This is a genomic window from Marinobacter halophilus (assembly GCF_003007685.1).
Taxonomy (GTDB): Bacteria; Pseudomonadota; Gammaproteobacteria; order Pseudomonadales; family Oleiphilaceae; genus Marinobacter; species Marinobacter halophilus.
This window is the reverse complement of record NZ_PXNN01000011.1, coordinates 455,546-569,284: the sequence shown is the minus strand read 5'-3', so window position 1 is coordinate 569,284 and position 113,739 is coordinate 455,546. Positions and strand designations below refer to the sequence as shown.

Below are 113,739 nucleotides of genomic sequence, written 5' to 3'. Positions count from 1 at the left end.
CGATTGCATGTGCGGTAGCTGGCCCAGGTTGTTAGCCTGTTCCTTGCCATGGCCGGGCACGACGCCAGCGGCCATGGCGGGGTGTAGGGGTGGCACTTCCAGCTTGTAGCCGGCCGGGCCGTCGACGCCGTGTTTGAAGTTGAATTCATCTGAGTAGATCGATTGCGGCGCGCCATGGAACGGATCGACCTTGGCGGACATCCTTGCGACGGTGGCGTTGACTGGGTGGATAAAGGAGCGTTTACCAACCCGTTGGTGCGGATCTGGCAGTTCCGACCGCAACAACAGGCCAGGGGAGCCGATGGCGCTGGCGGCGACCACGAAGTGCCGGGCCTTCAGGGTGACGGTCACGCCTGAAGGATGCACACCGTCTGGCCCCATGGCACTGGCCTGCAGGTGGTCGATACGGTCCTGGTTCATCACCAGGCGCTCGGCGCGCAGGCCGTGGAACAGCTGGGCGCTGTTATCCAGAGCGCCCGGGATGGTGGTCATCAGCGCGCCCTGTTTGGCGTTGGTGGGACAGCCCACACCGCAGTAACCCAGGTTCCAGCAGCCTTTGACGTTTCTCGGAATGACCTGCCAGGAGTAGCCGAGTTTTTCGCAGCCCTGGCGCAGGATGTCGTTGTTCAGGTTGGGCGGCGTCTGCCATGGCGCCATGGTATGACGCTCTTCACGACCGCCAAACCAGGGTGCCATCGCCTCGGGCGTGAGGTCATCAAGGCCGAAAGACTGGCTCCAGTAATTCAGGGTCTCGTCCGGTGTCCGGAAGCTGCTGGTCCAGTTCACCGTGGTGGATCCGCCCACACATCGCCCCTGCAGAATGGCAATCGCGCCATCCGCGGTGACCCGGCTCATGCCTTCCTGGTAAAGGCTGGCGTAAGCCGTCAGCTCGTCCATTTTAAAATCTTTCTGATAATACAGCCGGCCTTCTTCCACCAGAATCACCGACAAACCCTGCCGGGCAAGAATCTCCGCCGTGGTGCCGCCACCGGCACCGGTGCCGATGACCACCACGTCGGCTTCCACCGTCTGGTCTGCGGTCAGTTTGCTGGCATCGGTCACATTCCAGCCGGAAGCCAGGCCCCGGGCGATAGGATCATTCATGGACATACTGCTCTCCGTTATCCGGCAGGTAATCAGGCGTTGTGGAATTGCGGCAAGGCATCGACGGCCCAGGCCGGCGGCCCGGCGTAGCCGGACACATGCCAGTGGGGCGCATGGCCATAGAAGGCCACGTTGCTGATCTTGGTTAGTGCGATGTAACCGTTATTCAGCAGCCCGATACGACTGTTGCGCCAGCGATTCAGGAAGGCGTCCGCATCCTCTGTGCTGACCGACGGCCAGTCCGACCAGACCCTCGCCAGTGCGATCCGGGTGGGGGCAAAATTCAGCAGATCAAACAGCTTGCGCAGCTCCTGCTGATTCGCCGGCCCGAACATCGCAATGCCCTGATCCACCCGCTCAATGGTCCCGGCAATGGCGAACCGGCGCTGATTGGCTTCCTCCGGCAGCGCCCCGGCAAACATCGCCGGCAGCAGCGCCTCGAACAGGGCAATATCGTCCCGGCTCAGGAACTGAAACTGATAGCGGGCATCGGTGCGGGTATCCACGGCACTGATCCGGCCGGCCGGCGTCGTTGCACAACCGGTGAGGCCGGCGGTCAGGCTGACGGTGCTGAGCAACAGTGCGCCGCCCAGGCCGGTTTTCAGAAAACCGCGGCGGCTCAGCTCGGGTTGATCATCAGAAGTGTTCTTCAAAGAATGGTCAGACATCGAGGATTCTTCTTTTGATGTTGTTGTTATTAAGGCGGCCTTGCACCCAGCCAACAGGCGAGAGTGCAGAAACTCAGCGAATAAACAGCTTATATACCATCCGATGGGCAGCCGTTCCGTGCGGCGCATACACAAACTTGCCGCTGTTGAACTTCTGCTTGGTAAAGATCGCCCGGTGATGAGAAAAGGTCAGGAAACCTTCGCGGCCATGATAATGGCCCATGCCCGAATCACCGATGCCCCCGAACGGCAGATCGTCCTGCGCCACATGCATCAGCGCATCGTTGATGCACATCCCGCCGGACAGCGTGTTGTCCACCACATGTTGCTGATGCGATTTGTCATAGCCGAAGAAATACAGCGCCAGCGGCCGCGGCCGATCATTAATGAAGTGAATGGCCTCATCCAGATTGCCGTAACTGACTACCGGAAGGATCGGTCCGAAAATCTCATCCTGCATCACCTTCATATCCGGCGTGGTCTTCAGCACCAGCGTCAGTGGAATCTTGCGGGTACCGTCCTTCATGTTCTCATTGGCCGGATTGATCTCCACCAGTTCCGCGCCTTTGGCCCGTGCATCGTCCAGATAGCCCTGCAGGCGCTGATACTGGCGGTCATTAATGATCGCCGTGAAATCGTCGTTGTCACGCAGGCTCGGATACATCTCCGCGAAGCGGGCGCGGAACTCATCGACGAATGCCTGAACCCGATCCGCCGGGCACAGCACGTAATCCGGGGCCACACAGGTCTGACCGGCATTAAACGCCTTACCGAACGCAATGCGCTGGGCGGCGTCTTCCATTGGCACATCCGGCGACACAATCGCCGGCGACTTGCCGCCCAGCTCCAGCGTTACCGGCGTCAGATTCTCCGCCGCTGCCCGCATGACCAGCCTGCCCACCGTGGTGGAGCCGGTGAACAGTAGATGATCGAAGGGGCGCTGGGAAAAGTCAGCGGCGACATCGGCCTCGCCGTTAATCACCGACACCAGGTCTTCCGGGAACATCGACTCGATGATCTCTTTGAACAGCGCCGACGTGTGCGGGGTGAACTCGGACATCTTGATCATAGTGCGGTTGCCCGCCGCCAGCGAGGCGACCAGCGGGCCAACGGCCAGGTACAGAGGGTAGTTCCAAGGCACGATCACACCCACCACACCCTTGGGCTGATAATGAACTTTATTGCTGGCAGGCTGGAATAGCATCGACACATGGCGTTTGGATGGCTTCATCCAGTCGCTAAGGTGCTTCAGGGTGTAGTTAATACCCTGAATAGAGGGCATGACTTCGGCAATCAGCGTCTCGTCTTTGGAGCGGCAACTGAAATCCCGGTCGATGGCGTCCAGCAGGCGATCCTGGCTGTCTAAAAGGGCACGTTTAAGCCGCTTCAGGTTTTCCTTGCGCTCGGTCAGAGACGGCGCCGGATTGTTCCGAAACGCTTCCTTCTGGTCATCGAACACACGGTGGGTGTGCTGAATCTGCTTTTTGCTCTCGGTGAGCTGGACGACGGTGGCACCCATGCTTCTCTCCCCATCGGTTGCGGGCAGGTTCCCGCAGCCTGTGTTATTGATTGACCAAAATCTGGTCGATTTGCGCTTGGGGGTATTATTAGAGTATATACTCTAGGCAGTCAAGAAATGCTGGATAGCTCATCGGGCCATCCGTGCTGCAGAGACCAACAATGACCGGCGAGACGATGAAAACCAGAGACAAAATTCTGCTAACCAGCCTGGAACTTTTTAACGAACGGGGTGAGCGAAACATCACCACCAATCATATCGCTGCCCACCTGGCGATTTCTCCGGGCAACCTGTATTACCACTTCCGCAACAAGTCCGACATCATCTATGAGATCTTCCAGGAGTACGAAAAACTGGTCGATTATTATCTGGATATTCCGGAGGACCGCGCAATCAATCTGGAAGACCTGACCTTTTATCTGGAGTCGGTGTTTGATGGTCTGTGGAGCTATCGGTTTTTTCACCGGGACCTGGAATACCTGCTGGACAGCGACCCCCGGCTGCGCCAGGACTACCGGGGGTTTACCAATCGCTGCCTGGCGGCCATTGACCGAATCTTTGGCAAACTGGCCGACGGCGGAATCATCGCGCCGCAGCTTGATGAGTTGCGTTCGGCCATGTCGCTCAATGTCTGGCTGGTGATCACCAACTGGATGGCGTTCCTGAAAACGGCCCACGCCGCTGACGAGTCAGCCAGCCTGACGCTGACCGAACTCAAGCAGGGTATCTATCAGGTACTGACGCTGGAGTTGCCTTATCTCACACCCGAATACCGGGAGCGCGTAATGGCATTGCGGGAGAAGTACCGGCCCAGTTTTCCGGATACTTCCGAGTCTTCGGGCTGTCGGGAAAGTGCCGCACGCGAGGTGGGTTAACTGAGTGGCGTAAGGGTTTGGTTAAAATTCACCCAAAAATTGAACTTTATGTAAGGGTGCCGCTCAAAAGGAGTGATGCGGGGAACCGGACATTCCCTGCGTCTCCTGAGTGAGTTCTCAGGTACGTCGCAAACCCTGACGTTTCTCCGGTCTACCTGATGGTAGACCGGTTTTTTATTGATGGGCGTCTTCTTCCTCGGCTTCCAGCCAGTCTGTCAGTGCCGTCCGGCACTCCTCTAACCCCGTTTTTGCGGTGGCCGAAAACATGATCAGGTGCTCCACGCACTGATACGCTTTCAGCTTTTGCGCAATCCCCAGCATGGCAGTTTTGGCCTGCCCATATTTGAATTTGTCGGCTTTGGTGGCAAGAATCATCAATGGCAGGTTGTTATGTTCGCACCATTCCACCATCATTTGATCGAAATCGGTCAGTGGGTGACGAATGTCCATCACCAGCACCAAGCCACGAAGGCACCGGCGATCGTTCAGATAATGGCCCAGATGCTTTTGCCAGTCGTCCTTCATATCGCGAGAAACTCTGGCGTAGCCATAGCCTGGCAGATCGACCAGGCGAACATTTTCTTTGTTCAGGGTAAAAAAGTTGATCAATCGGGTGCGGCCAGGTGTTTTACTGGTCCTGGCCAGCTTGCCGTTGACGGTGATGGCGTTCAGGGCGCTCGATTTGCCAGCATTGGAGCGCCCGGCAAAGGCAACCTCGGCGCCGATGTCGGGCGGGCACTCGTCCAACCGGGACGCGCTGATCAGAAATCGGGCGCTGTTGAAGGAGAGGCTTTTTTGAGTCAGGTCAGAGTCCACGACGGTTGGCGTTCCTTTGGATTTCAGTTATCGGCGATTAATGTATAATGCTACACCAATTTCCAGTGGGACGCTGCGCGTTGCCGCTGTAAGCCCCGGTTTTGTGCCTGATCGTTCAGCGCCTGCCGGCTGCACCACGAAGAATACTTTCAAGATGCAAAGATGAGAGAAGCGGAGCGAGCATGAAAAGACTGATCGCAGGAGTTGTTCTCGGAGTTGGCCTGACAGCAATGGCTCACGGGGCAGGAGATCCGGCAGCGGGTGAACAGAACGCAGCAGTATGTGCGGCGTGCCATGGCCAGGGCGGTGCCAAGCCGATCATGGCGGTGTATCCCAAACTGTCTGGTATCGGCGAAAAATATCTGTATCGGCAGTTGGTAGACATCAAAGCCGGGGATCGTCCGATCCCGGAGATGACTGGTCTGCTGGATAACATGTCCGATCAGGATCTCTGGGACCTGGCTGCCTATTACAACGAGCAAGAGATGGTGGTAGGTCAGGCTGATCCTGAGCTGATTGATCGCGGTCAGGCGCTGTACCGGGGTGGCAACATGGCCTCTGGTGTTGCGGCCTGTGCAGGCTGCCACAGTCCCAGTGGCGCTGGTAATGAACCCGCAGGCTATCCGGCCCTGGGTGGCCAGACCGCCGGCTACGTGGCGCAGCAGCTAAAAGCCTACCGCGACGGCGAACGCGCGGCCGGTGCTAACGCAGCGATCATGATGGATGTTGCGTCAAAATTGAGCGATTCCGAGATTGAGGCGCTGGCTAACTACGTTTCCGGTCTGAACTGAGCCCGGCCCGCAGTTGCTGATGACAAAAACCCCGCGTTCGCGGGGTTTTTGCTACTTACCTTTCCGTAATTATTCCCTTTGCCCAGCAGTGGAACTTTCCCGGTTTGCTGGGTCATAATCCGTCTGACATCAGAATACAGAACTCGGAGATTCCCGATGATAAGAACACTAGGCACAGTCGTTATATTGGCTTTTTCCATCGCTTTTGGTGCTGTGGCCCAGGCGCAGTCCTGGGAAGAAGGCCGGCACTACCGCACCCTGGACAATCCGGTCCGCACTGCCTCTGACGGCGGCGTCGAGGTTGCCGAGGTGTTCTGGTATGGCTGCCCTCATTGCTACACGTTCAAGCCGTTGGTTGAATCCTGGGCGGATAAGGCTCCGGACTACGTAAATTTTGTCAAATTGCCGGCTGCGCTTGGCCAGAGCTGGGAGCCTCATGCTTACGCTTTCTATGCGCTGGACGCCATGGGTGAGCTGGATAAGGTGCACGATGCCCTGTTCACCGCGCTGGCGGGCGAGCGTCGTCCGCTGAATACCCCGGAAGCGCTGGCGGATTTTGTCAGTGGTTACGATGTCGATGCTGAGGAGTTTCTGAGCAATTACCGGAGTTTTGGCGTTCGGGCCCGGGTGCAGCAGGCGCAGTCAAAGATTCGCGGCGCGCGCATCACCGGCACACCGACTATGCTGGTTAATGGCAAGTATGTGGTCAGTGCCTCAATGGCTGGCGGGCACGAAGATGTTCTGTCGGTGGTCGATCATCTGGTCGAGCAAGAGCGTGCGGCGTCTCAGTAATCAGCGATGATGCTTTGAGGGGCACGTTCAGGCTCAGCGTGGGAATGCCCGGTTATGTATAAGCGGATCCGAAATCAGCTCAATGGTATGCTTAGAGGGCCCGAAGGCCCTCGTGGATCCTGCTCGGGCAGCGAGCACGTGCCCGAGTTTGAGGCTCATCGTTACCTCCGGTTGCTCACTTTTAATATCCAGGTGGGCATCAATACCTCGTCCTACCATCACTACCTGACCCGAAGCTGGCAGCATTTTCTGCCTAATCGTCGGCGTATCGAGAACCTTGACCGCATTGCCACCCTGCTCCGGCAGTATGATGTAGTGGCCTTGCAGGAATGCGATGGCGGCAGTCTGCGCAGTGGCTATATCAATCAGGTGCAGTATCTGGCAGAAGCGGCAGGTATTCCTTACTGGTACCAGCAGCTGAACCGGAACATGGGTCATATCGCCCAGCACAGTAACGGCCTGTTAAGCCGTTACCGACCGCTGGATGTGACCGAGCACAAGTTGCCCGGCCTGATCCCCGGTCGTGGTGCCATCATTGCCCGTTATGGCGCGGCGGATGATCCGCTGATACTGGTGCAGATGCATTTGTCGCTCAACAAATCGGCACAGCAACGGCAGCTGGGCTATATTCGGGATCTGATTGCGGATTACCAGCACGTGGTGCTGATGGGCGATATGAATGCCCATGCCGAACAGCTGCTGACGCAAACGCCGCTAAAGGAGAGTGGGTTGATCGCGCTGCCTGATACTGCTCACAGCTTTCCCAGCTGGCGCCCGGAAAAGGCGCTGGATCATATCCTGGTAAGCCCATCCCTGGAGATTCGGCGGGCAGAGGTGATCAGTTACCCGGTGTCGGATCATTTGCCCATTGCGATGGATATCGCGTTGCCCAAGGGCTATCTGGAAACTTACTGAGTAATTCTCAGGCACAAAAAAACCCGGCTCGCTGGCCGGGTTTTTTTGTGGAGGCAGGATCAATTACTTGATCTTGGCTTCCTTGTACGCAACGTGCTTGCGGACAACCGGATCATACTTTTTGATCTCGATTTTTTCCGGAGTGTTACGCTTGTTCTTGTTGGTCGTGTAGAAGTGACCAGTGCCTGCTGAAGATACCAGCTTGATTTTCTCGCGCATGATGCGGTTCCTTATACTTTCTCGCCACGGGCACGAAGATCGGCCAGCACGATGTCGATGCCTTTTTTGTCGATGATGCGCATGCCCTTGGTGGATACGCGCAGCTTCACGAAACGCTTCTCGGTTTCAACCCAGAAACGATGGCTCTGCAGATTCGGCAGAAAGCGACGACGAGTGTGATTCATCGCGTGGGATACGTTGTTACCGGTAACCGGACGCTTACCGGTAACCTGACAAACTCTGGACATACTTGCCTCCGACCTGAGCAATGGTCTATTTATACAAATTCAATGTTTAATGCGTCTCTGGTTGCACAGGAACCATAACTGCTCCCGGTTAACGCCTCTAAACTGAGCGCTGCTCGCCAGACGCCGCCAGAAAGGGACGCTTTTATACCAGAACTGGTCAGCCAACGCAAAAAATTGTTGGGAATTTGTCCAGTTTACCGGAAGCATCTCCAAGGCAGCTACATCAATCCTCGTTCAGCGAGAGATATTACCTCACCGTGGCCGATAACCATATGGTCAAGAACCCTGATATCGACTAATCTAAGCGCTTCTTTTAAGCGCCGGGTCAGTGAAATGTCTGCCTGACTGGGTTCGGCGACGCCGGACGGGTGGTTGTGGGCGAAGATGACAGCTGCGGCGTTATCCTCCAGGGCCTGCCTGACCACCTCCCGGGGGTAGACAGCGGCACCGTCGATGGTGCCCCTGAACAGTTCGCGGTACTGGATGACCCGGTGCCGGTTATCCAGAAACAATCCGGCAAAGACCTCGTGCGGGTAGGTGCCCAGTCGGCTGGTAAGAAAGCGCCGGGTATCGGCCGGGGAGCGTAGCGGGTCACCCTGTCGCAATGGCTCGTCCATCACCCGGCGCGCCATCTCCATGGCGGCCTGGACCTGAGCGTATTTGGCGGTGCCCAATCCTTTGACGTCACAAAATTGCCGGCGGGAGGCTGTCATCAGGCCGCGCAGGCCGGAAAATTCGCTGACCAGGTGCCGGGCCAGGGCCATGACCGGCATGCCGGGGGTGCCGGTGCGCAGAAAAATCGCGAGCAGTTCGGCGTCAGAGAGTGCTTCGGGTCCGTGGGCAAGCAAGCGCTCGCGGGGCCGTTCATCGATGGGCCAGGCGGAATCGTTCATGGTTTGCGTCCTTGCATGTAACTAGGTTGATGGTGCGTCCTGCACCGGGGTCTCGGAGTTACAAAGGGTACTCTAAAAAGTAACATTTGGTAAACGAACTAGTGCTCGCGCAGGCTGCCTGTCGGCTACGGGCGTGCTATCTTATAACTCATTCATTTTACGGGATTACGGAGCCCTGATGGCCGCCAGAAAAATTCTGCTGGGAATCACCGGCGGCATTGCCGCCTACAAAAGTGCCGAGCTGGTTCGGTTGCTGAAAAAGTCCGGGCATGACGTGCGGGTTGTGATGACCCGGGGTGCCGAAGCCTTTGTCACGCAGCTGACCTTTCAGGCGCTCAGTGGCGAACCGGTGCGCACCTCGTTGCTGGATCCGGAAGCGGAAGCCGGAATGGGGCACATCGAGTTGGCCAAATGGGCTGATCAAGTGGTGGTTGCGCCGGCTTCTGCGGACTTTATCGCCCGTCTGGCTCAGGGTATGGCCGATGATCTGCTGACGACGGTGTGTTGTGCCACCGAAGCGCCCATCGCGGTGGTACCGGCGATGAATCAGGCTATGTGGAGCAATCATCGGACCCAGCGAAACATGACGTTGCTGGCGGAGGATCCGCAAATCTCGGTCTGGGGCCCCGATCAGGGTGAGCAGGCTTGCGGTGACACCGGGCCTGGCCGGATGCTGGAGCCGGAGGCGCTGGCCCATCTGATACGGCAAGGGTCGTCCGGGGCGGCCGAAGGGGTGCTGACCGGCCAGCGGCTGGTGATCACCGCTGGCCCGACCCGGGAGCCCATCGATCCGGTCCGGTACATTTCCAATCACAGCTCCGGAAAAATGGGTTATGCCATTGCTGGTGCGGCTGCCCGTGCCGGAGCGAGGGTAATCGTTATCAGTGGCCCCGTTAATCTTGATGCCCCCGACGGCGTGGAAGTGCGCCCGGTGGTCACCGCTGACGACATGCTGCGGGAGTCTGAGCGCGCCGTCAGCGAAGGCTGCGACGTTTTTATCGCGACCGCGGCGGTGGCCGATTACCGGCCCGAGTCCTGTGCCGGTGACAAGATCAAGAAAACCCGTGATGCCATGTCGCTGGCGCTGGTGCGCAACCCAGATACCCTGGCCACTATTGCGGCCAGGCCAGACGCGCCCTTTACTGTAGGCTTTGCCGCTGAGACCACGGAGGTGGCCCGTTATGCCACCGATAAAATGCAACGCAAAAAGCTCAACATGATCGTGGCCAACGATGTCTCCACCCCGGGGCTCGGTTTTAACAGTGACCACAATGCCGTGACGGTATTTTGGCCTGAAGGGCAGCAGGCCATTGGCCCGGACAGTAAGCACTCCATCGCGGCACAGTTGGTGGCGTTGATTGCCGAACACAGTAAGAAGGTCGGGAACTGATGAATCGAAAAAAACTGCAGGTAAGAATTCTGGATGAGCGCATCGGTGGGGTGATTCCGTTCCCGGAGTACGCGACCGAGGGCTCGGCAGGCCTGGATCTCCGGGCGGGGATTGAACAAGCCCTGACCGTTGCACCGGGTGAAACTCACCTGATTCCTACCGGGCTGTCCATCCACATTGCCGACCCTTCGTTGGCGGCGATGATACTTCCCCGCAGTGGTCTTGGTCACAAGCACGGCATTGTGCTGGGAAACCTGGTCGGGTTGATTGACTCGGACTACCAGGGTGAGTTGATGGTGTCCTGCTGGAATCGGGGCCAGACGCCGTTCACCATCGAGGTGGGTGAGCGCATTGCCCAGCTGGTGCTGGTGCCGGTGGTGCAGGCCGAGTTTGAGGTGGTTGCGGAATTCGATGCCAGTGCCCGGGGCGACGGCGGTTTTGGCTCGACCGGAAGCCGGTAGACCCGGTGCCGGCGGGCCGGCTGCGCATCAGCAGGCCGGCGTCTATACTTTGCGGATAACCGATTGTCCGGGACGTAATAATAACTGCGGGAAGCACTATGAAATTCGGTAAGAAGAAAGCTGAGGAACCGGCGGTAAACGAGCAGTCTGAAGTCAAACCTGACAAGAAGACTGAAAAAAAAACCGGTAAAAAAAATCAGCGGGCCGGAGAATCCTCGGGCTCTGGCCTGAAGCGTCTTAACTCGGTGGCTTTAAATCAGGCTCTGGTGGTCATCCTGGCGGGCGTGGCAGTAGCGTTGCTATTGCACTTTGCGGTTATTGAGCCGTCCGCCGAGCGCAGCTATCAGCAGGCGCGTTTGGTGGAGGCAGACAGTGCCCAGCAACGGCTGAATCACTATTTCAGCGCCCAACAGGAACAGGTGCGCGCGCTGGCCAACCAGCGTCACGTAGTCAGTCAGATATCCGAACAGGCCGACTTTGCCGCCCTGGCGAATCAGCTGCAGGCCGCTTTGCCAGGCGCCCAGGCGGTGTTTGTGTTCCGCTATCGGGATATTCCCCGCACCGGCAGCAACGACACCCTGTTGGGTTTTGCGGGGCTGGAGTTGGCGCGGCGGGCGGAGAATGGCCAGTCGTTGCTACCGGATGCCTTCCCCAGAAATAACCAGTGGTACCTCCAGCACGCCGCAGCGGTGCGGCACCCGGTCAGCAACGCTGTGGTAGGCAGTATTGTCGTGGTTTACGATGCTGCGCATCTGCAGCCTCAGCTGTCGGTTACCAACAGCCAGCTGGGTGGGCAATTGGCGTTGTTGCAGGCGGTGTCCGGCGGTTCCCGTACCGTGGTCAGTTCCGGTAACGGCTCTGGTCCGGCCGAGGTCAGAACGCTGCTGAATCCGGACTGGACGGTGGTTTACCAGCCGGCATCGGCTCCGGCAGCGCCGGTCAATACCGTAGTCATGGTCACATTGGTCGGGCTGCCGATACTGGTCGCTGCGATTGTAGTTTGGCTGCTGCTGAGTGGGGCTCAGCGCGCCATCCGCCAGGATGTTACCGCACTGATTCAGTGGTCTCACAAAGTGTTTGGCGGGGAGCGGGTCAAGCCGCCAGGCTTCCGGTGGGATATGGTGGCGTCTACTGGAGAGGTGTTGTACCGACTTTCCCAGATGGTTGAAAAGCGTCTCGCCAAAGCTTCTGAGAGTGCCCGGCCGAAGCCGCCCTCTGCTGGTGGCAAGAAAGCGGCGCCGGCAGAAGAACCGCTGTTTCAGGACAAGGACATGCCGGACATTGATATGCTGGACAGTGATGAGGACGTGCTGGGTTTTGGTGGTAGCGACGACTCATTGTTTGATGAAGACATTCCCGAAGTTGAAGAAACCCAGTTGCCCTCGGTTTCCGTTAATCCTGAAATTTTCCGTGCTTATGACATTCGCGGCATTGTCGACGATAGCCTCTCTGCCGAGGTGGTTGAGGTTATTGGCCGCGCTATCGGGTCGGAAGCGGCTGACCGTGGCGTAATCTCGCTCTGCATTGGCTACGATGGTCGCCATTCCAGCCCGGAGTTGGCCGATGCGTTAGCCAGAGGGATTATGGCAGCCGGCTGTAATATCATCCATTTGGGTGCGATACCCACCCCGGTGCTGTACTTTGCTACCCACCATCTGCAGACCGGTTCCGGCGTTATGGTCACGGGAAGCCATAACCCGGCCAACTACAATGGCCTGAAAATTATGCTGGGTGGCGAAACCCTGTCGGGGGAGGCAATCCAGAAGCTGTATCAGCGCATCCAGACCGGCGACTTCAGTTCAGGTCAGGGCGCCCAGTCCAGCGAAGATGTGCGCCGGGCCTACCTGGATCGCATTGTCGGTGATATTGCGGTGGCTGCCCCTCTGAAAGTGGTGGTTGATGCCGGCAACGGTATTGCCGGTGAACTGGGTCCCATGCTGATCGAGGAGCTGGGCTGCGAAGTGACGCCACTTTACTGTGAGGTCGACGGCGATTTCCCGAATCACCACCCGGACCCGGGCAAGCCGGCCAACCTGCAGGACCTCATTGCCAAGGTAAAGGAAACCGGATCCGACATCGGGCTGGCCTTTGACGGCGACGGCGATCGCCTGGGCGTGGTCACCAACACCGGCAAAATTATCTGGCCAGATCGGTTGCTGATGCTGTTTGCCCGCGACGTGGTATCCCGCAACCCGGGCGCGGACGTGCTGTACGACGTCAAGTGCAGCCGTCGTCTGGCCGGAGTGATTTCCGAGGCGGGCGGTCGCCCGATTATGTGGAAATCCGGGCATTCGCTGATGAAGGCAAAAATGAAGGAAACCGGAGCGCTGCTGGCGGGCGAGATGAGCGGTCATATCTTCTTCGGCGAGCGCTGGTACGGATTCGATGACGGCCTGTATTCGGCAGCCAGGCTGCTCGAGATCCTGGGTATTGAAGACCGTCACAGTGAGGACGTTTTCGAAGATTTCCCGGAGGATATCAGCACGCCTGAGCTGAACGTCGAGGTGACGGAGATCGAAAAGTTCGCGATCATGGAACGCTTGGGCCAGCTGGGCGAATTTGGCGATGGCAACATCAGCACCATTGATGGCATTCGCGTGGATTATGTCGATGGCTGGGGTCTGTGCCGGGCCTCCAACACCACCCCGGTTCTGGTACTTCGCTTTGAAGCCGAAACCGACGACGCTCTGGAACGAATCAAATCCGTGTTCCGGGAGCAATTGACCAAAGCCGCACCGGGTCTCGTGGCGGACTTCTGACAAGCCCCATTTACTGACAGCAAGGAATTACACATCATTATGGCGCTGGATCGTGAAACAGCAATGCAGGTGGCCTCGGTACTGAGCCGGGGCTTGCCCTATATCCAACGATTTACTGGCAAGACCGTCGTCATCAAGTACGGCGGCAATGCCATGGAAAACGAAGAACTGAAAAGCAGCTTCGCCCGCGATGTGGTGCTGATGAAGCTGGTGGGCATCAACCCGATCGTAGTTCATGGCGGCGGTCCCCAGATTGGGGAGCTTCTGGAGCGGCTCAACATCCAGTCCCGCTTCGTCAATGGCATGCGAGTGACGGACTCCGCGACCATGGACGTGGTGGAAATGGTGCTTGGTGGCCAGGTCAACAAACAGATCGTGTCTTTGATCAACGCCCAGGGCGGCACTGCGATCGGCCTGACCGGAAAAGATGCCAACTTGATTCGTGCCCGCAAACTGGAAGTGGTGAACCGCTCTCCGGAACTGGAGCGCCCGGAAATCATCGATATCGGCCACGTTGGTGAAGTGGCTAGCGTCAATGTTGATGTGATCGACATGCTCACCCGCAGCAATGTCATACCCGTGATCGCGCCGATTGGCGTCGGGCCAGACGGCACCTCCTACAACATTAACGCTGATCTGGTGGCTGGCAAGGTGGCAGAAGCCATGAAAGCCGAAAAGCTGATGTTGCTGACCAACGTGTCTGGCCTCAAGAGCAAAGACGACAAGGTTCTGACAGGACTCACTGCGCAGCAGGTTAACGACCTGATTGAAGACGGCACCATCCACGGTGGCATGTTGCCCAAGATCCGGTGTGCCCTGAGTGCGGTCGAGAACGGGGTGCGAACCTCGCACATCATTGATGGACGCGTTGCCCACGCCTGTTTGCTGGAAATCTTTACCGACGAGGGTGTCGGTACCCTGATTTCCCGCAACTGATTCACCTGAGCCGGAGCAACCGGATGAAGCGCCTGTTGTCATTTCTGATCATTGTGGGAATAGTGGCCTTCGCCGGCTTCAAGGCTGGCGTCTGGTGGTTGACGGATCAACGCATGGCAGAGGCGCGCACCGCACTCTCTGATTACGGCGTGCTGGAGCGCGGCAGCATTGGCTCGGCGCTGGATGGCCGGATCATTCTGAAGCAGTCCAGCTGGCAGAACTTTCGGCTGACCCAACCGCTGGAGCTGAGGCTGCTGGAGTTTGATGCCGGATCGCCACTGGCGTTGCTGACCACACTGGCCAACCCGACCTCGTTGCCTTCAACCTGGCAGCTGGTGGTCGAGCAGGCCAGCATGGCGCTGGAACCGACCATGTTCCGTAACTGGGTGACCGCCGGTGCCGAGACCGAGTCGCTGCCACCGCTGCTGGCCCTGGCCTGCGCCCCGGACCCACGCCAGCAAATTGGTAGCGGTGACCTCGTGCGTATGGGGATCCCGGCAATCCGGGGTGATCTGGTGCTGAATCAGCGCGCCAGCGGTGTGCGGGCGGAAATCAACACCGTCGCCACAGGAAGCCTGGAGCTTGACTGGCCAGGTGCCCGCGTCAATCTCTCTGGCCAGGAGGCTACGTTGTCGAGCAGTGCGGAGCCGATCGGTGTTACCTTCCGCGATGCCGGCCTGATGCGTCGCCTTTCTGCCTATTGTGCCAGGGAAGCCGGGCTGGACGTGGATGAGTGGGCCCGTCATGCCGTATCGGCGCTGGAAGCTGGCCTGCAAGCCCGCGGTTATCAAGGCAGCGACCAGTTGCTGGCGTTGTATCGGCAATGGCTGATGGAAGGCGGCGAGCTGATCATGGCCATTCAGCCTGGCTCTGACACCCTGGGCATCCCGGTACGCTCGGGATCGGAACCCGGCTCGGCCTGGGGAGTCTCCTACAACGGCGCCGGTGTGCCCGATATCTACCTGACCGAAATGGAAGCGCCCGCGTCACCGCTGCCGCTTGAAGCCATGGAGCCAGTGGTGCCCCGGGAAGAGCCGGGGGTTCTGCAGTGGTATGCTGATGAGCTGGACAATGCGCAAATCTGGATCGGGCGGCAGGTCCGGGTGACCTTGTCCAACGACAACCAGGTCGAAGGGCGCCTGGTCAGTGTCGGTGAGCGTGAACTGGAAGTATCGCGCACCGTGGCCGGCGGTGAAGTGGCCTACCCGATACTGATCCGGGCAATCAGGCAATTTGACGTCTGGCGGCGGGGCCGCCCGGACTGAGATTAACCGCCGGGAGGCTGACATGGTGCAAAGTACAGACAAGGCAAACGCGGTACCGGGCATCCGGGACATGCTGACCCGGCTGATTTCGCTGCCCTCTATCAGCAGTGCGTCGCCGGATTGGGACCACAGCAACGAAGCGGTGATCCGCACTCTGGCGGAGTGGCTGGAGCCACTGGGATTTGCCGTGGACATCCTGGAAGTCCCCGGCATGCCCGGCAAATACAACCTGATTGCCACCCTCGGCAGCGGCTCCGGCGGCCTGGTGCTGTCCGGCCATACCGACACCGTGCCGTTTGACGACAAACGCTGGCAAAGTGATCCTTTCACCCTGACCGAAAAAAACGATCGCTGGTACGGTCTGGGCACCTGCGACATGAAAGGCTTCTTCCCACTGGCCATCGAAGCCGCCAAAGCCTTCGTCGACCAGCCCCTGCAACAACCCCTGATCATCCTGGCGACGGCCGACGAAGAAAGCTCCATGAACGGCGCCCGCGCCCTGGCTGAGGCCGGCAAACCGAAAGCCCGTTACGCGGTCATCGGCGAGCCCACCAACCTCAGGCCGGTGCGTATGCACAAGGGCATCATGATGGAACGGCTGAGGTTTGATGGGCAGTCTGGCCACTCCTCCAACCCGGACCTCGGCCGCAACGCTCTCGAAGGCATGCACGAAGCCATGGGCGAATTGCTGGCCCTTCGCGCCGAGTGGCAGGATAAATATCGTAACCCCAATTTCGAGGTCCAGGTGCCCACCCTGAACCTGGGCTGCATCCATGGCGGCGACAACCCCAACCGCATCTGCGCCCAGTGCGAACTTCACTTCGATCTGCGCCCGTTGCCTGGTATGAACATGGAAACCCTGCGCCAGAGCATCCTAGGCCGGATGCAGCCCCTGGCCGAGCGCCACCAATTGAACCTGACCTTCGAGCCCCTGTTCGACGGCGTGCCCCCGTTCGAAACCCCGGCCGACGCCGCCCTGGTCAAGGCCTGTGAGAAACTCACCGGCCACACCGCCCACGCCGTCGCCTTCGCCACCGAAGCGCCCTGGTTACAAAAGCTGGGTCTGGAAACCCTGGTCATGGGCCCGGGCTCCATCGACCAGGCCCATCAGCCGGACGAATATCTGGAGCTGGCCCAGCTGCAGCCAACGGTGGATATCCTGAAAGGATTAATCAAAGAATTCTGTCTCTAACAGCGGACGACACACTCCAAAGTCGCCTGCCTGGTCATATCAGAAAAAAGGAACGAAGTTTTGAAATCAAACGACTGGCTGCACGGATTCCGCCATTCCTCTCCGTACATCAATGCCCACCGCGGCCGAACTGTCGTTCTGACCATGCCCGGCGATGCCATCGAGCACCGGAACTTCATCAACATCATCCACGACATTGCCCTGCTCAGCAGCCTGGGCGTGCGCCTGGTGGTGGCTTTTGGCGGTCGCCCGCAAATCCAGGCGCGCCTCGACGACGCCGGCCTCGAATCCGTTTTCTCGAGGGGTCTGCGCGTCACTCCGGACAACCACCTGCCCCTGGTTATGGAAGCCATTGGCGGATTAAGAGCCTACCTGGAAAGCCAACTTTCCATGGGCCTGGTCAACTCCCCCATGCACAATGCCAGGATCCGCGTCACCAGCGGCAATTACGTCACGGCCAAGCCGGTGGGCGTGCTTGATGGCGTTGATTTTGGCTACACCGGCAAAGTCCGCCGGGTCGATACCCGGGGTATCGAGCAGTTACTGGAGTTAGGTCACATCGTACTGCTGCCACCGCTGGGTTACTCGCCCACCGGGGACGCCTTCAATCTTTCCTACGAAGACGTTGGCAGCCAGGTCGCCGCCGCCCTGCAGGCTGAAAAACTCATCGTCTTCATCGACGACGAAGGCCTGCTGGAAGAAGACGGATCACTGATCCGCGAACTGTCAGCCCGGCAGGCTTCCGAGCGTCTGAACGACAATGCCGTTACCGGTCACGACGCCGCCCTGCTCAAGGCCGCCTGTGATGCCTGTGTGAAGGGTGTGCGCCGGGCCCACATCATCAGTTACGCCGAAGACGGCGCCTTGCTCGAAGAAATGTTCACCCGCGATGGTTCCGGCACCCTGGTCAGCGGCGACAATTATGAGCAGATTCGCCAGGCCAGAGTGGAAGACATCGGCGGCATTCTGGAACTGATCCAGCCTCTGGAAGAGCAGGGCGTGCTGGTGCGCCGTTCCCGGGAAATGCTGGAAACCGAGATTGACCGCTTTGTAGTGGCTGAACGCGACGGCACGATTGTGGGTTGTGCTGCGTTGTACCATTACCCGGATGAAGGCACCGGTGAATTGTCCTGCTTTGCCGTCGACCCGTCCTACCGGCGCGCGGGGCGGGGTGATGACATTCTGGCGATGGTTGAAAAACTGGCCCGGGGCCAGGGCATCCACAAACTGTTCGTGCTGACCACCCAGACCGAACACTGGTTCCGGGAGCGTGGCTTTCTGCCCACCGATGTACAGGACCTGCCAGGTCCCAAGCTGGCGTCTTACAATAGCCAGCGCAACTCAAAGGTGTTCTACAAACCTCTGTGACAGAGTGCTGAGCTGCTGCTCCCGCTCGGCCGGCGCCTGTCGGGACAGTGTTTCGACCGCCTGATAAAAACGCCCGAAGTCCTCGCCGTGGTCCCGCAGTAACTGCCGGAACGCCGGCACATGCTGATTGTACTGCTGAAACAGCGCGACATTGGCGTTGTTAAGTTGCACCGGGGGCGCACCGAACGGGCCCGGCTCCGGATAGTTCCGGGAAAGGGTTGCGTACTGCCGGGCCAGTTCGTGAAAGATCAGCGCCACCATGCGGTCCTCCGCGAGGTCGGTAAACCCGGTGTGCAGAGGATCGTCAAACCAGCCCAGAGTGGAATAAGCGGTGACAGCGCCGATGCAGGTATCTTAAGCCTGCCCGGCAAACCGGGCTTGCTCCTTGCGTGCCTGCTCAAGATTAAAGTAGCCTCGATAAGCTTGGCAGCCAACCACCGGGTAACACCACTGGTGCGGTTTTAGGGCGAATTCCTGAACAACAACCAGGTTAACGACAACCCAGGGGCGGTCCAGCGTCACATACTTGGTAAAGGTATTGCCGACTGGCAGTTCCAGAGTCACTCAGGCAAAGTTCCGGGCAGCCACGGCGACAGCCAGTTTCTGTTTCAGAGCCGGGGCCGTTTGCGGGTCGGCCACAACAGAGCGCACAGGTTGGCCGCGCATCATCAATGACATGTGACCGCCGACGGCCTGGCCATAGTAGCCGATAGTCGTACAGCCCTGGAGCCCTGTTAACAGTAGCAAAACAAGATATATCTGACTAAGCTGTTTCATGAATCAGAATGTTATGAGTGTGGGTGTTTTCGGCCTTCAGGCCGGATGTTGGTCAGGCAGCGCCAGCTCACCTGGAAATCGGGCATCACTCAGCTTTCATGGGTATCATAGCAGGTGGTCAGTACCACTGAGCCAGGGATGTTCGCCGATGTCTTCAGGATTGGCGGCCAAGACGGATTATTAATTGATCAGGTAGTTCATGGACCCGAGAGAACGCCGTAACAGTACCCGGCAGCCCATTAAACTTGCCGCGCAGATAGACGCCGGGCAAGGTAATGCCTGGCCCTGCCAGATCGCAGATTTTTGTGGGGAAGGCCTGTTTATTCGCTATTCCGGGGAAACCTCCCGAAAGCTCGATCGGGCGTTCGAGCAGAGTCCGCCGTCTGAGCTGGTAGTGCGTTTTCGCGGCGCGGACGGCCAACGCCGTTACGAGCTGCACGTCAGCCCCGTTCGCCGGATTGACGGTGCCATGGGCGTCAATTTTACTCGTTCCAATCCGGACGCCGTGAACGCCATGCTGCAATTGTGCGGGAGCTCTGGCGAGCTGTCCCGTTCTTCTTTGAGGGCACCCAGTGAACGGGTTCAGTTTGTTCTGCATCAGTGCGCCAAGACCGTAACCCGATTTATTGAGCCGCTGATGGATGCCTGTTTTGTGCAGACCGCCGATGCACTCCGTAAGGCTGCACAGAAAGCGCCTAATGATCAGTTGGCCAACGAATACATGGACGCTTCCGGGCAGCTACAGGCTCGCCAACGGGTGCTCTGGCACCACATGGCCAACAGTCTGGAATCCCCCCTGAAACCGTCCCGGAAAGGCGTTCCTGGCGGCGAGTTGTCGGTGGTCGACAAAAACGAATTCGAAGACTGGCTGACCATCCGGGTGATGGTTACCCGCGCCGATACCCAGTACCGGGGGGATCTGCTGCAGTTGAAACTGCGTCTGGACAAACTCAACATTGCCAACCGCACCGGCCACCAGAACCCGCTCGGGCCAGCGCTGGTGTGTGAGGCGTTCCACCTGGCGCTGCTGCAGTTCAAAACCACTCGAGACGTGGAAAAAGTCTGTCTGAAAACGTTTGAGCAGACCGTCCTCAAGGAACTGGCCCCATTGTACCGGGAGCTCAATAACATTCTCATCCGTCACGGTGTATTGCCGGACCTTGACCTGTCCAAGTACCTGAGCGAGCACTCGCCACCGAAAACCGATGCCCCGGCTCCGGAAGCAGTCCGGCCCGCGGGGCAGAGCGAACCTCGGCAAACCCCCGCTGAAAGTCCGGCGCCAGAGCCAGCCGGTACTGAAGCACCTGCACGCACCGTGAGAACCCGTTTGTCTGGCGAATTCCGGGGTTATGCCCGGGCTGCGCAGACCGCCTTTGCGACGGTGCGCAATCTGCTCAGCACGCTGCAGTCAAACCGGTTGCAGCAGGGTGGTAGTGTCGAGCAGAGCTTTGCACCCAATGCCCGCCCGCTGTCATCCGGAGAATTACACCGTGAGCTACAGGAACTGCAGCTGCGGGCAGCTGGGCCGGATGAGTCAGCCGCGCCCCTGAAAGAGCGGGTGGTTGAGAAGGTTAAGGAAATGGGTGAAACCCGCCTGGGTGATGAGCAGCAGCAAACGCTTGACGTCGTCGACCGATTTTTCAAGAGTGTGGTGGAAAATCCGAAGCTCAGTGACTACGCCCAGACCAGAATGCGCCAGCTGGAAGTGCCGGTGCTAAAAGTGGTGATGCGGGATCCGGCGTTTTTTGAAGATCAGGAAAGCCCGGTGCGCGGGGTGATGAATCGTCTCGCCCAGCTGGGCGTCAAGGGCGGCCGCTTGAACCCGGTGGTTCAGCGCCGGGTGGATGAGCTGATTCAGCGTATTGCCACCGATTTTGAGCAGGACACCGGGGTGTTCGAACAGACCCTGGGTGAGCTGGATACTCTGATAGACCGCCAGAACCTGGTCTATCGCCGCAACGTGGAGCGGGTAACCGCGGCGGCGGAAGGCGCCCAGAAAGTGGCCGAATCGAAAGCGGCGGTGGCCGAAGCCGTAAATCAAAAAATTGCCGGCCGCAAGGTTCCCAAGGCACTGGTGAGCTTGCTGGAGGGCGGCTGGCGGGATCTGCTGTCGCTGACCTGGATTCGCCAGGGGCCGGATAGCCAGTTGTGGCAGGATTATCTGACGGTGATCGACTCATTGTTGGCGTTCGCTGATGATCCGGACAGCAGTGCCAATTTGCCGGAATTGTTGAGGCTGATTCAGGATGGTCTGGCGTCGATCTCCAGCAACCACATGCCATCGTCCCAGATTCGGGATGAGCTGAAGCAATTTCTGGTTCGCCGGCCTGACAAGACCTCTGAGCTGGTTGAAATACCCCCAGCCAAACCAGTACCGGCTGACAAGCAAACTCTCAGCGAGCGGGAGCAGCGTAGCCTGCAGCGCTGGATGAATCGTGCCCAGCAACTACGCACCGGCGACTGGCTGCGTGACCAGACCCGCCCCGATGACCCCCAGTTCATCCGTCTGGTCTGGGTGGCCCGGGGCTTCAGCCGTTTTGTGTTTGTAAACCACCAGGGCATGCGGGTGGTGGAGCTTGATCTGGAGGCTCTGGCCCTGCAGATGCGCAAAGGCATCATCGTGCCTGACAGCCAGTATGAGCGACCGTTGGTGGACGAAAGCATCGACCGGATGGTGCGCAACGTTTACGACCAGTTGTCCTGGGCGTCCACCCATGATGAGCTGACTCGATTGCTTAATCGCCGGGAATTCGAACGGATGCTGGAGCAGCAACTGGCCCGTCGAGAGGACAGTCGGGCTCTGTTGCATCTGGACTTGCGAGGTTTCCGGCTACTTAACGATACCGCGGGTTCCCAGGCCGGTGACGAAGCCCTTAAGCAGGTGTCGGCGCTCCTGTGTGAACATGTCGGAGATGGCATGCCGGTGGCTCGCCTGGGTGGTAACGAGTTTGCCATGCTGGTGGCAGCAGAGCAGGCCGCCAGCGTTGCCGAGGCGGTGATTGGTGCCATTGAGGCGGCCGAGTTTGTGTTTGGCGGTCGCTCGCACCAGTTATCTGCCAACGTCGGGCTGGTGCCGGAGTTGCCTGCCCTGGTGAGCGCCGAGCGCTGGCTGAGAAGCTCGGAACAGGCGCTGTCAACGGCCCGCAAGAAAGGCCCGGGCAAACTCTCTGAGTTCACCTTGGGCGCGGATGACCAGGCTCGCCAGGAACAGATTGCAGCCCGGGTGGCCAGCCTGTCGGATCCGGATGAAGAGCGCATGCTGTTGCGCTGCCAGAAAATCATTCCGCTGCATGCAGAGGCCCGCATGGCCACTCAGTATGAGATTCTGATCAGTATGTACGATGACAGCGGTCAGCTGATTACCGGCCAGGATTTCGTGCGTATGGCCGAGCGTTACGACCGGATGCAGGCGGTTGACCGGTGGGTGGTCGGCCATATGCTGGACTGGCTTCGGGATCGGGGGCCGGACCCGCGCGATTTGGGGGGAGTGTGCATTAACTTGTCCGGACATTCGCTGAACGACCAGACCTTGCTGGAGTTCATTTATGAAAAACTCAGCGAAAAAGACGCCCCCATTGAACGTTTGTGGTTCGAACTGACCGAAGCATCGGCCATTCACGATGTGCAGGCTGTCGCCGACTTCATGCTGGAGATGAAGGAGCTGGGTTGCCGATTCTGCCTTGGCAATTTTGGCAGTGGTCCGAACTCGTTCCAGTTTATGCGCTCGTTGCCGGTAGACCTGATCAAGATCGACCGGGCCTTTACCGCGCAGCTGATCTCAAGCCAGGCCGATCAGGCCATGGTGAAGTCCATGGTGGATATGGCCCATTACATGAGCCGGGAAGTCATTGCCTCTCAGGTTGAATCCCGTGAGGTTCTGGATATGCTGAGACAGCTGGGTGTCGATTATGCTCAGGGCTTTGTGGTTGAAAAACCCCGACTACTGACCAGTCTCACCTGATCCGGGAATTGATCTGTTATGTCCAAACGCCATCCGATCATTGCGGTTACCGGCTCATCCGGCGCGGGCACCACTACTACTGGCCAGATTTTCAGGAAACTGTTTGCGGGTGAAGATATCCATGCCGCGATGGTCAGTGGCGACAGTTTTCATCGTTACACCCGTGAACAGATGGCGCGGCTGGCGGCCAAGGGCCAGTTCGGCGAACGCAACCACTTTGCTCTGGCGGCCAACCACATCGACCGCCTGGAGGCCTTGTTGTATGACTATTCCCATACCGGCAACGGACGCTATCGGGAGTACGTCCACGACGAAGACCGGGCGCTGGTCGGAGCCGGGCATAAACCGGGCACCTTCACGCCCTGGGGACCGTTGCCGTCGGATACCGATGTGCTGTTTTACGAAGGATTGCACGGGGGCGTGGTTAGTGAAAACGTCAACATCGCCCAGTATGTGGATCTATTGATCGGCGTGGTGCCGATCGTCAATCTGGAGTGGATTCAGAAAATTCACCGGGACACCAATCGGCGTGGCTACAGTCAGGAAGCGGTGGTGCAGACCATCATCAACCGCATGGATGACTATGTGCACGACATCGTGCCTCAGTTTGCCCATACCCACATCAACTTCCAGCGCATTCCTCTGGTAGATACCTCGAACCCCTTCATTGCCAGGGAGGTGCCCACGGAAGATGAAAGCATGGTCGTAATTCACTTCCGGGATTCCACCGATGTCGATTTTGCCTGGCTGCTGCAAGTGATTCCCCAGAGTACCCTTTCCCGCCACGACACCCTGGTGATTCCGGGCCCGAAAATGGCTCTGGCCATGGACCTGATCCTCCGGCCACTGGTGCAGAAGCTGATGGCGGGTAAAGCATTTGCCTGAGGCTCAGGCGGTCAGCCGGCCGTTCTGGTAATCGCGCAGGGCCTGTTCAATTTCTTCCCGGGTGTTCATCACGAACGGCCCGTATTGCACTACTGGCTCGCCAATGGCTCGCCCGGCAATCAGCAGCATCCTGGCGCCGGCGTCATCTGCCGCTACCAGCATCTCATCGCCATTGCCCAACACGTTGGCGGCGGACTTGGTCAGCGCTATGCGCTCATCGCCCGTCACCAGGCGGGCGCTGCCTTCGTACAGATATAACATGGCGTTGAGCTGTGCGGCGACCGGCAGCGACACCTGCGCATGGGGCTCCAGATGAATATCAGCGTAAATGGGCTGGGTGCTGCCACCGGTGACCGCGCCGGTAATCTCGACACCGCTGACGGTCAAGGCTCCGGCAATCAGCTTTACTGACGCCCCGGCCTGGTTGAACACCGGGATGTCTTCCGGCTGGATGTCCTGGTAGCCGGCCGGCTTCATTTTTTCGGCGGCGGGCAGGTTCAGCCAGAGCTGGAAACCGCGCATGACGCCAGATTCCTGTTGGGGCATCTCGGAATGGATAATGCCCCGGCCGGCGGTCATCCACTGCACGCCGCCGTTGCGCAGGTTGCCACGATTACCCAGATGATCCTCATGCAGCATGTGGCCTTCGATCATGTAGGTGACCGTCTCGAAACCCCGGTGCGGGTGGTCGGGGAAGCCGGCAATATAATCCTGTGGCTGGTCTGAGCCGAACTCGTCCAGCATCAGGAACGGGTCCATGCGGATGGTCTGGCGTTGGCCCAGCGAGCGTTTGATGCGCACACCGGCACCGTCTGAGGTGTCCAGTGCGGGAATGATCTGTTTCAGGGAGCGGAGCGCCATATCGTCCTCCTCAAGGTTGCAATAAGCTCTATTAAACCGGGCTCAGGCGGAGGATGAAAACGCAGAATTCTGGAGGGGCACATCAAAAAAACTGAAGGACCGGCGGCGGCCGGTTCTGGCCGCCGCTCGGGGCAGGTTATTCCACGTTGCGGGAATAGAAGATCTCCAGCATCTCCCGGCGTAACCGGTCTTCAATGGACTGGGCTTCGGCCGGGTCCAGATCGCTGGCATTTACGCCGAACACGTAGTTGTCCAGGTCGAAGTTCTTTAGCATCATCTTGGTATGGAACATATTTTCCTGATACACGTTAACGTCGATCATCTGATAGGCGTTCTGGGTGTCTTCAGTCAGGTAGTTCTGGATCGAGTTGATGTCGTGATCAATGTAGTGCTTGGTGCCGTCGACATCGCGGGTGAAACCGCGCACGCGGTAGTCAACCGTGACCACGTCTGAATCGAAGCTGTGGATCAGGTAGTTCAACACCTTCAGTGGTGAAATCAGGCCGCAGGTGGACACGTCGATATCGGCCCGGAAAGTGCTCACGCCGTCGTGCGGGTGGCTTTCCGGATAGGTGTGAACCGTCACATGGCTCTTGTCCAGATGCGCCACTATGGTGTCTGGCAGCGGGCCCGGGGATTCCTCGTTATCGGCTTCGCCGTCGGTGACATCATGCTCGGCAATCAGCATGGTCACAGAAGCGCCATGGGGCTCATAGTCCTGGCGGGCGATGTTGAGGATGTTGGCGCCGATGATCTTGACCACATCGGTCAGGATCTGGGTCAGGCGTTCGGCGTTGTACATCTCATCGATGTAATCAATATAGGCTTCGCGTTGCTCTTCGGTCTGCGCATAACAGATGTCGTAGATGTTGAAGCTCAGGGATTTGGTCAGGTTGTTGAAACCGTGCAGCTGGAGTTTGTTCTCCATGCTCAGCCCCTCCGGATAATGGAGATGAATGACAACAGGGTATATTTATCGTCACCCTGCCGAGGCCGCCACCGACTACTGACCAGGCAAACGGATTGTTCAGCTTTTGCGCAGGCCGGCGGAGAAAGTTGCGTATTATGCATACCGTGTGTGTCAATGAATAGTATCTGCAATGACATTTTTGCTAACGGGTGACTCCGTTCCAGGCCGGCAAGGCCCGTGACGGCAGAGCCGTTACCCGGCTGCCCGGATTTCATGGCTGTGAGTAATCTCGACGCCGGCCTTACCCAGCATGATAGAGGCGGAGCAGTATTTGTCCGCAGACAGGCTGACTGCGCGCTCCACCTGCTTGTCTTTGAGGTTGTGGCCGGTCACCACGAAATGCAGATGAATCTTTGTGAACACGGCCGGCACCGCGTCGGCCCGTTCGGCCTCCAGTTCGGTGTGGCAGGCGGTCACCTCCTGCCGGCTTTTCTTCAGAATACTCATGACGTCAAAGGCGGAGCAGCCACCCACCCCCATCAACAGCATTTCCATGGGACGTGGCCCCAGGTTTTCGCCACCGTGATCTGGCGGACCATCCAGTTGCACACTGTGGCCACTGCCACTGGTGGCTTTGAAGCTGGCGTTGCCGGTCCAGTCTACGGTTGCTTTCATCGGGTTCTCCCAGAGATGGTGGTGGGTTGGTAGGCGATTCAAGCTCGCCTTGTTGTCAACAGGGCGGATGCTAGCACAGTCTTCCGATGGCGGCAGCCGAGCCTTTGCGACCAAAGAGGTATTGTCATTGGATACAAGTTGTATCTGCTTTCGAGTTGCCCAATTGTGACCTTCTTGTTATAAGTTGTTGCCCATATATATAAAAAGCATGAAACCTGCAGGGAAATGCGGGGAAGAAAAAAATCAGGAATCGTCAGACTCTCAGGAGGCACATCTCGCATTATGGCTACCATCATCAAGCCGGTTGAGCAGAAGACCAAGCATTTGGATTACTTTCTCTCCCAGTGTCACCGTCGGCGCTATCCCGCCAAAAGCACAATTATTTACGCCGGTGACAAAAGTGACTCCCTGTTTTACATCGTCAAGGGTTCCGTCACCGTTATTATCGAAGACGATGATGGCCGCGAGATGATCATGGCGTATTTGAACGCCGGTGACTTTTTCGGTGAAATGGGCCTGTTCGACAACATGGATTCACGCAGTGCCTGGGTTAAAGCCAAAACCGAATGCGAAGTGGCGGAGATCAGTTACACCAAGTTCCGGGAAATTGCCCAGCAGGACCCCCGGGTTCTGTATTTTATCGGGGAGCAGATGGCCTCTCGCCTGCGCCAGACCACCCGTAAGGTCGGCGATCTGGCGTTTCTGGATGTCACCGGCCGGGTTGCCCGTACCCTGCTGGATCTGTGCAAAGAGCCGGACGCGATGACCCATCCGGACGGCATGCAGATCAAGATTACCCGCCAGGAAATCGGCCGTATTGTGGGCTGTTCCCGGGAGATGGTTGGTCGTGTGCTGAAAACCCTGGAGGATCAGGGCCTGGTGCGGGTCAAAGGGAAAACCATGGTGGTTTACGGTACCCGCTGACCGGAAACCTGTTTGAGTCTGTCTGAAAGGCCGCTGCATTCCAGCGGCCTTTTTGCGTTGCGGCAGCGCCGTTGCCATCAGTGGTGGGCGTTAACAAATTCCCGCACCGACCTGGAGATCGCCGCCGGCTCAGTCACCGGTGCCCAGTGTGTGGTATTGAGTTCCTGCAGGGTCAGTTTTCCGGTCCACCGCACCAGCTGTTCGGTAAGCTGGCGACCCACATAGGCATCCCCGGTAGGAATGATCACCTGCACCGGGCAGCCGGCCCGGCGCGGCTCCGGCCACAGCAGCTTGGGAAGAAAGTTGGCCCGGTACAGTTTGACGCCGTATTGCCCGTCCGCTTTCTGGAAGGGACTGAACTGCGCCTCGGCAAGCTGTTCGTGATTTCTCAGATAGTCCGGCCACAGGCGGTCCAGGCCCAGTTTCCAGAGGGATTCCGGAAGCACAGGAAGCTGAAACAAGAACGCATACCATGAGCTGGCCAATTGCTTCAGCACCTTGGCGGTGCCGCCGGAACGAAGCGCCGTGATCTGGCTCCGGAGCCAGTAACTGACGTGGTCCAGGCACGGGCCCGAGATCGCCGTGTAGGAACGTATGCGGCCCTCCAGGGCCCCGGTGGTGACGGTTTCCCAGCTCTGGATGGCGCCCCAGTCGTGGGCGACAAGGTGAAACGGGCGATCGGGTATTACTGTGTCGACCACCGACTTCAGGTCCCCGGCCAACAGTTTCATCCGGTAGGCACTGGTTTTCGAGGGCTTGTCGGAGCGGCCAGCGCCACGGACATCGTAGCGTACCACCAGATAGTCTTGCTTGAGCTGTTCGGTCACCTTATCCCAGACGGTGTGATTGTCTGGATAGCCGTGGACCAGCACCAGAGGGGTTGCCTCCGGATTTCCTTCGGTTCTGGCATAAAGAATCAGGTCACCGCTGGTGACCCAGTGCTCACGTACAATACTCACGCTGATTACGACCTTTTGGGCTGATGAAGTCCGGTCAGGTTAGCGGTATCGGGCAACAAGCTCAGCGGCCAAACAGGCCAGAAACCCTGCCGGTGAAGTCAGCCTGTGGATGCTCAGCCGGGTTCTGTACTTGGCTATCGCCGGGCAGGCATTGCAGCAAATGCTGCCAAACAGCGTCAGCGTTGGTTTCGTTGAGCATTTCATGGCGGCCGCCATCAAACAGCCTGAGCGTCACTCTTTGCACGCCAGCTTCTCGAATGGCCTGGAAATGTTGGCGAATTCCTCTTCCCATCTCACCAACCGGGTCGTCGGTTCCGGCGAACAGATGCACGGGCAGGTCAGTGCGCCACTGCCGGGGATTGATGGAGAGCATGCCGCGAATGAAGTCCTGCCAGAGCCCGACACTGCAATGGAATCCGCAATCGGGATCGGCCAGATACCGGTCAACCTGCTGCGAATCGCGGCTGAGCCAGTCGCAGTGGGTTCTGGCCGGTTGAAACGGGCGGTTGAACTTGCCGAAGGTCAGCTTGGCAATCGCTTTGCTGGGGTGGCGTTTGCCGCGCAGGGCTTTGATCAGGCTGACCAGCCACAACGATAGCCGAAGCTGGCTGTGGTGGATGCGATTGGTGGCGCTGAGAATCAGTGTGTCGATCTGCTCGCCGTGTTGTTGGGCATAACTCTGGGCGATGAACGAGCCCATGCTGTGGCCGAGCAGGGCTACCGGCTGACCGGGGCAGAGGGTTTTGGCCTGGCTGATCACCCGGTGCAGGTCGTTCACCACGCTTTGCCAGCCCTGATCATCGGCGTAGTGGCCCGGATGGGCGCTGTCCGGGCCATGGCCCCGATGGTGATAGGTGATCACGGTAATGCCCTGCCCGGTCAGCCAGTTCGCCAGCGTGGCATAACGGTTGCCGTGCTCAGCCATGCCATGGCTGATGACCAGGCAGCATCTCGACGCCTGATCCGGTGCAAACACTGTTGCGGTGATCTGGTGATGGTCAGAGCTGTTCAGTTGCAGAGTCTGTGTGTGCATGGTCCGGGCCCGATTCCTTTGCGGCCGGGCGTTGCCACTCCGGCGGTTTCCATAAGTGTCTGAGACGTGACAATAGTCCTCCGGGCTGGCGCATGTCGCGGAACAGGTCCACGTATTCGTGGGTCCAGAGCACAATCAGGTTGTTTGAGGCCACCGGGCGGGTAATGCCGTATTCGGGCGGGTCCTTGGCATCTTCGTCGACAAAGGTGCCGAACAGCCGGTCCCAAAGGATCAGCGTGCCGCCGTAATTACGATCAATGTAGCCGGGATTGCGGCCATGGTGTACCCGGTGGTGGCTGGGGGTATTGAACACTGCTTCAACGGCGGCCGGCAGGCGGCGCACCAGGGTGGTGTGAATGAAAAACTGATAGACCAGTGAACAGGCGTAAGCGACGCCAATCCACACCGGATTGAAGCCGAGCAATGCCAGTGGCAGATAGAACACCCATATGCCGTTGAAAATGTTAGTAGCATTCTGGCGCATGGCGGTGGAAAAATTCATTCGCTCTGAGGAATGATGCACCACATGGGCGGCCCAGAACCAGCGCATACGATGGCTGGCCCGGTGCATCCAGTAGAAACAGAAGTCGACCCCCACCAAAGTAAGCAAGCCCGTCAGCCAGTTCAGCTCCAGATCAAACAGGCGATAGTGGTAGCACAGCGCATACACCGGGAAGGCGATGATGCCGGCGAACAGCAATTCGGTGGTCTGATAGCCCGCGCCCAGGGCAAAGTTGCGAATGGCTTCGCCGGTATCCATCAGCGTTGGATCATGACGGATTTTCAGGTATTCCCAGGCAGTCACACCAATGAAAATCGGAGTGGCGACCACAAAGATCAGCTGCCGCTCATCCAGTGCCAGCCAGGGCGCCAGAGTTTGCCAGAGAGCCAGCAAGCCGCTGTCTTCGAGCACTGCCCGCATCATGTCAATCAGCACCATAAATGAACCCACGGTTGTTATTGTTCAAGGGGTATCATGTCATAGCCGAGGCTGAACGCGCTGTCCTATTGCGTCAGCGATACTGGCGGTTTCCGCCAGGCGCGTTGGGTCAGCGGTGTTGCTGATAAATCCGGATGATCGGTCCCAGTTTGGGCTGCCAGTCCTTCAGCCAGGCTTGCACTGGCTTGGGGATTTTTGCTGGTTTTGGCCAGGGCACCGGGTATTGGGGTGGCTGGGACAGGGGCGCCAGAAGCGCGCCGGCGGTCAGGTCGGCCCGGCTGAAACGGTCGCCTACCAGGTACGGTTGCTGGCTGTAGATATCGGCCAGTTCGATAATCAGTGTTTCCAGGGTCTGCTGCGCACTATCGGCTGTTTTCTGATTGATCTTCATCCACTTGCGCATGATCTCATCGACCCGGCTGAACGCCAGGCTGAGTATGAAGCGGTTATAGAATGGCGTGCCCGCCGCCAACATCGGGATTACCACCTTGGGCCGCTGCAGAAAGTAATGATAGACCCAGGTGCGAATGGCGGGCCCTGCCAGTTCATCCAGCTTTTTCTCCCAGTCCACAACCTGCTGCTGCAGCGCCGGATCTTCCGGGATCAGAGAGGGTTCGGGGAAGGTCTGCTCCAGATAGTCGAGAATCTGCGCTGAGCCCTGAATGATCTGGCCGTCATGAACCAGCACGGGCACCGAGGACTCTGCCCCGGTCAATTTCTTGATGGTCTTGACGTGCTGACCCGGTAGCAGGTTGACCGTCTCGTACTTGATGCCTTTGTAATCGAGTGCCCAGCGAACTTTCTCGCAGTAGTGGGAAATGCAGAACTGATAAAGCTTGATGGCCATGGGCGGCGCTCCCGATTTCTGAATGACGCAAGATTAACCCGTATGTCACCGAATTCCCAACGTGTGAGGCGTAGACTGTGCAGGTTGTCTACTATTTTCAGGGGGTTATATGAATCTGGCAAAGAATATCATTGCGATGGTGCTGGTCACGGGGTCACTCTGGGGCTGTTCTCTGTCTGAGAAAAAGAAAACCGGAAAGTGGCTTGAACTGGCGGGTAGCCAGCGACAGGTACAGAGTATTGATGGTCGGTTAGTGCTTGCAACCGTCGAGGGCATAAAGATTAACACGGTGCCGTCAGTTTGAGCCTCCGTAATGACAGACATGGTGTATCGGTTACGGAATCTCTAAACTAGACACCTGTAGTTTCGAACAACAGAGGATGTGTTCATGTTTATGCGACGAGTAATGCCGTTGTCCGTCGTGGCCACTGCCGGCTTTGTTCTGGCGGCTTGCGCCTCCAACCCGCAGAACGAAGACTTCTCCGAATTCGGGAGTTATCGCTGTGGTCAACTGGAGGTCCGGGTAACCGGCTCTGAAGACAGCGATCTGGTGGGTCTCGAATACCTCAATCGCAGAGTGTTGCTGAAGCCCGCAGTGGCCGCCTCCGGAGCGCTGTATGTCGCGCCCGGTGACCCTGACACCCGGTTCTGGAGTAAAGGTGAGCGGGGCACGTTGACCCTGGGCGGGCAAACCTTTCCCGAGTGCCTGGAGCCCGGCGCTATTGAAACGTCGTTTCGCGCCATCGGTACCGAACCTTTCTGGTCGGTGCGGATTGAACAGCATCAGATGACCCTGAGCCGCCCCTACGACCAGCAGGTGTTCGACAACATTGTGCTGACCGAAACCCTGGCCAACCGGCATGGCCGGGTGTACGAGGCTCAGTTTAACGGCCAGTCACTGGAGTTTCGTATTGCCCATCAGCTTTGTGAAGACCCGATGGCGGGGGCTCAGTACCCTGCTCAGGTTCGGCTGACCCTCGATAACGATACTTTCACCGGTTGCGGTGGCGACCGGGAGCGGCTGTTCCGGGGCGCAGAGTGGGTGGTTGAAGATCTGGCCGGGACCGGAATAATTGATCGCTCCCGAATAACCGTGGAATTCCTGGAGGGTGGCCGGGTGGCGGGCCGGGCGTCCTGTAATCGCTACACTGGCAGCTATCAGTTGACCGGTGAGGTTCTGTCCTTTGGTGAACAGGCCACCACCAGGATGGCGTGCGCGCCGGCACTGATGAATCAGGAACAAAGGTTCCTTGATCTGATGTCAGAGGTTGTTGATGGCCGGATCGGCCGTCGCGGTGAGTTACTGTTGCGCACGGCTTCCGATGAGACCATCACCGCTTTTCAGTCTGACTCCGAAAGCCGGTAGTTGGTGACCCCGGTCGCGCGCGGCCGTTGTCACTTTGCTGCAGCATTCGGCGAGTATGGTCTCGGGTTGAGCCATCAGAGTACCCAGCGTGACCGAATTACGGACCTTGACTTCCCACAGCGTGATTCCGGCGGAGCAGACCGGCCGGGATCGCCAGCAGAAACGCCTGCTCCGAACCTTCCTGCCGGAACTGGTTCAACTGGAACGCCAGTTGGCCGAAGCGCCGGATTTTGTCAGCACCAGCATTGCCGGACGTGTGTCGGTCAGAGGCATGACCTTGCCCATCTATCGGGTCGACATCGGTACCGAGCGCAGCGATGTGCCAGTGGTGCTGGTGGTGGGCGGAGTGCATGGTCTGGAGCGCATCGGCAGTCAGGTGGTGATGGCGTGGCTGGCCTCGGTCGTGGCCCGGCTTGGCTGGGATGGTCATCTGGCTGACCTGCTCGAGAAAGTCCACATCACCCTGCTGCCGATTCTTAACCCGGGTGGCATGTATCTGAACCAGCGCAGCAATCCGAATGGCGTTGACCTGATGCGCAACGCGCCGATCACCGCCCAGGATCGCAGCGCCTTCATGCTCGGTGGCCAGCGCCTGTCACCCAGATTGCCCTGGTACACCGGTGATCCGGAGCAGGGCATGGAGCCGGAGAATCTGGCTTTGGAATCGGTCATTCAGCAGTTGTTGCCAGGCCGTCCGTTCAGCGTGGCACTGGATTGCCATTCCGGCTTCGGTTGGCAGGATCAAATCTGGTTTCCCTACGCTTACCGTCGCCGGCCCATGCGACGAATCGATTCGGTAATGGCGCTGAAGCTGATCTGGGAACAGGCCTACCCGAATCACAATTACCGCTTCGAACCTCAGTCTGCCCATTATCTGACCCACGGTGACTTGTGGGACTACTTCTATAAACAGGTCAACCGGGATAACCGGGGCGTGTTTCTGCCCCTGACCCTGGAGATGGGCTCCTGGCGCTGGATACGCAAGCGCCCGCGCCAGTTGTTGCGCCTGGACGGCTTCTTCAATCCATTGGCGCCGCACCGTCATCAGCGGGTATTGCGCAGTCATCTGAGCTGGATGGATTTCCTGGTTAGTGCCGCCGCCAGTCACCAGAACTGGTTGCCCTCCGGCGAGCAGGAGTCCATGCTCAGAGAAGCCGCTATCATGCATTGGTACAGGGATACTCGATGATATGCACTGGATACTGCTCAGGGGACTGACCCGCGAACACGCACACTGGGGCCGGTTTCCGGATCAGCTGAGGGCTGCGTTTCCGCAGGATCAGTTCCATCTGGTCGATCTGCCCGGTACTGGTATTCATTACTGTGATGACAGCCCGAACACCATCGCTGGTATCCGGCAAAAAGTCGTTGAGCAAATTCGCCACATTCCCCGTCCGTTTTCGGTGTTGGCGCTGTCCATGGGCGGCATGGTGGCCATGGACTGGGCCCAGCATGCTGAGCACGGAGAGCTGCAACACCTGGTGCTGATCAATTCCAGCTTTGGTTTCAGCCCGTTCTGGCGCCGAATGCAACCTGCTGCCTGGCCCCGGATTCTGCGTTTGTTGGCCCGACGTGAGCTGTTCCACCGCGAACGGGACATTCTCCGGTTGACCTCTAACCGGGAGCTACCGTTAGGCTTATGTAAGGCTTGGTACAGCATTCAGCGCCAGCGTCCGGTGACTTATCGAAATGCGTTGAATCAGTTACTGGCGGCGAGCCGTTACAAGCCTCAGCCGAAAGCGCCCATGGCCGACGCGTTGCTGCTGGCCAGTAAAGGTGACCGCATTGTGCATTGGCTGTGTAGTGCCGAGCTGGAACGGCGCTGGTGCTGGACCCTCAAGTTGCACCCGGACGCTGGTCATGACCTGCCGATGGATGAGCCCGAGTGGCTCATCCGCCAGATAAGGAACTGGTTACCAGGCCGCTAGCAGTTGCTTGACGCAACCTTTTTTTGCCGTCACTCTCATCGGTTCAAGACTGTTTGTTCTATGGAGACAATAACAAGATGAAAATCTTCGAAACCCGATCCGCCCCCAATCCTCGCCGTGTCCGCATGTTCATGGCAGAAAAAGGCCTGCTCGATAAAGCCGAATTTGTGCAGATCGACATTGAAAAGGGCGAAAATCTCAGCCCGGAATTTGTCGCCCGCAATCCCATGAAAAAAGTGCCGGTGATGGAGCTGGATGACGGTACCTGCATTGCCGAAACCATGGCCATCTGTCGCTATTTCGAGGAAGCCTATCCGGACACCCCGACATTGCTGGGTGATACGCCGATAGACAAGGCGCTGGTCGAGCAGTGGCTGCGCTGGCTGGAGTTCTATTTCTTCATGCCCACGGGTATGTGCTTCCAGCACACCACCGGCTACTTCAAGGACCGAATGAATCCGATCAAGGCATGGGGCGAAGAGTGTGGTCAGACCGTGGAAAAATTCATGCACTTTCTGGACAAACACTTGGAAGGCAAGGACTACATCTGCTGCGACTGCTTTACCGCTGCTGACATCAACGCCTTCACCACACTGGCTTTCGCCCGGGTGGTCAACATCCGCATCAAGCCGGAGCAGGCCAACCTGCAGGCCTGGTTTGAACGGATCAAGGCCAGGCCGTCCGCACAGGCCTGATTCAGGCGCCGGGACTGGCCAATTCACACCGGTTCCGGCCGTTTTCCTTGGCCTGATATAAGGCGGCATCGGCCCGACCGATCAGATGGTCTATCGCTTCGTCAGGCGTGCAGGTTGCGACGCCGAAACTGGCTGTCTGGGTGTGCGCTGTACCGTGCATGTCCATCGGGCTGATCTGGAGGCCTTCCCGGCACTTTTCCGCCACGATCATGGCGCCATGGCTGTCTGTGCCAGGCAGCAGCATCAGAAACTCTTCCCCGCCCCAGCGGCACAGGGCGTCCTGTTGGCGCAGGGTTTTGCGGAGCCGGGCCGAGGTTTCTTTCAGCACATCGTCGCCGGCCTCATGGCCCCAGGTGTCGTTTACCCGCTTGAATTTGTCCAGATCGGCCAGTATAACGCTGAAGGGTTCGCCGGCCCGTTGCGCCCGCGCTTGTTCCTGTCGGATCAGTTCCATAAATGCCCGGCGGTTAAGCAGTCCGGTGAGGGTGTCGGTCGTGGCCATCTCGTTCAGTTGTTCGCGGGAGAGGAACCCGTGAATGGCAATGTTGCGAACAAACATCATCAGCGTGCAAGTCACAAACATGATCAGTGCCGGCCCGATGAATACCGCGACCAGCACCAACGCCGGCAGGTCGGCGATGATGGCCGCCAGAGCAAACAGGGTGATCGGCAGGAGTGCAATCAACAGCCACTCCCGGAAGCTGCGCAGGCCCAGTACGGTGGCTCCGAAAAAGGCAACGGTCATCGCATCGGACACCTCACTAACCATGAGCGGTTCGTATCTGGCGAACAGGAACAGCAGGGACAGCGCCAGGACACTCAGGGTCAGGCCCATCAAACGCAGAAAATAGCGTGCCGGCCAGCGTGGGAACCCGGTGTGGTGGTTGATCAGCGCCAGGGCCGCGGCGATGATGACGGGCAGCCGCAACCACAGCTCAAGATGGCCAAGATCCACCTCGTGATGGTGAAAATAGGTGTGGGAGACGTGGTATAGGGCTACCGTCACTAGCAACAACCAGGCGCCGGCGAAGGCAAGGGCCGATTCCATGCGCTCCCGGTAGGCTTCAAAGGCGGGTTGCCACTTATCAGGAACTGCGGGCCTGGATGTGGGCATCGGCCGTCTCCTTAAGTGATTTGACTATCAATATATTGCAATTCTCAACTAAAGTTTTGCCCGGATCTATAGGGTAAATGGCTTACCTCTTAATAGGGCGGAACCAGGACAGCATGATGACCGAGCAGCAAAAACTTGAACAAGCCCTTGAATTGATTGATCAGGCCAACCTTGCTGATCCTAACCGGGAGCAGGTGGAGGGCGAGGCGTTACCCAGGGAATATGCCTACAGCCTGCACATGACGCGATGGTTGTTGGCGTTGGAGCCGGCCGCCTCCGCGCGTATGCAGATTGCCTGCCGGGCCCAGCACATCGAGCGCTGGACCATGCCGCGCGGTGACTATGCCGAAGGCCGCAAGAACTATTACCAGTGGCGCCAGGCCTGCGGCCGTATGCACGGCCGGCGGGCGGCGGAAATCATGGCCCGGTGCGGTTATCCGCAAGAAGAGTGCGAGCGGGTAGAAACCATCCTGACCAAGCGCGAGCTGCGTCAGGATCCGGATACCCAGTTGCTGGAAGATGTCGCCTGCATGGTGTTTCTGGAGCGTTATTTTGCCCGGTTCTACAGCGATAATCCGGATTACGAGCGGGAGAAGTGGCTGACCATCGTGCGCCGCACCTGGGGCAAGATGTCGCCCCGTGGCCATGAGGCGGCGCTTAAGCTGGCGGAGGGGATGCCGGCGCACCTGCTGGAGCTCTTGCAGGAAGCTTTGTCAGAGTCCGGGACCTGAGCGGTGCACAGGACAGCGGGTACGGCCGTACCCGCTGTCCTGTCTAGACTTCTGAGTTAGTCTTCCGGGAAGAAAAGCTCTTTCAGTTTTTCACCGGGCTTTGGCGCTCGCATGAAGGATTCACCGACCAGAAAGCCGTAGATACCCCGGGCCGTCATGGCTTCCACGTCATTTCTGGTCATGATGCCGCTTTCGGTGATGGTCAGGCGGTCGGCAGAAATGCGTTGGTGCAGCTCGAAGGTGGTCTCCAGCGACACTTCAAAGTTATGCAGGTTACGATTGTTGATGCCGACCAGCTGGGTGCTCAGGGTGAGGGCATCGTCCATTTCCTCGCCATCATGCACTTCCACCAACACATCCAGACCGATGTCGTGGGCAATGCCTTCGAGTTCCTGCATCTGGTCTTTGCTCAGGCAGGCGGCGATCAACAGGATGCAATCCGCGCCGATGGCACGGCTTTCATAGACCTGATACGGCGCCACCATGAAATCCTTGCGAATCACCGGCAGGCTGCAGGCGGCACGGGCGGCTTTCAGATAGTCTTCGTGGCCCTGGAAGAAGTCCTTGTCGGTCAGTACCGACAGGCAGGCCGCGCCGCCTTGCTCGTAGCTTTCGGCAATGCGTTCTGGTTCAAACGGATCCCGCAGAATGCCCTTGCTGGGTGAGGCTTTTTTGATCTCGGCGATCACCGCTGGCGTTTTGGCTTCAATTCGCGAGCGAAGTGCATGCGCAAAGCCGCGAGCCGGCGCTTGATCACCGGCCATGGCTTTCAGGTCTGCGATGGAAACCTTCCGCTTACGCTCTTCCATCTCTTGCCATTTGCGATCGACGATTTTCCGCAGGATCGTGGGCGTCTTGTCTAAATGTCGTTCAGTCATAGCGGGCCCGTATAATGTATGCGAGACCGACTGCGGGAAGGCTTGCCAAAACTGTCTGTAGCCATGGATGGCTACAGTCAAGCCCTACAGGGACGTACTTGTGGGCGTGTTTTGGCAAGCCTTCCCGCAGCCGGTCGTCCGGCTGGGAGATTAAATGTGTGGTCTTAAAAGCACTGTGAAAAATCAGCCAGCTCGGACATCTTGCCGGCAGCCAGACCAGAGCCCATGGCGTCCAACGCCATGTCGACCCCTTCTTTGGGCGTTCTGGCCAGGCCGGCAATGTAGATGGCGGCGCCTGCGTTCAGGGCGATCATGTCGCGGGCTTTCTCGGTAGTTTCGTCGTGCTGGCGGCCAAACGCGGCCCTGATCAGCTTCAGGGATTCATCGGCACCATCCACTGACAGGCCCACCAGCGACTGGCTTTTGATGCCAAGGTCTTCCGGCGTCAGATCGTACTCGGTGATTTCGCCGTTTTTCAGCTCCGCCACGTGGGTAGACGATGCCAGGCTGATTTCATCCAGGCCGTCTTTGGAATGCACCACCATGATGTGCTCGGCGCCGAGCCGTTGCAGCACTTCCGCCATCGGCCGGCACAGTTCGCGAGAGAAGACACCGATCAATTGACGCTTCACGCCGGCCGGGTTGGTCATCGGGCCGAGTATATTGAAAATCGTGCGACAGCCCAGTTCCTTGCGGGGGCCAATGGCGTGTTTCATGGCGCCATGGTGGGCCGGCGCAAACATGAAGCCGACGCCGATCTGCTCTACGCAGCGGGCCACTTCTTCCGGCTTCATGTTCAGATTGATGCCGGCTTTCTCGATCAGATCGGCGCTGCCGCTCTTGGAGGATACGCCCCGGTTGCCGTGTTTGGCGACGAACCCGCCGGCGGCCGCCACCACGAATGAGGCAGCCGACGATACGTTGAACAGATTGGCACCGTCGCCACCGGTGCCGACGATATCTACCAGTGGCTCGGCGTTAACGGTCACGCCGGTGGCCAGCTCGCGCATGACTTCGGTGGCGCCGGTGATCTCGTCAATGGTTTCACTTTTCAGGCGCAGGCCCATCAGAAAAGCGCCAATCTGGGCATCGGTGGCTTCGCCGTTCATCACGATGCGCATGACGTCTTTCATCTCTTCCCGGGACAGGTCCAGGTTGGACGCGATGCGGTTGAGTGCTTGTTTCATGTCCATGGCTCGGCCTCTTGTTATGATCTCAGGAAGTTGCGCAGCAGTTCGTGGCCCTGCTCGGTCATGATGGACTCGGGGTGGAACTGCACGCCTTCAATGGGCAGGGTTTTGTGGCGAACGCCCATGATTTCTTCGATGGAGCCGTCGTCGTTGCGGGTCCAGGCAGTGACTTCGAGGCACTCCGGCAGGGTATTCTTGTCGATCACCAGACTGTGGTAACGGGTGGCCTGGACAGGATTGCTCAAGCCCCGGAAAACGCCGGTGTCTTCGTGGTATACCGCCGATACCTTGCCGTGCATGACTCGCCCGGCCCGGATGATGTCGCCGCCAAATACCTGGCCGATGGCCTGGTGGCCCAGACAAATGCCGAGGATCGGCAGCTTGCCCGCAAAGTGGCGGATGGCGTCCATGGAGATGCCGGCTTCGTTCGGTGTGCAGGGCCCCGGAGACACCACCAGGCGCTCGGGCTTCAGGGCCTCGATCTGCTCGATGGTGATGTCGTCGTTCCGGTACACCTGCACATCGGCACCCAGCTCGGCCAGATACTGAACGACGTTGTAGGTAAAGGAATCGTAGTTGTCGATCATTAGCAGCATAGCGATTCTAACCGTCCGTTTGATCAATGGATTTTATCGCCACGCTGGCGGTGTTGCTCACGAGATTATGCACAGTGGTTGTGGCCTGGAGTGTGCGGTAAACCGAATGAGGATTATTGCAGCCTGCCGGCCCCGGTACAATAACGGGTTGCCGGGGTGAAAACTGACCAGGTGGCATTGCCGTCTCATTCCAGCAAAGCCACCGACTTGATCAGTGCATAAAGCCGGGTTCCGGTTTCAAGGCCGAGCTGGCGCACCGCCCGTGCGGTGATTTCGGCCAACACCAGTTGGCCGTCCTCGGTGCGACAGGCCACCACGCAGCGGTTGTCTCTGGGCGCATCGATGCGCTCGATGGTTACCAGCAGTTGATTCTGGATGCTGATCTGCTGGGGATTGACTAGCGACAGACTGACGTCCCGGGCCAGGATGCGCAGCCGAAGATTTGGTTTCGCCGGCGCCTGCGTGACATTGGGCACCCACAATCTTGCCTCCGGCGGACCAAACGGCCGGACTCCGTCTTCTTCGGTGTCGCCCAGAGCGCCCTCCAGCACCGACACGGCGCCGGCATCTTCAAACAGCGGTGAGTCCGGTCGGGCGAGGGACTGGTGCAGGGTTTCAATGCACTGTATCCGGCCGTTCTGCATGAATGCAATCCGGTCTGCCAGGCGTTGGATCTCATCCGGGGAGTGGCTGACCATAATGATCGGTACCCCCGACTCCGCCGCCATGCGGCCCAGAAACGGCATGATCTCGCGTTTGGTCTGAGTGTCGAGGGCCGCCATGGGCTCGTCGAGCAGCAGCAACTGCGGGCTGATCAGTAGTGCCCGGCCCAATGACACCCGCTGGCGCTGGCCCCCGGAGAGCTGATCGATGCGTCGGTTGAGCAGGTCGTCAATGCCGAGCATGGCGGTCACTTCGGGTGGGTGCAAACGGCGCAGGGCTGCCGGCGTCCGTTTATAGCCGTAAAGCAGGTTGTCCTGCACCGACAGGTGCGGCAACAGGCTGTGCTCCTGAAACACCAGGCCGATCCGGCGTTTGTGCAGGGGCACGAAGGCCCGGCCCTGCTGCCAGCACTGGTCGCCAAACCGCACAGTGGCGCCTTTGGCCCGTTCCAGGCCGGCAATCAGACGCAGCAGGGACGTTTTGCCACAACCGGAGCGGCCAAACAGCCCGGTCACGCCCTCAAGGGGCAACTCGTGGTCAACGTTGAGTTCAAAATCCTCGCCGTAGCGCAGCCGGGCCTGAACCTGAAGGTTCATACGCTGGCCACCCGAAAGCGGCGGGTGATGCTGTACACCACAAACAGGGTGATGAAGGCGAAGATCAGCAGCATCAGTGACAGGCTGTGGGCGGCGGCGTAATTCATGCCCTCGGCGTGGTCGTAGATCAGCACCGACAGCACCTTGGTCTCGCCGGGGATGCTGCCACCGAGCATCAGGATGACGCCGAATTCGCCCAGGGTGTGGGCAAAGGTCAGGGTGGCGGCGACCACAAAGCCGCCGCGGGTCAGTGGCAAGATTACCGTGCGGAACCGGTCCAGAGCGCCGGCGCCGAGGCTGCTGGCCACTTCGACCGGGCGCCGGCCGAGGTTGCTGAAGGCTTCCGTCAATGGCTGCACGGCAAAAGGCATGGAGTAGATGACCGAGGCGATCAGAATGCCTTCAAAGGAAAAGGCGAGATGATGGAAACCCAGGTCTTCGAGCGTTTTGCCGACAACCCCTCGCGGCCCGAGTGCCATCAACAGGTAAAAGCCGAGCACGGTTGGTGGCAGCACCAGGGGCAGGGCGACCACCGCCTGCACCACCACCCGGGCATAGGAGCGACCTTTGGCCAGCCACCAGGCCAGGGGCATGGCCAGCACCAGCAGGATGATGGTGGTGTACAGGCACAACCGGAAGGTGACCTCGATGGCCTGCCATTCGGCGGGTCCGAGTGTGAACATGGGCTTCCCTTACTGCCAGAAACGGTACGGTGGCATTGCCTACTCCGGCATGATAAAGCCGTAGCGGGTCATGATGTTGTGCGCCTGCCCGGTAGCCATAAACCCGGCAAACGCCATGGCCTCGGCTTTATTGCCGCCGCGTTTGGTGACCACATAGCCCTGGGTCAACGGGTTATGCAGGGCGTTGTCGATCAGGTGGTGCCCGTGCTTTGCCAGCTCGGGAAACCGGGCCAGAGACAACGCAATGATACCCACCTGAGCGGCGCCCGATTCGACCATCTGGGCGGTGTGGGCAATGTTCTCACCAAACACCAGTTTGCGTTGCACCGCCTGCCACACCCCGGCGGATTGCATGGCCTCTTTGGCACGCAGGCCGTAAGGCGCGTGCGCCGGTTGGGCGATGGCGATTCGGGTGACGGCGTCTGACGCCAGGTCTTCCAGGGTGAGGCCGACGGCGTTCACCGTGTTGCTCCAGATCACGATGCGGCCAAGGGCGTAGACCGCCGGCTCGGAACTGGTCAGGCCTTCGGCTTTGAGCCTTTCCGGGAAAGAAATGTCGGCGGAAAAGAAAAGGTCGTAGGGCGCGCCGTTGATGATCTGGGTGGTCATCTTGCCGGAGGAGCCGTAGATCACCTCAATGGCCGCGTCTGGGTTGGCTGTGCGGTACAGATCCACAATGTCATCGAGTGCATAACGCAGATCAGACGCTGCCGCGATGCGCAGGGGGCCGCTGGCGTGCAGGTGTGTGGTGAACAATACCAGCATCAGCAAGGCGATCCGTTGGCCGGATCTGGCAAGTAACGACATGCTCGGTCTCCGAAGGAGCGTGCGCGGCCGGACTGCGGCCTCAGTGATCGTAATCGTTATAGGTCATGGCCACCGCTTTGAAAATGGCGCGGCCTTTGTTCATGGTTTCTTTCCATTCCAGCCGCGGCACCGAGTCTGCGACTACGCCCGCACCGGCCTGGATGTGCAGGGTGTTGTCTTTGATCACCGCGGTGCGGATGGCAATGGCGGTGTCCATGTTGCCGTTGAACGACAGGTAGCCGACGGCGCCGCCGTACACGCCGCGTTTGACCGGCTCCAGCTCGTCGATGATTTCCATCGCCCGGATTTTCGGGGCGCCGCTCAGGGTGCCGGCGGGCAGGGTGGCGCGCAGTACGTCCAGGCAACTGGTGCCGGCTTTCAGGCGGCCGGTGACGTTGGAGACGATGTGCATCACGTGGGAATAGCGCTCGACGATCATCTTGTCGGTAAGCTTGACGGTGCCGGTTTCTGAGACCCGACCGGCGTCGTTACGGCCCAGATCAATCAGCATCAGGTGCTCGGCGATTTCTTTCGGGTCGGCCAGCAGGTCTCGCTCCAGGGCGTTGTCCTCGGCATCGGTCGCGCCGCGTTTGCGGGTGCCGGCGATGGGCCGCACAGTGACTTCCTCATCTTCGACCCGGGCCAGGATTTCTGGCGAGGAGCCCACAATGTGGAAGTCTTCCAGATCCAGGAAGTACATGTAGGGCGACGGGTTCAGCACCCGCAGTGACCGGTACAGATTCAGCGGTGGTGCTTCAAAGGGAATCGACATGCGCTGGGAGATGACGGTCTGCATGACGTCGCCGTCCAGCACATAGCCTTTGATCTTGTCGACCGCGGCTTCGAATTTGTCCTGGCTGAAGCCGGAAATAAAGTCGCTTTCATCCACCACCTTGCCGCGCAGGTGTTCCGGGGTGCGCGGGGCGTTGGTGGTTTGCCGGTGCAGCTGGCTTTCCAGTTCGTCGATGCGGGCCTGGGCCTGTTGGTAGGCTCCATCCACGGCCGGGTCGACGTGCACAATCAGGTGCAGCTTGCCGCGCAGGTTGTCGAACACCACGATTTCGTCCGACACCATCAGCAGGATGTCCGGGGTGCCAATCTTGTCGGGCGGGCAGCTCTGGCGCAGGCGCTTTTCAATGTAACGCACGGTGTCGTAGCCGAAGTAGCCGACCAGGCCGCCGTTGAAACGGGGCAGTTCGGGCAGATCCGGGGCGTGGAAACGCTGCTGGTATTCGTCGACAAAGGCCAGCGGATCGTCGACCTCGGCCTGCTCCACCAGCTCGCCATGGCGGCTCACTTCAATGCGATGATCGAAGACTTTCAGGACTTCCTGACTTGGCAAACCGATGATGGAGTAGCGACCCCATTTCTCTCCACCTTGAACCGACTCGAACAGATAGGAGTACGGGCCGCTGGCCAGTTTCAGGTAGGTGCTCAGGGGCGTGTCCAGGTCTGCCAGCACCTCCCGATAAACGGGAATACGATTGTAGCCGGCCTGGGCGAGCCCGGAAAATTGCTCGGGTGTCATGTCTCGGTTTCCTGAAGTCGGATCTGCATGTTTACAAAAGCTCAGTCAGCGAATCAACCACCGCATCTGCGCCGAGGCTGTCGACAGAACTGCCGAAGTTGTAGCCGTAGCGAACCGCGACGCAGGGTATGCCGGCCGCGCGGGCGGCGCTGACGTCGGCCACAGAGTCACCCACCATCACGGTGGTGCCCCGGGTCCCGCCCAGCTGTTCCATGGCGTGCACCAGTGGCGCTGGGTCTGGTTTTTTGACGGCCAGGGTGTCACCGCCTACGATCACCTCAAAGTATTGCTCAAGCCCGGTCTGCTGCAGCAAAGGTGCCACGAACTGGTCCGGTTTGTTGGTGACCACCGCCATTCGACAGCCCAGGGTTTTCAGGTGCGCCAGGCAATCGGTTACGCCGTCAAACACAGCGGCTTGCTGGCCATTCAGTTGCCGGTAGGCGTGATAGAAAATCGCCATAGCATCGTTATAGAGCGCATCGTCTTTCGCCGCGGGTGGCTCCCAGTCGACCTGGCGAGCCAGTGCCCGGCGTACCAGGACGCCGGAGCCATTACCCACCCAGTTGCGCACGTTCGCCAATCCGGCCGGGCTCCGACCCAGGTGGGCCAGCATCTGATCCACCGCCGCTGCGAGATCGGGCGCACTGTCGACCAGCGTGCCGTCCAGATCAAACAGGGCACAGCCAGGCCAGCGGGCGTTGAACAGGCCTTTAAGACTCATCCGCCGATGACCTTGCGGGCCTGCTCCAGCTCTTCGCGCATCGCGTCGATGGTGGTTTTGTAGTCCGGGGTATTGAAGATGGCAGAACCAGCGACAAAGGTGTCGGCGCCGGCTTCGGCGATGTCACGAATGTTGTCGACCTTGACGCCACCGTCGATTTCCAGGCGGATGTTGTAGTTGCTGGCATCAATACGCTTGCGGGCTTCGCGCAGCTTGTCCAGGGTGCCGGGAATGAACTTCTGGCCACCGAAACCCGGGTTGACCGACATCATCAGCACCATGTCGAGTTTGTCCATCACGTGATCCATGTGGCTAAGCGAGGTGGCGGGGTTAAACACCAGCCCGGCCTTGCAGCCACCGTCCCGGATCAGCTGCAGGGAGCGGTCGACGTGATTGGAGGCCTCGGGGTGAAAAGTGATGTAGCTGGCCCCGGCATCAATGAACATGCGGATCAGATCGTCCACCGGCGACACCATCAGATGCACATCAATCGGTGCGGTGACTCCGTGCTTGCGCAGTGCCTCACACACCATGGGCCCGATGGTCAGGTTGGGGACATAATGATTGTCCATCACGTCGAAGTGCACTACATCGGCACCGGCTGCCAGTACGTTATCGACTTCCTCGCCAAGACGGGCGAAATCGGCAGAGAGGATGGATGGGGCAATCAGAAAAGGGTTCATCAAGGGCTCTCTCGATCAGGTGAATTATCGGTTGCACAGGAACCCTGCTAGTCTAGCAGTTTGCCATGGATTTTCGCAGCGTGAGGTACACGGAATTGATACGCAGTCGGGCTAAGATTTGGGTTTGCTGGTTGGTTTTGGCGGGGCTGTCCGTTAATGCGCAGGCTCAGGAGGAGGATCAGCCGGAGCCTGACATGGCCAATGAGCGGGTTGCCGAGCGGCGGGCCATGTCGATGACTGGCTTGGGTGAGTGGGCACTGGCCAAGGCTTATCCCGAACGGGCAGTGTGGCTGGATCTGGAGGACGATGGCCGGGCGCTGGCGCTGTTTCAGCCAGAACTGAAAACGCCGGGACGGGGTGCGGTGATTGTGCTGGCAAACGAAGGTCAGACCGCCGCTGAAGGCTTGTCTGGCCCGCTGCTCCAGGCCTTGGCCGAGCGCGGATTTGCGGTGATGACGTTGGGGCTCAGGCCGCCTCCACAAAGTCTCGTTCGTCGCCGGCAGCAGCCCGGCGTGCCGGAACCCCGGAGGCTTGAGGGCGCGGATGACGATGACGATCAGGCCTCAGTGATGATTGATGTGGCGGAAGACGATGCACTCCAGGAATTGCTTGCGGACTATCGCAATGCGGTGCGCGAACTGCTCGATGCGGCCGCCGAAGATATGGAGCGGCGAGGTTATGAACAACCGGCTGTTGCCGGCATCGGTTGGTCGGCCGACTATGTCACAGGCTGGGCTGTCGGTCGGAATTCACTGGCGGGCGTGATCTGGCTGGCACCTCGTTTCCCTACCGATCGCTTGGCCGCCTTGCCGGAAATGTTGGCCGCGGATCGGCCCTGGCAGGTACTGGATCTGCACAGCGCGCATGGCAAAGCCCGCAGCCAGGGGGTGGCGCGCGCCGCTGACCTTGGGCGACAGCAGGTGGCCGGTTATCAGCGTCAGTCGATTGCGTTGGCAGGCCCGCCACAACCATCCGATGCCGACCGCCTGGCCAGTCGCATCAGTGCCTGGCTGGGCCGCTAAACCCGGCCAGTCTGCAGGAATGGCCCTGGCGGATGAATCACAGCGGGCGGTGCCGCTGTTTGATCAGGTCCCAGGCCTGCTGATAGCGTAATAGCTGATCTTTGGCCATGGCCACTTCGGATGGCGTCAAGTTTTGCTGGGCGAGTTTGTCCGGGTGGCAAGCCGAGACTTTTTTGCGATAAGTGCGTTTGACCGTTTCCAGGTCATCTCTGCGGGTCACGCCCAGAATCAGGCAAGCCTGCTCGTAGGTGCTGGGCTTGTTGGCGCTTTGACTGCTGCGAATCCAGACTTTGCTGGCGTAACTCTCGAAAATGTCGTCACTCACCGTTGTCGGTAACCCGAGTTGGTCAACGGCGTCTTCACAGCGATAGCGGCGAGTCTTGCCCGGTTGCCCCATCACCTGGGCACCGTGACACAGGCAGATTGCGGTCTTCAGTGCGGGGCTCGGCCACACCCGGGACATCAGGCGGAGCACAACGCCCTGTCCCAGCGGTAAGTGGTCGCTGTCCTTACCTCGCCGGAACTGTTCGATTGCCTTTTTACGTTGCCGAGTGGACAGCTTCAAGGCTTTCATCAACGACTCGGCATATCGGATGTCGGCGTCCATCACCCGGCCATCGGCCTTGGCAATATAACCTAACAAAAAGAATAAGGGTTTGCGGTACCAGCCTGGCAGCCTGGCTCTTTCGATCAGAACGCTGGCCTGGTGGCCGCAGCTGGACAGCTCTCGGAGCAGGTCGGCGAACGCGGATTCAATCCTGGCCGGTAACGGCGGCACGCTGGGCTTGGTCATGATGGCAGTTTGCCCTCTGTGAGCAAACGATCAAGTTCGGTCAGTCGTGCCGGCGTGCCGACATCAATCCACTGGCCATGGTGTTGCACCCCCTGCACCCTGTGTCTGGCCATGGCGTTGCGCAGCACCGGGCCCAGTTTGCCGGCGCTGTCGTCCAGCCCGGCAAACAGCCTTCGGTGTAGCAGACTGATGCCGGTAAAGGTCAGCTTGTCGGCTCCGCAGGCGCTCAGAACGCCGTCAGGGCCAAGGTGAAAATCGCCGTCCGGATGGTGAGCCGGGTTGTCGGTCATCACCAGAACCGCGTCGCAATCCGGGTTGGCTGGTGGTTGCAATTGCCCCAGTGGGAAGTCAGTCCAGATGTCACCGTTGATCACCAGAAACCAGCCATCGCTGCCTTCGATCAGTAGCGGCAGTGCCCGGACGATGCCCCCGGCGGTTTCCAGAGGTTCGCCCTCGGCCGAGTAGCGGATCTCAAGGCCAAACTGTTCGCCGTTGCCCAGGTGCTGCTCGATCTGTTGCCCGAGCCAGGCGTGGTTAATCACCACCTCCTGAAAGCCTGTTCTGCTCAGGTTATCCAGATGGTGGGTGATTAGCGCTTTGCCACCGGCCACCAACAATGGCTTGGGGGTGTGCAGCGTCAGTGGTCGCATCCGCTCGCCCTTGCCGGCGGCCAGTATCATGGCTTTCACGGCTGGGCAGTCTCGGGGGCAGGAAGTGGGCCGATGCGGTTTTCAATGGCAGGAATTACCACCTCACAGAGCCATTCATGGAAGTGGCGCAACGCCGGCTGTCTGGCGCTGGCATCGCGCAGGTAACCGACGGTTCTGGGGATGTCTCCCAGGTAGCCGGTTTTGCCATCGCGGATGGCCAGGCGGGCAAAAATGCCAGCGGCCTTAAGATGCCTTTGCATGCCCATCAATTCAAACCATTGCGCAAAAGTATCGGGATCGGCGCGGTGCAGTCCGGCCTCAAGGCTGATGGTCCGGTAGTGTTCCAACCATTCCCGCACCTTGACTTCGGGCCAGCGCAGGTAACAGTCTTTCAGCAGTGAGGCCACATCGTAGGTGACCGGGCCGCGCACGGCGTCCTGAAAATCAATCACACCCGGCTGTTCGCGGCCAGGAAGAATCAGCAGATTTCGGGAATGATAATCCCGGTGCACTGCCACCGCAGGCTGCGCCAGGGCGCTTTCTTTGAGCAGGGCAAAAGCGGTGTTCAGCATGGCTCGGTCCAGATTGCCCAGGGGCAATTGCAGGTGCTTTTCCAGCAGCCAGTCAGGGAATAGCGCCATTTCCCGGTCCAGTAACGCCTCATCGTAGGGCGACAGGGAGTGGTCGGGCTGGTCAGGGATTTGCCCGATGCGCACCAGTTCATCCAGTGCCTGCAGGTACAGAGTATCGGCGTTGGCCTGCGTGAGCATTGTCAGCATCAGTTGGTCGCCAAAGTCTTCCAGCAGCAGAAATCCCTGCTCGAGGTCCTCGGCGATGATGGCCGGAACGTTGATGCCGTGATCGCGCCAGTGCCGGGCAATGGTGACAAAGGGCCGGCAGTCCTCATGCTCAGGCGGTGCATCCATGATGATAAATGGCTTGCGAGGCTGGCCGGGTATCTCCTGCCATGCCCTGAAATAACGGCGGAAGCTGGCGTCACCGGAAACCGGCTCGGGGCTGGCGGTATCAAAGCCGGGGCGTTGCCTGACCCATTCGGTCAGCCGTTGCAGACGGATATCCATGGTTGTGCGGTGCTTCCTGAGTTTATTGATAGATAGCGAACGTTAGCAGAGGAGTATAAAGAGCGTAAAACGGATTTGCAGCGGTGTTTCCGTTAACAAGGCCGTGGGGCGCGTGTAAACTAGGCAGCTGTTTTTACTGAGCCATCATTCATCCGGACAGGAACTACGCCCCCGTGCCCAGTCACTACCGTCACCTGTTATGGTTCAAGCCCAGCGTTATCGGGCTTTTGCTGGGGATGGCGCTGGCTCCGGTGGTGGCTGTGGCGCAGGAAAAAACGGGCCAGGCCCTGACGGCCGCCGAGATTGACTGGCGCCCGAAAAACCAGTTGCCGCCAGAGTTTCAGGCGCAGTTACCGGTTTTCTGTGACGGCGGCTATCTGCCCTCCGGATCAGTTGGTGCTCAGGTGCCGTTGTTCCCGGAAGGCGGGTCGGGTTCGGCACCGCTGGAAGCCAGTGCGCTCAACGCCCGATACGAGCTGGATGCGGAGCTGTATCTGCAGGGCGATGTGCGCGTGCGTCAGGGCAGTTTCCAGGCCACCGGTTCAGAAGCCCGGTATGACACCCGGTCCGGTGACGTGGCCCTGCAGGGGCCGTTGGTCAGCCGCGGCGAGGGATTTCTGCTAACCGGTGAAAGTGCCCGTTACTCGGTGCAGTCCGGCCAGCTCGACATCAACACGGCCACTTTTTTGCTGCATGACTCCGAGATGCGCGGCCAAGCAGCTTCACTGTCCCGGGTTGGTGAGAATCAGGTCCTGATCACCGATGGCCTGCTGACTACCTGCGGCCCTGGCCAGAATGACTGGGCCATCGTGGCGTCTGATATCGAGCTGGATCAGGCGGAAGGCTTCGGCACGGCCCGGCACGTGCGTCTTGAGGTGCTGGATACGCCGGTGTTTTACTGGCCCTACATTACTTTTCCCATTGATGACCGCCGCAAGACCGGGTTTTTGTACCCCCAGTTCGGCTCTTCCAGCGCCGGCAGCGGTGGTTTCCTGGCGCTGCCGTATTATCTGAATCTGGCGCCCCGTTACGACGCCACACTGACGCCGCAGTACATCCATGGCCGTGGTTTGTTTACCGAGGCCGAGGGGCGTTATCTGAGCCGGCTCGGGGAGTCGGTGCTGCAGGTCGGTTACATCAATGACGATTCCGCCTATAAAGACGATTATCCCGGGGCCGATGGCGAACGCTGGGCACTGGATTTCAGCACGTTGGCGCGTTTGGGTGGCGGCTGGACGGGCTACGGTGATTATTCGGTGGTGTCTGATGAAGACTATCTGAGTGATCTGAACCGCTCGCTGGAAATTAACCAGGCCACGCATCTGCAACGGCGGGGTGGCGTGCGCTACGCTGGCCAGAACCAGTATTTTGATGCGTATCTGAACGGCTATCAGACCATCACCGAGCGCATTGCCGACGTCGATAAACCCTACGCTCAGTTGCCGGAGGTGCTTTATGCAGGCACCGTTGGGCTGGGAATGTTTGAGGCCGCTCTGGAAAGCCAGTACACCTGGTTCTATCGCGACAACGACACGCTTACCGGTCTTGACCGGGCCAATGGCCAGCGGGTGCGAGCGGTTCCGGAACTGGCGTTGCCCATGCGGGCCCTGTGGGGCTTCAGTCGGCCATCGGTTAGCCTGGATTACACCCGCTACGACCTGGAAGATTACACCCTGGGCGACAGCAGTTTTGATCGCACCGTGCCGGTGTTTGAGTGGGACAACGGCCTGTATTTCGATCGCCGTTCAAGCCTGTTCGACATTCCCTACAATCAGACGTTTGAGCCCCGTTTATACTATGCCTGGGCCGATGCTGAAGCGGACCAGAACGACATTCCGGATTTTGACACCGGTTTGAAAAGCTTCCGCTTTGACCAGCTGTTCCAGCGCGACCGCTTTACCGGGGGTGACCGGGTAGGCGATGCTAACCAGCTCACGGTCGCCCTGACCAGTCGTTTCAACGATCTGCTGACCGGCGCCGAGCGGGCGCGGGTCAGCTTGGGTCAGGTACACTATTTTGATGACCGGGAAGTAGACCTGTTCGGTCAGGGAAGCTCCGATCGCAGCAGCTCGCCGCTGGCGGGTGAACTGGTGCTGAACCCGATTGAGAATCTGGAAATCCGAAGCTCCGGGCTTTGGGATCACGACACCGGCAACACCGAAGAAGGCCGCAGTCAGCTGATCTTCCATTCACAGGATTACCGGTACCTGGCGACCCTGGGTCACACCTATAGCCGCCCGGAAGATCTTGAGCAGACGGACATTGGCATGGTGTTCCCGGTGACCAACCGCCTCAGTGCCATTGGTCGCTGGGTTTATGATTCTGGCCTGGACCGGACGGTCGGTACCCTGGCCGGACTTGAATACAACAACTGCTGCTGGAGTGTTCAGGTGGTGCATCAGAGCTACCTGACCGATGATGAGCAACTGGATAACCAGGTGCTGTTCAGAATCGAGCTGAAAGGACTTGGCGGCAGTGGCGGTGCCTCCGACAACATTGCCGATGCCATTTACGGCTATGACGAACGCGAGCGCCGGCGGTTTGGAACTCAGCGCCGTTAAAACGAACTAAAGCCATCGGCCCTGTTCCCGGACCGTTGGCACAGAATGCAACAACCCAAGAGGTGACTATGAAGGCGACTGTACGCCACGGACTGATCCTGCTGCTGACGATGGCCATGATGGCCCTGTCGGTGACAGCCCATGCTGAAAGACAGGTGCTGGACCGGGTGGTGGCCATTGTCGATGACGATGTGATCCTGCAGACCGAGCTGAACGCTCGCGTTAATACCATTGTCGGCCGGCTCAGCGCCCAAGGCACCGGCCTGCCACCTCGCCAATTGCTGGAAGAACGGGTGCTGGATCAACTGATCTCCGAATCCATTCAGCTGCAGATGGCGGGCCAGATGGGTATGCGTATCAGCGATAACGAGCTCAACGAAACCCTGAGCAACATCGCCCGCAGCAATAACCTGACTCTGGCCCAGTTTGAGGAACAACTGGCGGAAGAGGGTGTGACCTATCAGCAGGCCCGAGAGCAGATCCGCAACGAGATGCTGTCAAGCCGTGTTCAGCAGCGCCGGGTGGGTAACAGGGTCCGGATCACTGACCGCGAGGTGGAGAACTACCTGCAGGCCCAGGCTGGTCGTGGTCCGGATGCCGCCGAGTACCGTCTGGCTTACATTTATCTTCAGGTCGATGACCCGGGCAATGAGACGGAGGTTGACCAGGTTCGGGCCAAAGCGCAGAACCTTCGTCAGCAAATCCTCGACGGTCGTGATTTCCGGGAAGTTGCAGTAGCCGAATCGGACGCCGGTAACGCCCTTGAAGGCGGTGACATGGGTTGGCGCACCGACAGCCAGCTGCCCTCCCTGGTGGCCCCGATTGTGCCGGAGATGGAGGTTGGTGTGCCGTCCGAGGTGTTGGAAAACAACAGCGGCTTCCACCTGGTAATTGTGATGGACAAGCGTGGCGGCGAGCAGCAAATGGTGATCCAGCAGCATCGAGTGCGTCACATTCTGGTGCGTCCGTCCGAAGCGGTTACCGAGGCGCAGGCCGAAACCCGGATTCGGGACATCTATCGCCAACTCCAGGACGGCGCTGAATTTGCCACCCTGGCCCGTGAGTTGTCTGACGACCCGGTGTCCGGTTCCGATGGCGGCAACCTGGGCTGGGTCAGTCCCGGCCAGATGGTTCCGGCCTTTGAACAGGCGATGCTGGACGCCGAGGTTGGCGAACTATCCGGCCCGGTCCGTTCCCAGTTTGGCTGGCACATTCTTGAGGTGGAAGAGCGCCGTCAGCAAGATGTGACCGCCGAAAACCGCCAATCCCAGGCGCGCCAGGCCATCTACCAGCGGAAATTTGAAACCGAGCTGCAGAACTGGCTGCGGGAGATCCGCGACGAAGCCTTTGTCGAGTTCAAAGGCGAATACGCCGACCTGGACCCGGCCCGCGAGGAAAGCGACCCATCATGAGTCATCCGGTCATTCTGGCCCTGACCGCCGGCGAACCGGCCGGCATCGGGCCGGAACTGTGCCTGCAACTGTCCGGTGAACCCCGCAGTGCCGGCATTGTGGTGGTCGCCGCCAAAGCGCTGCTGGCTGAGCGCGCCAAACAACTGGGCCTGCAGGTAGCGTTGCACGACTGGCAACCCGGCGAGGCGCCGCAAACTCGTGCAGGTCACCTGTCAGTGTGCCAGGTAGACGGCTGCCAAAGCACCGTTGCCGGCCAGCTCGATACCGGCAACAGTCAGTACGTGCTGGACACCCTGACCGTCGCCGCCAACGGCTGCCTGAACGGCGACTTTGACGGTATGGTGACCGCGCCGGTGCACAAAGGTGTGATCAACGACGCCGGCATTGCCTTCAGTGGCCACACCGAATTTCTGCAGGCGCTCTGCGGTGTTGAGCGGGTGGTGATGATGCTGGCCACCGATGAGTTGCGGGTGGCTCTGGTAACCACTCACTTACCTCTGAAAGACGTGGCGGCGGCGATTACTCCGAAGCGGCTGACACAGGTAACCCGTATTCTCAATGCCGACCTGAAAACCTTCTTTGGTATTCAGCAGCCGCGCATTCTGGTGGCTGGGCTGAATCCTCATGCCGGTGAAGGTGGCCATCTGGGCCGGGAGGAGATCGAGGTGATTGAACCCACGCTGGACCAGCTCCGCCAGGAAGGGATTCAGCTGACCGGTCCGTTGCCGGCAGACACGCTGTTTACCCCGCACTGGCTGAACGATGCCGATGCGGTACTGGCCATGTATCACGACCAGGGCCTGCCGGTCCTGAAATTCCAGGGCTTTGGCCGCGCCGTTAACATTACCCTTGGCCTGCCCATTGTGCGCACGTCGGTCGATCACGGCACCGCCCTGGATCTGGCTGGCACCGGCAAGGCCGATGCCGGCAGCCTGCACACCGCCATTCGCGTAGGCGAACACATGGCCCGCAGTCGCCGGGCGGCCAAGGCCGGAGAACCCTCATGAGTAACCAGCACGGCCACAAAGCCCGTAAACGCTTCGGCCAGAATTTTTTGCACGACCCCGGCGTGATCGAGAAAATCGTTCGCTCCATCAGCCCCAAGCCCGACGATGCCATGGTCGAGATTGGCCCTGGCCTGGGCGCCATCACCGAAGAAATTCTGGCGGTGAATCCGCGCCTGCAGGTGGTGGAACTGGATCGGGATCTGATTCCGGTGCTGCGCACCAAGTTCTTCAACTACCCGGAGTTCCGGATTCACGAGGCGGATGCGCTCAGTTTTGATTTCAGCCAGCTGGTCACCGATCGCCCCCTGCGCATTGTTGGTAACCTGCCGTACAACATCTCGACACCGCTGATTTTCCATCTGCTGACGCAATCCGGCGTGGTGCAAGACATGCACTTCATGCTGCAAAAGGAAGTGGTGCAGCGGATGGCGGCGACACCGGGCGACAACAACTATGGCCGTCTGGGTATCATGACCCAGTATTTCTGCAAGGTGCAGCCCTTGTTCGAGGTAGGTCCGGGCGCGTTCCGACCGGCCCCGAAAGTGGACTCCGCCATTGTCCGGCTGGTGCCCCATAAAGTGCTGCCGCACCCGGCGAAAGACCTGAAAACCCTGCAGGCGGTGGTGCGTACCGCCTTCAACGCGCGCCGGAAAACCCTGCGCAAGGCGCTGGCGGCATTGGTCACCGTCGAACAGTTAAACTCCCTCGGCATCAACGATGGCTTGCGCCCGGAAAACCTGAGCCTGGCCGATTTCGTCAAGATCGCTGACCTGCTGGTAGACTCTGGGTCACTGAATTCAGAAGCTGACGAGGTAAGTAATGACTGACTACGCCATTGGCGATATTCAGGGTTGCTATGATCGCCTGCGCGATGTGCTGGCAAAAGTGGACTTCTCGCCGTCCCGGGACCGGCTCTGGGTCGCCGGTGACCTGATCAACCGCGGGCCATCGTCCCTGGAAACCCTGCGCTACATTGAAGGCCTGGGTAATGCTGCCGTGGTGGTGCTGGGCAATCATGATTTGCACTTGCTGGCATTAGCGTTGGGTGGCCACAGCCCGAAAAAGAAAGACACCCTGCACGATATTCTGGAGGCTCCGGATCACGACCGGCTGATTCAGTGGTTACGTCAGCAGTCTCTGATGGTCCGGGATGACGCCCGCAATCTGGTGATGGCTCACGCCGGCCTGCCCCATATCTGGAGCCTTGATCAGGCGGAGGCCCGCGCGCGCGAGGTGGAAGCGGTGATCCGTGGCGACCAGGCCCGGGAATATTTCAGCCAGATGTACGGCAATCAGCCAGAACGCTGGTGTGATACCCTCACCGGGATGGACCGGTGGCGGGTGATTACCAACTACTTCACCCGAATGCGCTTTATTGCCCAGGACGGCAGCCTGGAACTGGCCACCAAAGAGTCCGCGGACAACGCCCCCGCCGGTTATGCACCCTGGTTCACCTATTCCCGACCGGACAACGTGCGAGTCATCTTCGGCCACTGGGCCGCACTGGAAGGCCATACTGGCCATGAACGCTTTATCGGCCTGGATACCGGCTGTGTGTGGGGCGGTGCCCTGACTCTAATGAATCTTGACAGCGGAGAGCTGATTCACTGTGACTGCAGTTAACTCACAAGCGATGGTGATTCGTTGGGCGCTGGCGATCGGCGCGTTGGCTGGCTTGTTGGCGGTCATGGCCGGCGCATTTGGCGCCCACGGACTGCGCCATGTGGTCAGTGAACGGGGCCTGGAGGTGTTCCAGACTGCGGTCAGCTATCAAATGTATCACGCCTTGATGCTGGTCGCCGCCAGTCTGATGCCGGCGCTGGGCCTGTCGCGCCGACTGCTGGTAATCGCTTGTGGCTTCTTGCTGGCCGGCATGGTGCTGTTCAGCGGCAGTCTGTATTTGCTGGTGCTGTCTGGTGCCCACTGGCTCGGGCCGGTTACCCCGATCGGTGGTGTCTGCTTCATGATTGGCTGGGCCCTGCTGGTGGCAGCGGCCCTGAAAAAATAACGGAGGTTATCCGAATCATGCAGGTACAGGTTAATGGTGAAGGCATGGAGCTCCCTGACGGAGCCACCATCGCAGCCCTGATTGAGCGCCTCACGCTGACCGGAAAGCGGTTGGCGGTCGAGGTCAACGAAGACATTGTTCCCCGCAGCCAGCACCCGGACTTCGCCCTGAGCGAAGGCGACCGGGTGGAAGTGGTGCACGCCATTGGCGGCGGGTGATGGTGGGTTCCTGTTGATTGCGCTCCCGAACGCATCCTTCTTTTCACTGAACTCAGGTAGGTTATGACAGACACACCGCAAATCCAGCTCCCCGAAGACAAGCCCCTGGAAATCGCAGGCCGGATCTACCAGTCCCGTCTGTTGGTCGGCACCGGCAAATACCACGATCTGATGGAAACCGGCCACGCCATCGAAGCCAGTGGCGCCGAAATCGTCACCGTCGCCGTGCGTCGCACCAACCTGGGCCAGAACCCGGACGAGCCGAACCTGCTGGATGTGATCTCCCCGAAAACCTACACCATCCTGCCCAACACCGCCGGCTGCTACACCGCCAAAGACGCGGTGCGTACCTGCAGACTGGCCAGGGAACTGCTCGACGGTCACGATCTGGTCAAACTGGAAGTGCTGGGTGAGCACAAAACCCTGTACCCCAATATGCCGGAAACGTTGGTCGCGGCGGAAGAACTGATTAAAGACGGTTTCAAGGTGATGGTGTACTGCTCGGACGACCCGCTGCTGGCCATGCGCCTGGAAGACATGGGCTGTGTTGCCATCATGCCCCTGGGCGCACCGATTGGCTCCGGTCTGGGTATCCAGAACCGCTACAACATCCGGCTGATTGTCGAGAATGCCAAGGTGCCAGTGCTGGTAGACGCCGGCGTGGGTACCGCCTCCGATGCCACCATTGCCATGGAGTTGGGCTGCGACGGCGTATTGATGAACACCGCCATCGCCCAGGCCAAAGATCCGATCAAGATGGCCAACGCCATGCGCCTGGCCATCGAAGCCGGCCGCGAAGCCTATCTGGCGGGCCGTATGCCCAAGAAGCTTTACGCCAGTGCGTCTTCGCCCATTGACGGTACGTTTTTCTGATTTGAATCATTAGCAATCTGCCGCAGACGACACGGACATTCACGGACGAAAGGAGCAGGTAGTTGTTGTCCGTGCCCGTCTGCGGCTAAAAAAAGAAACCAGAGCGCTGTAGTCCTGATATGACCAACCAGAAACCCAGCCGGCGGGAGAACATCCTGCAGGCGCTTGTTGAATTGCTGCAAAACGATCCGGGGGCCCGCATTACCACGGCCGGCCTGGCCAAAAATGTGGGTGTGACCGAGGCGGCGTTGTACCGGCATTTTCCCAGCAAGCGGAAGATGTTTGAGGCGCTGATCGAGTTTGCGGAGGAGGCGGTGTTTTCCCGCTGTCAGGTGATTCTGCAGGAGCAGGAAGACGTTCGGGTTCGCCTGCAACAGTTGGTGCATCTGGTGTTGGTGTTCGCCGAGCGCAACCCAGGCTTGTGTTGTGTGCTGACCGGCGATGCCCTGATGGGCGAAGACGAGTCGCTGCGCAAGCGCGCCTCCCAGTTCTTCGAGCGCCTGGAAACCCAGATCCGGCAGGCCCTCAAAGAAGGCGAAATCCGCCAGGGCTTACGGCCCCGCACCAGCGCCGCCCGTGGTGCCGATTTCGTCATGGTCTTCCTCGAAGGCCGCATTCAGCGCTTTGTCCGGTCGTCTTTCTCCCGGTTGCCGTCTGCGGACTTTGACGAAGCCTGGGCACTGGTTTCGGAATCGGTTTGGGGCTGAGGTCGGGAGTTCTGCCTCCCAAACCTCAAAAGCTGGGTGCCGAGCCCAGGTCGTAGCCGGAGGCTGACCGCAGGATAGACCGAACCGGCTCCCACACTGCTGGTGCCGAAATCAGGATGTCGCGGCCCCAGAGGTCGGCCGGGTAGCCGGCTGGCACTTCGCCGAAATGGCCGACGGTGGCGCCGGCTTCCCAGGCGATCAGGCGGGCGGCAGCGAAATCCCAGGGGCTGACGTTCTCGTAGTAGATATCCAACCGGCCGCAGGCCACCCAGCAGATGTCCAATGCGGCGGAGCCGATGCGGCGCAGGTCGCGGCATTGATGAATCATCGCATCCAGCCGGCGCACCAGCGGTTCCAGATTGTCTTTGGTGTACGGAAACCCGGTGGCGAACAGGGACTGGCGGGGGTCGGTGGCGCCGCTGTGTTGGATGGGATTGCCGTTCAGGGTCGTACCCTCGCCCTTGGTGACGCGGAAGGTTTCGCCGGGGAAGGGCGCGTGCACCACGCCCACCTGAACCTGGCCTTTTTCGGCGTAGGCAATGGACACCGCTACCTGAGGATGGCCGTAGGCGTAGTTTACCGTGCCGTCGATCGGGTCGATGATCCACAGCGGGGTATCCAGCGACTCCGCCTGAGACAGGTCCGGCATGGTTTCTTCAGACAGAATGCGGTGATCAGGGAAGCGTGCGCGGATGGCGCCGGTGATGAATTCATCGGCCATGACATCGGCGTGAGTGACCAGCTCGGTCTGGTGCTTATAGTCGGTGCGCAGGGTGTTCTGGTCGCGCTCATGGCGGATCAGCTCGCCGGCCTCTTTGGCCAGAGCTTCGGCGAAATCGGTTAATTCGCGCAGAGAAATGGAATCAGACATGGCACCCCCGGGTTCAGAAACGTGAGGGTGCCAGTCTAACACGGAGCGGTTACAAGCTGTTCAGCCACCCCTCCATCTTGTCCATGGCCGCCACCAGACGCGGGCAGGCTTGATGGATGAAATCTTCTCCCAGGGTCTGATCAGCGTAGTCACCACCGGCCAGGGCCAGGGCCTGAGTGCCGTCAAAGTCGACGAAGGCCAGGCGTGCCCCCATGTGGTCCGGCACAAAGCCGAAGTCACTGGCGGGCAGAATAGCCACGCCAGTGTCTTCCAGCAGGGCAGTGCAAAACGCCTGAGAAGTCTTGATGTCTCTTCGGGCCAGCTTGTCGTAGAAGCTCGAGAAGTCCGGGAACAGGTAGAACGCGCCTTCCGGTTTCTGCACCACCGCACCCATGGCGCTCAGACGCCGGTACATGAATTCGCCCACCACCTTGAGCACCCGCCGGGACTGGATCAGATATTCGTTAATGTCTTCGCCGCCCTTGAAGGCGGTGATGGCCGCGTGCTGGATTGGCGCGCTGGTGGAGGTGAAGGTTTCGCTGGCGATGATCGCCATGGCGTCCTGCAGCGGGCGCAGTTCCGGCGGAAAGATAAAGGTGCCCAGGCGCCAGCCACCGGCGCCCAGCCACTTGCTCATGCCGGTGCTGATGATGGTACCTTCCGGGTAGTAGCGCGCGATCGACTTGTGCCGGCCCTCAAAGTTGACTTCCCCGTAGATCTCGTCGGACAGCAGGATGATCTTGTACTTGCGGGCGACGTTGGCGATGGCCAGCAGCTGGTCGTCGGTGTAGGTGCAGCCGGTCGGGTTAGACGGGTAGTTCAGAATCAGAATGCGCGGGCGCGAAGGGTCATCCCGGCAGACGATGTCGAGCTCCTCCGCGGTCAGTTGCCAGTTGTTCTCGGCGTGGGTTGGCAGCCAGTGTACCGAGCGGCCGATGATGCGGGCCTGGGGTGCGTAGGACACCCAGCTCGGGCGCGGAATCAGCAAGTCGCCGTAGTAGGCCAGCTGCAGGATGAACAGCAGTTCTTTGGAGCCCGGGCCGATCAGCACGTCTTCCCAGGTGCAGCGCATGCGCTCATTGCGGTTGATGTAACCGGCAATGGCTTCGCGCAGGCCCTTCAGGCCCTTGACCGGCAGGTAGTCTTTCTCATGGGCGTGCTCTCTGAGCGCGTCGACCACCCGTTCCGGTACCGGGAACGGCGACTGCCCGAGGCCCAGTTTGATGATGTCCTTGCCTTCGGCCCGGAGCTGGTTGCTCAGCTCGTTGATGCGAAGGGTGGCTGAGGGCTGAATGCCCCGCACGTTCAGGTTAATCGCGTAACGGTGATCGTTTTTGATGTCCATTGTCCCGGTCTGTTGGTTGTTGGTGTGACACCGGCAGTATAGGAAACACGGCCACCGCTGTGGTCTGGATTCGGGTAGGCAATTGCCGAAACCTGGTTACCGGATTTTGATCCAAACCTCCACCCGACCGTTGCGTTGATCACCGCTACCGCCGATGGGCATAAAGTGTCCGTAACCAGTATAGGCAACGTTGGCGGCACCTGCCTGAGCCAGTGCCCGGCGCACTGACAGCGCCCTGAGCTCAGAAATCATCTGAGCCCGGAGCTCATTGCTCTGGGTGTCGGCAAACCCGATCAGCAGCAGATCGCTGGACGAACGCTCGTGCTGATCCAGAAAATGTTTGATCCGAAGCAGGTCCCGCTGGGCCTTGTTGTCCAGTTTGGTGCGGCCCTCGGCGAACCTGAAATTAACGGTTAGACGTTCGTAGTTTTGGGTCAGGCGCCGAAAGCTTTCCGGTACCGAATCGTCGAACCGGGGTTTGACTGCGATCGGGTTCTGGGAAATAAAGCCGGACTCCGCCACCAGGGCCTGGCCCTCGGCGCCCAAAGAAAATTCAATCAGAGCCCTGGCGTGTTCAGGCGTACGTTCGCCCATGGTGTACAGGTACAGCCTTCGGGATAAAGGATAATCTTCGCTGGCGACGGTCAGCTGATTGGGCGATAACGCCGGGGCATTGCCGTCAGAAACCGCCAACAACTTGCTGCCGCGTACCGAGGCCAGGCCCGAAAAGCCGATGCCGCCAGGATCGTTTGATACGTCGTCGGAAAGCTGGTCATTGGATTCATAGCGTCGGGCCGAGTCATCCAGCTGAAAAGTTTTGCCAAGCACCAGAGACTTGAACGTGTCCCAGGTACCCGAGCGATCGTCGCGTGCATAGAGGTTGATCGGGAGGTTTTCGCCGCCCAATTGCGACCAGTTGCCAATTTTTCCCGCGAAAATCTGGCCAATGGTGTCAATGCTGAGTTGGTTTATCCGGTTTGACGGGTGTACCAGGATAGCCAGGCCATCAATCGCGATGACATGTTCACTTTCCAGTGCCGTCAGGTCGGCTTGCTGACGAACTTGATCCGCTTCGCCAGGCCGGACCGGCCGGGATGATGCCCACACGCCAGCCTGACCACTGGCCAGGGTCCGGAAACCTGTGCTGGAGCCGTGGGCTGCCACCAGTACGCTGACACTTTTGCCATTCGCACGAACACTGAGGACCTGCTCATTCTCCTGCCCGGTGGCGCGGCTGCGCACCTCGCGTTCACTCATCTGCTGCAGGTGGCCGGTCACCAGCATGGGGGCGAGTGTGGCACCAACGGTGTTCGAACCGTGAATTTCGAGGTCAAAAGCAGATGCCGGTGAGAGCCAGGTCAGGCTGATCAGCAGAATATGGCGGGGTGAGAGTGGTTTGCGCAGGGAGCCAAGCATTTCAGGAAAACCTATTCAGTACAAGGAGTTGTGAAGCGGAAAGAATGCTACAAAAATATGACAGTTTTGTTTCAATCGGGGCGTTGGCAGGCCTGGACGCTGATATATTTGTAATAAAGTGTTAAGCAGACCTCTGAGCGACGGGTCCGGTTAGCTTATAGTGGCGTATCCGCAGACACAAAAATAAACAACGCGGGAGCCAGATAATGATCGCAACAACGCTTGGGAGTGGTGCACCGTCTGTTATGCCATCAACCGGATGGCTTTTTGAACAGGTGTTGCTGGTGGACGATCACGCCCTGTTTGCACAAGGATTGGCGGTAATTATTCAGCAAGAGAGCCTGGCGAATAAGGTAGTCATAGTGCCATCGGTCGAGGCTGCCACCGACAGTCTTGTTCATCGCCGGGGCTTTGATCTGGTGCTTCTGGACCTGACTCTGGACGGTGAGGCGGGATTATCACTGTTCGCCCGGCTGTCAGGCCATGACGGAGTGCCTCCCGTGGTAATCATTTCCAGCAGCGATGACGAATGCACCGTTCGTGCGGCCCGTGCTGCCGGTGCCAGAGGCTTTCTGGCCAAGTCGGCCAGCCGGGCGGCGCTGGTCCGGATGATGCGGGCCGTCGGCCAGGGTCAGGGCTATTTCCCTGGTGGTGTGACCCCGCTCGATGCCGATGTGCCGTTAACCCCGCGTCAACTGGATGTGCTGTCACTGCTGGCTCAGGGCTTTCCCAACAAGCGCATTAGCCAGAGTCTGGATCTGACCGAGCACACCGTCAAAACTCACCTGAAAGCAATCTTTACGCACCTGGCGGTACACAACCGGACCGAATGCGTTAATAAGGCCCGACGTCTGGGCTGGTTGTAGCCGGCAGTTCGGTCCAGAACACGGAGCCTTGTTGTGGCGCTGAATCCACACCACACCGGCCTTGCATCAGGCTGGTGAACTCCTGAACGATGGCCAGACCAAGCCCCAGCCCGGGGTAGTGACTCTGGCCATCACCCCGAACATACGGCTGGAACAGCCGGTCTTTGAGTTGTTCTGGCAGGCCCCGGCCATTGTCTTCAATCAGTAATCGCAGATGCGTGCCCTGGGCCTGAATGTTCATCCGGATGGTATCGCAACCACTGTGGTCGGCGGCATTGATAATCAGGTTCTGCAGTACCCGCAGCAGCAGGCTGGGGTCAGCCAGAACCGTCTGGGTGACCGGTTGTGCGGGAAGGTTCAGCTCAATGCCGCGGTTGGCAAGTGTGGCGGCCATCAGGTCATGGATTTCTTGCAGGATGCTCTGAAGATTTACCGGTTGGATCTCGGCTCGGATCATGCCCTCATTAAGCCGGGCGCTGTCAAAAACGGTTTCAAGCAATCGTCGCAGCTGAAACACCGTGTCTTTGAGCTGTACCACCATGGCTTGCTGGTGGTCACTGCCGTGGCCTGGATCGAGCGTTTCCAGAGTCATATCGATAGCGTTCAAAGGCTGGCGCAAATCATGACTGGCGGCGGTGATCAGCTGGGTTTTGCGCCGGCTCTCATCCTCTGCGGCCTGGTGCATCAGATCCAGAAGTTGCCGATCCAGAAAGTGGGCCCGATGGCGGTATTCACTGATCCAGGCGCCGATCATGCCGATCACGTTGGCGGTCATCAGAAAAAAGCCATTGCTCAGGGTGATCGTCATCGGTGTGTTCGCCCACCATTCCGCGAACAGATAAGCGCCCACTAACAGGCAGGACGACAGCGACGCGGCACGGCAGGGCAGGCCCATGGCGAAGTAGCCAAACATCAGCATCAGGATCATGCCCTCGTAGGGCAGGGGGTATGCCTGGTGCCGGGCCGCCAGGATAATGGCGATGACACTGAGCCCGCCGCCGAAATAAGCCAGGGTGTATAGCTTTTCGAAGGTCTGATCTGAAGGTTGGGTCCGGTGGGCAAGCCAGAGCGTGATGGCAATAAGCGGGCAGGTGATGGTCAGCCGGATGCTGGCGGTAACCCGGGCCAGTTCCGGTGGCAAGGTCAGCAGGTCGACGCCGGCGTAGATCAGGAAAATCAGCAGCCCGGCTACGGACGCCACCCGTGCCCGTTGTCGGATCATGGCGGAACGGTAAAGTTGGTAGTGGCCTTCCAGTGGCGCGGCAAAGCGCAGTGATACGAAACCACTGGCTTGCTGGTGTGTGATCTGGTCGGCCTTCATCGCGGGTTCCAACAGTCATCGTCACCCGATTGTAATGCGCCGGGGCGCTCGGGAGCCATAAGCGCTTTACGGTCAGCTTTGGTCCAGCAGCTTCAGGCGTGCCCAAGTCTGCTCCTGTTCGTCGGGAAAGTGCTGCTGCAACAGCTGTTCACGGTGCTGTTGCCGCTCGGCATCCACCAGCCCGGCGGTTGTGCCGTCTTGCAACGTCTGGTCAAAATTCTGGAAGCGCTGGTCGAAAGCCTGGCGTTGTTGCAGATAGCCCACCACGCCCTCGACACTCTCGCGGTCCAGCCCTAGGTCTGACAGTCTCTGACCTGCCGCTTCTGGTGAAGGTGCAGATTTCACCGCCATAACTCGCTGCTGGTGCACGAGGGTGCTGTCGTGCAGGCGCTGCTCGGTAGTTCTTAATGATTCCGGCAGCTGGCTTCTGTGCCAATCGAGCAAGGCCTGTTTGCCTTCGTTGGTCAGATCGGGGCGTTGCTGAATGGCAAGAGTTGCCAGCGTGTACTCACTGTAGGCTTCTTCCAGACCGAAGAAGGCCTTTCGGGCTTCAGATTCAAACGTGTCTTGCCTGAGGCCTTTTAGTTGCGCCAAGGCATTTCCCAGCGCGGTCAGTTGATAGTCTGGATCATGCTGCCGGCTTGGATCCAGTTCCGTTTGCATGACGGTTAGCGATGACTGCTTGTAAGCGAGATACTGATCCAGCAGCGCCATCGCCTCACGGGCGGCGGTCTCAGGCAAATGTTGCAGTGCCATTTGCTGAATCTGGCCAATCGCGGTTTCGGGTGACACTTCGCCGACGGTGTTCAGGAAATAGTCAAAGAAGTCCCGCACTTCCAGACCCAGGATCAAGTGACCGCTGGCATCAGCTTGCAAAGCACCGTCGATGTCCGTGCCCTGCAGTGAGGGCGCAAAGGGATCGGTGCCCAGCGTTGGCGGGGTTCGGTGTTCAGCAGGCAACCGGTTTGACTGCTCGAAGGGCGCTATTGCCGCCGTGTTGGCAACCTTTTCCGGTGCTGAGGTTGAGCTAGTCGCCGGAGTGGAAGCGTGTTCGGGTAGTTGCGATGGCAAGTCCTGCCCCCACCAAAGAGCACTGCCGGCCATGAGGGCCAGCACTGCTCCGGGAACCAGCCACCGACGTGTCGTGATGGGTCTTCTGGTCATACTTGCCTCACAATCCGCGGTTTTTCAGACGGTTGGCGTGACTGCGATAGAGGCTGACCGGGTTGGTCCACAGTGAACGGGCACCCAGCAGGTGATTGATGGCATCGACGTGGTTCATATCGTAGTGAGTTCCGATAACGTTGCCCATCATGGTGGCGCAGACACCAACCAGGCCATCGCTCGGCTCACGGCCGAAGGCCAGTGCTGTAATGCCCAGAAACGGATCGGTAATGTCGAAGACATTGGTCCATACGCCGCGACCGGTCCAGGAGAAGAACTTAATCCTGTTACCATTAATCCAGACATTTTCATCGGTACCGGCACAGGCGTTGCGGTTGACGCCTTTCCAGCCAAGGGCATTGTTAAGGTTGGTGGTGCCGGGGGTGGTCAGAGTTTGCAGGGCGGCCAGGCCATCCTGGGGATTGCTCGCACCCGAGAGGGCGTTGATCAGGCCACCTGCGGCGTTGGCAATGGCATTCACGCCCCCTTCAACATGGCTGCCCGGCGGCAGCACCCCCCGGATTACATCGGCGACTTTCGAGCCTTTGTTGACACCGTTAATCGAGGTAACGGAGGCAATGCGGTGGGGAATCAGTGCGGCGGTCACTCGGGATGTGGGCGCACCTTGGCTGTGAGCCATCAGGTTTACCTTGGCGTGGCCCAGGCCGTTCACGTAGTTGGCCAGTTGCTGGCCACGCTGTTCGCTACTGTTCACAAACGACACGCTGGCACTGTAGACCCGGGCGCCGCTGCGTTCCAGATTCCAGGGAATGGTGTGGAAGTAATTGACCAGACCACCAAGGGTGTTGAAACCGGTGACGCCATGCACCAGCACAATCGGGTGTTGGGTCTTGGTGTAGTTGGCGTGGCTCACCATTGAGAAGATCAGCATGAGGCACGCGGCCATCAGCCGGAAAGGCTTGGCATAATGCATAAATGACTCCTGTTGTTTTTGTTGGGTTGTCGTAATGCAACAAGGAGTATTGCGGGGCAGGCTATGCGGTGGTAATCACCCATTTGGGTGAGGTCGGGGCGAATTAAAGCTGGCGGGCGTCAGAACCGATGGGGTTCGAGTTCCATTTGCAGGATGTTACGGCCAAGCATGATAATCCGGCCGGTGTAGCGTTCTTCACCGGTGGTGGTGAAGTCAAACAGAAAGCGGCGCCATACTCTGAGATTGCCGTGCTGATCGCGCTTGAACCAGAGCCCGCGCAGATACACGGCGTCATCGAGTAGCAGCACGTCCATGGTCTTGCAGTAGCGCTGGGTTGCCTGCAAGACAAAATCCTTGATGTCTTTGGCTCGCCACCAGTACCAGACAGCAAAGCCGGCGACAAAAAGCCAGAAAAGGGTTCCGAGGGTCAAGGTGCTGACGATCCTGATGATTGCGTTGATGAAGTTGGTTAATTCAACCGCTGGATCGCCAGACTACCTTATTGTGCCGGTTCGGGAAATTGCCGTTTGCGCGGAGCGGCCCCGGTGGTCAGTATCCGACCACACAGCATCTGCAGAAAGTGACTGGTCAGCAGCTGCGCCTGATCCACATGGTTGCCCAGTTGCTCGGATTCCTGATGGGCACTTTCACTGCTCTGCACCGATAGATTGCCCAGCTGCAGCAGGCTCTCCGCCTGCCGTTCGACCTGAAGGGTCAGTGCGGCTTGTTGCTCTGAGGCTCCGGCGACTTCGCGGGCGCAGTCGTCAATGATGTCCATGTCATTCAGTGTGGTCTGCAGGGCCTGGCTGGCTTCATCGGCCATAGTGGCGGTCTGTTCGCAGGTGTTGGTGCCCTCAATGATAACGCTGACTACTGCTCGGGTTTCGGTTTGCAGGCCCTGGATCATGTTGTCAATGCGCTGGGTGGACTCCCGGGTACGCTGAGCCAGGCCCCGCACCTCATCCGCCACCACCGCAAAGCCACGCCCGGATTCTCCGGCCCGTGCGGCTTCAATGGCGGCATTGAGCGCCAGCAGATTGGTTTGTTCGGCAATGTCCGAGATCACCTCAAGCACCACGCTGATGGTGTCGCTGCGCTCGGTGAGTTTGTCCATTTCCTGATTGGCACCGGCCAACTGGTTGCGCAAGCGTGACAGCGCCTGATTCACACCCACCATCTGGTTCTGGCATTGCTGGGCTGATTGCCGGGCGTCCTGGCTGGCTTGCTGGGTGCGGTTGGTCATGTCATTGACTCGGCGCACGCTCTCGGCCAGCTCCTCAAAGGCGAGTGTTATGCTCTCGATATCAGTTTGCTGACTGCGAATGCTGTCGACTGAGCTGGACACCCAGTCCATGGTCTTCTGTTTGCGGCCATGGAGCTTGCCGATATTGGCATGCATTCTGGCGGAAACCGCACGCAGGGTAGCATCGCGTTTCTGTTGGTCGTATTCGATCCAGCCGCCTTCATCGCGCCGGCCGGTGAAGATCCAGGGCATGATCGGGTGGGTGTCGCCGCAGGCTATCCGGGCCGTGCGCACCATCGGTAAGGTCAGCCAGAACAGCACCGCGAACACCGACAGCACCAGTGCCTGCAGCGTCATCATCTGAGGCAGGCTGAGTGCCGACAGACCGAGCATGATCAAGCCGCCGGCGAGCAGGGCGTAAAGGCAGGCAAGTTTAGAGATCAGAGGCGGGCTGATAGCCTGGAAGCGCCGGGGAATCTGTCCCTGGTTCCAGGCCGCGTAGGCCTTCTCAGCCCGTTTGACCTGAGCCTTGGTAGGCCGGGAGCGCACGGACTGAAATTCCACCATTTCGCCATTTTTCAGAATGGGCGTAACGTAAGCATCCACCCAGTAATGGTCGCCATTCTTGCAGCGATTCTTGACGATGCCTCGCCAGGAATCGCCGGCCTGGATGGTGTGCCAGAGGTTGCCGAAAGCGCCCGGAGGCATGTCCGGGTGGCGGATCAGGTTGTGATGCTGGCCGACCAGCTCTTCAATACTGAAGCCGGCAATTTCGGCAAATTCGTCATTGGCGGCAGTAATTCTGCCGGTCAGATCCGTAGTCGTGATCAGGTGGTAATTAGCGGGAAATTCGCGCTCTTTGCCGGTAACCGGTTCATTTCTGCGCATGGATCGCTCCTGTGGATCTTTCTTTTTTGAATACGGCTCTTACTATCGACCTGTAGACGCTGGCGGGGTATCCGCATATTGCAAACTTCGAAACCCCAGTCACGTTTTTCTCCGGCGCTGGTCAAAGGTGATCGTTTTTTGCAAGATATGGGTAGGTTTGCGACATATTCTGCTTATGCTGAATTGGTAAACGTTTTGTGATTGCAGGCTCGGCATGGAAGAAAGGAAAGCGGACAATGCGAATGGTGAACGGACCGGATGTTCCAGGCGGTGATCGGATATCCGTCTGAGGAAGTCTTGGGTCGGGCTTCATCGGTGCTCAGTTCGGGCTTGCATTCCCGGGGGTTCTACCAGGTCATGTGGCAGAGCCTGAACGAACACGGGCGTTGGGAAGGGCTGATCTGGAACCGGCGCCATGGCGTACCTGCACACCTTGCCGGTCCAAGTGTTGAAGATAGATCGTCAGTTTGTCCAGCGGCTGGGCCCGAATGGCCGGGATTCTCGAATTGTCCCAGCCATTCTGACGATTGCCGAGGCGCTCGACCTGGACGTGGTCGCGGAGGGCATCGAAACCGAAGCGCAAAGAGCCAGGCTGCAGGAGCTGAGCTGTCACCGTGGTCAGGGCTACCTGATGGCCCGCCCGGTGCCCCTGGCTCAACTGGTTCTGGCATGAACCCGGTGCGGATATCTGTCGCATAATTGATGACCGTCAATTGAGACTGGTTCAGTGGCCAGTTTTTGAGCATTTTGCAAGATTTGGCTAGGGCTCCCGTCACCTGTGGCTTAAAAGGGCTGGTTCACCCATTGCCTTTGCGAGCTGTATGCGAACTCTCAGTGCCAAACCAGATCTGCAAGCCTATCTCCGCCTGAGCAGTGCTTCTCTGGGAGAGTGGCTGACCGCTATCAGAGAGATGGTGGGCTGCGATGATATCGAATGCCGGCTGAGTAAGCCCAAAGCAGTGGTTGGCTCTTTGTCGGTGCTGGAGGTGGATGCCGGCACGGTTTCTGTGCACGACCTGGCCCAGGACATGGAACTTAGCCACTGCCGTCTGCCCCAGGCGCTGCTGGTCGCCCGGATTCACGGTCAGGGCGATGTGGTATTGTCGAGCGGCATCCGGTTTTCCATCTGTCCATCGGTGATGATTCCGGCAAACCAGAGCTTCACGCTCCGGGCCCGCGAAGGCACTCGCCTGGCGTTGGTTTATCCGGTGATGTTTTCCCCGCCGGTATTGCCTCAGGAACCGCTGAATTTGGCTCTGGCCGGGCACGTTTACCGGTTTCTGTTACGGTCGGATTATTCTCAGGATCACAAGGATGCCAGCCGTGCAGCCACCGAGTTTTTTGCTCAGCTCGCGCAACCATGGGGTGCAGGCAACTGGGAGCTCTCGGACGAACTGCCGGAACTTGATCGTCGGCTGGCTCGGGTTATCGAAAAAATACGAGGAGAGCCAGAGTGGGACTTCGATCTGCAGGAGCTGGCCCAGCACTCCGGTGCCAGTGAGCGCAACCTGTATTACCTGATGAAGCGGGAAATCGGAATGACGCCCTACCGTTTTTATCAACGTTGCCGTCTGATCCGGGTGCGCCGGCGCCTGGTGGACTGCCAGTGCGACGTGCCCCACATCTCCTGGTATGCGGCCGATGAGGGCTTTTCTCACCTGGGGCGTTTTGCGGCCATGTATCGTGAGCACTTCGGGGAGTTGCCGAGCGAGACCGTGCAATGGCGGCGCCGGTTACAGGAGCGCTCGGCGGTGGAGCTGCCCAGGGTGGTCATCTCCTGAAATGAAAAAGCCCGCTACGATATCTCGCAGCGGGCTTTGTTTTGCCGGTGGTCAGTGACTATCGGCTTTCGCAATTCCCTTGTCGTCTGGCTCTCCTTCATCGTACCCGGCCTGGGCAGAGCCGTGATGATCACGGCCCAGCAGGATATAGAACGCGGGCAGGACAAACACGGTAAACAGGGTGCCGATGCCAAGGCCGGCACTGATGGTCAGACCGATGGCAAAGCGGCTCTCTGCGCCAGGGCCGACCGCAATCAGCAATGGCACCATGGCAAAGATCAGCGCCAGCGAGGTCATGATGATCGGACGCAGCCGGATGGCCGACGCCTCGATCACCGCCTCGACCTTGCCCAGACCCTTGTCTTTCTGCAGTTGGTTGGCGAATTCCACAATCAGGATGCCGTTCTTGGAGACCACGCCAATCAGAGTGATCAGCCCCACCTGGGTGTAGATGTTCATGGAGGCGAAGCCGAGCACGATGAAGGCCATAGCACCGGCTACCGACATGGGTACCGACACCAGAATGATGAACGGATCACGCCAGCTCTCGAACTGCGCCGCCAGCACCAGATAGATTACCAGCAGCGACAGGAAGAAAGTCACCATCAGGGCGCTGCCTTGCGTGGCTAGCTGACGGGACTCGCCGGTATAATCGAAGTTGAAGCCTTGCGGGAATACCTCGCCGGCTGTCTGCTCCATGAAGTCCATGGCAGTGCCCGCCGCCACCCCGGGCATGATCACACCCTCCAGGGTCAGTGAGTTCAACTGGTTGAACTGGGTCCGGTTGGACGGCTCCACCTCTTCGCTGAAACTCACCATGGTTGAGAGTGGTACCAACTCACCGCCACCCGAGCGAATGTAGTAATCGTCCAGCGCATCCCGACTGGTGCGGAACTCATCGCCAACCTGGGGAATGACCTGGTAGGAACGGCCTTCCATGTTGAAACGATTGATATAACCGCCGCTGAGCATGCTGGCCAGGGACTGGCCCACGTCGCGCATGGACAGGCCGAGATCTGCCACCCGGTCCCGGTCGACATTGATGCGGGTAACTGGCTTGTCGAAGTTGATGGATTTTTGCAGGAACATGAAGTTACCGCTCTGCATAGCCTTGCCAAGCAGTTCGTCGGCCACTTGATCCAGCTGCTCGTAACTGTCACCGGTGGTTACTACAAACTGGAAAGGCAGGCCGCCACCGGAGCCGGGCAGAGCGGGCAGCGGGAACACCGCCGTTTGCAGGCCGGTGACTTTCTTGAGTTCTGCATCCAGCTGGGGTTGTACCTCAAACTGACTGATTTCGCGCTCGCTCCAGGGTGCCAGTTTGAAGCCGCCAAACACCGCATTCGGGCTGGTAATGCCCAGAATCATGAAGTCCTCGTTGTAACCAGGCACTTCTGACATGCGTTGCTGTACTTCCTGGCCGTGGTCAAACAGATAGTCCAGGGTTGATGTTTCCGGGCCCAGACCCTGATAAAACAGGATGCCCTGGTCTTCGGTCGGCGCCAGCTCGTTCTGGCTCATCATCACCATGAAGTAGATCGAGCCCAGCACCACCAGCGCGAAAAACACCACCACCGATTTGGTTTGCATCAGCGAAGTGAGTGCGCGCTTGTAAGTTCCGGCCAAACCGTTGAAAGTTTTCTCCACCAGCACTTCAAACCGGCCGGGATTGCCGTGAGGTTTGAGCACCTTGCTTGAAAGCATGGGTGACAAGGTCAGCGCAACAACCCCTGAAATAACCACGGTGCCTGCCAGGGTGAAGGCAAACTCGGTGAACAGGGAGCCGACCAGTCCACCCATAAAACCGATGGGGGCATAGACCGCCACCAAGGTGGTGGTCATCGCGATGATTGGCGTGGCCATTTCGCGGGCACCGTGCAAGGCCGCCTCAAAGCGGGACTCCCCTTGCTCGATGTGCCGATGCACGTTTTCCACCATGATGATAGCGTCGTCCACTACCAGCCCGATGGCGAGCACCATCGCCAGCAACGTCAGCAGGTTGACGGAAAATCCGAAGATCAGCATCACGAAGGCGCCACCAATCAGCGACAGCGGTACCGCCACCGAGGGAACAATGGCGGCACGGACGGAGCCCAGGCACAGAAATACCACCACCAGAACAATGACCATGGCTTCCAGCAGGGTGACAATGACTTCGTTGATGGAATCTTCGATAAAGTCAGAAGCATCGTAGGCCAGGCGCACATCCAGCCCGCTGGGTAACTGGCTTTCGATTTCGGGCAGCTGATCCTTGACCAGTCCGGCTACGGTCAACGGGTTGGCGCCCGGGGCCAGTTCAATGGCTACATAGGTGGCAGGCTGGCCCTTATACAAAGCAAGCTGATCATAGGTCTGGGAGCCCAGTTCCACTTCGGCGATGTCCTGCAGGCGAATCAGCGTGCCATTGGCTTGTTTGACCACCAGGTTCCGGAAGGCGTCAGGATCGGCAATGTCGGTGTCACTGGTCAGGCTGATTTCGGTGTAGCGGTCCCGGGTTTTACCGACCGCTGCCTGGTAGTTGTTGGCGCGCAGTTTGTCTGCCACTTCGACCGGGGTCATATCCACTGCTGCCAGCCTTTCCGGGTCCAGCCAAACTCTCAGGGCGAAGGTCCGGCCCAGCAACTGGGCTTTGCCAACGCCGGCCAGCGCCTGCAGTTTCGGTTGCACGACGCGGGTCAGGTAATCGGTGATCTGGGGTACCTCCAGGTCGGTGCTGTAAAACGCGATGTACATGAGTGCGTTGTCATCACCCGTGGTAGAGGCGATCACGGGATCCTGTGCGTCGCCTGGCAGCACGTTGCGCTGGCTGGCGACCTTGGCCTGGATTTCCGCCAGTGCGGCGTTGGCGTCGTAATTCAGTACCATTTTGGCCTGAATCGTGGACACGCCCTGAGAACTGGTCGAGGTTAGATAGTCGATGCCACTGGCCTCGGCAATCGCCTGCTGCAAGGGCGTGGTGATAAAGCCCTTGATCAGGTCTGAGCTGGCACCGGGGTAGGCGGTGGTCACCGTAACCGTGGTGCTTTCCAGCTTGGGGTACTGGCGGACTTCCATTTCCATGGCCGCCCGGACACCGATCAGCAGGATCAGCAGGCTAACCACTGTGGCTAATACTGGCCGATGGACAAAAATGTCAGTGAAGCGCATTACTCAGACGCCTCCTGCTCAGACTTGTCCTGAATCTCTACCCGCTGGCCGGCACGCAGTCGCAGCAGACCCTTGGCAACTACCGTTTCACCGGACTCGAGGCCAGACAATACCGCTGTTCGTCCATTGCGAACCTCGCCCGTCGTCACGCTGCGCCGGCTGACGACCAGCTCACCTTTGTCGTTTTCCTCCACCACAAACACAAAATTGCCGTAAGTGTTATAGGAAATAGCGGTTCTGGGCAGGGTAACCACTTCATTATTTGTGGGTTGGCCGGTCAGAATTGTGGCAAACATACCCGGGCGAAGTTTGCCATCTTCGTTGTCCAGTGTGGCTCGCATGCGAACGGTCCGGGTTTCCGGGTTGACCGAGGTGTTGATGGCGCTGACTTTCCCTTCGAACTGCTGATCCGGAACGGCGGCGACGGTGACGGCCACCGGAAAGCCACGTTCAACATTGGGCAGGTACTTTTCAGACAGGGTGTAGTCCACGTAGATCGGATGCAGCATGTTGATCTCTACAATGGATGTGCCGGTGGCAATATACTCGCCCTGGTCCACCATGCGGATGCCCAGGTTGCCGTCAAACGGCGCGCGGATCACCTTCTTGTTGAGTTGGGCTTCGGCTTCGTTTACGCGGGCCTGGGCGGCATCAAAATTGGCCTTGGACTCGTCGTACTGGGATTGCGACACCGCACGCCTTGGCAGCAGGTCGGACACCCGTTTGAATTCCTGCTCGGCCAGTTGTGCTTCCGCGCGCCGGGTGCGCAAGGCGGCTTCGTCGATGGCGGCGTCCAGACGGATCAATATGTCACCGCTCTGCACCGCATCGCCGGATTCAAAATTGATACTTTCAATGACCCCCGGCACTTCGTTTGCCACTTCAATACCGTTGATAGCCTCAACACTGCCGACCGCCTTGATACTGGGCTGCCAGCTTTCAGTGGTGGCGTCGGTAACCGAAATAATAGCCGGGGGCTGGGGCTGGGAGAATTGCTCCTGCATCTGGCCAAATTCGTAGAACTTGTAACCAAAGATGCCGCCGAGAACGACACCCAGAAAAATGAGGACGAGGATAAAACGGGACGCAGTGCGCATAGATGAGTTCCTGGGGCTTGGTTTCCTGATACTGATATGGTCGCCTTGACGGGCAGACTGATAGCTGTCCTTGCGAATCAGAGAGTGGCGACCGTAGTGACATTCGTCGGTAGAATGCGCGTTCAGCAATAACGAATAGGATGCTACAAAAGGAGCAGCGATTTGTCACTATATTGCCGCCAATACACAGTATAACTACTGCGTTAAGATTACGCTGCTGCAGCCAGTACAGATTTCTTTAGTTGGCTGTGGGGGCAGATGCTTATTCAGAAAAAGCACAGGCCTGTTATTCTCAGTTTACGAATCAAAACGATGAGGAGTTGGAGTGCAGCTGATTCTTGGCCTGGCCCTGGCGGCCGCCGTGTTCGTCATCCTGAAAAAATGGGGTGCGCTGTCGCCGGAGCGTCAAAAAGCGGCGGTCTGTAAGATGGCACTGGTGATCGGTGGCGCGCTGCTGCTGTTCATGGTGTTGACCGGCCGGGTGCATGTGCTGACTGCGGCGGTGGCTGCGCTGATTCCGCTGCTGCGAAAACTGCCGGCGTTGCTGAAGTTTGCTCCCATGATCCGCCGGGCCATGGGAGATTCCAGCGGCCCCGACGCTGGTGATCAGTCGCAGGCGGGCGAGAACGCCGTCGCCCGTACCGGGATGACCAGGCAGGAAGCCTGCGACATTCTGGGAGTGAAGCCTGGCTGCAGTCGAGAGGAGATCACCGCGGCCCATCGCCGGCTGATGCTGAAAGTCCACCCGGACCGGGGTGGGAACGATTACCTGGCCGCCAAACTCAACGAGGCCAGAGAACTGCTGCTTGGTAAAGGCCGTGCCTGATCAGGGCAGAATGTCCACTTTTACATCGACCGACTGATTTTCAGAGCGGTTACCGGTGACCCGATAGGTAATGCCATCCTGCCGGTGGCTGCTGGACGTGCTGGTGCCGCCTAGCGACACCCATTGCCCGGGTTCGACCCGGCGAACGGTCATCAGAGCCTCGGTTTCGTAACCGGGCACTGCGGCCCGGTCGGCTTCGAAGGAAACAATGCTGAGCTCCACCGCCTGATCGGATATTGCCTGCGGGGTCACCACAAAGCCGCTGCGGGTTTCCACTCGCTCCAGAATTACCGCCGGGTTACGACCACCCTGAATCGCGAAGGGCAGGGTGCGCACGTTGCCGGAGGTGATGTGCGCGGACTGGCCGTCCTGAACCACCAGTTGTCGCTCAGTATTCGAGTTGGTGCTGGTGGTGCGGCGCTCGATACTGGCCCCGGCGCGATGGCCGGATGCCGTCACGCCACCGCCGGACTGTTTACCGCCAATATCCTGGCGATAGCGTACACTAATGCGCATCTGCACTGGCGGCACATCAATCGACTCAATCAGCATGCCGATCTCGTCCAGTAACTCGGTCTGGCCACGGACCACGATTTGTTGGCCGCGAGCAACCACGGACACCTGGGCCTGTTGATACAGCGCCTTGATCTGGCTGGCGATATCGGCAGAAGTGCGGTTACTGAGCGGGTAGACCCGGGATTCTGTCTGAGCAGCAACCAGTGTCGAACACAGTGCTAACACCAGGGTGAACAGAACAGTCATCCACGAGTGCGCTGGGCGTATCGTCATCTGGGCCTCCGGAGCCGTGTAAAGTGAACCCGCCAAAATAATCCGGATTGCGGGTTGCCAATCTGAAAACCACGGGGTTATAGTGAAAAGCATGAAGACCATACACACAGCCTGTCAATTGAATGTTCTGAAAGCTTTCGGTGAAAAACGGAAGGCGGCGGCTTCTGCGGTGTATTTTTGGTGGTTTGGTTATGGCTTTTATTTTAGCCACAGCCCGGGCCGCCCGTAAGATCTTCATCGACCGAACATAGCGAGGAAGGCAGCCCGGCAACCAACCCAGGCTGCCACCGGACTTCAAAAAAAGCCCCGACTGGTAGCCCAGCCGGGGCTTTTTTTGATTCTGACACAGGGAACACAGGAACACTGACATGAACATGCCTCTGAAATCTGAGACTCTGAATGCGAACGCATCGCATGCCTGCCAGCAACGACAAGAAGCCACGTTGCCAACGGCTGCCGAATTACGCCAGCAGTTCCCTGCTGGTGAGGTGCTGACCCGGGCCATTGCCGGCTACCGGGACCAGATCCGGGGCGTGCTCCACGGTCAGGACCCGCGCATCCTGATTGTGATGGGGCCCTGTTCCTTGCACGATGAACACGCGGCGCTGGAGTACGGCACCAGGCTCAAGGCGCTGGCAGATGACGTCAGTGACCAGTTCCTGATTGTGATGCGGGCCTACCTGGAAAAGCCGCGCACTACCGTTGGCTGGAAAGGCCTGCTGTACGATCCGGAGCGCACCGGCCAGGGTGATCTGAAGCAGGGTCTTGAGCGGTCCCGCAAGCTGTTGTTAGAGTTGTCAGAACTAGGCTTGCCACTGGCAACCGAAGCCCTGAGCCCGTTCATGATGGACTACCTGGGTGACCTGGTGAGCTGGACAGCAATCGGTGCCCGCACCACCGAATCCCAGATTCATCGGGAAATGGTCAGCGGTTTGCCGATGCCGACCGGTTTCAAGAACGGGACCGATGGTGGCGTTGCGGTGGCCACCCATGCCATGCAGTCTGCTTCGTATCCGCACCACCATCTGGGCATTTCCCACGCTGGCGCTCCGGTGATGATTACCACCGCCGGCAATCCGGACACTCATCTGGTGCTGCGCGGTGGCCGGGGTGTCACCAATTACGATGCCGTGAGTATTGCCAAGGCCGTGAAGGAACTGCAGAAAGCTGGCGTGTCGACGGCCGTGATGGTCGATTGCAGCCATGATAATGCCTGCAAACAGGCGGAGCGACAGCTGGCCATTGCCCGTGAGGTTGTCGCCCAAAAACGTGCAGGGAACACTCACATCAAAGGGTTGATGTTGGAGAGCTTTCTGGCCCCCGGTCGTCAGGATGACGGCGACAATCTGATCTACGGCTGTTCGATCACCGATCCGTGCCTGGCGTGGGATCAGACAGAGGCTCTGATCCGCTCACTGTAGACAGCAGTAGTTGCCCGGCCAACAGCACCAGGATTCCGCCCATCAGCCTGTCCAGCCAGTGTCCGAACCGGTAAAAGCCCCGGCGGACACGGGGTTGAGTGAAGAATACCGCTACCAGGGCGAACCAGAGCCCGGTGGCAACGGCCATATAGAGACCATAGCCGGCTTGCAGCAGTATTGGCGTGCCGGGATTGATCACCACCGAAAACAGCGACACGAAAAACAGCGTGGCTTTGGGGTTAAGAGCGTTGGTCAGAAACCCGAGCCGAAAGGCGCCCCAACCGGTCTGGATCTTGCCGTTATTAGCGTCTACGTGAACGCTGCCCGGTTTTGCCCGAAGGCAATGCCAGGCAATCCACAGCAGGTACAGCGCCCCGATCACTTTCAGTGTTGTAAACAGCATGATTGACTGCTGGATGATCAGGCCAATGCCCAGCAGCGAATAACCCACGTGCAGAAGAATGCCCAAGCCAATACCGCTGGCGCTTAGCAGTGCATTGCGACGTGATTGTGTCAGGGCCTGTCTGAGCATGATCGCAAAGTCCGGCCCGGGGCTGGCAACGGCCAGCAGGTGGACCAGGGCAACGGTCAGGAATTCCAGCCAGTAATTATTGTGCACCTGAAATCTCCGGTAAACGTGAACAGCTTGCCAAGGGGGCGTAATCGTAACCCGCAAGCATAAGCGGATTTTTTCTCGGTTTCACCTGTCAGGCACCGGTAAGGTTTCTATACTTGTGGTTTAACTGACCGAATTTTCGAGTTTTTTGATCGCCGGGAGGCATGATGGACAAGCGTGACGTGGATGTAGCCATTATCGGGGCTGGCACGGCCGGCATGGTCGCCTATCAGCGGGTGCGCAAGGTGACCGACCGAGTGGTGCTGATCGAGGGCGAGCAGTATGGCACGACCTGCGCAAGAGTCGGGTGCATGCCCAGCAAACTGCTGATAGCCGCCGCTGAGCGGGCTCACGATGTGGCAACGGCTGAGCACTTTGGCGTGCTGGCCGGCGAGGTGCGAGTAGATGGCCGGCGGGTGATGGAGCGCGTTCGTGTCGAGCGTGACCGGTTTGTGGCGCCGGTGGTTCATTCCATGGAGTCCTTGCCGGAAGCACACCGGCTGATGGGGCATGCCCGGTTTGTCGACGGTCACCGGTTAGACGTGGGTGGCCACACCGAGGTTCAAGCCGGGCGCATTATTATTGCTACCGGATCGCGGGCCAATATTCCGGGCATGTTGAAAGAAGCCAAAGACCGCCTGATCGTCAATGATGACGTGTTTGACTGGCAGGACTTGCCAGGATCCGTCGCGGTGTTTGGTCCCGGTGTGATTGGGTTGGAATTGGGTCAGGCATTGAGCCGGCTGGGAGTGCGTGTGCGCTTGTTCGGCATCGGTGGTGGGATTGGCAGCCTGCGGGATGAAAAGATCAGGGACTATGCCCTGAAGATTTTCGGGAAAGAGTTTGCGCTGAGCCCGAAAGCCGACACCAAAAAAGTGGAGCGCACGGAGCAGGGCGTTAAGGTTACCTGGCAGGAGAATGGCAAAGAACATCAGGAAACCTTCGATTACCTGCTTGCGGCCACTGGCCGACGGCCCAACGTGGATAACCTGGACATCCAGAATGCCGGTATCGAGCTGGATGACCGGGGTATGCCTGACTTTGATGCCTATACTCTGCGTTGCGGCGACAGCCACATCTTTATCGCCGGTGATGTAAACAACCATCGGCCGCTGCTGCATGAGGCGGCTGATGAAGGCCGGATTGCCGGCGATAATGCGGCCGCCTGGCCCGAGGTCAAGGTCGGACTGCGCAAAACGCCGCTGGCGGTGGTATTTTGCGAGCCGCAGATCGCCTCGGTGGGGCTGACCATCGATCAGGTTGATGCAAAATGTCAGGGTCGTTTTGCTGTTGGTGAGGTGAGTTTCGAAGATCAGGGTCGCAGCAAGGTCATCAACAAAGACCGGGGCCTGCTGAGGGTTTATGGTGAGCACGGCAGCGGCCTGTTCATGGGCGCGGAAATGTTCGGTCCGGCGGCAGAGCACATTGCTCATCTGTTGGCGTGGTCAGTACAACAGCGACTGACGGTTAGTAAAATGCTGGAAATGCCGTTCTATCACCCGGTCATTGAGGAAGGTTTGCGAACAGCATTGAAGGATCTTAACCGCAACCTCAATATCGGCCCTCAGCCTGCTGAAGGCTGCATGGATTGCGGACCAGGGGTCTGACCTGGCGCGCCACCATGCGCTTCGGGCTTGATCTGAATCAGCAGCCCGGTGCCGTGTTTTGCCGTAGGCTCACGGCTTCAGCGGTTGTATTTTGCTGGTGCCGTGCCCATATCTTTTCATGGAAAAAGTAGGCAACGGTATTGATGGCAGGTTCCACCATGGCAATCAGACTGCCAATCAGAATGTCGCCGGTCAGCAGGTAGGCCACTGAGAACGCCACGATAAAGTGGGTGATGGCAAAGGTGATCGTTTTCATCAATGACTGGTCACCTTTTGCGCCGTGATTGTGAACAAAGTCTTTAAGTGCGCTCATGATCAACTCCGCATGGGTCAGGTGTATATCTTCATTTAAGAGCAAACGAGAATTATTTCCAAATAGATTGTGCAATTCTTGATGATAGCTGAGCTCTATAGAGTTTTATTTCCCCATATAATCTTTTGCTATTGCATGAATTAAAGATCATTACTTCAGTCACGCCATTCAAGGTTTTAGAGTGGTGTTATCGAAAGCAAAAACCCTAACGCGAATCAGGAGGTTCAATATGGGTAAGAATTTCATAGGTCTCGATACAGACAAGACACAAAATCTTGCCGACTCTTTGAATGGATTGTTGGCTAACTACCAGATCTTTTACATGAACGTGCGCGGTTACCACTGGAACATCAAAGGTGATAATTTTTTCGAGCTGCACGCCAAATTCGAAGAGCTGTATGACGACTTGCTACTAAAGATCGACGAGATCGCCGAGCGGGTTTTGACGCTGGGCCATCGTCCTTCTCACGCATACAGTACTTACATCGAGACGTCCGACGTGCCAGAGCGTAAAGACGTTGCCGACGGCAAGGACGCAGTGAGCAACATCGTGGAAAGCTTTGGCAAACTGATTGCCAAGCAGCGTGACCTGCTGAGCCTGGCCGGCGAAGCCGATGACGAAGGTACCGCGGCTTTGATGAGCGACTACATCGCGCAGCAGGAAAAAACCGTGTGGATGTACCGGAGCTATCTGGGACAGTAACACCTGCCTAATAATTGTGTTTTAAGATAGGCGGCCTGCGGGCCGCTTTTTTGTGCGTACCGTGTTTGCATTATTTGCTTCGTGAAACTTTCGCGTAAATGTCTCTGAGGTGTCATATCGCCTCCCTAAGGTGTAATGGACAAATACCTACAGGGAAACATGAGGCAACCATGGAACTTCGCAAATCTCTCGTTACCGCTGCCATCTTGGCTTCTACACTGGGCTTGACTGCTTGTGATGGGGACGATGGTGACAATGGCGTCGCCGGCACCAGTCAGACCACCATAGAACTCAACGTGCTCGGAACCTACGCCAGTGGCATTTTTGATCAGAGCGCTGCGGAAATCGTCGCGCACGATCCGGCTAATCAGCGTCTTTTCGTGATCAATGCCAAGGATGCTAGCGTCGACGTGCTGGATATTCAGGATCCAACGCAGCCTGTAAAAATGGCGACCATCGACGCTACAAAGGAAGGTGCGACAGCCAACGGAGTAGCGGTGTACGGGAATCTGGTCGCTGTCGCCATTGAAGCAGAGGTTAAGCAGGATAATGGCAAGGTTGTGTTCTACAACACCGGTGACCTGGGCAAAGTGGGTGAGGTTGAAGTTGGGGCATTGCCTGACATGGTGACGTTTACCCGGGATGGTCGGAAAGTGCTTGTGGCCAACGAAGGCGAGCCCAGCGACGACTACACCGTTGATCCCGAGGGCTCGGTTAGCATTATTGACTTGTCTGCCGGGGTAGCTGGTGCGACGGTTACCACCGCGGATTTCAGAGCATTTAACGGTCAGGAGGACGAGCTGCGGGCCGCTGGGGTGCGAATCTTCGGGCCGGGTGCCAGCGCGGCACAAGACTTTGAGCCCGAATACATTGCGGTGTCCATAGACAACACCAAAGCGTGGGTTGCGCTGCAGGAGAATAACGCTGTGGCGGTACTGGATATCGAAGCGGGCGTGATTGCTCGCATTCTGCCCTTAGGCTTCAAGGATCACAGCATCCTTGGCAATGAACTCGACGCCAGCAACCGCGACTTGAACGAAATCGACAACGACGGCCGTATTAATATCCGCAACTGGCCGGTGAAAGGAATGTACCAACCTGACGCGATTACCAGCTACGGCTTTAATGGCAAAACCTATTACATTACCGCCAATGAGGGCGACGCCAGGGATTACGGCGGTTTTAGCGAAGAATTCCGGGTCAAGGACCTGAAACTGGCCCCCGGTGCTTTTCCGGAGGGCATTGGCAACGATGAGAACCTGGGCAGATTGAAAGTCACCTCCACCTTGGGGGTCAGCAATGGCTGTGACCCCTCGAATCCTGCCACCAACGTGGAAGTGGATTGCGAGTACAGCGAACTCTATTCCTACGGTGCCAGGTCTTTCTCCATTTGGTCCGAGGACGGTGCGCTGTTGTTCGACAGTGGCAGCGAGTTCGAGCGGATTACAGCCCGCATGATCCCCGCCAACTTCAACGGCAATAACGACGAAAATTCTTTTGACAACCGCTCCGATGACAAGGGGCCCGAGCCGGAAGGGGTGGTGACCGGTGAAATCAACGGGCAGACGTTTGCCTTCATTGGTCTCGAACGGGTGGGCGGTATCATGGTGTATAACGTTACCAATCCGCAGAACGCGGTGTTTGTTCAGTATCTGAACAATCGGAATTTCTCCGCCACCCAGGATGAGCTAGAAGCCGGTATGGCCGGAGATCTCGGGCCGGAAGGGCTGGCCTTTATTGCTGCTGAAGATAGCCCCAACGGCGAGCCGATGTTGGCCGTGGGAAATGAAGTCAGTGGCACCACCACGCTGTACGGGATCGATGTGATCGAGCTGACCGCAAACTGAAGACGAAGGCGTTGCTACTGCTGATACGAACCCCGCCCGGAAAGGCGGGGTTTTCTGCTTTGGGTAGGATGTCAGCGAAAAAAAGCCGCCACCATTCCTTAACGTTTTTGTCATAAATCTTCGTTACGGTAACTTTCATATCCGCTTATGAAGCACTGTCACTGCGTGACATCCGAGGAGAATTCGCTATGAGTTTTATTCAGAAAATTCCAGCATTGGGCGCCGCTACCATGGCACTGGCCCTGTCATTCAACAGTGCGGTTGTGGCCTCTGAAACTAAATTGACAGAAGTCTGCCCCAGCCCGATCCGGATGGCAGATACCGGAATAGAAGGAATGGGCCAGTTGCGTGAAGCATTCGGGCCGTTCAGCGATGAATTCAAGGCAATAACCGGCCTGGATTTGGCGTTGTTTTCCCTGAGCAACCGCACGGCTGCTGGCAGTGCGCTCCAATTCGATGATGTTGATCTGGTGTTTGCTGGTCCCTCGGAGTTCGTACTGTTTAATCAGCGTCAGCCTGTCGAAATACTGTTTACCATCGAACGCCCTCATTATGGCAGCAGCTTTTTCGTGAAAAATGACAGCAATATCAAAAGCCTGAAAGACTTGAAAGGACAGCGCGTCGCTTTGAAAGATGTTGGTTCCACAAGCGGCCACATCATCCCCAGCCAAATGCTCGTCCAGGCTGGCCTGGACCTGTCCAGGGATCTGAACATTGTCATGGCTGGTGATGCCCGGATTGCCGCGCTGGTCAATGATGACGTAGCCGCTATGGGCGGTGGTAATCGGGATATCGAGAAAATTGAAGCGTTAGACCCCAGTGGCAGCTATCGAGTGATTGCCAAGAGTGACCGCTTGCCGGGCGACCCCGTTGTTATGAGGGCCAATCTTCCCGAGGAATGCAAAACCGGCTTACGTAACACGCTTGCAGCCCACAGTGAGCAACTTTGGGAGGCTTTGATTGCCACCGAGCGCAATGAAGGCAAGTTCCTCAATCGGGATTCCTATATGGCATTCGACATTCAGCCCGACGATTACAGTGTCATTCGTGAAGCCTATGCGAATGCGGGTATTGATCTGAACTGATCGGAAGCCTTCAGAAACGCCAATCTATAGCCCGGGAGGCTGTTGTATCCCGGGCTTTTGTTATTTTGCAGGCATAACCCCATGAGCTCGATCACGATTCGTAATCTCAATAAATACTATGGCGCTTTGCACGTTTTGCGGTCACTTGATTTATCCATCGCGAGTGGAGAAGGCGTGGTCTTGCTTGGCGCCAATGGCTGCGGCAAGTCCACCTTGATGAAATGTCTTAATGGACTGGAAACGCCGCAATCCGGATCTATTGTCATCGATCAGAACGATGTCACAACTGCCAAGGGGCTGCGGCTTCGAAGTATCCGCCGGGATATAGGCGTTGTCTTTCAGCAGTTTAATCTGGTTGAAAATCTGACTGTCTTTCAGAATGTGCTCTATGGTGCGATGGGCCAACGCCGGGGTGGTTTGCTAACCGTATGGAATTCCCTGGCGCCTAAAGATACTCGCGAAAAAGCCATGCACTGTTTGAGCAGAGTTCGTATGGCGGATAAAGCCAGTAGCCGCTGCCGAGACTTGTCAGGTGGGCAACAGCAGCGGGTGGCGATCGCCAGAATGTTGATGCAAAGCCCGAAAATCATTCTTGCCGATGAACCTGTTGCGAGCCTGGACCCGAAGGCCGGGATTGAAGTGATGGATCTGCTTTGGGAGGTTGTACGTGAGCATAACATGACGGTGTTCTGCACCTTGCATCAGCTTGATCTTGCTCAGAATTACGCCGACCGCATTGTTGGCATGAAAGCCGGCCAAATCGTATTCGATTCCAGCAATTCCTCTGCTGATAAAGAATCGCTGGCACAGCTGTACCAAGGAGATACTCGAGTAGATGGCGCTTCGAGTCATGAGAACGAGTACGCGGCTCCAAATAACCGTCCAGCGGAGATTGCATGAATACCAAGCAAGAGCCTCAGTCTAGCCATATGCCGCCAAGGTTGACCTCGCCGTCATGGTTCGCCTGGCTGGTCATCGTTGTGTTTGCGTTTTTGTTTTTTCAGGGTTTCAGCTCGGCAGAGATATCACTGGAGCGATTAGTAAAAGGTGCGCGCAACCTGTCAACATTTTTAGGCCAGGCAATACCGCCTGACTGGTCGAATATGGACGTCATTGCCAATGCCATGCTGGAAACCCTTTATATGGCGATTGTTGGCGTCACCGTCGGGATTGTTCTGAGCGTTCCGTTTGCCTTATTGGCATCCAGAAACACTGCGCCACATCCCATCGTTCGAACCATCACTCGCTTCATGATAGCGACGATGAGAACCATACCGGATCTGATCTGGGCGTTGATCTTTGTTGTCGCGGTCGGATTGGGGCCTCTGGCCGGCATTTTGGCGATCATTCTGGATACCATTGGCTTTGCTGCCCGCTTCTTCTCGGAACGCATCGAGGAAGTGCGCCCGGGCCCTGCCAATGCCTTAACAGCCAGCGGCGCGGGCAGGGTTTCCGTAATCATGGGGGCGATATTGCCGGAGACGCTGGCGTCAATGTCTGCCACCAGCCTCTACAGTGTAGAAAAGGCGATACGTTCGGCTGTCACTCTGGGATTGGTGGGAGCGGGTGGTATTGGGGTAGAGCTTTCCACAGCAATGCGGCTATTTCAATTTGATAAAGCCTTTTCCATCATTATCGTCGTGCTCCTAGTGGTCATCGGATTCGAGCAACTCTCATCGATGATTCGTAAGCGTGTCATCTGAAGCCTGACTGCCATCGATGCACAAAAACTGTATTTATAACAATCTGTAATAGCCCTGTCACAAGTCCCCTCCATAGTGTCGTCTTAATTGAGTTAACACCTGCGCCGGGCAACCCCCGGCGTTTTTTAACGCATTGGCGTTAGAAGGGATGGGTGAAACCTGATTTTAACATTTGGTGGTTAGCCTGTTCGCAGAAGTCGCCGGTTACCACTCACTGGATTCAAAGCGTGAAGAGATTTTCAACAGTTACATTTCTGGTTGCTGCTTTGGTGCCGGTCTCGGCCGTCGCCGGGACTGAGTTGAACCTCGGCGCCTGCGTCAGTGTGCAGGCCGTCAACGGCAGTGAGCAACGCGCCAGCTCCGGACAGAGTCTGAAACTGGATGACGGTACCCAGCAGCTGGTAGTCGAGTGCACGGCAGAGATTGGCCGGGAAGCAATCCTTGAGGCCAGCAATGCTTTTGTATTGGTGTTCACCGAAGAAAGTACAGAGCTGACCCTGTCAGCTCCGGAGATTCGCTCTCGACGGGACATGGATGCCTTCAACCGTCAGGGCAACTGGACCCTGGTTGATGGCAAGGGTCGCCCGGTGGATTTCACCTCAGACATCCTCGAGAAAGAAGGTTTTCAGCTGGTCCGCGATTACCCGCGAGAGCTGGAAGCCTATAACCGTTCCGGCGCTGTGGCAGCAGTGACTGCCCGCGCAGAAACCGTCGGCACTGAGCTGACAAGCAACCAGGAAGGGTTGCTGCTGGATTCGCAAGCTGATCCGGATCAGGAAATGGTCAGCAGGATGCTGCGCTACTGGTATCTGAAAGCTGACGAAAAGACTCGAAAAGAGTGGGACAGCTGGATTGATTCCAGCGAAAGATAATCATCAAACCAAACTGAAAGTGGAGTTATAACAAATGAAGAAGCTTCTTCTGGCTGTTGCTGTGTCTACCATCGCCGTAGGTTCTGTCAATGCAGCTACCGTGTACGAGAAAGACGGTTTTACTTACAAGCTGAACGGTGATTTCCAGATTCAGTTGCGCAAGAATATTGGTGACGATACCAGCGAATATGTGGACTTCGATGATCTGGAGCTGAAAAATTACGTCAGCTACGATCTGGGCAACGACATGAAAGCTTTCGGTCGTCTGGATTTTGATTTCAAAGATCACGCCAACGGCAAAGATGTCAACAAACCCATTGAAGAAGCCTACGTGGGTATCCAGTACGGCGTAACTTCTTTCTCTTTCGGTAAGCAAAGCTTTGCTTCTGATGAGTTCGGAGTCGAAGAAGCTTATGAAGCACCGCTGGACGAAGATCAGTTTGATGCCGTCGATACCGATGGTGATGATACTTTCCGTGTAGATGTAGAGCTGGATAACGTTTACCTGGTCGCTTCTTACGAACTGGAAGCTGAAGACAAAAACGGTATCACCGGCGAATTCTTTGACCTGTTTGCGTCTACCAAGATTGCAGGCCTGACTCTGGCCGCTGCTTACCAGCAACACACACCGCTTCTTGCTGCTGACTCCCTGGATACCTATGGTCTGAGCGCCGCTTATGACTTCGGCATTTTCGGGCTGGCCGCAGACTACAGTGTCACCGATAATGGAAACACTGACCTGGAAACAACTCTGTACAACGTAGCCGCCACCTTTGATGTGACCAGCACCACTGGCGTAGCGATCGGCATGCAGAACCAAGAAGAAGATAACAGCGATGACGTAACCGCCTGGTACGCCAACGTGACTTACAAGTTCCCGACTGCCAAGAACGTCAGTGTGTTTGCAGAAATTGCTGACACAGACGAAGACAACAGCGACATGGGCTTCTTGGCCGGTATGCGTGTGAAGTTCTAAGCAGCACTTCCAAGGCGTCGACCACTTTTACCTGAAGTTGGTCTTCACCTGGAATTAAAGAGGCCGGGCATTGCCCGGCCTCTTTTTTGTCTTTCAGACCGCCACTTTTAACGGCGGCACTTGCTGGTGCAAAAACCACTTCTCGGTGACCACCTTGCGGGTAAACCAGTGCGAGCGCATCAGGGTGCTGGCAATGGGTTGCTTCAGCCATTCCGGTAAGTCGAACCCTGCTGGTTCCTGTTCTGAGATGCGATTGCCGAATCTGGCCGTAATCTGTTCGCCGTAGGGCTGAAGGGACACAGCCGACGTGTCTGCGGCTTCCAGAATCACCTTGGCGGCCATCAGTGCAGATTCAATCGCCGGCCGGATGCCTTCGCCGCTTTGGGTGTAGGCCAGCCCCGCGGCATCGCCGATCAGCATTACCCCGTCATCCACCAGGGGCCGGTCGGCATGGGCATAAAGCAGGTAGGCGTGGCCCTTGAAACGACCGGGCAGGTCAGCGGGGATGCGCCCGGTTTGTTTCATGTCTGCCACAAAGGCCTCCAGATGGTCTGACAGCCGAAGATTGTCTTCCCGACCCAGGCCAATGTTCAGAAAATTACCTTTGCGGAACACCCAGGCATAGCCTTTGAGATCTCGGCAAAACCAGAGCTCGGGTGTATCGCCACGGGTCTGGCAAGCGCGGGCCTGCTCCGGCGTCATTTCGAATTCCACTTCCTTGGCGGCGACCACCGTTTCATGCCTGCCGGGGCCAGACCCCAGTAATTTGGCCACCGGGCAGAAGTGCCCGCCGGCACCGATTAACAGCGGCGCCTGCCATTGGTCGTTGACGGTCCAGTTACCGTTTTGCCGGATGATGGTTTTGACCGGGGTACCCAGCTGTTTCGGGGCGGTCACTCGGTCCAGCAGGAAGGCATCGAACTCACAGCGTCGGATGCCGTAGCTGACGATGCCGCCATGATCGTTCTCGACGGCACGTTGCCCCATCATGCCGATGCGAAAGCGGCGGATGGGCTGGAGCGTGCGGGCCTGGCTGTAGTCGTTCGGGTTGATGTCCAGGCTTTCAAACACCGCCGGCGTGACCCAGCCCGCGCAGGTCTTGTCGCGGGGGAAGCTTTGCTTGTCGATGATCAGCACATGCTTGCCGGAACTTTCCAGCGACCGGGCCAGAGTAGAGCCGGCCGGCCCGGCACCGACGATGATGGCATCGTAGTAATCCATTACGCGCCCTCCGGAGTGGCCGGAAAGGTATATAGATCCTGACGGCTCTGGGGCAGTTGATTGTTGTCACCATGAGTAAAGACCACCTGGAACAGCTGCAACGAGCCGGCCCGGAAGGCCGCGACCGATCCGGCCAGGTACAGTCGCCAGGCCCGGGTGAAGTGCTCGTCGTACATAGCGGTGACCTTGTCCGCGTTGGCCTCGAAGCGCTCGGTCCAGTGGTTCAGCGTCTGGGCGTAATGCAGGCGCAGGTTTTCCACATCGAGCACGGAGAAGTCGCTGTGCTCACAGATTGCCATGAACTCACCGATGCTCGGCGGGTAGGCGCCGGGGAAGATCCGTTTCTCGATCCAGGCGTTCATCAGCATGGGGTGGTTGCGCCCGATGCTGTGGAGCAGGGCAATGCCTCCGGGTTTGAGCGTGCGTTTGATCAGTTCCGACAGCGCCGGATAGTTCTCCTTGCCCACGTGCTCGAGCATGCCAATGGAGACGAAGGCATCGTACTGACCGGTGATGTTGCGGTAGTCGTCTTCGACATAGGTGATGAGATTATCCAGGCCCTGCTGCTCAGACTCAGCCTGAGCGAAAGCCAGTTGTTCCCGGGAGATGTTGTAGGAATGAACCTTCACCCCGTAATGGCGAGCCATGTATCGGGCCAGGCCACCCCAGCCGCAACCCGCTTCGACCACGGTCATGCCCGGCTTCAATCGCAGTTTCCGGCAAACATGTTCGAGCTTGGCCAACTGCGCCTGTTCCAGTGTGTTGTCGGCGTTTTCGTAATAGGCGCAGGTGTACTGCATCTCGGCCTGATCCAGCCAGAGCTGGTAGAACTCGTTGCCCAGATCGTAGTGGTGGTGAATGTTCTCTTTGGCCTCGGCAATGCCGGTAGAGCGGGGATTGTGATTGCGCCATAATGCGTCCAGCCAGCGTGGCCATTTCTGGCGAGCGGCGTGCACCGATCGGTACAGGCTCTCCATCAGGTCGGGCAAATCACCTTCTACGTCCAGGCGGCCCGCACTGTAAAGATCGCCAAAGGCCAGGTTGGGATTGGCGACAAGCGAGTAGAGCGCCTTGTGATCCTTCAAGTGCAAGGTGAACCGGGCCGGCGATTGCTCAGGCTCGATCACGTCACCGTTCCAGAGGCGGAACTGGATAGGCGGGGAGCCTGCCATTCGCATGAGTTTGTTGAGCAGCCATCGCTCGTAACTGTGCGGTTCCCGATCGGCCTGGCCCGCGGCCAGCGGCAGGCTCAGTACGTTGGCTTTGTCGTTTTTGTCGGAATAGTCTGATTTACGGGCTGTACCCTGTGCCATGAATCCTCTCTCCCTGTGTTTCGACTTACCCGGCGTCTTCCCGAATGCGGAACTGAGAGTCGCGTGTTTAACTCAGTATAGAAAACGATCAGGTTTTGTCAGGTTTCACAGGCAGAAGAGGCAAACAAGAATCCAGGATCGGACCACTGGCCCGATCCTGGAGGGGTCAGTAGGTGGAGCTCATCCCAGACCATGTTGATGCCCAGGGCTTCGGCAATCGGCGCCAGAATGGGCACAATGATGAAGGAGATCTCCACAAAGTCGATAAAGAAACCGAGTATCAGAATTACCAGCATGGCCAGGATGATAAAGCCCCACTGCTCGCCCGGGAGCATCAGTAGCCACTCTTCCAGCAGATAATCGCCGCCGGTGTAGCTGAATACCATGGAGAACGCCGTGGCGCCGATCAGGATAGCAAACACCATGGCGGTAACACTGACGGTATCCCTGGCAGCATCCCAGACCATCTTGAATGAGAACTGGCGGTAGATGATCGCGAGGAATACCGCACCAATGCCGCCCAGTGCGGAGGATTCGGTGGGGGTGGCCACGCCAGTGAAGATGGAGCCCAGTACCACAATGATCAGTGCCAGCGGTGGAATAATCGCGAGCAATGCCGCCCGGACTTCCTGGCCTCGGCTGAGAGTGTCGTCTTTGGGCATGGCTGGCGCTGTCTGAGGCTTGAGCCGAGTCATTATGAGAATGTAGACGATGTAGAGACCGATCAATACCACGCCGGGGCCGACCGCTGCTTTGAACAGGTTGCCGACCGGCAGGCCCAGGACATCGCCCAGAATGATCAGAATGATCGAGGGGGGGACAATCTGCCCCAAGGTGCCGGAGGCGCAAATGGTGCCGGTGGCCAAGCGGGTATCGTACTTGTGCGCCAGCATGACCGGCAGGGAAATCAGGCCCATGGCCACGACACTGGCACCCACCACACCGGTGGAGGCAGCAAGCAACGCACCGACCAGAATGGTGGAAATCGCGAGGCCTCCGGGCAAACCACCAAACAGACGGCCCATGGAGGTCAGCAGCTGTTCGGCAAGCCTGGTGCGTTGCAGCACCACGCCCATGAAAATAAACAGGGGCACCGCCATCAGTACCGTGTTTTGCATCACACTCATGATTCGGTAAGGCATGAACGCAAACAGATCCATGCCCTCAGCGAAGATGCCAAAAAACAGCGCGACGCCGCCAAAGGTAAACGCAACGGGAAAGCCAAACATCAGCATGACCAGAGCCACACCGAACATAATCATACCAATCATGCCAGACCTCCCGCACTGTGCTCACCAACGTAGCCTTTCTCTCCGGACAACACCCGGATGGCGTAGGTAACCATATTGAGCCCGGCAGTAGCGATGAACACAGCGCTGAGCGGGATGACCGCTTTTATCACCCAGCGGTGCGGCAGTCCGCCTGGATCGCCACTGCCTTCACCCATCTGGTAGGAGTCCAGAGCGAAGCTGGTGCCGTAATGGCCAATCAGGTAAGCAAAGGGTATGACAAAGGCCAGGGCGCCGATAATGTTGATCCAGGCCTTGGTTTTATTGCCCCATCGGGTGTAGAAGACGTCAACCCGGACATGGCCGTCGGTGCGCAAGGCATAGGGGATGCCCAGCAGGAACACCACCGAATACAGGTGCCATTCCATTTCCTGCATGGCAATGGATACTTCATTGAAGGCGTAGCGCGCGACCACGTCATAAAACACGTTCAGGGCCATCAGGATCATGGCCAGGCAGGCGATCCAGCCGCACAGTTTGGAGAGCCAGGCCAGGCTCTTGTCGAGTTTGATAATCCAGCGCATGGAACCTATTCCTCCGCCGAGCGGATGTCAGTTTCTGTGAAATGAAAAAGCCGGGATCACCACAACGAGCGATCCCGGCTCTGTTACCTCAAGGCAGAGAGTTTACTCGACTTCCGACATGGTGTTCAGATAGGCATTGTCAGAAATGTGAGTATAGGCACGGGAATCCTTTTGGTAGCTCTCCAGAGATTCTACGATGCGAGCAGCCTGCTCGTTGTTGCCAGCGGCTTCTTTGAGCAACTTTTTGTTGGCATCGTACATTGCCTGGAAGACGTCATCCGGGAAGTTTTTGATCTGCACATTCGGGTAATCTTGTTTGATGCTGGCCCAGGCCTTGGCATTCTCATGCTGTGACTGAATCAGCATGTCGTAGGCAGCCGTGCGCATAGCGACACGCAAGATTTCCTGCAGGTCTGCCGGCAGCTTTTCCCACACACGCTTGTTGATCAGGAACTGCAGTTCCGTGGCAGGCTCATGCCAGCCGGTGTAGTAGTAGTCGGCAATCTGCTGGAAGCCGAGGCGCAGATCCAGTGCCGGACCAACCCATTCAAGGGCGTCAATGGTATTGCGTTCGAGCGCGGTGTAGAGCTCACCCGGTGCAATGTTGGTGGGGTTGACGCCCACTTCCGCGAACACTTCGCCGGCGAAACCGGGGATGCGCATTTTCAGACCTTTCAGGTCATCCAGAGATTTGATCTCTTTGCGGAACCAGCCGCCCATCTGGTTGCCGGTGTTGCCACCCGGGAAGGACAGCATGTTGTGAGCCTCATACACTTCCTGCATCAGGTCCATGCCGTCGTCATAGTAGAACCAGGCATACTGTTCCAGCGCGGTCATGCCGAAGGGCATGCTGGTAAAAAACAGTGTGTTGGGTACTTTGCCCTTCCAGTAGTAGGAGGCGGAGTGGCCCATGTCGTACTGACCGGCCTTGACCATGTCGAACACGCCCAGTGGCGCTTTGTGTTTGTTGGCGGAATCGATGCGGATTTTCAGGCGTCCGTTAGACATCTTTTCGGCCATTTCGGCCATGCTTTTGGTGGCATCGCCAAAAATCGGAAAATTGGGACCCCAGGTTTCCGCGAGTTTGAGAGTAAAGGTGTCTTGCGCGAGCGCCTGCGTGGCGGCAAAGGTGGTTGCTACTGCCAGTACAGTCGCGGAAAGAACAGAACGGATCTTCATTGTTCTTCTATCCTCTTGTCATTGTTGTAATTTTTTCAGTCTGTCAGAACAGGCTTCCCGTTAAGAAGCGACCGTGTTCTACAATTCTAGTTCAGGTTAACAACTACGGAGGTGTGGTCGCAGCAAAAATGTGCCTATCTACGACATAGGTCTAACGTCAAAGATCGTCCATCCGGCCGATCTGGCTGGCCATGCGCATGGCTTCGTGTTCCTCCAGTGATTTCAGGTCTTCCAGCAGGGATTTCGCCTCAGGAATTTCGGCCTTGCCGATCAGGTTGTCATACAGCTCCATAACCTGATCGTGAAAGTCGAAAATCTCGCGGGCGATGCCGGCAAAATCCAGATCGTTATAGTGGCTGTCGCAGGTGCGTTCCTTTTCAATGGGCTTGTGCACCCCGTAATCGTAGAGCCGGGTTTGCATGGCTTTCGGATCGGCCTGTTTTTCGTACTCTTCGACGGCACTGGCCAGAATTCGCTCGTGGCGGCTAATGTAGTCCAACAGCGCACTGGCACGCTCGTCCTTGTGCAGTGTGGCAGACTCATGCAGGCAGCGGGCGAGATGGGCGTGCAGTTGTCGGGTCCAGTCAATCAGGTCGGCGAAGGTTTTGATTTCCATGTTGTTATACTCCCGTCAGAATAGGATTTGTGATTACCGATATATCCTATCAGTCTAGCCGGGGTTGGTGCTGATGTGTGTCAGATGGAGATGTAAATGAACCCCTCTACCCTTATCGGAATGGTCGCAGGCCTGGCGTTGCTGGCCAGTGTGCTGTTGTGGTCTGCGCAGGATCCGATGCTGTTCCTCAATGCGCCCGGCCTTGCGATTGTTATCGGGGGCACCCTGGCGGCGACCTTTATCTCCTTTCCGTTAAAAGAAGTGCTGCGGGTGTTCAAGCTGCTGGGCACCGTGGTGCGTAATGAAAAGCTTTACACCCAACAGGACATTGACGAACTGGTGCGAATTTCCCGGCTGTGGATCGATGGCAAGTTGCCGGCGGTCGAGCGGGAATTGGAGCATGTGCGCAATCCGTTTTTGCGCTCCGGCGTGCAGCTGGTGATTGAACTGAATCCGGAAGAAGACATCATGGATTTCCTCGAGTGGCGCGTTGCCCGGCTGCGGGCCAGGGAACACGCCGAGGCCCAGTTGTTCCGGGTGATGGCCAGTTTCGCGCCGGCCTTCGGCATGATCGGCACCCTGGTGGGCCTGATCAACATGATGTTCCTGCTGGGTGATGGTGACATGACCGTGATCGGCCAGCAGCTGTCCATCGCTCTGATGACCACGTTTTACGGCATTCTGCTGGCCAACCTGATTTTCAAGCCGGTGGCGGTCAAGCTGGAGCGCCGCACCGAGCAGCGCATCATCCTGATGCGGATGGTTATGCAGGGCATTTCAATGATGTGCAAAAAACGTAGCCCCTCGATGATGCGGGAAACCCTGAAATCGTTTGTGGCCAGCTACGAAGACGAACTTCGCGACATGCGCCCGGCAGCCACTGGCGCCGGAGTGCGGGGTAAGTCCGGGCGTGCGGGTGGAGCGGCCGATGTCTGAACTGGGGCATGCCACCACCGGTGCGGCGAGACGTGCCGACTACCTGCGGATTCCGGTTACCCACAGCACGGAGGAAGACAGCTGGCTGGTGACCTATCTGGATGTGATTACGCTGCTGCTGGTGATGTTCGTGGTGATGCTGGCGTTGTCCGGGGGCTCCCCGGATTTGTCCGGTGAGCAGGCGAGTGTGGCCGCAACCGCGCCTGCCGTGGCGCAGATAACCGATCTGGAGTCAGAGTTGGAGTTGTCATCTATTGAGTCCGAAGCGTTTGCCGCCCGGGCCCGGGCAGCCCTGCAGGCGGCCGGTCTGAGCGACGACATTAGCGTGGTTTCTCAGCGGGACGGTGTTCGCTTCCGGATCAGCAACGATATCCTGTTTGGCTCTGGTGAGGTCGAGTTGTCTTTGGAGGGGGTGCGGCAACTGGAAAACCTGGTGCCGCTGCTGGCCGAATCTGACTACCAGGTCACCGTGGCCGGCCATACCGACAGCCTGCCAATTCAGACGCCCCGCTTTCCCTCCAACTGGGAATTGTCATCGGCCCGGGCAGGCAGTGTGGTGCGTCTGTTTGAGGTCGCCGGAGTTGCTCGCGATCGATTACAGGCTGCCGGCTTCGCTGACACCCGCCCTCTGAACCGAAATGATACCGAGCAGGCGCGCGCCCGGAACCGGCGGGTCGAGATAATTCTTGAAGATAGTTCTATCATGAACGGACAGGTTGATCAGGGAGCGAGCAGACGATGACGGTTGAACTGGGAGTGATTGAGGGGTTTTATGGGCCGATGTGGACCTGGTCTGAGCGGCGTCATCTGATGACTTTGCTGGCGGCCCATGGCTATGGCTTCTATCTGTATGCGCCCAAGGCCGACCCCTATCTGCGGCGACGTTGGCAGGAACCTCATCCGGCTGATCAGGCGGATGAGCTGGAGGACTTCGCCCGCTTGTGCCGGCGCCAGGGTGTTCGCTTTGGTGTGGGGCTGAGCCCCTTTGAAATCTTCAACCGGTTTGATGACGCTGCCCGGCAGGCGCTGGATGCCAAGCTCAAAGCACTGGACCGGATTGGCATACAGGAGCTGGCCATCCTGTTTGATGACATGCGCTCCGAAATTCCGGCTTTGGCCAGCACTCAGGCCGATATCGTCCGCTGGATCAGAGACCATAGCAAAGCGTCGACGATCAGTGTCTGCCCCACCTACTATTCCGATGATCCGGTGCTCGACCGGGTATTTGGCGAACGGCCCGCCGATTACCTTGAAACCCTGGGCGCCGAGTTGCCCAAAGAGGTCAGGGTGTTCTGGACCGGTGAGGAAGTGTGTTCACGGGAAATCTCGCCCGGCCACCTGAAGCGAGTAACCGATCGCCTGGGGCGCAAGCCGGTGCTGTGGGACAACTACCCGGTCAACGATGGCGACCGGATGTCGCGGCACCTGCACTTGCGCGGATTTACCGGGCGGCCTGCGGCCAATGCGGCGCACCTGTCGGGTCATGCCATCAATCCGGCGCTGCAGCCGGCATTGACTGCCATTCCTGCACTGACGCTGGCGGAATCCTACCGGCTGGGGCCGAACTATCAGTACGGTCAGGCTTTTCACCAAGCCGCCCGGGAGATACTGGGGGTTGATCTGGGGAGTCAGCTGCACAAAGACTTACTGACGCTGCAGGATGCCGGGCTGGAGCGTATCAGTACCGAACGCAAGCAGGCGTTGATCCACACCTACGATGGCTTTGATCACCCGGCCGCCAACGAAATTCTGCGCTGGCTGGCCGGTGACTATCAGGTAACGGACGAGATGGTGCAAACCCAATAGCGGTTCAGGCCGGATCGTTACTCCAGATAATAATCGACGGTAGATACTACCCGCACCGTTTTCACCGGCTGCTGCTGTTCTGACACGCCGGGTGCCTGATCTCTTGCCAGAATCTGGAACACGCCCTGATTGGCCCTGCGCAGGCCGCCAACGCTGGCGTTGGCATCCCGGGCAAACTGCTGGGCCGCTTCACGGGCAGATGCGGTGGCTTCGGCAATCATCTCCGGCTTGATGTCATTCAGGCCGCTGAACAGGTAGGTCGGGCCGCCAGGGCCGTAGTCCGTGGTCAACAATACCCCGGAATCGACCAGCTCGCTGACGTTCTGGGCCGCCTGGCGGATACGATCGATCTGGGTGCTGCGCACCATCAGAGTCTGGTTGATAATGAACTTTTGCTCGCCTTCGCCCTGGTAGGGGTTGGCGCGGGTGTCGGTAACATCCAGCCGCTGCAGTTCCACTGCGTCTTTGTCGATGGCCTGCAGTTTCAGGAAAGCGAAGATCGCTTCGCGGCTGCTGCGGCCTTGTTCCTGGGCTTGTTCCAGGGTGTTGCCGGTGGCGACAAAGCGTATCGGCCAGAGCGCAAGGTCGGCTTGCACTTCCCGTTCGGCAACGCCTTTGACGGTGACGTAGCGATCTCCGGTTTTCAGGCCGGTCAGGCCGTCTCTCAGCAGCGAGGCGGAGAGGATAAGACTCATGCCAAGGATAATGGCAACGATAACTTTCATGGGGCAGTTCCTTATCTGAAAGGCCTGAAGGCTGGTGATCAATCCGTGTCGCAGCTGGTGTCCGGGCGGCTGCTGAAACGTTCTTGCATGGCGCTGAGCTGACGGTTTCGGTCCCGGTATTCCGGGGGCAGCGGTTGGATCAGGTACACATAATCGCCTTTGCCCAGGTTGCCCGCCAGTGGAGGCGCTGATGAATCCGCCGGCCAGAACACCGGGCTGATCACTACCACGGAAAGATCGGGCGCGAGTTGCTCAAGCAGCGCGACCGTACCAAGCCGTTCCTCACTGTGGAAGGTCCCGGTCAGGTGCACAATCTGATGTTCCGGGTAGTCATCCCGGGCCTGCAAAATGCGCATGGCCATGGTGTTGTCGCGCAGCAGCTGGGCCTTGTAGGTGTTGTCCATGCGCTCGGCCATGGCGGGGTCGCCGGTGCCGTGGCTGCCGCTGATCGCGGTCTTGAACTTTTCCCGGTAAGCGGGGGTGTCCAGGAACGGTTGCGCCGGCAAAGACAGCCGCTGCTCACTCGGTAACCTGTCCAGATAGCCCGGGCCGGTGCGGCCGACGCAACGAACCACCTGGGCCGGAGCGTTGGCGGCGATCACCGGCAGGTCGTGATGGCGGGCGTATTCCACCAGCGGCCGGTAAGAGCCCCGATAATTATCCCAGCCCTGGGCGTCTTCCAGCATTTCGGTTTCGCCGGTGTTGCCGGCAAGATACTCATCCAGCTCCGTCTGGTGGTCTATAGTGAATTGTTCCAGGCTCAACACCTGGCTCGGATGGATACGATGCAAGTGTTGTTGCAGGCGTGCCTGCAACAAGTGTGAAGCCTGGTGGCCATGGTATTCACCGATCACCACCACATCCGCTTGCGCCAGCCGGTCGGCCAGAAGGCTCAGGTTGATCGCCTGGGCCTTTTGGCTGTCGATCAAAACTCTGTCGTAGAGGCTTGCCGGTGGAGTAATGGCCGCCGCAGACTGGGCTGACAGTTGGGCGCAGCCGGCGATGGCCGTAAAACTTGCCAGCGTCAGTGGGGCTAGAAGTCGTTTGATCGGTGCCATAAGCCGGGCGCTCAGTCAGATTGTTGGGTGCGCTGATCCCGCCAGTCCGGGCCCAGCCTCTCTTCCACATATTCCCGGATGAACTGCCGGACTTTCTGTGACGGGGTGACATCCTCGGCCTTGCACAGTTCCTCAAAAGTGGCCTTTTTCTGCGGGTCGATCAGCAAAGTCAGGCGGGCGGTTCGATTTTCCTTGGACATAAGTATCAGTGCTCGGAGTATGTTAATCAGGTTAACATTGAGTGTAATTTGGTTGAGCATATAATGAAGGCGTATTCTCCGCAACCAGGAACTGGCCCATGTCGCATCGCGCCCATCTGTTTTCACTGAGATTCGCCCACGCTTTCCGCGAAGCCTGTGTGGATGAACGTTACACCGGTGGCCGGTTCCTGAAAGATCTGATGGCCGGGGTCACCGTTGGCATCATTGCCATTCCGCTTGCCATGGCCCTGGCGATCGCCAGTGGTGTTGCGCCTCAGTATGGCCTGTATACGGCGTTTATCGCCGGGTTTGTCATTGCCCTGTTCGGCGGCAGCCGCTACAGCATCTCCGGCCCGACCGCGGCCTTCGTGGTGATACTTTACCCCATTGCCCAGAATTACGGCCTGGGCGGCTTGCTTCTGGCCACCCTGATGTCAGGGGTGCTGCTGGTGATCATGGCGGTGATGCGCTTGGGCCGCTTTATCGAGTATATACCGGAGTCTGTCACCCTGGGTTTTACCGGCGGCATTGCGGTGGTGATTGTTACCTTGCAGGTGGGGGATTTCTTTGGCCTTACCGTCGAGGCCATGCCCGAGCACTACTGGGATAAGCTGGCGCTGCTGGCCCAACAGCTGCCGGCGCTGGACAGCATGAGTACGCTGGTGGCGACCGTCACCCTGGCGGTCATGCTAATCTGGCCGAGGTTCAAGACCGCGGTGCCGCCGCATCTGCCGGCAGTGATCATCGGTAGCTTTCTGGCGCTCTGGCTGAACGCCAATGGGGCCGGCATCGAGACCATCGGTTCCCGGTTCAGCTATCTGTTGCCGGATGGCAGCACCGGCGCGGGCATCCCTCCGTTTTTGCCTGAATTTATCTGGCCCTGGCAGCAACTGAACGCTCAGGGCGAGCCAGTGGGGTTCTCCTGGAGTCTGATACAAGTGCTGCTGCCCGCTGCGTTCGCCATTGCCATGCTCGGCGCCATTGAATCCCTGTTGTGCGCGGTGGTGCTGGACGGTATAACCGGCAAGCGCCACAGTGCAAATAGCGAGCTGATGGGGCAGGGCATCGGTAACATCCTGGTGCCCTTCTTTGGCGGTATCACCGCGACCGCAGCGATTGCCCGCTCGGCTGCCAATTACCGGGCCGGGGCCGAGTCGCCGGTGGCTGGTATGATCCACGCTTTGGTGGTGTTGCTGGCGCTGGTGTCTTTGGCCGGCATTCTTGCGTACCTGCCGATGCCCGCCATGGCGGCACTGCTGGTCATGGTGGCCTGGAACATGAGTGAAGCCCCCAAAGCGGTACATCTGCTGAAAACCGCACCCCGCAGTGATGTGCTGGTGTTTCTGACCTGCTTCAGCCTGACCGTGGTGCTGGACATGGTGATTGCCATCACCACCGGGGTGTTGCTGGCCGCCGTGCTGTTCATGCGTGAAATGGCGCAGATGACCAAGGTCACTGACATTACCGACAACAAGCGGGTGCGGCAGGTCGGGCTGCCGTCGGGTTGGCGCGTGTTCAAAATCAACGGCCCCATGTTCTTCGCCGCCGCAGACCGGGTGTTTGGCGAGCTGGCAGAGCTGTCCCGGCAAACCCGGGGCTTTGTGCTGTACATGGACGGCGTGACCGTGCTGGATGCCGGTGGCCTGGCGGCGCTCAACAAGCTGATCGACAGCTGCCGGGAAACCGGCACCGAAGTGGTGATTGCGGATCTTCAGTTCCAGCCATTACGGACTCTGGCCCGGGCCGGGCTTAAACCAGAACCAGGCGTCAGCAGCTTCTATCCAACCCTGGACGAGGCGCTCACGACGGTCTCGGCCCGGCGCACTGCGCCGCAGATGCTTTAGCCTATAAGGGCCAGTGCAGTTGCAGATTGCCTCCGCCAAACCCGAGTTTGTGCAGATAGAACGTCGGGTTCAGGGTCAACACCGCCTGATGGGTTGCCGATAGACGGGTTTCAATGGGCAGCGTCAGCTTGCCGGTAAAGCCGGTGTGTCGGCGGTCTCGACCGTGCGCGAAGGATTGCCGGATATCTGGCGTGCTCAGATAAACACCAGGACTTACGGTGGTGTTTGGTGTGGCGCTGAACGTAACTTCCGCGAACACGGTGGGTTCCCGGCGCCGAATGTCGCCCTGATCGTTCAGCGCCCGTCCGAAAAACCCGGTTTCATCCAGTTGTAGCCAGGCCAGTCCGGCGGTTGGCAAGAGTCGATGGCTGGTCAGGGTTGCCTTGCCCCGGACCTGAATATGATCTCGCTCAAACCGGGTTGTCACGTCTCCATCAGGCTCCTGCAGCCAGTAGTTCCGGCGCGTGTGCTCGCCTTCGAGATGCAGGCCAAACAGCCAGTCGCCGGATCTTTGCCAGTGTGTGATGGCGGCCCGCTGGCTGTCGTTGCTGACCGTCAGCGCCTGTGACTGGCTGGCAAAGCGGGAGTCGGGCGACAGGTTGACCGAAAGGGTGGTGCCCTCAGTCTCCGTGTCGCCCTGTCGGTGCCATTGTAGAAACCAGGACCGGGGCTCGCTGGCAAAGCGGTCGGAGGTATCGGTTTTGTTATTGAAGTAGTAGTCCGGCAGAATCAAACTGGCATGTAGCCAGTTGCGTTCCGTCAGGTGATGACGGGCACTGAGGTAAATGTCGGATTCGGCCTTGTCTGAAAAGACATCGCCTTGCAGCCAGATTTCGGTTCGCTTGCCTATATTTTGCCGAAAGCCCACCAGTTGCCGTTGGTAAGCGCCGTCCAGGTCCTCTCCCCGCTGAATATCGAGCAGGAACCCGTTATGGCCTTTACGGAGATCAAAGTCTTGCCGAAACCGAAAATCGAAAAAAAGTCGCCGGCTGCTGACGCTGCCGGCGGTGCCACGAATGCCGTTATCGGTGGCCGAGGGCAACATCCGGCGATGTCGGAAGGTCAATGCATGAAGAAAACGCTCGGTGTTGTAGGCTTCATCCCGGCCAAGAACCACCGCATCGGAGCGCCAGGGCTGTGGAAGGTGGGCAGTGCTGGCCACGGCTGTCGTTGTCATGGTGACGGCAAGCAGGATGACCATCCAGCGGTAACCGCCAGCAAGTAGGTTGGTTTCATTCATGATCAGAGGTCACGTTCCCGTGGAGCTTTGTTTTATCCTAGGAACAACACTGACTATTCGCAAAAAAGGACCCTCATGCTGCCGTTTCGCATTATTGATCGCCTGAAGTTCATCCTGGAGCGCCAGCTGGTTAAAGGTGCCGGCTTTCAGTTGTTGGTTGTCGGGCTGTTTATCGGGCTGATTTCCCTGGTGGGCGGTTTGCTGGTGGTGCCTCAGGGTGGTGAGTTTGATGATCCGGGTGCGGCAGTCTGGTGGGCATTCCTGCGCCTGACCGATCCCGGCTACCTGGGTGATGATATCGGCACATGGCAGCGAATCATCTCGACCCTGCTGACGATTCTGGGCTATGTAGTGTTTATGGGCACGCTGGTGGCCATCCTGACCCGCTGGCTGATTGCCAAGATGGCAGAGCTTGAGCGTGGGTTGACACCGGTAACCCTGAAGAATCACTTCGTGGTTCTTGGCTGGACACCCCAGACACCGCCGCTGGTGGCTGAGCTGTTCGGATCTTCAGGGCGCATGCAGCGCTTTCTGGAAAAACACGACACCCAGAAACTGCGGCTGGTGGTGTTGGCGCAAGAGGCCAGCGCCGCGCAGCTCCATGAATTGATGAGTGAGCCGGGCGTGGGCAGTCGTGCTCGTGAAGTGATCTTGCGCAGCGGTTCGGCGATTCAGCCTGATGCCTTGCACCGGGTGGCCTGCCTGGATGCAGCGGCGGTGATTGTGCCCAGTCATGTTTACGATGCCGGCAGTCTGGTGACCTCCGATGTGGAAACGGTTAAAGCGCTGTTGTCGATTGCCGCCCAGGCCCGGCAACTGAGTGCACCGCTGCCGTTTGTAGTGGCCGAAATTCAGGACATGCGAAAGTTGTCGGTAATCGAGCGAGCTTATCCGGGCGCGGTGGAAGTAGTGGCTGGCGATGTCACTATCAGCCGGCTGATGGTGCAGAACGTGCTTCACCCCAACCTGTCTGAGGTCTACAACGAGTTACTGACCGCCGGTGAGGGTAGTGAAATATTTGTGCGCGGAGGTGAAACTGCCGAGGGTCTGACGCTGGCGGAGCTAGCGACCCAGCGACCTCATGCGATTGTTCTCGGGTTGCTTCAGCCCGCTGCCAGTAAAGGTTGGAGGGTGAATTTACTGGCGCCTTCAGACACCATCATTCGGAACGAAGACAGGGTAGTGCTACTCGCCAAAGATTACCTGCACACCGGGCCAGACCCGAAGGCCGAACCGCTGGCCAGAATTGAGCGAGGGTTGGCTCAGTCTTTTAAGCGTAATGAACCCGGCACCCATCGGGTGCTCGTACTGGGCTGGAATCGCAGGGTGCCGAGCCTGTCTGCAGAGTTCGGCAGTTACAGCGGTCGCAAATTTGAGCTGGACATGGTGTCTGCCATTCCGCTGGAGGAGCGCCAGCGGGAGATCGCCCGCTACGGCGTTGATCTGGAAAAAATTAACGGCCGCTTGCTGGAGGCGGATTACATGGTGGAGGAGGATCTCAGAAAGCTGGATCCTGCCAGCTATGATACCGTGATGCTGTTAAGCAGTGACCGTATAGGCACCGGTGAAGAAGCCGACGCCCGGGCTATGGTGGGTTACTTGCAGCTGGAAGATATTCTGGCGGAGTCACTGCACCGGCCGCAGATCATTATGGAGCTCAGTGATCCCGACAACCGGCACCTGCTGTATGGTCACCAGAGCGAGATGCTGATCAGCCCGATGATCCTGAGCCACGTTCTGGCGCAGGTGGCTCTGCGCCGGGAGCTCCGGGTGGTGCTGGATGAGTTGTTCACTGTGGGTGGTGGCGAGATCCAGTTCCGTGATCCCCACGGCTACCCGCTGCCGGCCAGTGCCGACTTTCAGTTGCTGGAGAAAATTGTCGCGGACAGGGGCGAGATTGCCTTGGGCGTGTTCCGGTCAACTGCCGATGAACGGGGCCGGCATTTGCGGATGAATCCGCCCCGTGATCAGTATCTTGATCTGAAAGAAGGTGACCGGTTGGTGGTGCTCAGTTGTAGCTGAACCGTTGTCGGGTTATTCCACCTGATCGAGCAGCACCGCCATGATGTCGTCCATGGTGACAAAGCCCAGCAGGTCGTTGTCCTCCAGCACCAGAATGCGCTTGACCCGGTGTTCGGTCATCAGGGCGGCCACCTGTCGCACCCCCAGGCTTTTGCCGACAGCGAGTGCTGGTTTCGCGCAGGCGTCGTACACGTTCAGAAGATCGATATCGCCTTGCTCGGCAATCACCGTTTTCAGAACGTTGGTGTAGGTGATCAGCCCGTAGGCATCGTTAGGGTGCTGCTTTTCGACCACCAGGGATTTCACATTGTGCATCTTCATCAGGCTCAGGGCTTCCCTTAGCTTGGCGAAGGGCGACACACAAACCACATTGCTAACCATCACGTCTTTGACCAGTTTCATGCGTGAAGCTCCTCAGAAGTTGTCTTTCAAGTGCTGTTCAAATTTCTCGAACTGGGACATGTCAATGCCGCCCAGATGTTCCAGCGGCAGCGTGAACACCAGTCCCTGGGAATCGTTTTCTTTCGGCATCAGCAGATGCTGGATGGCTTTCAGAACCTGCAGTGACAGGCCTTTTTCGAGCACCATCACCAGCACGCTCTGGCTGCCATCGTAGGTGAGGCCGAAGAATGTCTTTTTGGCGGTGTTGCTGATGCCACGGCCAGACAGGACGGTAATGCCGCCGGCACCAAGATCGCGGGCGGCATCGATGCATTCCTGTTCCTGCTCTTCCGGAACAATGGCAACGAGAACGGAAAATTTCATGGGTGCACCTCTCTGCGGTCTGCCCGCCATTGCATGACAATGGCGTAAAGCATCACGGTAACAATAGGAAAGATAGAAGCGAAAGCAATCAGGCCGAAGCCGTCAATCAGGATGTTACGGCCCTCGATGTTGGTGGCCAGGCCAATGCCCAGCGCGGTCACCAGAGGTACGGTAACCTCCGATGTGGTGACCCCGCCCAAGTCATAGGCCAGGGCAACGATATATTTGGGCGCCAGTGCGGTGAGGATAATCACCACTGTGTAGCCGCCCATGATGTAATAGTGCATGGAGCCACCGACAATGATCCGGTGCACACCAATGCTGATGCCGATGGCGACACCGAGGGCAACCAGCAGCCGGATGGTATTGCCGTTGATGCGCCCGGAGGCGGCTTCTTCGGCTTGTTTGCCGACCGCCAGCAAGGCGGGTTCGGCCATGGTAGTGGCAAACCCGATCATGAAGGCGAACAGATAGATGAAGCCGAACCGCTCCAATTCGATCAGCTGTTCCGCCATGCTGGTGCCGATCGGGAACAGCCCCATTTTCAGGCCCACCACGAAGGCGTACAGACCGAAAATGACCAGCACAAAGCCGAACAGGATTTTGGGCGGATTGGACAAGCCGCGCTTCAGTACAATGTACTGGAAAAACAGAATGGTCAGGATAATGGGCAGCACATCTCTTATCATTTCGGCCAGTTCCAGCAGCATTTTCAATGCGCCGGATATGGCCTCGCTGTCATCATGGTGGGTCAGCATCGAGGCATCGTCCGAGACCCCGCCACTGTAAACCACAATTCCGTAAAGCTGCACGGTAATCATCGGCACCATGACGGCCAGCGCCACCAGGCCAAAACCATCGGTCAGCGGGTTGCGGCCACGAATGGACGCGGCCAGGCCAATGCCGAGGGCGGCAATCAGCGGGACTGTGACAATGTTGGTGGTGACCCCGCCGGAATCGTAGGCCAGGCCGATGATTTCTTCCGGGGCAAACCAAGTGACGATCACCACGGTCAGGTAGCCAATGATCATGAACCAGTGCAGCGGATAGCCGATGATGGTCCGGAACACTCCGAGTGCAATGACCACGCCGACCGAGGTGGCGACCAGCAAGCGAAGGGTAAGGGCGTCGATCTTGCCTTCGCTGATATCTTGGGCCTGCTGGGCTACCGCAATCAGTGCCGGCTCGGCCACTACGGCGGAAAAGCCCATGGCGAAGCCAAAAGAGAGTAAGATGGGCACTGACCCTTTCTTGGCAAACTGGTTCGACAGGCTCTTGCCGACCGGAAAAATACTCAGTTCCAGGCCCTGAAGGAACAGCGCCACGCCCACCGCGACGATCAGCAGGCCAATGGCCATGCTCAGAGTATTTTCGGGAACCTGCTGCAACACCACCAGCTGGAAAAACACCACCACGACCACAATCGGCAACAGATTTTTCAGGGCGTGCAGCAACGAGTGGCCGAAAGCGCGGATGTAGAACACTGAATACCTCTGTTACCCATGGGCCGGGGCGCCCGTGATATTAATCAAGTGGTTGAATCATAGCATGTTGCCGTGCGCCGAAAATGACCGGGAGCAAGAATCTCCAAAGCCTGTCACTGGCGACGCTTTTGGTATTCACACAAAAAATGCCGAAAATACACCATATAAATTTCAATTATAAATTCTAAGGCACTAAAGTAACGCCCAACGTCATCTCCTGCCCGGTCGTCTGAGCAGGCAGTTGGCTTCGGATGCTGCCAGGCAGCAGCGTTTCCGCACCTTTTGAACACTAACGTAGAAAGGATAGAGAACATGCCCTACTCACAAGACATCGACCAAGTCGCTTCCATCCTGAAGCAGAACCCGACCTGGAATGCCATCAACCCGAAGCACGCTGCTCGCATGCGCGCCCAGAACAAATTCAAGACTGGTCTGGACATTGCCAAGTACACCGCCAAAATCATGCGTGAAGACATGGCTGCGTACGATGCTGACACTTCCAAGTACACCCAGTCTCTGGGTTGCTGGCACGGTTTTATCGGCCAGCAGAAGCTGATCTCCATCAAGAAGCACTTCGGTACCACCAAGCGCAGCTACCTGTACCTGTCTGGCTGGATGGTTGCCGCTCTGCGTTCCGAGTTCGGTCCTCTGCCTGACCAGTCCATGCACGAGAAGACGGCTGTTTCTGGTCTGATCGAAGAGCTGTACACTTTCCTGCGCCAGGCCGACGCATGGGAACTGAACCACCTGTTCCGCGCCCTGGAAGAAGCTGAAGAAGCCGGCGACAACGCCAAGGCTGCTGAGCTGATCAAGCAGATCGATAGCCACGAAACTCACGTTGTGCCGATCATTGCCGACATCGACGCTGGTTTCGGTAACGCCGAAGCGACCTACCTGCTGGCCAAGCAGATGATCGAAGCCGGTGCTTGCTGTATCCAGATTGAAAACCAGGTTTCTGACGAGAAGCAGTGTGGCCACCAGGACGGAAAAGTGACCGTTCCCCACGCTGACTTCCTGTCCAAGATCAACGCAGTTCGTCTGGCGTTCCTGGAACTGGGTGTGGACGACGGCGTGATCGTCGCCCGTACTGACTCCCTGGGTGCTGGCCTGACCAAGCAGATCGCAGTAACCAACGAGCCGGGTGACCTGGGCGACCAGTACAACGCCTTCCTGGACGGCGAGTACATCGACGATGCTTCCCAGATTGAGAACGGTGACGTTGTGGTCAAGTCCAACGGCAAGCTGCTGAAGCCGAAGCGTCTGGCCTCTGGCCTGTTCTGCTTCAAAGAAGGCTCTGGCGAAGACCGTGTTGTTCTGGACTGTATCACCAGCCTGCAGAACGGCGCTGACATGCTGTGGATCGAAACCGAGAAGCCGCACGTTGGTCAGATTGCTGCCATGGTTAACCGCATCAAGGAAGTGGTGCCCGACGCCAAGCTGGTTTACAACAACAGCCCGTCCTTCAACTGGACCCTGAACTTCCGTCAGCAGGTATTCGATGCAATGAAGGAAGAAGGCAAAGACGTATCTGCCTACGACCGCGCTGCTCTGATGAACGCCGAGTACGACGAAACTGAACTGGGCAAACTGGCTGACGAGTGGACTGCCAACTTCCAGCGTGACGCAGCCCGTGAAGCAGGCGTGTTCCACCACCTGATCACTCTGCCGACTTACCACACGGCCGCTCTGTCTACCGACAACCTGGCCAAAGGCTACTTCGGCGACGAAGGCATGCTGGCTTACGTTGCGGGTGTTCAGCGCAAGGAAATCCGTCAGGGTATCGCGACCGTTAAGCACCAGGATATGGCTGGTTCTAACATCGGCGACGACCATAAAGAGTTCTTCGCTGGCGAAGCAGCTCTGAAGGCTGGTGGTAAAGACAACACCATGAACCAGTTCTAATCGACTGACATCATGATGTTCCAGTAAGGGCTCCGGCGCTTACTGACCACAGAAAACCCCGCATGGCTCCGGCTGTGCGGGGTTTTTGTTTTTAACACTGGCGAATGTTTCTTATCTCACTGATTAAAAAGAGTTAATGGGGTATTTGGTACCTGTCGTCATTCTTTGCTGTTTCAAATTTGAAACAGGTTGATGTGATTCGGATCACGCTTTGAGTGTTTTTTTTGGAAAAATCTTGAGGATTTTCATGATGGTATGGCGGGGCTGTCCGTGTTGGCACGGTAATCGCTCCTGTCATCAGGCGGGTCTGAGCCTTGGCTTACCCGATAGCCAGCGGGTTGGGTCGGATCCCTCAAAAGCCAATTACCTCAAAGGATGTGACATTATGAATACCAAAAAAAGTCTGCTAGCAGCTGCCATTGCCATGAGCATGGGTGTTTCCGGTTATGCAATCGCCCAACAGGGTGGTGATGGTGACCCGAACACTAACGCCAACGATAACTCCGCCGCCAATACCAATTACTCCGGCAACGCGGATTCTGGTAACGACAACTCTACCGATAGCTCCGATAACTCTGACGCTTCGAACAACAGCACCAATGACAGTGGTAACACCGCGCAGACCGACAACTCGGATAACTCTGACGCCTCGAACAACAGCACCAATGACAGTGGTAACACCGCGCAGACCGACAACTCGGATAACTCTGACGCCTCGAACAACAGCACCAACGACAGCGGTAACACCGCGCAGACCGACAACTCGAATAACAGTACTAATGACAGCGGTAACACCGCACAGACTGACAACGCGAACAACAGCACCAATGACAGTGGTAACACTGCACAGACCGACAACTCGGATAACTCTGACGCGTCAAATAACAGCACCAACGACAGCGGTAACACCGCACAGACCGATAACTCCGATAATTCGGACAGTTCGAGCACTCTGGCGGACAGCCAGAACGATAGCTCCGATAGCTCCACTAACAACAGTGGTAACGATAACTCCGACAACTCCACTAACGATAGCGGAAACGACAACTCGGATAGTTCCACTGATTTGGCGGACAGCCAAAACGATAACTCGGATAGTTCCACTAACGACAGTGGTAACGATAACTCCGATAACTCCACCAACGATAGCGGAAACGATAACTCGGATAACAGCGTGAATGACTCCTACAATACCGCTGACAGTAATAACGACAGTTCCGATAACAGTTCCTCGTCGTTGGACATGGATGTGTTCATGAATAACGCTGAGCTGAACGCCTCTGTATCGGGTACTTCAACCACCTACGGCAGTGTCAACGCTGACGGTTCTTACACCGAGGTTCGTAACAGCAACGAAATCTCCGGTGGCTCAGCGAACTTCACTGGTGTCGGGGCATTTGCCCAGAATGCCGGCAATGGCAGCGTTACACAGGCTAATGTCAGTGTAATGTCCAACCTGACCACCGGCAGCGGTGGCGGCACCCAGTAAGGAGTCCTGGCCGCGCCTTAACGGGTGCGGCCCGGTTATTCCGGGAGAACTGCCATGGGTTGCGTCATCAGATGGAAACTGAAGGCTACCTTGCTGGCGTTAATGCTTGGAGCAACGGGATGGGTATCAGCCGAAGAGTGGCTGGATGCCGAAATACTGTCGGCCGATCAGCTTTCGGATTCAAGCGGTCGCCAGGGAATCTCGATGCAGTGGCAGGTTAACGATAACCAGCAAAATGCGAATGTGTCCGATAACCTGCTGTCGGGTACTGTTGTCACGGGTGACAACCATATTTCCGATAACGCGTTCGGCAACATGAGTGGGGTTGCCACGGTTATCCAGAACACCGGTAACCAGGTAGTCATTCAGGACAGTACCCAAATCAACATACTGATTAATCATTAACGGAGGTGGACCATGGCCAGAAAGGCTCTTGTTGCGATCTGCGCGAGTGCCGGGCTGCTATGGTCCACTGCATTTATTGGCCCTTTCGCTTTTGCTGGCTCGGTCATGGTGCCGGGTATTGGCGGCGATTTCCGGCTACAGGTAACCAGTTTCGAGAGCCGGCGCTTCGACAGTGTCATACGCCAGCAATACGACTTCAGTTGCGGTTCTGCAGCGATTGCTTCGCTGTTGTCCTTTCACTACGAAGATCAGGTAACAGAGCATGATGTCTTCATCGAAATGCTTGCCCTGGCGGACGAAGACAAGGTGCGCCAGGAAGGTTTCTCCATGCTCGATATGAAGCACTACCTGGAGGCCAGAGGTTACCAGGCCGATGGTTTCCGCATGCCGTTGACCGGCCTCAAGGAGAAGGTGCGCTTACCCACCATTGTGTTGTTGAATATTGATGGTTTCCAGCATTTTGTCCTGATCAAGGGAATCAGTGATGACGAGGTTCTGGTGGGAGATCCGGCACGGGGGCTGAAAGTTTATTCCTACGCCCAATTCAGCGAATACTGGAACGGTACCGCCTTTGTTATTCGCAGCCACCTTCAACAGGGGCGAGACGCCTTTCTCGGCGAGGGGCATTGGCCCCAGGTGGCCAGGGCGCCGATACAGAAAGACCTGGGAGGGCCGTCTCTTGGCCATACACTGCCCTACTGGCCCTCTACAAGGGAATGGTGAAGATCATGATGATCCGGATGCCAGCTATAGTGTTATTAGCCATTTCATTTGCAACCATAGCGCCGTCTGTCCAGGCAGAACTGAGGCTTGGTGTCGAACCTCTGAGTGATCCGGAGCTGTCTGAGTACCGGGGTGGTTTCCTGATGGATAATCTGGAGATCAGCATTGGTCTGGAGCAGATTGTTGGTATTAACGGTGACACCATGGTGATCAATCGTTTGACCATTCCCAATCTTAACCAGGCCATCAGGGATCGCGTGGTGAACCACCATACCGAAACGGTCATCGAGGTTATCAGCGCCAACCGGAGTGGCGGCGCGCGGGTATCCAGTAACATGGCCGGGCCTAACGGCTGGATGACGGTTATTCAGAATAACCTCGATAGCACGGTGATACAGAATATGCATCAATTGAACATTGAGCTGAGCAATCTGGGTGCCGCCGGGAATCAGTTCCCGGGACGGTTCAGTGATCAGCTTGTCCAGTTGCTGGGTCGCTGATGACCCTTCGATTCCTTCCTAAAGGCTGATCGGAAGCTTCAACGTAATTTCACTGTTGGATGCGTTTTCGGTAACCCCGACGCTCACGGTCAGGCTCAGACTGGTGGACCGGGTCAGGCGTTGTGACAAGCCGAACGATAGTGACCCGATCTGAATGCGGTCAAAGTTGGAGGCAAACAGATCGTTATTATGTTCGAACGTTGTTTTGCGGATGATCGAGTGGTCATAACCCAGGCTGAACGAGGTGCGCTCGTTGAAGGCAAACCCCATTCCGAAGCCGAAACGGACAATGTCGCCGGGGTCGACCGTACCGCCATTTTCAAAGCCCTGCTCCTCTTTGAGAGTCCAGACGTAGCTCAGGTTTCCGAACAGCACGGCGGGGTCCGTCGGGTAGATGAATGAAAGGCCTGGTTCGAATGCCCAGAAACCGGAACCCGTGGGGCGATCACCGAGTTCGACTCCGATGGGATTACCGTCATCGTTCTCGATCACCCGTCGCTCGACATCATACGGGCCTTCTCCGGTTGGCGCTTTCACCCGCATGGCGCCAATAACGTAAGGCCAGCCGCCGAGGCCATCGTTTAACTGGTAACGAACCGAGAGTTCAACATCACCGAGACCTTCACCGGATGACTCGCGCAGAGTGTCTACCGGTGTCCCCGAAAAAACCTCACGTTCTCTCAGGTCCTCATTGATGTTGAGGTAGGGGACGCGGACCGCAGCTTCGAGTTTGCTGGTCAAACCGTACTTGAGTGACAGCGCGCCGACGAGAATATCACGTTGGATTTCCGAAATATTGATCAGCCCGATGAGTAGGGCAGGTATCACCGTGTAACCTTCCACCGCGACCGCTGTTGCATTGCTGTGAGCGTGGGAAAAGGACGGCTCGATAGTAAAGCGGCCAGGCCGGGTGACGATGCCGCGGTCTGCGGTAATGGATGCAATGTCCGTAGCTGCATCGTGGGAGCGGTCTTCAGTGTTGGTTTTGTCCTGCTGGTTTTTGCCTATGTCCGTGCTCCTGGCAGGAAAATCCGGAGTCGGCGGCTCGGCGTGGGCCAAAGGAATCAGAGCGATAGTGAATGCTGCAAACGCGAGTGGTTTCATGGCGTGTTTCCTTTTTCTGAGCCGGCGTGAAGATGGTTGGGGAGCGGCAGTTTGTGTTTTGCAAGCAGGCGGTAGAATGAGACCCGTGAGATTTTCAGCAGGCGCGCGGCCGCCGACAGGTTCTGGCGGGTCAGGGCCAGGCTGACGGCGATGGCCTCTTCGTCAGCGCGGGCCCGGAAGGCTTCCAGGCTGAATCGGTCATCTGAAGGTACGAGCAAGGCCGGTGGCAGTCCCAGGTCTTCGGGTTGAAGCGGAGGTGTCTGCGTCATCACCAGGCCCTGATGAAGACGGTTCTGCAATTCTCTCAAGTTACCCGGCCAGGGGTGCCGGGCCATGGCAATCAGGGTGTTTTTGCCAGGCCGCCACGACTTTTTGCCACAGGCATCGACGATGCACTGAGCCAAATAAGGCAGGTCTTCGAGGCGATTCGTCAATGGCGGCATGGTGACCGACAGGTTGCCCAGACGATAAAATACATCACTACGAAAAGTGCCCTGGTTAACACTGTACTCCAGCGGCTTGCCACTGATGGCGATAACCCGGACGTCCACGCGGATCGGATGGCTGGCACCCACGGGCTCTATTTGTCCTTCTTGCAGAAATCTGAGCATGGCTGATTGCTGTTCAAGACTGAGCTCGTCGGCACCGGAAAGTACCAGAGTGCCGCCGTCGGCGGCCTCTATGCGTCCCTTGCGGGCCTGCAGGGCATGGGTAAAGGCGCCGCGCTGATGGCCAAACAGTTCGCTGTGGATCAGCGAGGCGGGGAGGGCGGCACAGTTAACCGTAATCAGCGGTTGATGACGGCGGCTGGAGTGCTGGTGGGCGAAACGCGCTGCAGCTTCTTTGCCGGTGCCGCTTTCACCACAGATCAGAATAGGTTCACTGGTGGCTGCGAATCGACGGAGCAGGCTTCTCGCCCGCCTGATTGCCGGTGATTGACCTCCCATCACATAGCGTTGATAGCTGGCGGAATGGCTTTCAGGCAGGCTGCTGCCGAGCCTGGACATGCCCAACATATGCCCGAGGCTGCTGTTGAGGCGATTCTGATCAACGGGGAGCGTGTGATAGTCGTGGCAGTAATGCTGAATCAATCGGCACACTTCAGGATGGCTCAGTTGCGCGCGATGCGTCAAGGCCAGCCAGCTGGCAACGGGCAGGCATTCAAGCCAATTGCGGATCTGCTCCAGATGGGGAAGGTCCTTGGCGGTGAGCGTACAGATGCCCACAGGTTTTTCGTCCCATTCTGGCGGCAGTCCGGTAGGGGATTCCAGCGCGTTGATTCTGGCTAGCTGCCACTCCGGGCAAACTGACAGGGCGCCTGCGCCCATGGCTGAATCCGCTGACAACAAGACGAGCGGTCGTTTCTGTTCCATAACCTTGCTCCGGCAAAGTGCTGAACAACCGACTGCTTTTCCGTTGGGAGTCTTGTGGGAAGTACTGCGGGAACTGCTATAGTCGTCCACGGCCCTGTGCCTGCCCGCTGCGCTGAGGCCGGCAGTTTGAATCCCTGAAGGTGCATCAAGCAGATTCTGTACCAGCTGGGCCAGGAGCTGAAAATACAGGCGGTTGCCGACCTGGATGAAACAGGTCGCCGCCGGATCTGTAAGGAAAGTTGACATCACTGGCCGAGGAATGGATTGGTTACATGCTTTCTGATCAATGGATTGTGTTTCTTATACTGGGGCTTACGCTCGCGTTGTTTGTCTGGAACCGCCTGAGGTTTGACGTTGTTGCCATGCTGGCTTTGCTGGCGGTGGCGCTCACCGGGCTGGTTGAATCCGATCAATTGTTTGCCGGTTTCGGCCACCCGGCTGTAATCACCGTGGCTGCGGTGCTGGTGATCAGCCAGGGTCTGGTCAATGGCGGTGTGGTGGATGCGGTTGCTCGCCTACTCGGCAAAGTGGGGCGCAACGCGATGCTTCAGGTGATCACGCTGACCCTGGTGGTGGCCCTGTGCTCCGGTTTCATTAACAACGTCGGCGCCCTTGCCCTGCTGATGCCGGTGGCCATCTGGATGTCCCGGGAGTCTGGCCGCTCACCGTCGTTACTGCTGATGCCACTGGCGTTCGGCTCGTTGCTGGGCGGCACCATCACGCTGATCGGCACACCCCCCAACATTATCATTGCCAGCTACCGGGAAGGCGGCTCATTTGGCCTGTTTGATTTTGCGCCGGTGGGCCTGGCGATCACGGCTGCGGGCCTTGCCTTTATCGGTCTGGTTGGCTGGCGCATAACGCCCAAACGGGACGATCCGGCCGGTGACGGCAAGCTGTTCAGCGTGGGCGAGTACGTGACCGAGTTGAAAGTGCCGGAGGGGTCCGCTTATGCGGGCAGCACACTGCATAATCTGCTGACACCGGGCGATACCGATAAAAACCTTGTGGTGTTGGCGCTGATCCGGGATGAAAAGACGTCGCCCGCACCGTCGACCTTCAGTGTGCTTCGGGAGGGCGATGTGCTTTTAGTGGAGGCCGATACGGAGAGCCTGCAGGAGTTTGTCGATCAAACCGGGCTGGTTCTGGCTACCGCCGTCAGCGAGGAAGAGGAAGATACGGCCGGCGATGGCGAGCAACCGGGTTCTGGTCAACCTGCTGAAGGTGCCGAAGATCATGTGACCACGGGCGATGTCCGGTTAACTGAAGCGGTGATTGCACCGTCGTCCCGTTTGATCGGGCGCTCGGCAAACCGGTTGAATTTGCGGGAGCATTACGGGCTGAACATCGTGGCAATAGCCCGCCAGGGCCAGCGATTGAAGCGCCGGCTGGCCGAAATCCGCTTCCGTTCCGGGGATATTTTGCTGGTGCAAGGCCATGAAGACAGCCTACTGACGACCCTGCAAACCCTGGGTTGTCTGCCGCTGGCCGAAAGGGGTTTGACCCTGGGCAAGCAAAACAATTTATGGCTGGCGGGTGGTCTGTTTATCGCTGCCATCGTGCTGATTGTGTCTGGCTTGCTGACGCCCCCGGTAGCACTGGTCGCCTGCGCGGTGGCCATGGTGCTGGTGCGTTTGATGGATACCGGCGAGGCCTACCGGGCCATTGATTGGTCGGTGATTGTTTTGCTGGCAG

Annotated in this window: 110 protein-coding genes and 1 pseudogene (2 of these 111 only partly in view); 54 read left to right on the top strand and 57 right to left on the bottom strand. The window is 58.2% G+C overall.

Translation table 11 applies throughout. The features are described 5' to 3' along the window. From C7H08_RS09040 to C7H08_RS09030, 3 genes are all read right to left on the bottom strand, one after another. Positions 1-1,110 carry the 5' portion of a GMC family oxidoreductase gene (locus tag C7H08_RS09040; RefSeq protein WP_106671395.1) on the bottom strand. Its footprint begins 486 nt before the window's first position, so 1,110 of the gene's 1,596 nt are visible here — the first part of the coding sequence; its start codon is at positions 1,108-1,110; its stop codon lies beyond the left edge, outside the window. A 26-nt stretch (positions 1,111-1,136) separates the two neighbouring features. Beyond that, positions 1,137-1,772: a hypothetical protein gene (locus tag C7H08_RS09035; protein WP_106671394.1), complete on the bottom strand. Its 636-nt coding sequence runs from the start codon at positions 1,770-1,772 to the stop codon at positions 1,137-1,139. Between the two features lie 73 nt (positions 1,773-1,845). Beyond that, positions 1,846-3,291 carry a coniferyl aldehyde dehydrogenase gene (locus C7H08_RS09030; RefSeq protein WP_106671393.1) on the bottom strand — a complete coding sequence of 482 codons (1,446 nt, stop codon included), beginning with the start codon at positions 3,289-3,291 and terminating at the stop codon, positions 1,846-1,848. A gap of 176 nt (positions 3,292-3,467) precedes the next feature. Here C7H08_RS09030 and C7H08_RS09025 point away from each other — a divergent pair, with 176 nt between their 5' ends. Further along, positions 3,468-4,166: a TetR/AcrR family transcriptional regulator gene (locus C7H08_RS09025; RefSeq protein WP_106671564.1), complete on the top strand. Its 699-nt coding sequence runs from the start codon at positions 3,468-3,470 to the stop codon at positions 4,164-4,166. A gap of 174 nt (positions 4,167-4,340) precedes the next feature. On the opposite strand, the gene yihA is transcribed toward C7H08_RS09025, so the two are convergent. Continuing rightward, a complete protein-coding gene (gene yihA / locus C7H08_RS09020) occupies positions 4,341-4,982 on the bottom strand; it encodes a ribosome biogenesis GTP-binding protein YihA/YsxC (protein ID WP_106671392.1) in 642 nt (213 codons plus the stop codon). Positions 4,983-5,164: 182 nt separating this feature from the next. Here yihA and C7H08_RS09015 point away from each other — a divergent pair, with 182 nt between their 5' ends. From C7H08_RS09015 to C7H08_RS09005, 3 genes are all read left to right on the top strand, one after another. After that, positions 5,165-5,773 carry a c-type cytochrome gene (locus tag C7H08_RS09015; protein ID WP_106671391.1) on the top strand — a complete coding sequence of 203 codons (609 nt, stop codon included), beginning with the start codon at positions 5,165-5,167 and terminating at the stop codon, positions 5,771-5,773. Between the two features lie 156 nt (positions 5,774-5,929). Continuing rightward, positions 5,930-6,565, top strand: coding sequence for a thiol:disulfide interchange protein DsbA/DsbL (locus C7H08_RS09010; protein WP_106671390.1), 636 nt, complete (start codon positions 5,930-5,932; stop codon positions 6,563-6,565). 54 nt (positions 6,566-6,619) lie between these two features. Further along, a complete protein-coding gene (locus C7H08_RS09005; protein WP_106671389.1) occupies positions 6,620-7,480 on the top strand; it encodes an endonuclease/exonuclease/phosphatase family protein in 861 nt (286 codons plus the stop codon). A 63-nt stretch (positions 7,481-7,543) separates the two neighbouring features. Here the strand turns inward: C7H08_RS09005 and rpmG are convergent, their stop codons facing one another. The 3 genes from rpmG to radC form a co-directional block, all read right to left on the bottom strand. Further along, on the bottom strand, positions 7,544-7,699 hold the full coding sequence (gene rpmG / locus C7H08_RS09000) for a 50S ribosomal protein L33 (RefSeq protein WP_007153739.1): 156 nt from the start codon (positions 7,697-7,699) through the stop codon (positions 7,544-7,546). An 11-nt stretch (positions 7,700-7,710) separates the two neighbouring features. Next, positions 7,711-7,947, bottom strand: coding sequence for a 50S ribosomal protein L28 (gene rpmB, locus C7H08_RS08995; RefSeq protein ID WP_106671388.1), 237 nt, complete (start codon positions 7,945-7,947; stop codon positions 7,711-7,713). A 218-nt stretch (positions 7,948-8,165) separates the two neighbouring features. After that, on the bottom strand, positions 8,166-8,840 hold the full coding sequence (gene radC, locus C7H08_RS08990) for a RadC family protein (protein WP_106671387.1): 675 nt from the start codon (positions 8,838-8,840) through the stop codon (positions 8,166-8,168). 178 nt (positions 8,841-9,018) lie between these two features. Between radC and coaBC the strand changes: the two genes are divergently transcribed. The 7 genes from coaBC to argA all read left to right on the top strand — a co-directional run bounded on the left by coaBC (position 9,019) and on the right by argA (position 18,211). Further along, the gene (coaBC, locus tag C7H08_RS08985) at positions 9,019-10,230 is read left to right on the top strand and encodes a bifunctional phosphopantothenoylcysteine decarboxylase/phosphopantothenate--cysteine ligase CoaBC (RefSeq protein ID WP_106671386.1); all 1,212 of its coding nucleotides are present in this window, start codon (positions 9,019-9,021) and stop codon (positions 10,228-10,230) included. Then, complete coding sequence (gene dut / locus C7H08_RS08980) at positions 10,230-10,691, top strand: dUTP diphosphatase (RefSeq protein ID WP_106671385.1); 462 nt, start codon at positions 10,230-10,232, stop codon at positions 10,689-10,691. Before coaBC ends, dut begins: the two co-directional genes overlap by 1 nt. A 98-nt stretch (positions 10,692-10,789) precedes the next feature. After that, positions 10,790-13,450 carry a phosphomannomutase/phosphoglucomutase gene (locus tag C7H08_RS18485; protein WP_106671384.1) on the top strand — a complete coding sequence of 887 codons (2,661 nt, stop codon included), beginning with the start codon at positions 10,790-10,792 and terminating at the stop codon, positions 13,448-13,450. Between the two features lie 39 nt (positions 13,451-13,489). Beyond that, a complete protein-coding gene (gene argB, locus C7H08_RS08970; protein ID WP_106671383.1) occupies positions 13,490-14,386 on the top strand; it encodes an acetylglutamate kinase in 897 nt (298 codons plus the stop codon). 23 nt (positions 14,387-14,409) lie between these two features. Next, entirely contained in the window at positions 14,410-15,651 is a 1,242-nt protein-coding gene (locus C7H08_RS08965; RefSeq protein WP_106671382.1) for an acetylornithine deacetylase, read from the top strand. 22 nt (positions 15,652-15,673) lie between these two features. After that, on the top strand, positions 15,674-16,843 hold the full coding sequence (gene argE / locus C7H08_RS08960; RefSeq protein ID WP_106671381.1) for an acetylornithine deacetylase: 1,170 nt from the start codon (positions 15,674-15,676) through the stop codon (positions 16,841-16,843). Between the two features lie 60 nt (positions 16,844-16,903). Beyond that, complete coding sequence (argA, locus tag C7H08_RS08955) at positions 16,904-18,211, top strand: amino-acid N-acetyltransferase (RefSeq protein WP_106671380.1); 1,308 nt, start codon at positions 16,904-16,906, stop codon at positions 18,209-18,211. On the opposite strand, the gene C7H08_RS18505 is transcribed toward argA, so the two are convergent. Together C7H08_RS18505 and C7H08_RS08950 are read right to left on the bottom strand one after the other, a co-directional pair. Then, the gene (locus tag C7H08_RS18505) at positions 18,185-18,472 is read right to left on the bottom strand and encodes an aminopeptidase (RefSeq protein ID WP_308419945.1); all 288 of its coding nucleotides are present in this window, start codon (positions 18,470-18,472) and stop codon (positions 18,185-18,187) included. The two genes, argA and C7H08_RS18505, sit on opposite strands and share 27 nt — an antisense overlap. After that, positions 18,446-18,988 (bottom strand): annotated as a pseudogene (locus C7H08_RS08950) (aminopeptidase); the annotation flags it as partial. The pseudogene C7H08_RS08950 and the gene C7H08_RS18505, both read right to left, overlap by 27 nt. A gap of 199 nt (positions 18,989-19,187) precedes the next feature. On the opposite strand from C7H08_RS08950, the gene C7H08_RS08945 reads away from it, so the two are divergent. Together C7H08_RS08945 and C7H08_RS08940 are read left to right on the top strand one after the other, a co-directional pair. Further along, entirely contained in the window at positions 19,188-22,949 is a 3,762-nt protein-coding gene (locus C7H08_RS08945) for a DUF1631 family protein (RefSeq protein WP_106671379.1), read from the top strand. 18 nt (positions 22,950-22,967) lie between these two features. Next, positions 22,968-23,834, top strand: a complete 867-nt coding sequence (locus C7H08_RS08940; protein WP_106671378.1) for a phosphoribulokinase — start codon at positions 22,968-22,970, stop codon at positions 23,832-23,834. Positions 23,835-23,837: 3 nt separating this feature from the next. Here C7H08_RS08940 and C7H08_RS08935 read toward each other — a convergent pair whose 3' ends face one another. The 3 genes from C7H08_RS08935 to C7H08_RS08925 form a co-directional block, all read right to left on the bottom strand. Next, positions 23,838-24,695 (bottom strand): pirin family protein, encoded by an 858-nt coding sequence (locus tag C7H08_RS08935; RefSeq protein ID WP_106671377.1) that lies wholly within the window; start codon positions 24,693-24,695, stop codon positions 23,838-23,840. Between the two features lie 136 nt (positions 24,696-24,831). Next, the gene (gene speD / locus C7H08_RS08930) at positions 24,832-25,623 is read right to left on the bottom strand and encodes an adenosylmethionine decarboxylase (protein WP_106671376.1); all 792 of its coding nucleotides are present in this window, start codon (positions 25,621-25,623) and stop codon (positions 24,832-24,834) included. 234 nt (positions 25,624-25,857) lie between these two features. Continuing rightward, positions 25,858-26,280 carry an OsmC family protein gene (locus tag C7H08_RS08925; RefSeq protein ID WP_106671375.1) on the bottom strand — a complete coding sequence of 141 codons (423 nt, stop codon included), beginning with the start codon at positions 26,278-26,280 and terminating at the stop codon, positions 25,858-25,860. Between the two features lie 282 nt (positions 26,281-26,562). Between C7H08_RS08925 and crp the strand changes: the two genes are divergently transcribed. Then, a complete protein-coding gene (gene crp, locus C7H08_RS08920; protein ID WP_044389147.1) occupies positions 26,563-27,204 on the top strand; it encodes a cAMP-activated global transcriptional regulator CRP in 642 nt (213 codons plus the stop codon). Between the two features lie 77 nt (positions 27,205-27,281). On the opposite strand, the gene C7H08_RS08915 is transcribed toward crp, so the two are convergent. From C7H08_RS08915 to C7H08_RS08900, 4 genes are all read right to left on the bottom strand, one after another. Further along, complete coding sequence (locus C7H08_RS08915) at positions 27,282-28,163, bottom strand: alpha/beta fold hydrolase (protein WP_106671374.1); 882 nt, start codon at positions 28,161-28,163, stop codon at positions 27,282-27,284. A 61-nt stretch (positions 28,164-28,224) separates the two neighbouring features. Further along, on the bottom strand, positions 28,225-29,196 hold the full coding sequence (locus tag C7H08_RS08910) for an alpha/beta hydrolase (protein ID WP_106671563.1): 972 nt from the start codon (positions 29,194-29,196) through the stop codon (positions 28,225-28,227). Beyond that, entirely contained in the window at positions 29,162-30,136 is a 975-nt protein-coding gene (locus tag C7H08_RS08905) for a sterol desaturase family protein (RefSeq protein WP_106671373.1), read from the bottom strand. Before C7H08_RS08905 ends, C7H08_RS08910 begins: the two co-directional genes overlap by 35 nt. 109 nt (positions 30,137-30,245) lie before the next feature. Further along, positions 30,246-30,983 carry a glutathione S-transferase family protein gene (locus C7H08_RS08900; protein ID WP_106671372.1) on the bottom strand — a complete coding sequence of 246 codons (738 nt, stop codon included), beginning with the start codon at positions 30,981-30,983 and terminating at the stop codon, positions 30,246-30,248. A gap of 109 nt (positions 30,984-31,092) precedes the next feature. Here C7H08_RS08900 and C7H08_RS08895 point away from each other — a divergent pair, with 109 nt between their 5' ends. The 5 genes from C7H08_RS08895 (at position 31,093) to C7H08_RS08875 (ending at position 34,972) form a co-directional block, all read left to right on the top strand. Next, positions 31,093-31,287 carry a hypothetical protein gene (locus C7H08_RS08895; RefSeq protein WP_106671371.1) on the top strand — a complete coding sequence of 65 codons (195 nt, stop codon included), beginning with the start codon at positions 31,093-31,095 and terminating at the stop codon, positions 31,285-31,287. A gap of 84 nt (positions 31,288-31,371) precedes the next feature. Next, a complete protein-coding gene (locus C7H08_RS08890; RefSeq protein WP_106671370.1) occupies positions 31,372-32,349 on the top strand; it encodes an META domain-containing protein in 978 nt (325 codons plus the stop codon). 88 nt (positions 32,350-32,437) lie between these two features. Next, entirely contained in the window at positions 32,438-33,538 is a 1,101-nt protein-coding gene (locus tag C7H08_RS08885) for a M14 family zinc carboxypeptidase (protein ID WP_106671369.1), read from the top strand. 1 nt (position 33,539) lies between these two features. Then, on the top strand, positions 33,540-34,277 hold the full coding sequence (locus C7H08_RS08880) for an alpha/beta fold hydrolase (RefSeq protein WP_106671368.1): 738 nt from the start codon (positions 33,540-33,542) through the stop codon (positions 34,275-34,277). A 77-nt stretch (positions 34,278-34,354) separates the two neighbouring features. Next, positions 34,355-34,972: a glutathione S-transferase family protein gene (locus C7H08_RS08875; protein ID WP_106671367.1), complete on the top strand. Its 618-nt coding sequence runs from the start codon at positions 34,355-34,357 to the stop codon at positions 34,970-34,972. A gap of 1 nt (position 34,973) precedes the next feature. On the opposite strand, the gene C7H08_RS08870 is transcribed toward C7H08_RS08875, so the two are convergent. Further along, on the bottom strand, positions 34,974-36,086 hold the full coding sequence (locus tag C7H08_RS08870) for a GGDEF domain-containing protein (RefSeq protein ID WP_106671366.1): 1,113 nt from the start codon (positions 36,084-36,086) through the stop codon (positions 34,974-34,976). 77 nt (positions 36,087-36,163) lie between these two features. On the opposite strand from C7H08_RS08870, the gene C7H08_RS08865 reads away from it, so the two are divergent. After that, positions 36,164-36,817: a DUF4202 domain-containing protein gene (locus tag C7H08_RS08865; protein ID WP_227663164.1), complete on the top strand. Its 654-nt coding sequence runs from the start codon at positions 36,164-36,166 to the stop codon at positions 36,815-36,817. A gap of 56 nt (positions 36,818-36,873) precedes the next feature. Here C7H08_RS08865 and trpC read toward each other — a convergent pair whose 3' ends face one another. The 9 genes from trpC to rpe all read right to left on the bottom strand — a co-directional run bounded on the left by trpC (position 36,874) and on the right by rpe (position 45,162). Next, on the bottom strand, positions 36,874-37,695 hold the full coding sequence (gene trpC, locus C7H08_RS08860) for an indole-3-glycerol phosphate synthase TrpC (protein WP_106671364.1): 822 nt from the start codon (positions 37,693-37,695) through the stop codon (positions 36,874-36,876). A gap of 164 nt (positions 37,696-37,859) precedes the next feature. Next, positions 37,860-38,888, bottom strand: coding sequence for an anthranilate phosphoribosyltransferase (gene trpD / locus C7H08_RS08855; protein WP_106671363.1), 1,029 nt, complete (start codon positions 38,886-38,888; stop codon positions 37,860-37,862). A 14-nt stretch (positions 38,889-38,902) separates the two neighbouring features. Further along, on the bottom strand, positions 38,903-39,481 hold the full coding sequence (locus tag C7H08_RS08850; RefSeq protein ID WP_106671362.1) for an aminodeoxychorismate/anthranilate synthase component II: 579 nt from the start codon (positions 39,479-39,481) through the stop codon (positions 38,903-38,905). A gap of 185 nt (positions 39,482-39,666) precedes the next feature. Next, positions 39,667-40,740 carry a molybdenum ABC transporter ATP-binding protein gene (gene modC / locus C7H08_RS08845; RefSeq protein WP_106671361.1) on the bottom strand — a complete coding sequence of 358 codons (1,074 nt, stop codon included), beginning with the start codon at positions 40,738-40,740 and terminating at the stop codon, positions 39,667-39,669. Beyond that, a complete protein-coding gene (gene modB, locus C7H08_RS08840; protein ID WP_106671360.1) occupies positions 40,737-41,423 on the bottom strand; it encodes a molybdate ABC transporter permease subunit in 687 nt (228 codons plus the stop codon). The genes modC and modB overlap by 4 nt, the downstream gene beginning before the upstream one ends. A 39-nt stretch (positions 41,424-41,462) precedes the next feature. Further along, on the bottom strand, positions 41,463-42,230 hold the full coding sequence (gene modA / locus C7H08_RS08835) for a molybdate ABC transporter substrate-binding protein (RefSeq protein ID WP_106671359.1): 768 nt from the start codon (positions 42,228-42,230) through the stop codon (positions 41,463-41,465). A gap of 40 nt (positions 42,231-42,270) precedes the next feature. Then, a complete protein-coding gene (gene trpE, locus C7H08_RS08830) occupies positions 42,271-43,758 on the bottom strand; it encodes an anthranilate synthase component I (protein ID WP_106671358.1) in 1,488 nt (495 codons plus the stop codon). A gap of 31 nt (positions 43,759-43,789) precedes the next feature. Then, positions 43,790-44,479: a phosphoglycolate phosphatase gene (locus tag C7H08_RS08825; protein WP_106671357.1), complete on the bottom strand. Its 690-nt coding sequence runs from the start codon at positions 44,477-44,479 to the stop codon at positions 43,790-43,792. Then, positions 44,476-45,162 carry a ribulose-phosphate 3-epimerase gene (gene rpe, locus C7H08_RS08820; RefSeq protein ID WP_106671356.1) on the bottom strand — a complete coding sequence of 229 codons (687 nt, stop codon included), beginning with the start codon at positions 45,160-45,162 and terminating at the stop codon, positions 44,476-44,478. Before rpe ends, C7H08_RS08825 begins: the two co-directional genes overlap by 4 nt. A gap of 65 nt (positions 45,163-45,227) precedes the next feature. Here rpe and C7H08_RS08815 point away from each other — a divergent pair, with 65 nt between their 5' ends. Continuing rightward, a complete protein-coding gene (locus C7H08_RS08815) occupies positions 45,228-46,184 on the top strand; it encodes a DUF3530 family protein (protein WP_106671355.1) in 957 nt (318 codons plus the stop codon). 37 nt (positions 46,185-46,221) lie between these two features. Here C7H08_RS08815 and C7H08_RS08810 read toward each other — a convergent pair whose 3' ends face one another. The 3 genes from C7H08_RS08810 to C7H08_RS08800 are packed head-to-tail and all read right to left on the bottom strand — an operon-like array spanning position 46,222 to position 48,709. Further along, complete coding sequence (locus tag C7H08_RS08810) at positions 46,222-46,977, bottom strand: co-chaperone DjlA (protein ID WP_106671354.1); 756 nt, start codon at positions 46,975-46,977, stop codon at positions 46,222-46,224. Further along, positions 46,974-47,666 (bottom strand): N-acetylmuramate alpha-1-phosphate uridylyltransferase MurU, encoded by a 693-nt coding sequence (gene murU, locus C7H08_RS08805; RefSeq protein ID WP_106671353.1) that lies wholly within the window; start codon positions 47,664-47,666, stop codon positions 46,974-46,976. Before murU ends, C7H08_RS08810 begins: the two co-directional genes overlap by 4 nt. Next, the gene (locus tag C7H08_RS08800) at positions 47,663-48,709 is read right to left on the bottom strand and encodes an aminoglycoside phosphotransferase family protein (protein WP_106671352.1); all 1,047 of its coding nucleotides are present in this window, start codon (positions 48,707-48,709) and stop codon (positions 47,663-47,665) included. Before C7H08_RS08800 ends, murU begins: the two co-directional genes overlap by 4 nt. A gap of 236 nt (positions 48,710-48,945) precedes the next feature. On the opposite strand from C7H08_RS08800, the gene C7H08_RS08795 reads away from it, so the two are divergent. From C7H08_RS08795 to slmA, 9 genes are all read left to right on the top strand, one after another. Beyond that, positions 48,946-51,270: an LPS-assembly protein LptD gene (locus tag C7H08_RS08795; protein WP_106671562.1), complete on the top strand. Its 2,325-nt coding sequence runs from the start codon at positions 48,946-48,948 to the stop codon at positions 51,268-51,270. A gap of 68 nt (positions 51,271-51,338) precedes the next feature. Continuing rightward, positions 51,339-52,682 (top strand): peptidylprolyl isomerase, encoded by a 1,344-nt coding sequence (locus C7H08_RS08790; RefSeq protein ID WP_106671351.1) that lies wholly within the window; start codon positions 51,339-51,341, stop codon positions 52,680-52,682. Beyond that, positions 52,679-53,689, top strand: a complete 1,011-nt coding sequence (gene pdxA / locus C7H08_RS08785; RefSeq protein WP_106671350.1) for a 4-hydroxythreonine-4-phosphate dehydrogenase PdxA — start codon at positions 52,679-52,681, stop codon at positions 53,687-53,689. Before C7H08_RS08790 ends, pdxA begins: the two co-directional genes overlap by 4 nt. Beyond that, entirely contained in the window at positions 53,686-54,516 is an 831-nt protein-coding gene (gene rsmA, locus C7H08_RS08780) for a 16S rRNA (adenine(1518)-N(6)/adenine(1519)-N(6))-dimethyltransferase RsmA (protein WP_106671349.1), read from the top strand. The genes pdxA and rsmA overlap by 4 nt, the downstream gene beginning before the upstream one ends. Continuing rightward, positions 54,509-55,312, top strand: a complete 804-nt coding sequence (locus C7H08_RS08775) for a symmetrical bis(5'-nucleosyl)-tetraphosphatase (protein WP_106671348.1) — start codon at positions 54,509-54,511, stop codon at positions 55,310-55,312. The genes rsmA and C7H08_RS08775 overlap by 8 nt, the downstream gene beginning before the upstream one ends. A 10-nt stretch (positions 55,313-55,322) precedes the next feature. Then, positions 55,323-55,697, top strand: a complete 375-nt coding sequence (locus C7H08_RS08770) for a DUF423 domain-containing protein (RefSeq protein ID WP_106671347.1) — start codon at positions 55,323-55,325, stop codon at positions 55,695-55,697. Between the two features lie 17 nt (positions 55,698-55,714). After that, positions 55,715-55,915, top strand: coding sequence for a sulfur carrier protein ThiS (gene thiS / locus C7H08_RS08765; RefSeq protein WP_106671346.1), 201 nt, complete (start codon positions 55,715-55,717; stop codon positions 55,913-55,915). 63 nt (positions 55,916-55,978) lie between these two features. Next, complete coding sequence (locus tag C7H08_RS08760; protein ID WP_106671345.1) at positions 55,979-56,788, top strand: thiazole synthase; 810 nt, start codon at positions 55,979-55,981, stop codon at positions 56,786-56,788. A 119-nt stretch (positions 56,789-56,907) separates the two neighbouring features. After that, positions 56,908-57,495, top strand: a complete 588-nt coding sequence (gene slmA, locus C7H08_RS08755) for a nucleoid occlusion factor SlmA (RefSeq protein ID WP_106671344.1) — start codon at positions 56,908-56,910, stop codon at positions 57,493-57,495. A gap of 25 nt (positions 57,496-57,520) precedes the next feature. On the opposite strand, the gene C7H08_RS08750 is transcribed toward slmA, so the two are convergent. From C7H08_RS08750 to C7H08_RS08740, 3 genes are all read right to left on the bottom strand, one after another. Next, a complete protein-coding gene (locus tag C7H08_RS08750) occupies positions 57,521-58,366 on the bottom strand; it encodes an inositol monophosphatase family protein (protein WP_106671343.1) in 846 nt (281 codons plus the stop codon). Between the two features lie 49 nt (positions 58,367-58,415). Beyond that, positions 58,416-59,711, bottom strand: coding sequence for a pyridoxal phosphate-dependent aminotransferase (locus C7H08_RS08745; RefSeq protein WP_106671342.1), 1,296 nt, complete (start codon positions 59,709-59,711; stop codon positions 58,416-58,418). A gap of 96 nt (positions 59,712-59,807) precedes the next feature. Beyond that, entirely contained in the window at positions 59,808-61,127 is a 1,320-nt protein-coding gene (locus C7H08_RS08740) for a substrate-binding domain-containing protein (RefSeq protein WP_106671341.1), read from the bottom strand. A gap of 206 nt (positions 61,128-61,333) precedes the next feature. Here C7H08_RS08740 and C7H08_RS08735 point away from each other — a divergent pair, with 206 nt between their 5' ends. Beyond that, a complete protein-coding gene (locus C7H08_RS08735; protein ID WP_106671340.1) occupies positions 61,334-61,993 on the top strand; it encodes a response regulator transcription factor in 660 nt (219 codons plus the stop codon). On the opposite strand, the gene C7H08_RS08730 is transcribed toward C7H08_RS08735, so the two are convergent. From C7H08_RS08730 to C7H08_RS08710, 5 genes are all read right to left on the bottom strand, one after another. Further along, positions 61,962-63,314 (bottom strand): sensor histidine kinase, encoded by a 1,353-nt coding sequence (locus C7H08_RS08730; RefSeq protein ID WP_165793949.1) that lies wholly within the window; start codon positions 63,312-63,314, stop codon positions 61,962-61,964. The two genes, C7H08_RS08735 and C7H08_RS08730, sit on opposite strands and share 32 nt — an antisense overlap. A gap of 72 nt (positions 63,315-63,386) precedes the next feature. Continuing rightward, positions 63,387-64,478: a lipase secretion chaperone gene (locus C7H08_RS08725; protein WP_106671338.1), complete on the bottom strand. Its 1,092-nt coding sequence runs from the start codon at positions 64,476-64,478 to the stop codon at positions 63,387-63,389. Positions 64,479-64,485: 7 nt separating this feature from the next. Beyond that, entirely contained in the window at positions 64,486-65,412 is a 927-nt protein-coding gene (locus C7H08_RS08720; RefSeq protein ID WP_106671337.1) for an esterase/lipase family protein, read from the bottom strand. Positions 65,413-65,531: 119 nt separating this feature from the next. Next, entirely contained in the window at positions 65,532-65,843 is a 312-nt protein-coding gene (locus C7H08_RS08715; RefSeq protein ID WP_106671336.1) for a DUF3301 domain-containing protein, read from the bottom strand. A 68-nt stretch (positions 65,844-65,911) separates the two neighbouring features. Next, complete coding sequence (locus C7H08_RS08710; RefSeq protein WP_106671335.1) at positions 65,912-67,543, bottom strand: methyl-accepting chemotaxis protein; 1,632 nt, start codon at positions 67,541-67,543, stop codon at positions 65,912-65,914. Positions 67,544-67,958: 415 nt separating this feature from the next. Between C7H08_RS08710 and C7H08_RS08705 the strand changes: the two genes are divergently transcribed. Both C7H08_RS08705 and C7H08_RS08700 read left to right on the top strand, forming a co-directional pair. Beyond that, positions 67,959-68,216 (top strand): EAL domain-containing protein, encoded by a 258-nt coding sequence (locus tag C7H08_RS08705; protein WP_106671334.1) that lies wholly within the window; start codon positions 67,959-67,961, stop codon positions 68,214-68,216. 148 nt (positions 68,217-68,364) lie between these two features. Beyond that, a complete protein-coding gene (locus tag C7H08_RS08700; protein WP_106671333.1) occupies positions 68,365-69,324 on the top strand; it encodes an AraC family transcriptional regulator in 960 nt (319 codons plus the stop codon). 51 nt (positions 69,325-69,375) lie between these two features. On the opposite strand, the gene C7H08_RS08695 is transcribed toward C7H08_RS08700, so the two are convergent. Next, a complete protein-coding gene (locus C7H08_RS08695) occupies positions 69,376-72,471 on the bottom strand; it encodes an efflux RND transporter permease subunit (RefSeq protein ID WP_106671332.1) in 3,096 nt (1,031 codons plus the stop codon). Then, the gene (locus tag C7H08_RS08690) at positions 72,471-73,568 is read right to left on the bottom strand and encodes an efflux RND transporter periplasmic adaptor subunit (protein WP_106671331.1); all 1,098 of its coding nucleotides are present in this window, start codon (positions 73,566-73,568) and stop codon (positions 72,471-72,473) included. The genes C7H08_RS08695 and C7H08_RS08690 overlap by 1 nt, the downstream gene beginning before the upstream one ends. A gap of 325 nt (positions 73,569-73,893) precedes the next feature. Here C7H08_RS08690 and C7H08_RS08685 point away from each other — a divergent pair, with 325 nt between their 5' ends. Beyond that, on the top strand, positions 73,894-74,394 hold the full coding sequence (locus tag C7H08_RS08685) for a DnaJ domain-containing protein (protein WP_106671330.1): 501 nt from the start codon (positions 73,894-73,896) through the stop codon (positions 74,392-74,394). Here C7H08_RS08685 and C7H08_RS08680 read toward each other — a convergent pair whose 3' ends face one another. Continuing rightward, complete coding sequence (locus C7H08_RS08680) at positions 74,395-75,183, bottom strand: secretin N-terminal domain-containing protein (RefSeq protein ID WP_106671329.1); 789 nt, start codon at positions 75,181-75,183, stop codon at positions 74,395-74,397. 368 nt (positions 75,184-75,551) lie between these two features. On the opposite strand from C7H08_RS08680, the gene C7H08_RS08675 reads away from it, so the two are divergent. Next, positions 75,552-76,604, top strand: coding sequence for a 3-deoxy-7-phosphoheptulonate synthase (locus C7H08_RS08675; protein ID WP_106671328.1), 1,053 nt, complete (start codon positions 75,552-75,554; stop codon positions 76,602-76,604). On the opposite strand, the gene C7H08_RS08670 is transcribed toward C7H08_RS08675, so the two are convergent. Then, positions 76,549-77,223, bottom strand: a complete 675-nt coding sequence (locus tag C7H08_RS08670) for a LysE family translocator (protein ID WP_106671327.1) — start codon at positions 77,221-77,223, stop codon at positions 76,549-76,551. The two genes, C7H08_RS08675 and C7H08_RS08670, sit on opposite strands and share 56 nt — an antisense overlap. A 164-nt stretch (positions 77,224-77,387) precedes the next feature. On the opposite strand from C7H08_RS08670, the gene C7H08_RS08665 reads away from it, so the two are divergent. Then, positions 77,388-78,827 (top strand): dihydrolipoyl dehydrogenase, encoded by a 1,440-nt coding sequence (locus tag C7H08_RS08665; protein ID WP_106671326.1) that lies wholly within the window; start codon positions 77,388-77,390, stop codon positions 78,825-78,827. 37 nt (positions 78,828-78,864) lie between these two features. On the opposite strand, the gene C7H08_RS08660 is transcribed toward C7H08_RS08665, so the two are convergent. Next, the gene (locus C7H08_RS08660) at positions 78,865-79,140 is read right to left on the bottom strand and encodes a DUF2061 domain-containing protein (RefSeq protein ID WP_188445188.1); all 276 of its coding nucleotides are present in this window, start codon (positions 79,138-79,140) and stop codon (positions 78,865-78,867) included. A 229-nt stretch (positions 79,141-79,369) separates the two neighbouring features. On the opposite strand from C7H08_RS08660, the gene C7H08_RS08655 reads away from it, so the two are divergent. The 7 genes from C7H08_RS08655 to C7H08_RS08625 all read left to right on the top strand — a co-directional run bounded on the left by C7H08_RS08655 (position 79,370) and on the right by C7H08_RS08625 (position 86,326). Continuing rightward, positions 79,370-79,843 (top strand): Dps family protein, encoded by a 474-nt coding sequence (locus tag C7H08_RS08655; RefSeq protein WP_106671325.1) that lies wholly within the window; start codon positions 79,370-79,372, stop codon positions 79,841-79,843. Positions 79,844-80,013: 170 nt separating this feature from the next. Next, positions 80,014-81,690 carry a choice-of-anchor I family protein gene (locus C7H08_RS08650; RefSeq protein WP_106671324.1) on the top strand — a complete coding sequence of 559 codons (1,677 nt, stop codon included), beginning with the start codon at positions 80,014-80,016 and terminating at the stop codon, positions 81,688-81,690. A 188-nt stretch (positions 81,691-81,878) separates the two neighbouring features. Continuing rightward, a complete protein-coding gene (gene phnD / locus C7H08_RS08645) occupies positions 81,879-82,775 on the top strand; it encodes a phosphate/phosphite/phosphonate ABC transporter substrate-binding protein (RefSeq protein WP_106671323.1) in 897 nt (298 codons plus the stop codon). An 81-nt stretch (positions 82,776-82,856) separates the two neighbouring features. Further along, on the top strand, positions 82,857-83,675 hold the full coding sequence (phnC, locus tag C7H08_RS08640; RefSeq protein WP_106671322.1) for a phosphonate ABC transporter ATP-binding protein: 819 nt from the start codon (positions 82,857-82,859) through the stop codon (positions 83,673-83,675). Further along, the gene (gene phnE, locus C7H08_RS08635; protein ID WP_106671321.1) at positions 83,672-84,478 is read left to right on the top strand and encodes a phosphonate ABC transporter, permease protein PhnE; all 807 of its coding nucleotides are present in this window, start codon (positions 83,672-83,674) and stop codon (positions 84,476-84,478) included. Before phnC ends, phnE begins: the two co-directional genes overlap by 4 nt. A gap of 227 nt (positions 84,479-84,705) precedes the next feature. Then, positions 84,706-85,350 carry a YccT family protein gene (locus C7H08_RS08630; RefSeq protein ID WP_227663161.1) on the top strand — a complete coding sequence of 215 codons (645 nt, stop codon included), beginning with the start codon at positions 84,706-84,708 and terminating at the stop codon, positions 85,348-85,350. Positions 85,351-85,384: 34 nt separating this feature from the next. Continuing rightward, positions 85,385-86,326, top strand: coding sequence for a porin (locus tag C7H08_RS08625; protein WP_106671320.1), 942 nt, complete (start codon positions 85,385-85,387; stop codon positions 86,324-86,326). 93 nt (positions 86,327-86,419) lie between these two features. On the opposite strand, the gene C7H08_RS08620 is transcribed toward C7H08_RS08625, so the two are convergent. The 6 genes from C7H08_RS08620 to C7H08_RS08595 form a co-directional block, all read right to left on the bottom strand. Continuing rightward, positions 86,420-87,547: an NAD(P)/FAD-dependent oxidoreductase gene (locus tag C7H08_RS08620; RefSeq protein WP_106671319.1), complete on the bottom strand. Its 1,128-nt coding sequence runs from the start codon at positions 87,545-87,547 to the stop codon at positions 86,420-86,422. Further along, positions 87,547-88,860, bottom strand: a complete 1,314-nt coding sequence (locus tag C7H08_RS08615; protein ID WP_106671318.1) for an SAM-dependent methyltransferase — start codon at positions 88,858-88,860, stop codon at positions 87,547-87,549. Before C7H08_RS08615 ends, C7H08_RS08620 begins: the two co-directional genes overlap by 1 nt. Before the next feature lie 98 nt (positions 88,861-88,958). Beyond that, a complete protein-coding gene (locus C7H08_RS08610) occupies positions 88,959-90,131 on the bottom strand; it encodes a TRAP transporter large permease (RefSeq protein WP_243411422.1) in 1,173 nt (390 codons plus the stop codon). Beyond that, positions 90,128-90,673 carry a TRAP transporter small permease subunit gene (locus C7H08_RS08605; RefSeq protein WP_106671317.1) on the bottom strand — a complete coding sequence of 182 codons (546 nt, stop codon included), beginning with the start codon at positions 90,671-90,673 and terminating at the stop codon, positions 90,128-90,130. Before C7H08_RS08605 ends, C7H08_RS08610 begins: the two co-directional genes overlap by 4 nt. A gap of 102 nt (positions 90,674-90,775) precedes the next feature. Then, entirely contained in the window at positions 90,776-91,852 is a 1,077-nt protein-coding gene (locus C7H08_RS08600) for a TRAP transporter substrate-binding protein (protein WP_106671316.1), read from the bottom strand. Positions 91,853-92,009: 157 nt separating this feature from the next. Beyond that, on the bottom strand, positions 92,010-92,468 hold the full coding sequence (locus C7H08_RS08595) for an ATPase (protein ID WP_106671315.1): 459 nt from the start codon (positions 92,466-92,468) through the stop codon (positions 92,010-92,012). 96 nt (positions 92,469-92,564) lie between these two features. On the opposite strand from C7H08_RS08595, the gene C7H08_RS08590 reads away from it, so the two are divergent. Genes C7H08_RS08590 through C7H08_RS08580 form a run of 3 tightly spaced genes read left to right on the top strand, consistent with a single transcriptional unit; the run spans position 92,565 to position 95,210 of the window. Continuing rightward, positions 92,565-93,404: a motility protein A gene (locus tag C7H08_RS08590; RefSeq protein ID WP_106671314.1), complete on the top strand. Its 840-nt coding sequence runs from the start codon at positions 92,565-92,567 to the stop codon at positions 93,402-93,404. Further along, on the top strand, positions 93,397-94,146 hold the full coding sequence (locus tag C7H08_RS08585; RefSeq protein ID WP_106671313.1) for an OmpA/MotB family protein: 750 nt from the start codon (positions 93,397-93,399) through the stop codon (positions 94,144-94,146). Before C7H08_RS08590 ends, C7H08_RS08585 begins: the two co-directional genes overlap by 8 nt. Continuing rightward, entirely contained in the window at positions 94,143-95,210 is a 1,068-nt protein-coding gene (locus C7H08_RS08580) for a beta-N-acetylglucosaminidase domain-containing protein (protein WP_106671312.1), read from the top strand. The genes C7H08_RS08585 and C7H08_RS08580 overlap by 4 nt, the downstream gene beginning before the upstream one ends. Positions 95,211-95,227: 17 nt before the next feature. Here C7H08_RS08580 and C7H08_RS08575 read toward each other — a convergent pair whose 3' ends face one another. The 3 genes from C7H08_RS08575 to C7H08_RS08565 are packed head-to-tail and all read right to left on the bottom strand — an operon-like array spanning position 95,228 to position 97,193. Next, positions 95,228-95,935 (bottom strand): SIMPL domain-containing protein, encoded by a 708-nt coding sequence (locus C7H08_RS08575; protein WP_106671311.1) that lies wholly within the window; start codon positions 95,933-95,935, stop codon positions 95,228-95,230. 38 nt (positions 95,936-95,973) lie between these two features. Continuing rightward, complete coding sequence (locus C7H08_RS08570) at positions 95,974-96,993, bottom strand: ChaN family lipoprotein (protein ID WP_106671310.1); 1,020 nt, start codon at positions 96,991-96,993, stop codon at positions 95,974-95,976. Between the two features lie 11 nt (positions 96,994-97,004). After that, positions 97,005-97,193: a CopG family transcriptional regulator gene (locus C7H08_RS08565; protein ID WP_106671559.1), complete on the bottom strand. Its 189-nt coding sequence runs from the start codon at positions 97,191-97,193 to the stop codon at positions 97,005-97,007. Between the two features lie 98 nt (positions 97,194-97,291). Between C7H08_RS08565 and dauA the strand changes: the two genes are divergently transcribed. After that, positions 97,292-99,037: a C4-dicarboxylic acid transporter DauA gene (dauA, locus tag C7H08_RS08560; RefSeq protein WP_106671309.1), complete on the top strand. Its 1,746-nt coding sequence runs from the start codon at positions 97,292-97,294 to the stop codon at positions 99,035-99,037. 1 nt (position 99,038) lies between these two features. Here dauA and C7H08_RS08555 read toward each other — a convergent pair whose 3' ends face one another. Next, positions 99,039-100,277 (bottom strand): hypothetical protein, encoded by a 1,239-nt coding sequence (locus C7H08_RS08555; protein ID WP_106671308.1) that lies wholly within the window; start codon positions 100,275-100,277, stop codon positions 99,039-99,041. Positions 100,278-100,352: 75 nt separating this feature from the next. On the opposite strand from C7H08_RS08555, the gene C7H08_RS08550 reads away from it, so the two are divergent. Continuing rightward, positions 100,353-102,299, top strand: coding sequence for a CASTOR/POLLUX-related putative ion channel (locus tag C7H08_RS08550; protein WP_106671307.1), 1,947 nt, complete (start codon positions 100,353-100,355; stop codon positions 102,297-102,299). 12 nt (positions 102,300-102,311) lie between these two features. On the opposite strand, the gene C7H08_RS08545 is transcribed toward C7H08_RS08550, so the two are convergent. The 3 genes from C7H08_RS08545 to C7H08_RS08535 are packed head-to-tail and all read right to left on the bottom strand — an operon-like array spanning position 102,312 to position 104,548. Next, a complete protein-coding gene (locus C7H08_RS08545; protein WP_106671306.1) occupies positions 102,312-102,701 on the bottom strand; it encodes a CBS domain-containing protein in 390 nt (129 codons plus the stop codon). 12 nt (positions 102,702-102,713) lie between these two features. Then, positions 102,714-103,064, bottom strand: a complete 351-nt coding sequence (locus C7H08_RS08540) for a transcriptional regulator (RefSeq protein WP_106671305.1) — start codon at positions 103,062-103,064, stop codon at positions 102,714-102,716. Further along, positions 103,061-104,548 (bottom strand): DUF1538 domain-containing protein, encoded by a 1,488-nt coding sequence (locus C7H08_RS08535; RefSeq protein ID WP_106671304.1) that lies wholly within the window; start codon positions 104,546-104,548, stop codon positions 103,061-103,063. The genes C7H08_RS08540 and C7H08_RS08535 overlap by 4 nt, the downstream gene beginning before the upstream one ends. A gap of 312 nt (positions 104,549-104,860) precedes the next feature. On the opposite strand from C7H08_RS08535, the gene C7H08_RS08530 reads away from it, so the two are divergent. The 5 genes from C7H08_RS08530 to C7H08_RS08510 all read left to right on the top strand — a co-directional run bounded on the left by C7H08_RS08530 (position 104,861) and on the right by C7H08_RS08510 (position 109,567). After that, complete coding sequence (locus C7H08_RS08530; RefSeq protein ID WP_106671303.1) at positions 104,861-106,450, top strand: isocitrate lyase; 1,590 nt, start codon at positions 104,861-104,863, stop codon at positions 106,448-106,450. A 385-nt stretch (positions 106,451-106,835) separates the two neighbouring features. Next, on the top strand, positions 106,836-107,939 hold the full coding sequence (locus C7H08_RS08525) for a hypothetical protein (protein WP_106671302.1): 1,104 nt from the start codon (positions 106,836-106,838) through the stop codon (positions 107,937-107,939). A 54-nt stretch (positions 107,940-107,993) separates the two neighbouring features. After that, positions 107,994-108,344, top strand: coding sequence for a hypothetical protein (locus C7H08_RS08520; protein ID WP_227663160.1), 351 nt, complete (start codon positions 107,994-107,996; stop codon positions 108,342-108,344). A gap of 12 nt (positions 108,345-108,356) precedes the next feature. Next, on the top strand, positions 108,357-109,067 hold the full coding sequence (locus C7H08_RS08515) for a C39 family peptidase (RefSeq protein ID WP_106671301.1): 711 nt from the start codon (positions 108,357-108,359) through the stop codon (positions 109,065-109,067). A 29-nt stretch (positions 109,068-109,096) separates the two neighbouring features. Continuing rightward, the gene (locus C7H08_RS08510; RefSeq protein WP_227663159.1) at positions 109,097-109,567 is read left to right on the top strand and encodes a hypothetical protein; all 471 of its coding nucleotides are present in this window, start codon (positions 109,097-109,099) and stop codon (positions 109,565-109,567) included. A gap of 18 nt (positions 109,568-109,585) precedes the next feature. Here the strand turns inward: C7H08_RS08510 and C7H08_RS08505 are convergent, their stop codons facing one another. After that, complete coding sequence (locus C7H08_RS08505; RefSeq protein WP_106671300.1) at positions 109,586-110,671, bottom strand: transporter; 1,086 nt, start codon at positions 110,669-110,671, stop codon at positions 109,586-109,588. Continuing rightward, entirely contained in the window at positions 110,668-112,044 is a 1,377-nt protein-coding gene (locus C7H08_RS08500) for a sigma-54-dependent transcriptional regulator (RefSeq protein ID WP_106671299.1), read from the bottom strand. Before C7H08_RS08500 ends, C7H08_RS08505 begins: the two co-directional genes overlap by 4 nt. A gap of 272 nt (positions 112,045-112,316) precedes the next feature. Here C7H08_RS08500 and C7H08_RS08495 point away from each other — a divergent pair, with 272 nt between their 5' ends. Beyond that, on the top strand, positions 112,317-113,739 hold the 5' portion of the coding sequence (locus tag C7H08_RS08495) for an SLC13 family permease (protein ID WP_106671557.1). The gene runs 407 nt beyond the window's last position; only the first 1,423 of its 1,830 coding nucleotides appear in the window; its start codon is at positions 112,317-112,319; its stop codon lies beyond the right edge, outside the window.

Coding starts and splice junctions, on each gene's coding strand:
- C7H08_RS09035 (WP_106671394.1), bottom strand. CDS start 1,772: ATGTCTGACCATTCTTTGAAGAACACTTCTGATGATCAACCCGAGCTG.
- C7H08_RS09030 (WP_106671393.1), bottom strand. CDS start 3,291: ATGGGTGCCACCGTCGTCCAGCTCACCGAGAGCAAAAAGCAGATTCAG.
- C7H08_RS09025 (WP_106671564.1), top strand. CDS start 3,468: ATGAAAACCAGAGACAAAATTCTGCTAACCAGCCTGGAACTTTTTAAC.
- C7H08_RS09015 (WP_106671391.1), top strand. CDS start 5,165: ATGAAAAGACTGATCGCAGGAGTTGTTCTCGGAGTTGGCCTGACAGCA.
- C7H08_RS09010 (WP_106671390.1), top strand. CDS start 5,930: ATGATAAGAACACTAGGCACAGTCGTTATATTGGCTTTTTCCATCGCT.
- C7H08_RS09005 (WP_106671389.1), top strand. CDS start 6,620: ATGTATAAGCGGATCCGAAATCAGCTCAATGGTATGCTTAGAGGGCCC.
- rpmG (WP_007153739.1), bottom strand. CDS start 7,699: ATGCGCGAGAAAATCAAGCTGGTATCTTCAGCAGGCACTGGTCACTTC.
- rpmB (WP_106671388.1), bottom strand. CDS start 7,947: ATGTCCAGAGTTTGTCAGGTTACCGGTAAGCGTCCGGTTACCGGTAAC.
- radC (WP_106671387.1), bottom strand. CDS start 8,840: ATGAACGATTCCGCCTGGCCCATCGATGAACGGCCCCGCGAGCGCTTG.
- coaBC (WP_106671386.1), top strand. CDS start 9,019: ATGGCCGCCAGAAAAATTCTGCTGGGAATCACCGGCGGCATTGCCGCC.
- dut (WP_106671385.1), top strand. CDS start 10,230: ATGAATCGAAAAAAACTGCAGGTAAGAATTCTGGATGAGCGCATCGGT.
- C7H08_RS18485 (WP_106671384.1), top strand. CDS start 10,790: ATGAAATTCGGTAAGAAGAAAGCTGAGGAACCGGCGGTAAACGAGCAG.
- argB (WP_106671383.1), top strand. CDS start 13,490: ATGGCGCTGGATCGTGAAACAGCAATGCAGGTGGCCTCGGTACTGAGC.
- C7H08_RS08965 (WP_106671382.1), top strand. CDS start 14,410: ATGAAGCGCCTGTTGTCATTTCTGATCATTGTGGGAATAGTGGCCTTC.
- argE (WP_106671381.1), top strand. CDS start 15,674: ATGGTGCAAAGTACAGACAAGGCAAACGCGGTACCGGGCATCCGGGAC.
- C7H08_RS18505 (WP_308419945.1), bottom strand. CDS start 18,472: ATGGTGGCGCTGATCTTTCACGAACTGGCCCGGCAGTACGCAACCCTT.
- C7H08_RS08945 (WP_106671379.1), top strand. CDS start 19,188: ATGGACCCGAGAGAACGCCGTAACAGTACCCGGCAGCCCATTAAACTT.
- C7H08_RS08940 (WP_106671378.1), top strand. CDS start 22,968: ATGTCCAAACGCCATCCGATCATTGCGGTTACCGGCTCATCCGGCGCG.
- C7H08_RS08935 (WP_106671377.1), bottom strand. CDS start 24,695: ATGGCGCTCCGCTCCCTGAAACAGATCATTCCCGCACTGGACACCTCA.
- speD (WP_106671376.1), bottom strand. CDS start 25,623: ATGGAGAACAAACTCCAGCTGCACGGTTTCAACAACCTGACCAAATCC.
- C7H08_RS08925 (WP_106671375.1), bottom strand. CDS start 26,280: ATGAAAGCAACCGTAGACTGGACCGGCAACGCCAGCTTCAAAGCCACC.
- crp (WP_044389147.1), top strand. CDS start 26,563: ATGGCTACCATCATCAAGCCGGTTGAGCAGAAGACCAAGCATTTGGAT.
- C7H08_RS08910 (WP_106671563.1), bottom strand. CDS start 29,196: ATGCACACACAGACTCTGCAACTGAACAGCTCTGACCATCACCAGATC.
- C7H08_RS08905 (WP_106671373.1), bottom strand. CDS start 30,136: ATGGTGCTGATTGACATGATGCGGGCAGTGCTCGAAGACAGCGGCTTG.
- C7H08_RS08900 (WP_106671372.1), bottom strand. CDS start 30,983: ATGGCCATCAAGCTTTATCAGTTCTGCATTTCCCACTACTGCGAGAAA.
- C7H08_RS08895 (WP_106671371.1), top strand. CDS start 31,093: ATGAATCTGGCAAAGAATATCATTGCGATGGTGCTGGTCACGGGGTCA.
- C7H08_RS08890 (WP_106671370.1), top strand. CDS start 31,372: ATGTTTATGCGACGAGTAATGCCGTTGTCCGTCGTGGCCACTGCCGGC.
- C7H08_RS08880 (WP_106671368.1), top strand. CDS start 33,540: ATGCACTGGATACTGCTCAGGGGACTGACCCGCGAACACGCACACTGG.
- C7H08_RS08875 (WP_106671367.1), top strand. CDS start 34,355: ATGAAAATCTTCGAAACCCGATCCGCCCCCAATCCTCGCCGTGTCCGC.
- C7H08_RS08870 (WP_106671366.1), bottom strand. CDS start 36,086: ATGCCCACATCCAGGCCCGCAGTTCCTGATAAGTGGCAACCCGCCTTT.
- C7H08_RS08865 (WP_227663164.1), top strand. CDS start 36,164: ATGGCTTACCTCTTAATAGGGCGGAACCAGGACAGCATGATGACCGAG.
- trpC (WP_106671364.1), bottom strand. CDS start 37,695: ATGACTGAACGACATTTAGACAAGACGCCCACGATCCTGCGGAAAATC.
- trpD (WP_106671363.1), bottom strand. CDS start 38,888: ATGGACATGAAACAAGCACTCAACCGCATCGCGTCCAACCTGGACCTG.
- C7H08_RS08850 (WP_106671362.1), bottom strand. CDS start 39,481: ATGCTGCTAATGATCGACAACTACGATTCCTTTACCTACAACGTCGTT.
- modC (WP_106671361.1), bottom strand. CDS start 40,740: ATGAACCTTCAGGTTCAGGCCCGGCTGCGCTACGGCGAGGATTTTGAA.
- modB (WP_106671360.1), bottom strand. CDS start 41,423: ATGTTCACACTCGGACCCGCCGAATGGCAGGCCATCGAGGTCACCTTC.
- modA (WP_106671359.1), bottom strand. CDS start 42,230: ATGTCGTTACTTGCCAGATCCGGCCAACGGATCGCCTTGCTGATGCTG.
- trpE (WP_106671358.1), bottom strand. CDS start 43,758: ATGACACCCGAGCAATTTTCCGGGCTCGCCCAGGCCGGCTACAATCGT.
- C7H08_RS08825 (WP_106671357.1), bottom strand. CDS start 44,479: ATGAGTCTTAAAGGCCTGTTCAACGCCCGCTGGCCTGGCTGTGCCCTG.
- rpe (WP_106671356.1), bottom strand. CDS start 45,162: ATGAACCCTTTTCTGATTGCCCCATCCATCCTCTCTGCCGATTTCGCC.
- C7H08_RS08815 (WP_106671355.1), top strand. CDS start 45,228: ATGGATTTTCGCAGCGTGAGGTACACGGAATTGATACGCAGTCGGGCT.
- C7H08_RS08810 (WP_106671354.1), bottom strand. CDS start 46,977: ATGACCAAGCCCAGCGTGCCGCCGTTACCGGCCAGGATTGAATCCGCG.
- C7H08_RS08800 (WP_106671352.1), bottom strand. CDS start 48,709: ATGGATATCCGTCTGCAACGGCTGACCGAATGGGTCAGGCAACGCCCC.
- C7H08_RS08795 (WP_106671562.1), top strand. CDS start 48,946: ATGGCGCTGGCTCCGGTGGTGGCTGTGGCGCAGGAAAAAACGGGCCAG.
- C7H08_RS08790 (WP_106671351.1), top strand. CDS start 51,339: ATGAAGGCGACTGTACGCCACGGACTGATCCTGCTGCTGACGATGGCC.
- pdxA (WP_106671350.1), top strand. CDS start 52,679: ATGAGTCATCCGGTCATTCTGGCCCTGACCGCCGGCGAACCGGCCGGC.
- rsmA (WP_106671349.1), top strand. CDS start 53,686: ATGAGTAACCAGCACGGCCACAAAGCCCGTAAACGCTTCGGCCAGAAT.
- C7H08_RS08775 (WP_106671348.1), top strand. CDS start 54,509: ATGACTGACTACGCCATTGGCGATATTCAGGGTTGCTATGATCGCCTG.
- C7H08_RS08770 (WP_106671347.1), top strand. CDS start 55,323: ATGGTGATTCGTTGGGCGCTGGCGATCGGCGCGTTGGCTGGCTTGTTG.
- thiS (WP_106671346.1), top strand. CDS start 55,715: ATGCAGGTACAGGTTAATGGTGAAGGCATGGAGCTCCCTGACGGAGCC.
- C7H08_RS08760 (WP_106671345.1), top strand. CDS start 55,979: ATGACAGACACACCGCAAATCCAGCTCCCCGAAGACAAGCCCCTGGAA.
- slmA (WP_106671344.1), top strand. CDS start 56,908: ATGACCAACCAGAAACCCAGCCGGCGGGAGAACATCCTGCAGGCGCTT.
- C7H08_RS08750 (WP_106671343.1), bottom strand. CDS start 58,366: ATGTCTGATTCCATTTCTCTGCGCGAATTAACCGATTTCGCCGAAGCT.
- C7H08_RS08745 (WP_106671342.1), bottom strand. CDS start 59,711: ATGGACATCAAAAACGATCACCGTTACGCGATTAACCTGAACGTGCGG.
- C7H08_RS08740 (WP_106671341.1), bottom strand. CDS start 61,127: ATGCTTGGCTCCCTGCGCAAACCACTCTCACCCCGCCATATTCTGCTG.
- C7H08_RS08735 (WP_106671340.1), top strand. CDS start 61,334: ATGATCGCAACAACGCTTGGGAGTGGTGCACCGTCTGTTATGCCATCA.
- C7H08_RS08730 (WP_165793949.1), bottom strand. CDS start 63,314: ATGAAGGCCGACCAGATCACACACCAGCAAGCCAGTGGTTTCGTATCA.
- C7H08_RS08725 (WP_106671338.1), bottom strand. CDS start 64,478: ATGACCAGAAGACCCATCACGACACGTCGGTGGCTGGTTCCCGGAGCA.
- C7H08_RS08720 (WP_106671337.1), bottom strand. CDS start 65,412: ATGCATTATGCCAAGCCTTTCCGGCTGATGGCCGCGTGCCTCATGCTG.
- C7H08_RS08710 (WP_106671335.1), bottom strand. CDS start 67,543: ATGCGCAGAAATGAACCGGTTACCGGCAAAGAGCGCGAATTTCCCGCT.
- C7H08_RS08705 (WP_106671334.1), top strand. CDS start 67,959: ATGGCGTACCTGCACACCTTGCCGGTCCAAGTGTTGAAGATAGATCGT.
- C7H08_RS08700 (WP_106671333.1), top strand. CDS start 68,365: ATGCGAACTCTCAGTGCCAAACCAGATCTGCAAGCCTATCTCCGCCTG.
- C7H08_RS08695 (WP_106671332.1), bottom strand. CDS start 72,471: ATGCGCTTCACTGACATTTTTGTCCATCGGCCAGTATTAGCCACAGTG.
- C7H08_RS08690 (WP_106671331.1), bottom strand. CDS start 73,568: ATGCGCACTGCGTCCCGTTTTATCCTCGTCCTCATTTTTCTGGGTGTC.
- C7H08_RS08680 (WP_106671329.1), bottom strand. CDS start 75,183: ATGACGATACGCCCAGCGCACTCGTGGATGACTGTTCTGTTCACCCTG.
- C7H08_RS08675 (WP_106671328.1), top strand. CDS start 75,552: ATGAACATGCCTCTGAAATCTGAGACTCTGAATGCGAACGCATCGCAT.
- C7H08_RS08665 (WP_106671326.1), top strand. CDS start 77,388: ATGGACAAGCGTGACGTGGATGTAGCCATTATCGGGGCTGGCACGGCC.
- C7H08_RS08660 (WP_188445188.1), bottom strand. CDS start 79,140: ATGAGCGCACTTAAAGACTTTGTTCACAATCACGGCGCAAAAGGTGAC.
- C7H08_RS08655 (WP_106671325.1), top strand. CDS start 79,370: ATGGGTAAGAATTTCATAGGTCTCGATACAGACAAGACACAAAATCTT.
- C7H08_RS08650 (WP_106671324.1), top strand. CDS start 80,014: ATGGAACTTCGCAAATCTCTCGTTACCGCTGCCATCTTGGCTTCTACA.
- phnD (WP_106671323.1), top strand. CDS start 81,879: ATGAGTTTTATTCAGAAAATTCCAGCATTGGGCGCCGCTACCATGGCA.
- phnC (WP_106671322.1), top strand. CDS start 82,857: ATGAGCTCGATCACGATTCGTAATCTCAATAAATACTATGGCGCTTTG.
- phnE (WP_106671321.1), top strand. CDS start 83,672: ATGAATACCAAGCAAGAGCCTCAGTCTAGCCATATGCCGCCAAGGTTG.
- C7H08_RS08625 (WP_106671320.1), top strand. CDS start 85,385: ATGAAGAAGCTTCTTCTGGCTGTTGCTGTGTCTACCATCGCCGTAGGT.
- C7H08_RS08620 (WP_106671319.1), bottom strand. CDS start 87,547: ATGGATTACTACGATGCCATCATCGTCGGTGCCGGGCCGGCCGGCTCT.
- C7H08_RS08615 (WP_106671318.1), bottom strand. CDS start 88,860: ATGGCACAGGGTACAGCCCGTAAATCAGACTATTCCGACAAAAACGAC.
- C7H08_RS08610 (WP_243411422.1), bottom strand. CDS start 90,131: ATGATTGGTATGATTATGTTCGGTGTGGCTCTGGTCATGCTGATGTTT.
- C7H08_RS08605 (WP_106671317.1), bottom strand. CDS start 90,673: ATGCGCTGGATTATCAAACTCGACAAGAGCCTGGCCTGGCTCTCCAAA.
- C7H08_RS08600 (WP_106671316.1), bottom strand. CDS start 91,852: ATGAAGATCCGTTCTGTTCTTTCCGCGACTGTACTGGCAGTAGCAACC.
- C7H08_RS08595 (WP_106671315.1), bottom strand. CDS start 92,468: ATGGAAATCAAAACCTTCGCCGACCTGATTGACTGGACCCGACAACTG.
- C7H08_RS08590 (WP_106671314.1), top strand. CDS start 92,565: ATGAACCCCTCTACCCTTATCGGAATGGTCGCAGGCCTGGCGTTGCTG.
- C7H08_RS08585 (WP_106671313.1), top strand. CDS start 93,397: ATGTCTGAACTGGGGCATGCCACCACCGGTGCGGCGAGACGTGCCGAC.
- C7H08_RS08580 (WP_106671312.1), top strand. CDS start 94,143: ATGACGGTTGAACTGGGAGTGATTGAGGGGTTTTATGGGCCGATGTGG.
- C7H08_RS08575 (WP_106671311.1), bottom strand. CDS start 95,935: ATGAAAGTTATCGTTGCCATTATCCTTGGCATGAGTCTTATCCTCTCC.
- C7H08_RS08570 (WP_106671310.1), bottom strand. CDS start 96,993: ATGGCACCGATCAAACGACTTCTAGCCCCACTGACGCTGGCAAGTTTT.
- C7H08_RS08565 (WP_106671559.1), bottom strand. CDS start 97,193: ATGTCCAAGGAAAATCGAACCGCCCGCCTGACTTTGCTGATCGACCCG.
- dauA (WP_106671309.1), top strand. CDS start 97,292: ATGTCGCATCGCGCCCATCTGTTTTCACTGAGATTCGCCCACGCTTTC.
- C7H08_RS08555 (WP_106671308.1), bottom strand. CDS start 100,277: ATGAATGAAACCAACCTACTTGCTGGCGGTTACCGCTGGATGGTCATC.
- C7H08_RS08550 (WP_106671307.1), top strand. CDS start 100,353: ATGCTGCCGTTTCGCATTATTGATCGCCTGAAGTTCATCCTGGAGCGC.
- C7H08_RS08545 (WP_106671306.1), bottom strand. CDS start 102,701: ATGAAACTGGTCAAAGACGTGATGGTTAGCAATGTGGTTTGTGTGTCG.
- C7H08_RS08540 (WP_106671305.1), bottom strand. CDS start 103,064: ATGAAATTTTCCGTTCTCGTTGCCATTGTTCCGGAAGAGCAGGAACAG.
- C7H08_RS08530 (WP_106671303.1), top strand. CDS start 104,861: ATGCCCTACTCACAAGACATCGACCAAGTCGCTTCCATCCTGAAGCAG.
- C7H08_RS08525 (WP_106671302.1), top strand. CDS start 106,836: ATGAATACCAAAAAAAGTCTGCTAGCAGCTGCCATTGCCATGAGCATG.
- C7H08_RS08520 (WP_227663160.1), top strand. CDS start 107,994: ATGGGTTGCGTCATCAGATGGAAACTGAAGGCTACCTTGCTGGCGTTA.
- C7H08_RS08515 (WP_106671301.1), top strand. CDS start 108,357: ATGGCCAGAAAGGCTCTTGTTGCGATCTGCGCGAGTGCCGGGCTGCTA.
- C7H08_RS08505 (WP_106671300.1), bottom strand. CDS start 110,671: ATGAAACCACTCGCGTTTGCAGCATTCACTATCGCTCTGATTCCTTTG.
- C7H08_RS08500 (WP_106671299.1), bottom strand. CDS start 112,044: ATGGAACAGAAACGACCGCTCGTCTTGTTGTCAGCGGATTCAGCCATG.